The following is a 115343-nucleotide window of genomic DNA, read 5'->3' on the forward strand; positions in this document are numbered from 1 at the left end:
CTGGGTGTCGTCCTCGGCGGTGAGGTCGACGGTGACCGGCTCACCCGCCTTCCGGTCCTGGTCGCTCCGGGGCGCCCCCGTGACGGCCTGCAGGGACGGCCGCAAGGGCAGCTGTCCTTGTTCCGGTATCACCGGCTCCGCTGTCGACGGGGCGGCTCCGGTCGTAGGAGGGAGCTGCTGGACCTCCACCTGGGTGCCGCCCCGGCCGAGTCGGCCCCAGGCCCGGTGCTGCCGGTTCAGCGCCTTGATGTGGGCCCGGTCCAGCTTGGCCTGTTCCTTCCTGCGGAGGCGTTCCTGCTCCTTCTCCCGCCGGTCCTCGCGTACCTCCTCGACCGCTTCGTCCAGCGTGCGCACGCCCTCCAGCAGCATCAGCGACCAGGCGCCGAAGGTCTCCCGGGGGGCACGCAGCCACCGCACGATCCGGATCTGCGGCAGCGGGCGGGGCACCAGACCCTGCTCACGCAGCGCGGCCCGGCGGGTCTGCTTCAGCGCGCGGTCGAACAGCACGGCCGCCGAGAGCGACATCCCCGCGAAGAACTGCGGGGCACCCGCGTGGTCCACACCCCGGGGGGCGTGCACCCAGTTGAACCAGGCCGCGGCACCGGCGAACAGCCACACGAGCAGTCGCGAACCGAGCGCCGCGTCACCGTGGCTGGCCTCGCGCACGGCGAGGACGGAACAGAACATCGCGGCCCCGTCGAGGCCGAACGGAACGAGGTACTCCCAGCCCCCGGAGAGGCCGAGGTTCTGCTTGCCGAAGCCCACGAGCCCATGGAAGGAGAGGGCGGCGGCGACGGCCGCGCAGCAGAAGAGCAGGACGTAGGAGGCGATGGCGTACACCGCCTCCTTGCGCCTGCGGCGCTCCTCGCTGCGCTCCCAGCTGTCGTCGGTGGCGGACTTGTCGGCGGCGCGCTTGCCGCGTACGACCACCGCCACCGCCGCCAGGACTCCCACGAGCAGCACGGCGCCCGGAAGCAGCCAATTCAGCGATATGTCGGTCAGTCTCATGCGCGGTCCCTTGCGTCACGTAGGGCATTTCGGGCGCCATGATTGCCGAAACCTCATCACACACAGGGGGTTTCGGGACAAGAGAACGCCATTGGGTTGGCAGCGCATACGGATAGCCGGGATCTGGTCGAATACCCGTACACGGCCAGTGAACTGCGTTCGAATAGTACTACCCGTTCGAGGGGTGTCGTTCAGTGAGTGGGCGTCAGTTTCCGTACCCGCTCCGCGTCACAGGTGCGGGGGCAGGTGACACAGGTGTCCTCGGGGCGCAGGGTGTAGAAGAGGCAGCAGCTCACCCGGTCCCGGGTGGGGAGCGGTTCGCCGTTCGGCCCGGTCAGTTCGCGGAAGCCCGGCGTGCCCACGTACGGCTTCCCGGTGCCCGGCAGCAGCGCCTCCAGCTCGGTCATCGCGCGGCGCTCCTCGCCGAGCAGCGAGGCGATGTACCAGAGCCCCTCGACGACCTCGTCCGTCGCCATGCCCCACAGCGCCCGGCTGCCGCGCCGCATCCGTGACCTGAAACCCTCCAGCACCGGGCCGATGTGCTCGGCCACGGCGGCGAGGACCTCGGCCCGCAGCGCCGCCTCGTCCGGGACCGGCCGGGCACCCGGCAGTACGGCCGCCGGATCGTCCGGGAGGCAGGCGAATTCCGTGACGCGGACGGTCATGCGGCCCAGTGCCCGCTGGAACGCCACGTCCTCGACGGGGATCCGGGGCACTCGGCGGTGCAGGAACCACGGCACCGTCACCAGCAGGCAGGCGGGCCAGGCGTAGCGGTGCAGTCCGAATCCGGCGACCACGTCCGGGCGCGGCTGCTGTCCGTAGTCCCGCACCATCTGCGCGTGGTCCCAGGAGAGGAAGAGGTCGAGCGCGTCGCCGCCCGCCGCGAGTTCGTCCGCGCGCACCCAGCCGTCGCCCCGGGGCGCGTCCTCGCCGTCCGGCAGCACGTCCGCGCGCAGCCCGGGGAAGACCTCGGCCAGGCGCGTGTACGCGTCCGCCACGGCGGACGCGCAGGTGCCGGAACGCAGGGCGGGGAGTGTCATGCGGGACCGCCGAATCACGATGTTTGCAGGTAAGGCTTACCTTACCCGAGTCGATCGAGGTGTGAACTGTCGCCCGCTGCGCCTATCGTGCACGGGGGGCATGGCGCACGCGAGCCGCGCCCACGGCAGGCCGAGGAGGTCCGGGTGGAGCAGGTCAGAGCGTGTGGGCAGGCGCGTCCGCCGTCCGTGCCCGCGTCCGCCTCCGTGCCCGCGCGGGTGCCCGTGCAGGCGCGGGGGGAGCAGCCGCGTCCCGACCGCGTGCCGGACCAGGCGCGCGGCGAGCACACCCATGCCGAGTCGGCCCGGTCGCCCGCATCGACCGTTCCGCCCGCTCCGTCCGTCCCGGCCGCCGCGCCGCCCGCGCGTCCGGCGGTGCGACGCCACTCGGTGCGCGGCCAGGTGCTGGAGGCACTGCGGGCCGCCCTGGCCGACGGTCAGCTGGTGCCGGGGGAGGTGTACTCCGCCCCGGCCCTCGGCGCCCGCTTCGGGGTCTCCGCGACCCCGGTGCGCGAGGCGATGCAGCGACTGGCCGTCGAGGGCGCCGTCGAGGTCGTGCCGAACCGCGGCTTCCGGGTGTCGCTGCGCGGCCCCCGCGAGCTCGCCCAACTGGCCGAGGTGCGGGCCCTGATCGAGGTCCCCGTCGTGCTGCGGCTGGCCCGGACCGTCCCGCCCGCCCGCTGGCGCGCCCTGCGCCCGCTCGCCGAGGCCACCGCGACCGCTGCCGCCGTGGGGGACCTGGCGGGCTACGCCGAGTCCGACCGGGCGTTCCACGGCGCGATCCTCGCGCTCTGCGACAACGAACAGCTGGTGATGGTCGCCGACGACCTGCACCGCCGTGCCCAGTGGCCGGCCGCGAACAACCCCGCCACCCGTCGCGCCGACCTCCTGGCCGACGCCGCCGAGCACGCCGCCCTGCTCGACGCGCTCATCGCCCAGGACCTCACCGCCGTGCAGTCGCTGGTACGCGAGCACTTCACCGGAGCCGCGGGCTGAGCCGGGTGCGGATGCGAACCGCCCCGGCCCGTGCCGTGCGGCCCGGACCGCTGGGCCTGAACCGTTCCGGCCGGTACGCCCCGCCCCCGGTCCCGTGCCCCGGCCCGGGCCGTGCGGCCCGGACCGCCCGGGGCCCGGTGGGGCTGCCCGGGGCGGTTCGCGCGTGGACGGTGCCGCGCTGCTCAGTTCGCCTCGGCGGTCCTCGGGGACGGCGGGTCCAGATGCGGGGCCAGCCATGTCGGTACGCCCCCGAGCAGCCGGAACAGCCGGCCCGCCTCGGCGCGGAGCCGGGTCGCCGTCTCCGGCTCCGGCTCGGCGTCGGCGAGGGCGATGAGGGCCGGAGCCGTACCGATCAGGTAGCCCAACTCCTCCCGCAGCCGCAGGGACTCGGCGAAGCCGTGTCGCGCCTCCGCCGTCTCGCCCTCCCGCAGGGCGAGCAGGGCGAGATGGCGCCAGGTGGAGGAGAGCAGTAACGCGTCGTCCTGTGCGAGGGCACCGGCGTGGGCCCTGCGGTACGCGGCACGCGCCGCCTGCGGCGAGTCGGCGATGTTGTGGGCGATCAGACCGCGGCGGAAGTCCAGCAGCGGGCGGCCCGGCGCGGTCGGGGAGAGGAGCGCGGCGGCGCGGCTCAGGGCGACACTGGCCTCGTCCGCCCGGTCCCGCACCCCCAGGAGCGTCGACGCGTACGCCAGGTGGCCGCGCTCGCAGGCGGCGGCGCCGCGCTCGGCGTCGTCGTGGGCGAGCGCCTCCGCCGTGCGCAGGGCGTCCTCGGCGTCGGTCCAGCCCTGTCCGGTGTACAGACAGCGCTCGGTCAGCAGCGCGGTCCGCTGGAGCGCCGCGGCCGGGTCGGTGGCGGCGTCGTGTTCGAGCAGTGCGGCGGCGTCCGTCCAGCAGGCACGTGACCGCAGCCGCCATACCGCGGTCTGGAGCGGCGGATCGTCATCTGCTGTCGTGCCGGAACCAGACATGGCGGTATGCGCCACATTGCCCTCCCCTAGCGCGCCATCGAGCAGTTGAGTCTGGGCGGCATCTCAGCACGGATGGGCACGCCGGGCCAAGAGGTCGTCGCGATGTCAGGTGAAAGATTTCACAAACCACCGCATCGGCCGACGGGCCCGGCAGGGGGCGGGAATCAGCTCATGCGCAGGGCGAGGAAGAAGTCGAGCTTGTCCTCCAGGCGCGAGAGGTCACGCCCCGTCAACTGCTCGATTCGTCCGACCCGGTAGCGCAGTGTGTTGACGTGGAGGTGGAGCCGGGAGGCGCAGCGGGTCCAGGAACCGTCGCAGTCCAGGAACGCCTCCAGCGTCGGGATCAGCTCCGCTCGGTGGCGCCGGTCGTAGTCGCGCAACGGGTCGAGCAACCGTGCGGTGAACGCGCGGCGCACGTCGTCCGGGACGAACGGCAGCAGCAGCACGTGCGAGGCCAGTTCGTGGTGCCCGGCGGCGCAGACCCGGCCCGGACGGGCCGCCGCCACCCGGCGCGCGTGCCGGGCCTCCTCCAGCGCCCCGCGCAGGCCCTCGGGCGAGTGCACGGCCGCGCTGACACCGAGGGTGAGCCGGCCGTCGTCGGCCAGGCCCGCGGAGAGGGGTTCGCGCACGGCCCCGAGCAGCACCTCGGCGTGCAGCGAGACGTCCTCGCCGACGGGCTCCGGGCCGCCGCCCGCGCCCTGGGCGGACCCGGACGGGGCGGGCAGGGGCACGAGGGCCACCGCCTCGTCGCCCGTGTCGGCGACGGCCGTCCGGTCGGCGGACCCGGCGCCGGTGACCGCGGGGTCGACCAGGATCTCCTCCAGCAGCGCCTGGGCGGTCGTGCCGCCCGTGACGGCGGTGCCGGTTCCGGGGCCCGCCGAGGGTACGCCCCCCGCGCCGCCCCATTCGACCCGCGCCACCACGACCTGCCAGCGCGGTGCCGCCCCCAGACCCGGCAGCAGCACCGGGGCGGCGACCCGCAGCCGGGCGGCGATCTCGGCGGGCGGCGCCCCCGTCTGGACCAGCTCCACGACTTCCTGGGCGAGCCTGCGGCGTACCGTACGGGCCGCGTCGCGCCGGTCCCGTTCGACCGCGATCAGCTGGGTGACGCCCTGGAGCAGGTCCAGCCGGGCCGCGGGCCAGTCGCCCGGGTCCGCCTCGACCGCGAGCAGCCAGTCCGACAGCACCGAGGCGCGCACGTCCCCGGGGACCTCGGCCGTGCCCCGTCCGGTGTTCCGGATCGGGAAGAGGGCGTACGCGGTGCCGTCGACCACGGTCCGGTACGGGGCCCGTCGGCCGCCGCGGGCGGCGGCCATGTGGTGCCCGGCGAGCGCCGCGCCGACCGGCGCCGGCAGCGGGTCGTCACCGGCGCCCGCGATCTGCCGCCCGGTGGGGGAGAGCACCCAGGCGCGCAGGTCGAGGTCGGAACCGAGCAGATCGAGGACCACGTCCGGGCCGCCGCCCGCCGGACCCGAGGTCATCAGCCTGCGGTGCCGCTCCACGACCGCGGCCAGATCGCCCGCGCGCTCGCCCGACACCTGGCGCACCACGTGCTCGGTGATCGTCGCGAACGCGACCGTCTCGTGGACGGCGAAGAGCGGCAGACGGTGCCGGGCGCAGGCGTCGACCAGATCGCCGGGGACGGCTCCCAGCTCCGCCTCGCCCGCCGCGAGCCCGGCGACCCCGGAGCGCACCAGGATGCGTACGAACGGCTCCGAGTCCGCCGCGTCGCGACGCCAGGCCAGCCCCGTCAGGACCAGCTCGCCCCCCGACAGATAGCGGCTGGGGTCGCGCAGGTCCGTGGTCATCACACCGCGTACGGGCCGGTCCAGCTCGTCCTCGCCGCCGAGCAGTCGCAGGCCCAGCGCGTCGGTCTCCAGCAGTGCGCGCAGCCGCATCTCGTCGCCGCCGATCTCTTTCGTCGGTGAGGGTGAATTCCGGGTGAAACGGCGAGACCACCGATCCCCGCCATTCGTTCGAATCTACAAGACGACGGGAACGACCGGCCAACGCCTTCATGGTTTCGGTGACTGCACCGGGTGGAGCACCCCTTGTGTACTGGGGCCCGTGCCGCGATAACCACACAGGGACGATCCGACGAGGACCGGCCGCCCCGCCCCGCGCCTCCGGCCCCGGCTTCCGCCCGCCCCCGGCTCCCCGGCCGGCGGACGACGACCCCGATCGAGGAGAGAGCCGCCCATGGACTTCCTTCGCCCCGCCGACTGGGAGGAGGCGCTCGCCGCCAAGGCCGCGCACCCGACGGCCGTGCCCATCGCGGGCGGCACCGATGTGATGGTCGAGATCAACTTCGACCACCGGCGCCCCGAACACCTCATGGACCTGAACCGCGTCGATGAGCTGTCCGAGTGGGAGGTGGGCGAGGAGACCGTACGGCTCGGCGCGTCCGTGCCGTACAGCCGGATCATGGAGCACCTGCGCGACGAACTGCCGGGCCTGGCGCTCGCCGCGCACACCGTCGCCTCCCCGCAGATCCGCAACCGCGGCGGCGTCGGCGGCAACCTGGGCACCGCCTCGCCCGCCGGGGACGCCCACCCGGCGCTGCTCGCCGCGGGCGCCGAGGTGGAGGCCGCGTCCGTGCGCGGGACCAGGATGATCCCGATCGACGCCTTCTACACCGGTGTCAAGCGCAACGCCCTCGCCCCGGACGAGCTGATCCGGGCCGTGCACGTCAAAAGGGCCGACGGGCCGCAGCAGTACTCCAAGGTCGGCACCCGCAACGCCATGGTCATCGCGGTCTGCGCCTTCGGGCTGGCCCTGCACCCCGGGACCCGCACGGTCCGCACCGGCATCGGCTCGGCCGCACCCACGCCCGTCCGGGCGGAGGCGGCCGAGGAGTTCCTGAACGCCGCGCTCGACGAGGGCGGGTTCTGGGACAGCCGCACGCCCCTCACCCCGTCCCTCGTCCGGCGCTTCGCCGACCTCGCCGCCGGCGCCTGCAACCCGATCGACGACGTGCGGGGCACCGCGCGCTACCGCAGACACGCGGTCGGGGTCATGGCCCGCCGCACCCTCGGCTGGACCTGGGACTCGTACCGCGGCGACGGCCGCAGCAGCGAAGGAGCCGCCTGATCATGCGTGTCGGATTCACCGTCAACGGCCGCCGCCACGAGGCGGACGACGTCTGGGAGGGCGAGTCCCTGCTCCACGTGCTGCGGGAGCGGATGGGCCTGCCCGGTTCGAAGAACGCCTGCGAACAAGGCGAATGCGGGTCGTGCACGGTCCGCCTGGACGGGGTGCCGGTCTGCTCCTGCCTGGTCGCGGCGGGGCAGGCCGAGGGACGCGAGATCGTCACCGTGGAGGGCCTCGCCGGCCTCTCCGCCCGGCGGTCCCCGGCGCCGGCCGACGGCGAGGGCGCCCCGCCCGACGAGATCCGGCGGACGCCCGGACCGGCCGGGCAGGATCCCCGCGGCGGCGGCGAACTCGCCCCGATCCAGAAGGCGTTCATCGACGCCGGGGCCGTCCAGTGCGGCTTCTGCACCCCCGGCCTGCTGGTCGCCGCCGACGCCCTGCTCGAACGCAGCCCCCGGCCGTCCGACGCGGACATCCGCGAGGCGCTCTCCGGGAACCTCTGCCGTTGCACCGGTTACGAGAAGATCATGGACGCGGTCCGCCTCGCGGCCGCCCGCGCGGAAGGGGCGGTCTGACGATGGGCGTCACCGGCGATCCCACCGGCACCGACCGGGGCACCCGTACCCGGGGCGGCATCGGCGAGTCCACCCCGCGTCCCGACGGCGTCCTGAAGGTCACCGGGGAGTTCGCGTACTCCTCCGACATGTGGCACGAGGACATGCTCTGGGGCCATACCCTGCGTTCCACGCTCGCGCACGCCGAGATCGTCTCCATCGACATCGCGGAGGCGCTCGCCACACCCGGCGTCCACGCCGTGCTCACCCACGACGACCTGCCCGCCGCCGTCAAGAACTACGGGCTGGAGATCCGGGACACCCCGGCCCTGGCCCGCGGCAAGGTACGCCACCACGGCGAACCCGTGGCCCTCGTCGCCGCCGACCACCCCGAGACGGCCCGCCGCGCCGCCGCGAGGATCCGGATCGACTACCGCGAACTGCCCGTCGTCACCGACGAGGCGTCCGCGCTCGCCCCCGGTGCCCCGCTCGTCCACGAGCACCGCACCGACCACCACGCCGGACACGTGCCGCACCCCAACATCGTCCACCGCCAGCCCGTCGTGCGCGGCGACGCGGAGGCGGCGGCGGCCCGCGCCGACATCGTGGTCGGCGGGGAGTACGTCTTCGGCATGCAGGACCAGGCGTTCCTCGGGCCCGAGTCCGGGCTGGCCGTGCCCGCCGAGGACGGCGGTGTCGACCTCTACGTCGCCACCCAGTGGCTCCACGCCGACCGGCGCCAGATCGCCCCCGTCCTCGGCCTGACCGAGGACAAGGTCCGCATGACGCTCTCCGGCGTCGGCGGCGCCTTCGGCGGACGCGAGGACCTGTCGATGCAGATCCACGCCTGCCTCCTCGCCCTGCGCACCGGCAGGCCCGTCAAGATGGTCTACAACCGCTTCGAGTCCTTCTTCGGACACGTCCACCGGCACCCCGCCAGACTCCGCTACGAGCACGGGGCCACCCGCGACGGCCGGCTGACCCATGTGAAGTGCCGCATCGTGCTGGACGGCGGGGCCTACGCCTCCTCCTCCCCGGCGGTCGTCGGCAACGCCGCCTCGCTCGGCGTCGGCCCGTACGTCGTCGACGACGTCGACATCGAGGCGGTCGCGCTCTACACCAACAACCCGCCGTGCGGGGCCATGCGCGGTTTCGGTGCCGTCCAGGCGTGCTTCGCCTACGAGGCCCAGATGGACAAGCTGGCCGCCGAACTCGGCATGGACCCGGTCGAGTTCCGGCGGATCAACGCCATGGAACAGGGCAGCGTCCTGCCCACCGGCCAGGTCGTCGACTCGCCCGCCCCCGTCGCCGAACTGCTGCGCCGCGTCAAGGCCAGACCGCTGCCGCCCGAGCGCCAGTGGGAGACGGCGGGCGAGCGGCCCGATGTACGGGCCCTGCCCGGCGGACTGTCCAACACCACCCACGGCGAAGGAGTCGTACGCGGGGTCGGCTACGCGGTCGGCATCAAGAACGTCGGCTTCTCCGAGGGCTTCGACGACTACTCCACCGCCCGGGTCCGTATCGAGGTCGCCGGCGGCGAACCCGTCGCGGTCGTGCACACCGCCATGGCGGAGGTCGGCCAGGGCGGCGTCACCGTCCACGCCCAGATCGCCCGCACCGAACTCGGCGTCGCCCGGGTCACCGTCCAGCCCGCCGACACCCGGGTCGGCTCGGCGGGTTCCACGTCCGCGTCCCGGCAGACGTACGTCACCGGGGGCGCCGTGAAACACGCCTGCGAGGCCGTCCGCGAGAAGGTCCTGGAGCTGGGCCGCCGCAGGTTCGGCCCGTACCACCCCGCCTGGGCCACCGCCGAACTGCTCCTGGAGGACGGCAAGGTCGTCACCGACGGCGGCGAGGTGCTGGCCGCCCTGGCGGACGTGCTGGAGGGCGAGAGCGTCGAGGCCGAACTGGAGTGGCGCCACCGCCCCACCGAACCCTTCGACCTGCGCACCGGACAGGGCGACGGGCACGTCCAGTACTCCTTCGCCGCCCACCGCGCGGTCGTCGAGGTCGACACCGAACTCGGCCTGGTCAAGGTCGTCGAACTGGCCTGCGCCCAGGACGTCGGCAAGGCCCTCAACCCGCTGTCCGTCGAAGGACAGATCCAGGGCGGCACCACCCAGGGCCTGGGCATCGCGGTCATGGAGGAGATCGTCGTCGACCCGGTGACCGCGAAGGTGCGCAACCCGTCCTTCACGGACTATCTGATCCCCACCATCCTCGACACCCCGGCCATCCCCGTCGACGTGCTCGAACTCGCCGACGACCACGCCCCGTACGGGCTGCGCGGCGTCGGCGAGGCCCCCACCCTGTCGTCGACCCCGGCCGTCCTCGCGGCGATCCGGAACGCGACGGGACTGGAGCTCAACCGGACGCCCGTGCGTCCCGAACACCTCACGGGCACCTGAGAGCCCGTCGGGTGGCCCCCGACCGGGCGGCCATGCCCGGTACGCACCCTTCCGGTGCCTCGGAACCGCACGCGCCATGCCGCGTCCGCTCTCCGGCGGGAGGTCCCCCGACAGGCCGTGGGCCACCGCGGGCCCGGGGCGGGGCGCGGGCGGACCCGGTTCCGCCGCAGGGGCGGGGGACCGGAGTGTTCCCGTGTACTTCGCGCCCGGCCCGGACGAGAGTTGTCCCGGTGCCCGCGGCACCGGCCGTACGCTTCCCCGGCCCGCCGCGACACCGCCGCCGAGCGTTCGTCGAACTCCCGCGGCTCCTTCGTCCGCCCCGCAGCCAAGGAGAAACGCCATGCTGGACATCGCCGAGGAACTGAACCGGTGGGCCGGTCAGGGACGCGACTTCGCCGTCGCCACCGTCGTCGAGGTCGGCGGGAGCGCGCCCCGCACGCCGGGCGCAGCCCTGGCCGTCGACCGCGACGGCACGGCCATCGGGTCGGTCTCCGGCGGGTGCGTGGAGGGCGCGGTGTACGAACTGTGCGAGCGGGCGCTGGGCGACGGCACGACCGTCCGCGAACGCTTCGGATACAGCGACGACGAGGCCTTCGCGGTCGGCCTGACCTGCGGCGGCGTCATCGACGTCCTGGTGACCCCGGTCCGCGCGGACGATCCCGCGCGGGCGGTGTTCGCCGCCGCGCTCCACGCCGCCGCGCGGGGGGAGGCGGCGGCCGTGGCCCGGATCGCCGACGGACCCGCACAGCTCCTCGGCCGCCCCCTGCTCGTGCGCCCCGACGGCTCGTACGAGGGGGGACTCGGCGGGCACCCGGAGCTGGACCGCACGGCGGCGGCCGAGGCCCGTGCCATGCTGGACACCGGACGCACCGGCCCCCTCACCATCGGTGCCGAGGGATCGCGCTGCGGGCAACCGCTCACCCTGCTCGTCGAGTCGAGCGTCCCGCCGCCCCGGATGATCGTCTTCGGTGCCGTCGACTTCGCCGCGGCGCTGGTACGGGCGGGCAAGTTCCTCGGGTACCACGTCACCGTCTGCGACGCCCGTCCCGTCTTCACCACGCGCGCCCGGTTCCCGGACGCCGACGAACTGGTCGTCGACTGGCCGCACCGCTACCTCGCGGCGACCGGCGTCGACGCGCGCACGGTGCTGTGCGTCCTCACCCACGACCCGAAGTTCGACGTCCCGCTGCTCGAACGGGCGCTGCGGCTGCCGGTGGCGTACGTCGGGGCGATGGGTTCGCGCCGTACGCACATGGAACGCGACGAACGGCTGCGCGCGGTCGGTGTCGGAGAAGCAGAACTGGCCAGGCTGCGTTCCCCGATCGGCCTCGACCTCGGTGCCCGCACCCCCGAGGAGACCGCGCTGTCCATCGCCGCCGAGATCGTCGCCGTCCTGCGCGGCGGCAGCGGCGTACCGCTCCGGGGCGCGCACACGCCGATCCACCACGAGGAAGGCCCGCCGCCGTCCGACGTGATCACCTCCGTGGCCTGAACCAGTGCTCCGATCCCGGTGGACGACGTCCGCATTCCGGATGGCCCGGGGTGGTCGCGGGCGGTTTGCCGCCACGGCGGCTTCACGCCACGTCCGAACGCAGCCACGGCCGTGCATTTGGCTATTGGATCTGCGGCATGACGAAGACACCCTCATCCGCCGCCGGGTCCCCCGGCCGCTCCCGCGGGGCGAGACCCGTCCGTACGGGCCGCGGGGCCCTGCTCATAGCCACCTCGGTGGCCCTGGTGAGCGGCGCGCTGCTCCCCGCGGCGGGCTCCGCCACCGCCGCCGCCCAGGACGGTCCGGCGCCCGCCGGCCGTCGGACCGCCGCCCCCGTCAAGGAGTACGACATCACCCTGGTCACGGGGGACGTCGTGCACTACACGGACGGGCCCGGCAAGCAGGACACCGTCACCGTGGAGCGCCCCGACGGCGCGTTCGGCGGAGTGCAGGTCCAGCAGGCCGGGGACGACCTCCACGTCCTGCCCGACGAGGCGATGCCCCTGCTCGCGGCCGGGAAGCTGGACCGCAGGCTGTTCGACGTCACGGCCCTCGTCCGGATGGGGTACGACGACGAGCGGTCGGGCGGCATCCCGCTGATCGCCACCTATCCCGCGGCCAAGGGCCGGGCGCTGCCCGCCGCCCCGCGCGGCGCGAAGAGGACCCGCACCCTGGAGAGCATCCACGGCGCCGCGCTGAAGGCCGACAAGGACACCGCGCGGACGTTCTGGAACGACATCTCCCGTGCGCCCAGGGCACGTTCCCTCGACAACGGCATCGGCAAGCTCTGGCTCGACGGCCGGGTGGAGGCCCGGCTCAAGGACTCCGTCCCGCAGGTCGGCGCCCCGCAGGCATGGGCGCAGGGGTACGACGGCAAGGGCACCAAGGTGGCCGTCCTGGACACCGGCATCGACGCCGGCCACCCGGACGTCAAGGACCGCATCCTCGACTCGAAGAGCTTCGTGCCGGGCGAGGAGGTCGTCGACAAGAACGGCCACGGCACGCACGTCGCCTCCACCATCGCGGGCTCCGGCGCCGCGTCGCAGGGGGCCAACAAGGGCGTCGCCCCCGGTACCGGACTGCTCGTCGGCAAGGTGCTCAGCGACGAGGGGTTCGGCGCCGACTCCGGCATCATCGAAGCCATGGAATGGGCGAAGGCCGAAGGCGCCGACGTCGTCTCCATGAGCCTCGGCTCCAGCATCCCGGACGACGGCACCGACCCGATGGCCCAGGCCGTCGATTCCCTGTCCGCCGACGGCGGCCCGCTGTTCGTGATCGCCGCGGGCAACGCCTACGGGGCGGGCACCATCGGGTCGCCCGGCTCGGCGGAGAAGGCGCTGACCGTCGCCGCCGTCGACAAGCAGGACCGCCGCGCGCCCTTCTCCTCGATGGGTCCGCTGGTCCGCTCCCAGGGCCTGAAGCCCGACCTGTCCGCCCCCGGTGTGGACATCAACGCCGCCGCCTCCCAGTCCGTGCCGGGCACCGCCGGGATGTACCGGTCGATGTCCGGCACCTCGATGGCGACCCCGCACGTCGCCGGTGCCGCCGCCATCCTGAAGCAGCGTCACCCCGACTGGTCCGGGCAGCGGATCAAGGACGCGCTGATGAGCTCGTCCAAGGAGCTCCCCGGCCACACCCCGTACGAGCAGGGCACCGGCCGGCTCGACGTGAAGGCGGCCCTCGACACCACGATCGAGGCCACCGGCTCCGTGCCCGTCGCCTCCTACGACTGGCCGCACTCCCCGTCCGACCCGGTCGCGAAGCGGACCATCACCTACCGCAACACCGGCTCCGAGGACGTCACCCTCGACCTGACCACCGGTACGGACTCGGACGCCTACACCCTGTCGGCGAACCGGCTGACCGTCCCCGCCGGGTCCACCGCCGAGGCCGTGCTCTCGCTGGACCCGTCGAAGGTCGCCGCCGACACCCGGTACTCCGGTCAGGTCGTCGCCCGGGACGCGGCGGGCACCGTCGTCGCCCACACCGGCTTCGCCCTGAACAAGGAGCGGGAGCTGTACGACCTGACGCTCCGGCTCCGGGACCGCGCCGGAAGGCCGATGGACGCAACCGTGGTGATCGGCGCCCTGGGCGACCCGCAGCTGGAGCCGGTGCAGGTCTCCGGCGAGACCACGCTGCGGCTCCCGCCCGGCAACTACACCGCGTGGACGCTGGCCGAGGTCGCCGGTGACCGCGCCGACTCCAAGGGCCTGGCCTTCCTCGCGGCCCCCGAGATCCTTCTCGGTGAGTCGTCCACGATCACCCTCGACGCGTCCAAGGCCCGCAGGGTGGACGTCCGGACGCCGAAGGAGACCGAGATCCGGCAGGTGCGCTTCGACATGGCGCGTACCGCACCGGACGGTACCGTGCAGCGCGGCGCGTACCAGATCCCGCTGATGTACGACCAGCTGTGGGCGAGCCCCACCGAGAGGGTCACCCGGGGCGGCTTCTCCTTCCTGACCCGCTGGCGGCAGGGCGAGAAGCAGATCGCCCTGGCGGCCGACGGCCGTGACGTGCCGGTCACCGTGCAGCCCGGTTCGCCCGTCGCGGAGAACAGCGCGAAGAAGCTGAACGGTGTCTTCGCGGGCGACGGGGCCGCGGCCGACTACCAGGGGCTGGACGTCCGGGGCAAGGCCGTGGTGGTCCGCCGCAGCGACGCGGTCGCCCCCGCCGACCGGGTCGCGAACGCGGCGGCGGCCGGCGCCGAGGCCCTGTTCGTCGTCCACGACGGCGACGGGCGGCTCCTGGAGAGCTACGCCCCGTACGGCGAGGAGACCCCGATCCCGGTCGCCTCGGCCCAGCGCCTGGCGGGCGAGCGGCTGATCGGGACGGCGAAGCGCGGCAAGAAGCTGACGATCGCCCAGCACCGGTTCGCCCGTTACGTGTACGACCTGGTCGACCGCCACGACGGCGTGATCCCGGACCGCTCGCTGGAGTTCGCCCCGGCGGCCCGCTCCCTGGCGAAGGTGGAGAACACCTTCTACGGCCACCGCGACGTGCTCGGTGCCGGATACCGCTACGACATCCCGGACTACGGACCGGGCCTCGGCTTCGAGGAGTACGAGAAGTTCCCCGGCACCCGCGAGGAATGGGTCACCCCGCTGCCCGGCGCCTCGTTCTGGTACGAGAACCACTCGGTCCTCACCGCCGACGGCTCGGACACCGCGCTGGAGATGCGCAGCGGTGACATGGACTACACGGCGGGCCGCACCTACCCCACCGAGTGGTTCGCACCGATCGCCCGCCCGCGTCTCGCCACCGGCTACTGGGGGCCGTTCCGTACCGTCCACAACGACGTCCAGTTCAACCTCACCCCGTGGACGGACTCGGGCGCCGGACACTCGGGTGCCATGCCGACGGACGAGTACGAGACCACCAGCACCGCCTTCTACCAGGGCGACACCCTGATCAAGAAGGTCAAGGGCCGGGCCGGATACGCCTGGGACCTCTCGCCCGAGAAGCTCCCGTACCGCTTCGTCCTCGACTCCACCCGTGACGCGGACACGTGGAAGACCTCCGTCCGCACACGCACCGAGTGGAACTTCGTCTCCGGCGCGCTGGACCGGAACGGACCCGAGCAGGCCGACATCCCGCTGCTCCAGCTGGACTATGCCGTCGACACCGACCTCGCCGGTGACGTGAAGGCCGGCACGTGGACCCGGATCGGTCTCTCCTCCGGCACGCAGGAGTGGATGAAGGGCGCCGTGAAGGCCACGAAGGCGTCGCTGTCGGTCAGCTACGACGACGGGAAGACCTGGACCACCGTGCAACTGACCGGGGACGGGGCCGGTTCCTGGACGGCCCGGTTCAAGACCCCGAAGAAGACCGGCGCGTTCGTCTCGCTGAAGGCGCACGCGGAGGCGGCCGACGGACTCGGTGTCGACCAGGAGATCATTCGGGCATTCGGCCTGAAGTGACCTGCTGAGTCGCTCTCTTGCGTGGCCCCGCACCCTCTCCGGAGGGTGCGGGGCCACCGCTCTTCGCCTTCCCTCGATGACCAAAATTTGTCTGCTTTGCCCGTATATGGCGGGTGATAAGGAGAGAAAGGGACTTATCGCGGTGTGGATCGAGTTGCCACGGCGACATCGGTGGGCTTATAAGAAGAGCGTGGCGGAAGCGATTCCGGGAATTCCGGGGACTGTCCGCCGCGGAGGTTTCCCATGTTTCTCACTCCGTCAGACACGGAGAAATTGCTGCTGAGCGTCGCCGGAATGGTCGCCCGTGACCGCCGTGAACGCGGCGTGCTGCTCAATTACCCGGAGGCCGTCGCGCTGCTCTCCTGCTGGGCCGTGGAAAGGGCCCGCGAAGGTGCCCGCGTCAGCGATCTGATGACCGAGGGCCGGAACGTGCTCACCCGTTCCGACGTGCTCGAAGGGGTCCCCGAGATGCTTCATGACGTCCAGGTCGAGGCGACCTTCCCGGACGGGCGCAAGCTCGTCACGATCACCTCGCCGATCCCGTGATCCCCGGCGAGATCCGGACCGGATCCGGCGTACTGGAAATCAATGGCACGCGTACTCGGATTCGGCTGGCCGTGGTGAACGAGGGCGACCGGCCTATTCAGGTCGGATCGCATCTGCATTTCCCCGACGCGAATCCCGCGCTTTCCTTCGACCGGACCCTGGCTGAAGGATTCCGGCTCGACATTCCCTCCGGCACTTCTCTGCGTTTCGAACCCGGAGTCGGCGCCGAGGTCTCCCTCGTCGAACTCGGCGGCCGCCGGGAGGTGCCCGGCATCGTCGTGCCCGGCACCCGCAGCGCACGAACGGACGACATCTGACATGGCACAACTGACCCGCGCCGCCTACGCGTCGCTCTACGGGCCCACCACCGGCGACCGCGTCCGCCTCGCCGACACCGACCTCTGGATCGAGGTCGAGGAGGACCGCTGCTTCGGCGGCGACGAGTCCGTGTTCGGCGGTGGCAAGTCGATCCGCGAATCCATGGGCCAGTCCACCGCTTCGCGCGCCGACGGCGCCCTCGACCTCGTCATCACCAACGTCGTCGTCCTCGACCACTGGGGCGTCGTCAAGACCGACGTCGGCGTACGGGACGGCCGGATCGTGGCCCTCGGGCGCTCCGGCAACCCCGACGTCGGCGACGGCGTCCACCCCGACCTGGTGATCGGACCCGGCACCGACGTGGTCTCCGGCGAGGGCCGCATCCTCACCGCCGGAGCCGTCGACACCCACGTCCACTTCCTGATGCCCGGCGCCCTGCACGAGGCCCTGGCCACCGGCACCACCACCGTCATCGGCGGCGGCACCGGCGCCACCGAGGGCTCCAAGGCCACCACCGTCACCCCCGGCGCGTGGCACCTCGCGATGATGCACCGCTCCCTGGACCGGGTCCCGCTCAACGTCATGCTGTTCGGCAAGGGATCGACCGTCGGCGCGGACGGCCTGCGCGAGGCGGCGCTCGGCGGTGCCGGTGGCTACAAGGTCCACGAGGACTGGGGCGCCACCCCCGCCGCCATCGACGCGGCGCTGAAGGCGGCCGACACCTACGGACTCCAGGTCGCCCTGCACGCCGACAGCCTCAACGAAGTCGGCTACGTCGAGGCCACCCTCGACGCCATCGCCGGGCGCGGCATCCACGTCTTCCACGCCGAGGGCGCCGGGGGCGGCCACGCCCCCGACATCATCACCGTCGCCTCCCACCCCCACGTCCTCCCGGCGTCCACCAACCCGACGCTCCCGCACACCGTCAACACCGTCGCGGAGCACCTCGACATGCTGATGGTCTGCCACCACCTCAATCCACGCGTCCCCGAGGACCTCGCCTTCGCCGAGTCCCGCATCCGCGCCACCACCATCGCCGCCGAGGACCTCCTGCACGACATCGGCGCCCTCTCCATCACCTCCTCCGACGCCCAGGCCATGGGCCGCATCGGCGAGGTGATCTGCCGCACCTGGCAGGTCGCCCACACCATGAAGCAGCGCTTCGGCGACCGCGGCGGCGAACTCCCCGCCGACAACGAACGCGCCCGCCGCTACGTCGCCAAATACACCATCTGCCCCGCCGTCGCCCACGGCATCGACCACGTCGTCGGCTCCGTCGAACCCGGCAAGCTCGCCGACCTGGTGCTCTGGGACCCCGCCTTCTTCGGCATCCGCCCCGCCGCCGTGATCAAGGGCGGCATGGTGGTGTACGCGCCCCTCGGCGACGCCAACGCCGCCATCCCCACCACCCAGCCCGTGCTGCTGCGCCCCACCGCCGCCGCCGGCGCCGCCCCGTACCTCTCGGTCAACTTCGTCGCGCCGGCGGCCCTGGAGGACGGTCTCGCCGAACGCCTCGGCCTGGAACGGGAACTGGTCGCCGTGCGGCCCACCCGCCACCTCACCAAGGCGGACCTGCCGAACAACACGGCGCTCCCCGACATCGACGTCGACCCGGAGACCTTCGCCATCCGGATCGACGGGGAGCTCGTCGAACCCGCACCCGCCGCCGAACTGCCGCTCGCCCAGCGGTACTCCCTGTTCTGATGGCGGGCCTCGGCGCACTGCTGCTCGGCGACGGGCGGCTCCCGGTCGGCGCGTACACCTACAGCGCCGGGCTGGAACCGGCCGTCGCCTCCGGCCTCACCCGCGAAGCCGTCCCCGCCCTGCTGCGGGCCCGGCTGAGCACGGCGGCGGTCACCGAGGCGGCCGCCGCCGTCCTCGCCCTGCGCGCCGCGGGGCAGGAGACGGTGGACTACGGACCGGTGCAGCGGGCCCTGGCCGCCCGCACCCCCGCCGCGCCGCTGCGCGAGGCGTCGGCGGCCCTGGGCCGCGGGGTGCACCGCCTGGCCCGGCGGCTCGCCCCGGACCATCCCGCGGTCACCGCGCTGTCCGCGCTCCGCCCCCGCCCGCTGCGACCGGTGGCGCTCGGCGCCCTCGGGGCCGTCGTGAAGGTGACCGAGGAGGAGCTCGCGCACGGCATCGTCTACGACGAACTCCAGACCATCACCTCGGCGGCGCTCAAGCTGCTGCCCGGCGACCCCCTCGACACGGTCGCCTGGATCCTCGACGCCGAGCCCGACGCCACGGCGGCGGTGCGCGAGGCCCTCGCCGTACCGGACCCGGCCGGGCTGCCCGCTCGTACGCCCCCGCTCACCGAACAGTGGGCACTCGAACACGCACGACGAGAACGGAGACTCTTCCTTGCCTGACCAGCACCCCGGACACCGGAACGACCACCACACCGACCACCACCGGCACGCAGCGGACCGTGCCCGGCCGCGCGCCCTTCGGATCGGCGTCGCGGGCCCGGTCGGCACCGGCAAGAGCTCGATCCTCGCGACCCTCTGCCGGGAACTGGCCGGCGAACTCTCCATGGCCGTCGTCACCAACGACATCTACACCGACGAGGACGCCCGATTCCTGCGCTCGGCCGGCGTCCTGCCGACGGAACGCATCCGCGCCGTCGAGACCGGCGCCTGCCCGCACACCGCGATCCGCGACGACATCAGCGCCAACCTCGACGCCGTCGAGGACCTGGAGGAGGCGTACGGGCCGCTCGACCTGGTGCTCGTCGAGAGCGGCGGCGACAACCTCACCGCCACCTTCAGCCCGGCCCTCGCCGACGCCCAGCTGTTCTGCATCGACGTCGCGGGCGGCGGGGACGTCGCACGCAAGGGCGGACCCGGCATCACCGGCGCCGACCTGCTGATCGTCAACAAGGCCGACCTGGCACCCCACGTCGAGGTCGACGTGGACACCATGGTCGCCGACGCCCGCGCCGCCCGCGACGGCCTGCCGGTGCTCGCGCTCTCCAGGCACGACCCGGCGTCGACCGCCGAACTCGCCGGCTGGGTACGGTCGGTGCTCGACCGTCACCGCGCGGGCACCCTCGTCCCCACCGACCCGGGACCGATGGCACCCCACAGCCACAGCCACGACTCGTGACCACGCGCACGGCCGCCCGCGCCGAACCGGCCGACCCCACCGTCCTCGCCGTGGAGCGCGACGGCACGGCCCGCCACCTCGTACGCGAACTGCGCCCCGGCGCCTTCCTGGCCCCGCGCCCCCTGCTGCCGGTCCCCGACCGGGTGCGGGTCGCCCTGGTCGGCACCCGGGCCGGTCTGCTCGCGGGCGACCGACTGGAACTGCGCGTCTCGGTCGGCCCCGGCGCCCGCCTGGAACTGGTCGAACCGTCCGGCCTGGTCGCGTACCACCACCGGGGCGGCTCGTCGAGCTGGCGGGCCCGGGTCGACATCGCCGAGGGCGGCGAACTGCACTGGGACGCCCGGCCGTTCGTGGTCGGTGACGGCGCCCGGGTGGAACGCTCCATGGACGTCGCGCTCGCCGCCGGGGCGCGGATGCTCTGGCGGGACACCCTGGTCCTGGGGCGCTCCGGCGAGCCCGGCGGCAGCGTACGGTCCACCACCCACGTCACCTGCGACGGCGACGAACTGCTCGTCGAGGACCTGGATCTGACGGAGCGTCGGGTACGTGGACTGCCCGGCATCCTGGGGCCGAACCGCGTCATCGGCTCGGTCACCGCCCTCGGCGCCCGCCCCGACGGCCCGCCGCACCCGTACCGCACGGACCTCGCGGGCCCGGGGGCGCAGGTGCGGCTGCTGGACACCGTGGCCCCCGCGATCGAGGCGGAACTCGCGGCCGTCTGGGAGGACTGGTGCCATCAGGACTGGTGCCATTAGGTCCGGTCGTCAAAGTGCCGCCTGCCGTACGGACCGGGCCTCGCGCGGTTCGGCCTCCGCCCGAACGACGGCATTCGACGACAGGACCCGGCACCGAGCCCGGCCTTCAGGCGGGCGAAGCCCCGTCGGTGTCCGGAGCCGGTGTCGCTTCAGCGCGACCGCGGGAGGACGCGCCGCGCGCCACCACGGCCGCGCACACCAGCGCGGGGGCCGAGGCGATCGCGAAACAGGCCGGCGGCGGCATCCGGTCCACCAGCACGCCCATCGTCGCGCTGCCCAGCGCGGACCCGGCGTTGATCGCCGTGTTGACCCACGCGCCCGCCCGGGTGCGCGCACCCGGGTCCACGGACTCGTCCGCCAGGAGATACGCCGTCGTCAGGGCCGGGGCGACGAAGACCCCGGCCGCCGCGGCCACCGCGACCAGCACCGGAACGCCGGGCGAGAGACCGGCCACGACCAGGGCCGTGCCCAGACCGGCGACCAGGACCGGCAGCCGCGTCCGATTCGGGGCGCGCCAGGGGACCGCGCCGTACGCGAGCCCGCCGACCGCGCTGCCCGCCGACAGCGCCGCCAGCGCCCACGCCACCGAGCCGCCGCGGTGGTGCTGCTCGGCGAACGCCACCACCAGCAGGTCCAACGCGCCCAGACACAGTCCCACGGCGGCGGCAGCGAGCGCGGCATGTCGCAGCCCGGCGATCTTGAGCAGCGACCGCCGCCCGCCGCTCACCCCGTCCGGCACGGCGGCCGGCTGTGCCGCCGGCCCCGGGGCCGCGCCGCGCACCGCGGGGGAGGACACCAGCGCGCCCGTCCCCACCAGCACCAGCGCGGCGCTGATCGCGACGCCCGCCGCGGGGACGCTGTGCCGGATCACCACGCCCACCAGCAACGGCCCGGTGACGAACAGCAGTTCCTCGGCGACGCCGTCCAGACTGTACGCACGCCGCAACAGCTCCCGGTCCGGGACGAGACGGCTCCACAGCGTCCGCATCACCGGCCCCAGCGGCGGCGTGCAGGCGCCCGCCGTCACGGCGAGCACCCCCAGCAGCGGCGAGGAGGCGCCCGGCCGCCAGGTGGCGTACGCCAGGACGGCGAGCAGGACCGCGTACAGACCGGCCATCGGCGGCAGGGCCCGGCGCGGCCCGTACCGGTCGACCAACGCGGCACGGGCGGGGGAGAGAAGGACACTGGTGGCCCCGAACAGGGCCATGACCACCCCGGCCGCGGTGAAGGAACCGGTGGCGTCCTTCACCGCCAGCATCAGGGAGAGGGAGATCATCCCGTACGACAGCCGCCCCACGAGAGCGGCACCGAAGGCAGGGGCGGCGTGCGGGGCACGCAGGACGGCGGCGTACGAAGGGGCGAGCGAAGGCGCGGGGGAGAGCCGGAGCATGAGGACGTTCCTCGGGAGGGCGGCGCGCGCGACGGCGCCGCGGACGTGCGGGGACACCGGAGGACCGCACCCGGTGGGACGGGGCGCGGCGGGTACGGGGTCCTACGCACGGAGGAGGAACATGCGTATCAACGTACCAGGAGCAGAGGCGCGCGGACGCGGCCGTGCGGTGGCCCGTCGGGCGGACGTCCGCGCCCACCGCCGTCCCCGGCGGGCACCGCCACCGGAAACCCCGGACCGTTCGACGGACCGTCGGGGCGCGTCGTACCGTGCGGAGGATGACGACGCCGCTGCTCCGGATCCTCCAGGCACTCGACCGCTTCAACGCCGCCCATCCCTGGGACCACAACGCGTACTTCCACCGGTGGATCCTGCGGCAGCTCCCGAGCCGGTGCGACAGAGCCCTGGACGTCGGCTGCGGCAGCGGGGACCTGGCCCGGCTCCTGACGGCCCGGGCGAGGACGGTGCATGCCGTGGACGCCGACCCGGACATCGTGGCCCGGGCCCGTGAACTCACCGGCCCCGACGCCTCGGTGACCTTCGCCGTCGCCGAGGCCCCGGCCGGGATGCCGGCCGGCCCGTACGACGTGATCACGTGCGTCGCCGCACTCCATCACCTTCCGTTCGCCGACGCCCTCGCCGGATTCCGGGAGCGTCTGGCGCCCGGCGGAACCCTGGTGGTGGTCGGCCTCGCCCGTGAGGAGACCGGGGGCGACCACCTGCTGGCTCTCGTCTCCAGTCCGCTGAACGCCGCCACGGGCTGGATCAGGAACAAGGGCCGCAGGGCGCCGCGCCCCGTGTCGATGACCGCCGTGACCCGGCCTGCCGGGATGACATTCCGCGAGATCGTTCACGGGGCGCGGGAGGTGCTGCCCGGCGCGAAGGCGAGGCGCCGGCTGTTCTGGCGGTACACGCTGGTGTGGCGCGACGGTTCCGGTGGGCGCTGACGCGGCGGGACACATCCTCGCCCGTCCGGCCCCGGGCCGCGTTCCGCCGCCATGACCGACGGCGCCCCCTCCGGTCGCGGAAGGGGCGCCGTCGCCCTTCGGCCCGCCGGCCGAAGGGCGACGGCCCGTCAGGCGGCCGGTGCTCCCGAGGTGTCGATGATCTGGCGGATGGCCCGGCCCGAGGCCAGCTCCTCCAGCGCCTCGTTGATGCCGGTCAGCGGCAACGTGCCGGTGTGCATCCGCTCCACCGGCATCAGGCCCGCCCGCCACAGGTCCAGGAACCGGGGGATGTCGCGGCGCGGAACCGCGTCGCCCATGTACGAACCGATCAGGGACTTGCCCTCGCCCGCGAACGCCAGTGCCGGAACCTCCAGCGTCCGGCCAGGGGCCGGCAGGCCCACCGAGACGACCCTGCCGCCCCGGGCCACGGCCGTCAGGCACTCGGCCATCACCTTCGGGCTGCCCACCGCCTCGACCGCCACCTCGGCGCCCCCGGAGGTGAGTTCGCGGATCGCCTCGACCGCCCCGTCGGGGGCGAACGCGTGCGACGCGCCCAGATGGAGGGCCAGTTCGCGCTTCTCCGGAACCGGGTCGACCGCGACGACCGGGTACGCTCCCGCCGCGCGGGCCCCCAGCACGGCGGACAGGCCCACCCCGCCCAGGCCGTAGACCACCGCCGACTGCCCGGGGCGCAGGGCCGCCGTGTTGATGGCGGCCCCGGCGCCGGTCAGGACCGCGCAGCCGAACATCGACGCCACCGCGAACGGCACGTCCCTGGGTATCGGCACCACCGACTCCTGGGCCACCACCGCGTGTTCGGAGAACGCGGAGACGCCCAGCTGGTGGTGGACGCGGGCGCCCGACGCGTCGGTCAGCAGCGACGGGCCGTACAGCAGCGCCCCCGTCCCGTTCGCCGCCGCCGCGCGCTCGCACAGGGCCGGCCGCCCCGCCGCGCAGTCGGCGCAGAATCCGCAGCTCGGCACGAAGACCAGCGCCACGTGGTCGCCGGGGGAGACCCGGCCGACGCCCGGGCCGGTCTCCTCCACGACGCCCACCGCCTCGTGACCGAGCGCCATCGGCAGCGGGCGCACCCGGTCGCCGTTGACCACCGAGAGGTCCGAGTGGCACAGCGAGGCGGCCGCGATCCGCACCAGCACCTCGCCCTCGCGCGGGGCGCCCAGCTCCAGCTCCTCCACCTCCACCGGGCGGGTCGTGGCGTAGGGGCGGGCCGTCGACACCCCGCGCAGTACCGCCGCGCGGGTCCTCATGCCTGGGTCTCCGGGCGCGGGGCGCAGCGCAGCACGTCGCGGCTCTCCAGCAGCGGGACGACCTCCCCGAGCACGATCCGCTCGAAGTGCGGGGTGGCGCAGTGGGCGGTGAAGTCGGCCTCGGAGGCGTACTCCTCGTACAGCACGATCGCCCGCGGGTCCTCGGTGCCCTGGTGGATGCGGTAGGCGAGGTTGCCCGGCTCCTGCCGGGAGGCGGCGGCCATGGTGTCGAGGAGGGGGAGGACGGTGTTCTCCTCGCCCTCCTTGGTGCGGTAGCGGGCGACGACGACGTAGGTCATGCGGGTTTCACTCCTGGGGTGGTGCGGTGGGCCTCTTCAGCGCGGCGGGCGGGACCGGCGGCAGCTGGTCCCGGCGCAGGTGCCAGAGGCGGGGGTCGGACGTGGCGGCGGCGACGGACCCGAGGGCCAGCGCCAGCGCCACGTCGGCGGGGGTCTCCACGAAGCCCGCGGCGATCGACGGGGACATCGCGCGCTGCGCCTGCGCGCTCATCCGGGCGACGATCGGGGCGGGCATGATCTCGACCAGGTCCGGCGCCCCGCGCGAGATCGCGTCGGTGGAGCGGCGCAGATTGGACCGGTCGGTGACGAACACCTTCATCATCGTCAGCAGGCCGAGCGGGCGGCCCTTCTCTATGAGCGAGAGCCGGGTGCTGACCACGCCGTGGGCGCCCATGTTCTTGATGAACTCCAGCGCGCCCCGGTCCTGGGCCAGGCCGGGGCTGCTGTCGACGTTCACGAACACGGTCTTCCTCGCCCGGCCCAGCGCCGGTACGACCTGGGGCAGTTGGCCCACCGCGAGCGACGCGACGATGCACACCCGGGACGGCGCGGTCAGGAACTGGCGCAGCGGCTGGGTGCCGACGACCGACGCGACGACCGGGACCTCGGCGAGCGCGGAGGCGAGCCGGGGGTCGAGCGCGGCGCCGGACCGGGACGGGGAAGGGTTCATGGCAAGGACCTGCCTGGGAGGGAGGGTTCGTGGCGGCTGGGCTCAGCTCAGCGGGGACGTACCGAATCGGCTGGGAAGGCCCAGTTTGCCAGGGTTGAGAATGCCCTTCGGGTCCAGGGCTTTCTTCACCGCGACGAAGGCCGCGAAGCCCGCGCCGAGGGCGTCCGGCACGTAGGGGCCGCGCAGCAGACCGCAGCCGTGGTGGTGGCTGATCGCCGCCGCGTGCTTGATGAGCACGGCGTTGGCGGCGTCCCACACCGCGCGGTACCAGTCGCGGCGTGCCTCGGGCGCCACGTCCCCGCGCAGCGAGAAGTAGACGCAGGCGCCGTCGGTGTAGGCGTGCGACTGGTGGGCGGAGGCGGCCAGGGTGCCGTCCACCGCCTGGATCGCGGCGACCACCTCGTCGTAGATCACCGGCAGGTCGGTCCAGGACGCGGCCATCTCCAGGGTGTCGGCGACGAAGCCCGGACCGGGCTTGAAGCCGTCGGCGGACTTGCCGACCAGCATCCGCTCGTCGAGCCAGCGCTCGAAGACGGCCTGGCTGTCCAGCTCGGGGCCGTACTCCTCGCAGACCTCCTTGGCGACCTTGATCGAGGCGTCGACGATCGCCGGGTCGCCCTCGTCCGCGATCAGCAGGAGGTTGGTCTCCGGGTGGCCGAAGTGGGTGCCCGACTCCAGCTCGTCGTACAGGCGCAGGACGGCCGGGGTGGCGCCGCGCTGCATGATCCGGCGGCAGGCGTCCAGGCCCTCCGCGAAGGTCTTGAAGCCGTACGCGGCGGCGGAGGCGTACTCGGGCAGCGGGTGGACCCGCAGCCGGGCCGAGACGATGACGCCGAGGGTGCCCTCGGAGCCGACGAACAGCTGGCGCAGGTCCGGGCCGACCGCGGCACGGGCGTAGTCGCCGTAGGTGGCGCGGGTGCCGTCCGCGTGCACGACGTCGACGCCGACGACCATGTCCTCGATCTTGCCGTAGCGGGTGGAGAGCTGGCCGGCGCCGCGGCAGGCGATCCAGCCGCCGACGGTGGAGACGGCGAACGCGGACGGCCAGTGGCCGGTGGTGACGCCGTACTCCTCCTGGAGCTGCTTCTCGAAGAGGTCCCCGAACATGCCGGACTGGACGTCCACGATGTTCGACTCGGCGTCGAAGCCGACGATCCGGTTCAGCCCGCACAGGTCCAGGACGACACCGCCGAAGACGGGCAGCGCGGCGCCCGTGACGTTGGAGCGGCCCGCCGACGGGGTGACCGGGACGCCGGCCTCGTGGCAGATCCGCAGCACGGCCGCGACCTGGTCGGCGTCGGCCGCCTCGACGACCACGGCGTCGGGCGTCGCCGGACGGCCCTCGGTCTCGCCGATCATCGAACCGGCCCACCAGTCGCGGGTCCGGGTGACGACCTCCTCGCGGGAGGTGTGCACCGCGTGCGCGACCTCGCGCAGCGCCTCGACCACGGCCTCGGGGACCTCGACCGGGTCCGCCTGGAGCGCGGCACCGCCGTCGCCGATCGGGGTGTTGCGTGCCCACTTCGCGAAGCTGGGGGCGCCGACGGTGTAGTCGCCCCGGTTGAACGGATGGGTGATGGTCTGACGGCTGATCATGCTGCTGCCCCTTCGAGGAGTACGGACTTTTCGTGACGGACGGCTGCGAGGTACTCGGCGACCGAGCGCTCGACCTCCGCCTCCGTGAGGTCGAGTTCGCGGCCGAGGATCGCGCCGACGGCCTCGGCGGCGTCCACGGACGCGTCCCGGGCGAACAGCCGGGCGCGGGTGCGGCGCGAGAGGACGTCGTCGACCGAACGGGCCAGCTCGGCGCGGGCCGCGTACACGACCTCCGCCTTCGTGTACGGGAGTCCCGCGACGACCGGTTCGGCCAGCGACGGGTCGTCCTGGATGAGGTCGCCGACGAACCGGGCCTCGGTGCCGAAGCGTTCGCCCAGGTGCGCGGCGATGCCGCCGGACGCGGCGACGGCCTCGGAGTCGTAACCGGCGCCGCCCAGGAGCGGGAGGTCGGTGGTGCGGCTCTTCGCCCTGCGGCCGAGGACGGTCATCACCTTGTCGATGACGAGTTCGCCCATGTGCCGGCTGGTGGTGAGCTTGCCGCCGGTCACCGTCACCATGCCGGTGCGGCCGATGGTGATGTGGTGGTCGCGGCGCATGTCGAGGGTGGCGCCCTCCTTGCCGCCGACCAGCGGACGCAGACCGCCGATGGAACCGACCACGTCGTCCGGGGTGAGCTTCCCCTCGAAGGCGGTGTTGGCGCCCTCCAGCAGGAAGTCCATCTCCCGGCGGGTGCAGTGCACGTCGTCCGGGGAACCCTGGTAGTCCTCGTCGGTGGTGCCCAGGACGACGCTGTTGCCCCAGCGGGTGCAGGTCGCGCGGCGGGCCCGGCCGGGGATCGGCACGGTGACCGTGCAGTTGATCCGCACCTTGTCCCACGGGACCACGATGTGGACGCCCTTGGCGGGCCGGACCTGCGGCCTGTGGCCCTCGTCCGCCTTCGCGTCCAGCTCGTCGGTCCACACCCCGGTGGCGTTGACGACGGCCCGCGCGCGGACGTCGAAGGTGTCGCCGTCCGCCGACACCCGGGCCCCGGACACCCGGCCCGCCTGCGTCAGCAGGCTCTCGGCCTTCGCCCCGTTGAGGACCGTCGCCCCGAGCGCGGCGGCGGTGCGGACGATGGTGAGGACGAGCCGGGCGTCGTCGGTGCGGGCGTCGAAGTACAGCAGCCCGCCCTTCAGGCCGTCGGCACGCAGCGTCGGCGCCTGCGCGAGCACCTCGGGCACGGAGAGCCGCTGGTGGAGCTTGCCGATCCGCCAGCCGCCGACCAGGTCGTACGTCCACAGCAGGCCCTCGAAGCCCTTGGCGAGGCGGGCGTCGAAGACCCCCTCCTTCTCCAGGACCGGGAACAGGAACGGCAGCCGGTGCACCAGGTGCGGGGCGTTCTTCCGGAAGCGGTGACGCTCCAGGAGCGAGTGGCGGACCAGGTTGACGTTGCCCTGCTCGATGTAGCGCAGGCCGCCGTGCACCATCTTCGACGACTTCGACGACGTGCCGGAGGCGAAGTCGTCCTTCTCGATCAGCGCCGCGCGCAGTCCGCGCGAGACCGCGTCCAGCACGGCGTACGCCCCGGTGATACCGCCGCCGATGACGAGCACGTCGTACGTGTCGTCGGCCAGCCGGCGCTTGAGGGCCGCCCGGTCGAGCAGCAGGGGCGTTCGGCGGGTCGCCGCGGCGTTCCGCCGCGGTTTCCGGGCGGGCATAGTGATCACGACATCAACTCCTGGTGTTTCGGTACGGCGGCCGCGTCGTCGGGGGACGGGCCGCCGGTGCGACGGCCGGGGCCGTCAGTGGGGGGTGGACGTGTTGAGGGGGCGCAGCGCCGGGTCGCCGAGATGCGCGATCAGCACCTCGCGCCAGGCGGCCCGCTGCTCGGCGCGCTCGGCCGCCGGGAGCGACGGCTCGAAGACGCGGCCGTGCGGCTGCGCCTCGACGATCTCTTCGAGGGAGGACCACAGGCCGCGGGCGACCCCGGCCAGATAGGCGGTGCCGCGCAGGCTGGCGGTCGCGGAGTCGGAGACCCGTTCCAGCGGCAGACCGGTCAGGTCGGCCTGGATCCGCATCAACGGGTCGCTGCCGGAGACGCCGCCGCCGACCCGGAGCCGGGTGAACGGGGTGCCCATGGTGTCGGCGACCCCGTCGATCAGGTCGCACACCGAGTGCGCGATCCCGTCGAGCACGGCGCGGGCGAGGTCGGCGCGGGTGGTGGCGAGGGTGAGCCCGGTGAGGGCGGCGGTGGCCTCCGGGTGCCAGACCGGCGTACGGACCCCGGCGAGCGCCGGGACGAAACGCGGGGTGCGGCCCGGCCGGGTGGGGACCCGGCCCGCCTCCTCACCGAGCTCCTTCGGCGACGCGAACAGGCCCAGGCCGTCGCAGAGCCAGCGCAGTGCCGAGCCCGCCGTGGAGGTGTACGCCTCCAGGCTGTAGTGGCTGGTGTCGCCCTGCCGCCGGCCGGGCTGGGCGAGCACCCCGGAGATGTCCGGCCGGGGCAGGGCGGGCGTGGTGCCGGTCGCCGCGTCGACGAACGCGCCCGTCCCGTACACGCACATGCCCTGCCCGGCGGCGAGCCCGCCGAGCGCGACGAGCGCGGCGTGCTGGTCGCCCATGGAGGCGGCCAGCGGGACGGCGACGCCGAGGGCGGCCGGGTCGGTGGTGCCGAAACCGGCGTCGTCGGAGCGGAGCTCCGGCAGCAGGTCGAGGGGGAAGCCGAGCCGGCCGATCCATTCCTCGTCCCAGGCGTGCCGCTCCAGCAGGTAGCCGCCGGTGGAGGCGGCGTTGGTCGGCGTGGTGGCGTGCACGGCACCACCGGTCAGCCGCCAGATCAGCCAGGTGTCGACGGTGCCGAAGAGCAGCCGTCCGGCCCGGTGCGCCTCGGCCACCTCCCGGTGCTCGGCGATCTGCCGGGCGGCCCAGAGGAACGGGGAGCGGGCGCCGACCGGCCGGCCCTGCCGGGACAGCAGGGCGGCGTCCCACTCCGCCTCGTACGCGGTGAGCTCCTGCGCGTACCTCCGGTCCTGCCACACCACCGCGGGCAGCAGCGGCCGGCCGGTGACCCGGTCCCACAGCATCGCCGTGGCCCGCTGCGTGGACAGCGCGACCGCGGTGACCTCGATGCCCTCCTCACGGGCCCGGTCGACGGCCCGGCGCGCCACCTCGACAGTGGCGGTCCAGATCTCCATCGGGTCCTGCTCGACGGAGAGGTCGTCCGGGTGGCCGACCGCGATCGACCGGTAGAACACCTCGTGGGCGGCGCCCGAGTCGAGGACGACTCCGGCCCGGGTGCCCGTGGTGCCCTCGTCGATGGACAGCACACCGCGCCGTGGGGCGGCGCCGGGGAACGTCTGCGTCATTGCAGCCCTTTCGTTGCGGGCATCGCGAGCGAGCCGTGCGGAGGAGGGGAGGGGAGGGTGTGTGGCGGATCAGCGCGCGGCCATGGACCGGGCCGGTCGCGCGGCGGTGTCGTGGTCCTGTCCGGCGACCTCGTCGGGCGAGGCGGCCTTCGTCGGGTCCCACTTGATCACCAGACAGGTGATCAGTCCGAGCAGCGGCACGACGGACAGCGCCAGGAAGGTGTCGGCGAGCCCGAGCGATTCCTTGATCTGCGGGAACACGTACAGCCCGACCACACTGCCGAAGCTGCCGACCATGCCGGTGACACCGGTGCCCAGGGCGCGCACGTCACTGCTGTACGAGAGCGCCGCGATGGACTTGCCGTTGGCGCCGGGGCCCGCCGAGTGGCACAGGATGAACAGGACCGGCAGCAGGAACGCCACGGCCGTGGGCACCTTCTCGAAGGTCAGCCCCATCGCCACCAGGGCCACGAAGACCCCGGCGAAACCGGCGGCGGAGCTGAGCCGCAGTCCGAGGCGGCGGCCGAAGTACGCGGAGAGCAGCCCGCCCGCGATGCCGAAGGCGTTGAACACCATCGACCCGATGGTGGCCTTCTCGAAGCTCTCGCCGAAGATCGCCAGGCTGATCAGCGGGAGGTACCAGCCGACCGCGAAGTACTGCATCGACTGCCCGAGCGAGATCACCGAGGAGAGGACCGTGCGCGGCAGGTACGCGCCCTTGAACAGCAGCCCGGCCTGCCGGAAACCGATGGCGGGCGCCTCGGCGGCGGTGCGGGTCGCCGCGTCGGGCTCACCGGCGACGGCCTCGATCCCGTAGATCCGGTCCAGGTTGGCGACGGACTCCTCCAGCCGTCCCTTGCTGGCCAGCCAGGTGGGGCTCTCCTTGAGCATCAGCGCCTGGCCCAGCAGCAGCACGGCGGCGACGACCGCGGCCGAGCCGACCGACCAGCGCCAGATGTCCGCGCCGACGTCCAGATGGAAGAAGAGCAGGGCCAACGCCAGGTTGCTGGTGGTGGCGACGTACCAGACGGCCTGCCACAGGTTGAGCCGGCCGCCCAGCTTCGCGGGCGTGTACTCGGCGAGCAGCGCCATGGCCACCGCGAAGTCGATGCCGTACGCGACACCCACCAGGACCCGGCCGAGCCAGACGACGGTGAAGTCACCGGCGAACGCGGCGAGCAGGGCCCCCGCGATCGCGAACACCTTGGCGATGAGCAGCGGGGGGACGCGGCCGATCCGGGTGGCTAGCCAGCCGCCCACCGGATTGAAGATGATCGCCAGGGCCGGAGCGGTGGCCGTGAGGATCGAGACCTGGGTGCTCGTGAGCTCCATCTGGGTCGTCATCGGACCCAGGCCCGCGCTCAGCGCGGCGTTGGAGTAGGCGTCGAGGAACAGTCCGCCGAACACCAGGAACCAGATGATCTGCGCCCGGCCGGTGATCTTTCCCAGCCCATCGATGAGCGCAACGACGTCGGCGACGCCTTTGACGCTCGGACGTTGTGCCATGAGTCCGCCTTCGAGGAAGACCCGTCGGCGGCACGGGGAGCACAGAAACAGGCATGACGAAGCCACCGACAGGTGGTCTGTGTCTGTGCCTGTCAAAACACTGCGGAAAGCGCCGCAGCACGTGAACTGCTGGAACTAGCTACTAGGCAGTGAGGTTAAGAACGCGCCGGGAGAAACGTCAAGGGTTTCGGCCAGGTTACCGAAAAGTGACGGGGCCCGGGGCCCGGCCGGTGGCCGGAAGCGGAGGCCGGTGCGCCCCCGACCGGACCGGGCCGGGGGCGCACCGGGAACCGGCCGCACGGAGCTCGTCAGCGCCCCGCCTGCAGCGCCGCCCAGGTGGCGGGGCCCACGACGCCGTCGGCCGCCAGGCCCCGGCTCGTCTGGTACGCGTGCACCGCCGTCGCCGTCGCCGGGCCGAAGCTCCCGTCGATGCCGACCGGCGAGCCCAGTGCCGCGGTCAGCGCGCGCTGGAGCCGCTTCACCGCGTCGCCCGAGGCACCCCGCCCGATCGTGGGCGTCTCACCCGCCGACAGCAGCGCGGTCCAGGTCATCGCCCCCACGACACCGTCGGCGTTCAGCCCCAGGGCCGTCTGGTACGCCCGGACCGCCTGGAGCGTGGCCGGGCCGAAGGCGCCGTCCACCGCCCCCGCGGGATGGCCCTGCTCGCCCAGCAGCCGCTGCGCCGCCGCCACCTGCGGTCCGGTCGAACCGCTGCGCAGGGCGGCGTACGAGGTGAAGCTCAGCCCGTCGGCCGGGGTGCCGGAGTCCCCGCCGACCAGCTCCATGTACCGCGCCCAGTCCCAGTTCGGGCCGGGGTCGGTGTGGTCGTTGCCCGGCACCTCGCTGTGCCCGACGATGTGCGCCCGGTCCTTGGGGATGCCGTACCGGTCGCACAGGTGCCTGGTGAGCGCGGCGGACGAGCGGTACATCGAGTCCGTGAACCAGGACGGGTCGTCGATGAACCCCTCGTGCTCGACGCCGAGCGTCGAGGAGTTGGCGCTGCGCGCGTGGTAAGCGGTGTCGGAGTCGCGGACCATCTGGGTGATCTCGCCGTCGGAGGAACGCACCACGTAGTGCGCGCTCACCCCTGAGGCCGGGTCGCGGAACCAGTTGATCGAGCCCGCGTACGAGCCCTGCGTGACGTGGATGACCACCTTGCCGATCGCCGCGGTGCGCCCGGTGGCGTAGTTCTTCTCGTGGGCCGGGACCCACAGCGCCGACGGGTAGTCCGGACTCTGCGTCCGCACGTCGGCGGAGGCCGACGGGTCCTTTCGCGGAGCGACCGGGCGGCCCGTCACCGAGATCCGCTCGCCACCGGGGACGACGGTGTCGAGACCGTCGGCCAGGACGTCGTACACGGCGTCGGCGTACAGGGCGCCGGCCGGCCCGTCCGTACCGGCGTACCGGGCGACGACCGGGTACCAGGCGTCGATGTCGTCGCGGTCCCGGGCGTCGAGGCCGAGCGTGTCGGCGTAGGCCCGGAGCACCGCCGCGCCGCCCAGGACGTTCGCCGCGGTGTCGGTGCGCAGTTCGGCGGGGGACGCGCCGGTGAGCGCGGCGGCCCGTTCCAGCGTCCGGTTCACGGGGTTGCTCACCAGGTGCATCACCCCGTACCCGCCGTCCTGGCTGGGACGCCCGGCGTGGCCGTCGAGGCGGGTCTCGCCGTACCCGACGGCGGTGAGCAGATCGCGCGGTACGCCGAACTCCTCGGCCGCCCGCGCGAACGCCCGGTTCATGGGGCGGTCGCCCTCGGACGAGGCGAGGGCCGGGGTGCCGGTCGCGGCCAGGGCGGTGGCGGTGAGGGCCGCCAGGACGGAGGTACGGACCCTCGCGTGGAGGCCGTCTCGTCGGGGCATACCTGCTCCTGCTCTGTGTGGGGGGAAGGCGTGCGTCCCCGGGCCCGGACGGGCGGGAGGGGCGCGGAGCCGCTCAGCGTAGCGACGTGTTCAGGTCATGACAATCATCTACCCGCGCGTCCAACTTCCTTTCACTCGAATGGGGTTGACACGCCGTCCGGAACCTGGGGTGCGGGCCGGGGCGGTGCGCGGTCGAGGGCCGGGCCGTGGACGCCCGCAGGCCCGGCCCCGCCGGGCGAATGGGGCCGGGCGGGCGCCGCTACCAGCGGTCGCGGTGGATGACGTCCGCCACCGGACGCCGCCGGACCGGACCGAAGGAGCCCTGCGGCAGGCCGACCGGCACGACCGCGAAGGTGTGCATGTCCTCCGGGATGCCGAGCGCCGCCTTCCACTCCCGCTCCAGCATCAGGTGCCAGATGGTGATGTTCGCCGCGAGTCCCAGTGCCCGCGCGGCCAGCAGCAGGTTCTGCACCCCCGGGTAGACGCGCGAACCCTCGGCGAGCGCCTGGAACCGGTCCTGGGCGTTCATCATGTGCTCGGTCGCGGCCGGGCCGAGCGCCCGCGCGGACTCCCGCAGCCCGTCCTCGTCCACCCGCGGCTCCGGGAACCGGTAGCACGGAACGATCAGCGCGGGAGTGTCCGCGAAGTGGTCGCGCTGGTACTCGATCGCGGCGACCATCCGCCAAGACCGCGCTGGCGCCGGAGCACCGGCTCGTGCCGCCCACCGTGAATCTGGAGGCCCCCGACCCCGGCATCCCGTTCGACGTGGTGCGCAAGGAGGCCCGCCCGGGCGCGTTCGACGCGGCCGCCAAGACCTCGCTCGGCTTCGGCGGTCACAACGCCGCACTCGTCCTCACCAGGGCCTGACCCGGAAAAGAGGACCCACCATGGCCGAGGAGATCATCCGGACCCTGTCGGTGCGCGGACTGCGCTACGGCTACCGGGTCCTCGTACAGCCCGCGCCGCGCGCCGAACCGGTCGTCATCCTCGGCGGCGCGCTCCAGGGGATGTACGGCTGGCCCCAGATGGACGACCACCTGGGACCGCTCGCCCCCGTCGTCACCGCCGACCTGCCCGGCATGGGCGGCGCGGACCCGCTGCCGGCCGGGGCGGACGACGACCTGCTGTGCGAAGCCGTCGCCGGGATCACCGACGACCTCGGCGTGCCGAAGGTCAATCTGTTCGGCTTCTCCTACGGCACCTCGATCGCCTTCGGCTGCGCCCGGCGCCACCCCGAGCGCATCGCCCGGCTGGTCCTCGGCGGGGTGCCCTGCAACATCGGCGACGAGCAGCGGGAGGGATGGCGCCGGGCCGTCGACCGGCTCGCGGCCGACGACATGACGGGACTGGCCGCGCTGGCCGCCGCGGCACTGATGTGCCAGGACCCCGGACGCCGGGTCCATCGGCGGGAGCTGGCCCAGCGGTACGTCCGGCGCTCCTTCCTGCACGCACTGACCCACTCGCCGCACGCCGCCCGGTCGCTGGTGCGGCCACTGGAGCACCGGCGGGACTTCTCCGGCGGTCTGACCGGTGTGCCCGCCCTGGTCTTCGCCGGCGAGCACGACACGGTGACCTCGCCGCAGCGGCAGAGGGCCTTCGCCGCCACGATCGAGGGCAGCCGGTTCCTCACGATCGGGGAGTCCGACCACTGGGTGGTCCTGGAACGCCCGGACGACGTCGCCGATCTCGTGGCCCGGTTCTTCACCGACCGCCCGCTGCGGCCGCAGCCGGAGCCCGGCCCGGCCGTCGTCCCGCGCCCGGCGGCGCGCCCGCAGCCGGTGCCGAGAGGGTGAGAGCCGTGCCCGGGCGCCGCGGGGGCGACCCGGGCACGGCTCTCACGGGACGTGGGCGCGACGGGGGCGGGAACGCCCGCACCCCGCCCGTACGCACCGGAGGTCAGTGCCCGTCGTGGCCGTGGCCGTGCTCGGGCCCGTGGGCGTTCCCGGGAGCGTTGACGTCGACCCGTACGATCTGCGGATCGTGGTCGCTGGCCTGGTCGGCGAACTCCGCGTTGATGTGCACCACGTCGTAGTCGAAGCGGCGGATGCCGGGGCTGGTCAGAATGTGGTCCAGCGTCTGCGAGTTGCCGTCGTACACGTAGCTGTACCGCTCGTCCGCCGGCAGGGTGTCGATCAGCGGCTTCAGCACCTTGCCGTCGGTCAGTGCGTCCATCGTCGGGGAGAACGAGAAGTCGTTCAGATCCCCGAGCGTGATGACGCGGGCCGAGTCGTCGGCCGCCAGCAGCGACTTGACGAAGGTGTTGACCTCCGTCGCCTGCCGCACGCGCTTGGCCTCCGAAGTGCGCCTCGGTTCCTGGTACTTGCCGTGCAGGGGCTGGTCGCCGCCCTTGGACGCGAAGTGGTTGCCGATGACGAACACCGGCTTGCCGTGGAAGCGGAACTCGCCGACGAGCGGCTTGCGGCTGTCGGCCCAGGCGTCACTGGCCGGGGCGATCCGGCCGGGCGACACCGAGAGCGCGACCCCCTTCTTCGTGCGCACCGCGGCCACGGGCGTCGTCGCGTCGCCGCCCGCGCGGTCCGCGAAGTCGACCCTCTCGGGGTCGAAGAGGAAGACGTTGCGGATGTTGCCACCGGGCTCGCCGCCGTCCTTGTTGTTCTCGGGGGCGATGTACCGCCACGCGTACCGGGGCCCGCCCGCGGCGACGATCGCGTCGGTGAACCGCTTCAGGGTGGCCTCGGAGCCGACCGTGCCGTCGTTCACCGCGCCGTTGTCGTCCTGGATCTCCTCCAGCGACACGATGTCGGGGGAGGAGAGGTTGACGGCGATCCCCTCGGCGAGGGTGTCGAACTTGGCCTGCTCGTCCAGCGCGTCGAGGTTCTCCACGTTGTACGTGGCGACGGCGAGCTCCTTGCCCTTCTGCTTCCGGGTCACCTCGCGCCGCAGGCGGTGGTCGGTGAGCGTGCCCGGCTCGGTGGCCTGGAGGGTGTAGCCGCCGTACGAGGCGTAGTCCATGACCCCGGTGGTGGCCCCGGACAGCTCGTCGCCCACGTTCGCGACGGGGACCGGACGGTTCGCGTCGAGCGACATCACCTTGATGCGGCCGGTGTTCCGGTCGGTGTACGAGGAGTAGAGGGTGCCGCCGCGCGCGGTCCGGTTCTCCTGCGGCTTCACGGTGACCCAGACCTCGCCGTACGCGTTCGTGGCGCCCGTCACCCGGGTGTCGGCGATCCGGACGCGAGTGCCTTCGAGCGACTCGTACAGGTCGAGGGCGTACGCAGACGGCTCGAGCGGCAGCCCGTCGATGGAACCACCGGCCGCCGAGGGCACGTACGCGTCCGGCACCGACGCCGCGTCGAGCACCACCGGGGCGGGCAGCGGGTTGCCCGAGGACAGGACCGTCGTCTTCGGCGAGGTGATCTCGGTGACCGACTGGCTGGTCGTCGACGGGTAGTACTCGTCCACCTTGCCGCTGACCAGAACCGAGTCGCCCACGGCGACCCCCGGCGCGGCGGACCCGGTGAAGACGAACACGCCCTCGGCGGTACGGGGGTCCGCGTCCGGAGCGGTGTCCTGGATCCAGAAGCCGCGCGAGCCGGTGGCGCGCACGCCGGTCACGACGCCGGGCACCCCGGTCACCTGGCGGCCGTTCAGCGGCGACACCCGGGTGGTGCCCTGGATGTCGTGGATCCGGACGCTGCCGGGCTCCGTCGGGCCGCCGGGATCGACCGGTCCGGACCCGCCGGACGTCTCGCCGGCCGCGTTGACCGGCGTCGGGGTGCCCGCGGTGAGGTCCGCGGCATTGTGGTCGGTGTCGGCGAGGGAGGCCGCGCGGGCCACCGAGGCGGTGTTCGACGCCCCGGCGGCCGGGCCGGAGCCCTCCCGTACGACGGCGGAGCCGTAGCCGACGAGGTCCACTATCCGGGTGTCGGCCGCGCAGTCGGCGGCCGTCCTGCAGGTCAGCGGGGTGGTGCCGGAGACCAGCGCGACGGTGCCGCCGGTGGCCGACATCGCGATGGTGCCGGTGGCGTCCGGCGTCGGCAGGGCCTCGGTGCCGCCGGTCCCCGCCGCCTCGGCGACGAGGTAGCGGCCGCCGGGGGCGAGGGAACCGGACAGCGCGGACACCTGCCACAGCGAACCGGCCGAAGGAGCGGCGGGCAGGTACTGCACGCTGAACCCGGACAGGTCGTACGCGGCGGTGCCGGCGTTGCCCAGCTCGATGAAGTCGCGGGTGAGCTGCGCGCCCGAGTTGCCTCCGCCGCCGTACACCTCGGAGATCACGGCGGTCGAGGACGGAGCCGCGAAGGCGGCGGGCAGCGCGGTGGCCGACAGCGTCACGGCGACGGCGCCGGCCAGCAGGACGGAACGGGGTCTGGATATGTGCACGGTGGGCTGCTCCCGAAGTCTGGTGAGGGCAAAAGCTATGCGCGTAGAACCAGCCTTGACAAGACATCAGAAGTGAATTCCGTACATCCTCACGGCGTCATGGAGACGCGGGGGCGGGTCGCGCCCGGCATGCAACGGGGCGGTTGCCTACGGTGGGAGGGCAGGGGGCCGGAAGGAGCAGCCATGGACAAGCCGGAGTTCGTCTACGTCATCTATATCCAGACCACGGCCGAGCAGCTCTACCAGGCGCTGACCGACCCCGAGTCCATCAGGATCTACATGGGCGGATACGGCCCCGACTCGACCTGGGAGGTCGGCGCGCCGGTCCGCTGGAAGATGGACCCGGACGGCGAGTTCGAGGAGGTCGGGCAGCGCGTCCTGGCGGCGGAGCCCGGCAGGCGGCTCGCCTACACCTGGCACACCCTGCAGCCCATGCACCGTCAGATGTTCGACTTCGCCTCGGACGAGGAGTGGGAGAAGGCCGTCCGTGAACGGTCGAAGGTCGCCTTCGCCATCGAGCCGGCCGAGGAGCCCGAGATGGGCATCAAGCTGACGCTCACCCACGACGGCTTCGACAGTCCGGACAGCAGGATGCTGGAGGGCGTCAGCAGCGGCTGGGTCATGATCCTCTCGACGCTCAAGACCCTGCTGGAGGGCGGGAGGTTCCTCGACGAGCCGGAGTGAGGACCCGGAGTGGGGACGGCGAGGCGCTCGGGACAGGTTCCGGCCGAAGCGCACGACGGCGTGGCCGTGCGCGATGTGGGGATGCGGCGAGTGCGACGCGGTGCTGCGACCGTGCGCGATGCTGTGACCGTGAGGGCCGTTCGGGTTCCCGTCCGCCTCCGGGCGTCCGGGGGCTGCCCGGAGCCGGACTCCGCTCGGAGCTCAGAGCTGGTTGTCCGGGACCACGTGCACGGCCGCTTCCTCGGCCGATGCCCCGGCGCCGTCGATCCCGACGTCCTCGGCCGCCAGGGTGTCCGGCTCGTCGATGTCCAGCTCCCGGGTGAGACGTCCGGCGCGTACCGCGCCGACCTCCCCGTCCCAGAGCTCGCCGTCACTGTCGGAGAGATCCCCCATGCCGTCGCCGTCGACCGCGGTGATGTCGGGGAGCTCCCGGGCCAGACGGCTCTCCAGGGGCTCGCCGCTGTGCTGCTCGGCGGCCGTGGTGCCCAGGTCCTCCACCGCCCACGGTCGCTCGGGCGGGGAGTAGCCCTCGTCGAGCAGGTCGGTCAGCCCGCGGTTGTCGAGGGTGTCCTCGATGTCGAGCTGCTCGGGGAGGTCGGATGCCTCCGGCTGCTGGGGCTGGTAGACATCGTCCCCCATCTCGGCGTCCTTCATGGTCTGTCCCTTCCCGGTTCCGGGACCCCGGTCCTGCGCGCCGGACACATGACTCGGGCGGAACGGGTCGTACGCGCTCAAACATGCGCGTCTACGGCATATACGCAATAAGCGCCTCAAAACCGCCGAAGCGTCCTTATGGGTACAGGATAAGTGGCCCCGGCAGGAGTCCGCAGCCGTTCGTCCCCTGGGCGCGGACGGCCGGTCCGAGGGACCATGGACGTGTGGCAGGCGGGCCATGTCCTGCCCCCATCGGTGTCGGGAGAGCTGCCATGGATTACCCGGAGAGTTACGAGCTGGTGTTTCAGTCCTCCGCCGTGGAGGACGACACGGTGACCGTCCGGCGCACCGAGCGCTCGGGCGCGGGCGGGTACCCGATCTACGAGGACGAGACCGGGATCGTACGTGCGGAGATCAGTGACCGGGGAGAGGTGCGCATGCTGGCCAGCGGCGGACACCAGGTCCTCGGCACGCCGCTGGTGGTGCGCGAACCGAGCGCCTGACCCGCCCGGGCCCGCCCGGGGACCGGTCCCCGGGCGGGCCCGGGCAGGGGACGGGTCACCGGACGCGGGTCCAGTCAGCCCTCGGTCCAGCCGTGGTTCTTGGCGAACTGGAGCAACGCGCCCCGGACCTGGAGGATCTGGGCACCCGTCAGCGTAGGCGCCGACTCCAGCAGGATGTCGGTCACCTCCCTGGTGAACGCGGCCGAGCTGAGCACGTCGCACAGAGCGTCGTCGTCCGTCGACCCCGCGTGAGAGGCGGTCGGCCTCGGGGGGGTCAGCGGCTTGCCGTCGGGCCCCTCGGCGAGCCGGACGGACGACGCCTTCAGCCCGCGGTCACCGTCCTCGATCTCGAACTCGACCAGAGTGCCCGTGTGCACATAGGACTCCGGGATCAACATGTCGTTCACATGCAGGAAGACGTCCTCACCGCCGTGATCGGGCGCGATGAAGCCGTATCCCCGAGCGCTGTCGAATCGCACCACGCGACCAGAAACCACACCAACCCCCAAAAAAAGTACCGGGCCCCTCGCCCGTCGCCACACATGGCTCGACGGGAGGATAGCGCCGGCGGTCGCGCGGCGCGACCCGGTCCGGGAATCGCGCCGCCCGCTCACCGGAGCCGGCGCGGTTCCGGCGGCGCGGCCCCGGAGGCCAGCGGGGAGCGGGCCAGCACGATGCTGCCCACCGTGATCAGCCCGAGTGCGAACAGTTCCGGCACCAGCCACCACCCGGTGCGCAGCCGCTCGTCGAACAGCGTCACCCCGTACAGCACGCTGATCAGGGCGTCACCCAGGGTCAGCGGCGGCTGGACCGCGACCAGCATGCCCGCCTGGAGGGCGTTCTGGAGCAGGAACAGCGCCCACCCCCGCCGCGGCGGTGGCGTACAGCTGCCAGGACGCCAGCAGCGCCACCGCCCCGCCCCCACCCCGGAGCCGCGCCATGGCGTCCTTCATGAGCGCGGCCGTGAGGGCGTACCCGCACGCGGCGGCGAGACCGAGCAGCGCGCCCCGGGCGTTGCCGCGGACGCCGAGCGCCGTACCGATCAGCGCCGCCTCGAAGAGTCCGGTCAGGATCAGCGCCGGAATCCAGACCGCTCCCCGCACCGCGGCGCCGTCGCCCTGCGGCGCCGCCGAGATCATGCCCAGGGCCAGCCCCAGGGTCATGGCCGCCACCGCGTACCAGAGCGAGGCGGGCAGCCGGACCCGCATGACGAATCCCGCCATCAGCAGCGTGGCCGGCAGCTCGATCACGAAGATCGGCTGGACCACGGCGATCGGCCCGGTGGCCAGGGCCACGGCCTGGCAGACGGCCGCGACGATCACCAGACCGATGCCGGCGAGCCAGGTCCGACGGCGCAGCAGGTGCCCGATCAGCGACAGCCGCATCGCCTCGCTGTCGGGGACGGTGCGCGCGGCCCGGCGCTGGAGGACGGAGGCCGCGCCGTTGGTGAGCGCGGTCAGGACGGCGAACAGGACACTGATCACCCGCTCATGGTGCGGGCGGCCGAGCCGTGATCCCCGGTCCCGCGCCCCTCCGGCATGGCGGGCCGCACGGAGCGGGGCAGACCCCGGCCCCCGGGCGTGTCTCCCGCGTCCGGCTCCGGCGGCGTACCGCCCACCCTGCCCCGGCGGGGCCCGCCCTCCGCCCGGCCCGGACGACATGCCGCCCAGGTCGCCCGGACCGGGCGGACCTCACGGCAGCAGCCCCGCGCGCCGCGCCGCCACCACCGCCTCCAGACGCGTGTGCGCCCCCAGCTTGCGCATCGCCGAACGCAGATACCCCTTCACCGTCTCCGGGCGCAGCCCCAGCCGCTCCGCCGCCACCGCGTTCGTCGTGCCCGCTGCCACGCAGGCCAGCACGTCCAGTTCGCGCGGCGCCAGCCGCACCTCGCACCGTCGCGGATTCCCGGCGCCCGCCCCCGACCCCGATCCGGACCCGGCCGCCGAGGCGAGCCGCCCGCACACCGCGAGCAACTCCTCGCGCAGCGCGGGGTCGACGACCTTCGGGACCAGGGTGCGCAGCTCGCGATGGGCCTCGCGGACGTCCTCCCACGCCCCCGGGGGCGCGGACCCGGCGTCGGTGAGCTGCTCCCGCGTGACGGTCAGGAGCCGCTGCACCTCGTCCCGGACGACCAGGGCCTGCTCCACGTCGCGGGCCGCGGCCACCGCCGCGTCGAACGTGCGGTCCCCGAGCGTGACCGGCTCGCGCAGCGCCCCGTACAGCAGACCGCGTACCTTGCGCCGTACGACGACGGGCACCGCGACCACGGAGCGCAGCCCCTCCGCCGCGACCGCCATGTCGTACTCGTGGCTGATGTGGCGGGAGGCGCGGTAGTCGGTGACCGCGCACGGCCGGGACAGGGCGATCGACTTCCCGCCCAGGCCGCTGCCCGCCGAGATGACGAGCCCGCGCAGGGCGCCGGTCTGCGCCCCGTTCAGCTCCGCGATCCGGGCATGGCGGGCGTCCGAGAGCAGCCCGCCGAAGGCGATGGGCAGCCCACTGGTCCGGCGCAGCCGCAGCAGGGCCGCTCCCATGTCGACGGCATTGTCGGGTTCCGGCACGCTGACGCCTCTCTGCCCGGCCGACGGCCGGACACCGCCGGTTCGAAGACACGGCCCAGGTGACCCGCTCGGCGCACCCCCGTTCGGGGGTGGTGAGATCTGGGTCACTGTTTACATGATGTTAAGCGACCGGTCCGGTCCGCAATGAGGAGGGCACATGTCGGCAACCAGCGCGACGGAGACGTTCCGGGCCGCCCGGGACTTTCTGCTGCGTCACCGCGAGGACTACCAGGCGGCCTACGAGGGTTTCCGCTGGCCCAGGACCGATCGCTTCAACTGGGCGCTCGACTGGTTCGACGTGATCGCGGAGAACAACGACCGCACCGCCCTGCACATCGTGGAGGAGGACGGCGACCGCACCGAGGTGTCCTTCGCGCGGATGTCCGCGCGCTCCAACCGGGTCGCGAACTGGCTGCGCGCCCAGGGCGTCCGGGCCGGGGACCGGATCCTCGTCATGCTCGGCAACCAGGTCGAACTGTGGGAGACGGCCCTCGCCGCGATGAAGCTGCGCGCCGTCGTCATCCCCGCCACCCCGCTCCTGGGCCCGGCCGACCTGCGGGACCGGGTGGAGCGCGGCCGGGTCCGGCACGTGCTGGTGCGGGACACCGACACCCCCAAGTTCGACGAGGTGCCCGGCGACTACACCCGGATCGCCGTGGGCGCGGACGTGCCGGGCTGGCTGCCGTACACGGGTGCCGACGGCCACCCGGAGACGTACCGGGCGGACCGGGAGACGGACGCCGACGAGCCGCTGATGCTCTACTTCACCTCCGGCACCACCGCCAGCCCCAAGCTCGTCGAGCACACCCACGCGTCGTACCCCGTGGGCCACTTGTCGACGATGTACTGGATCGGTCTCAAGCCGGGGGACGTCCACCTCAACATCTCCTCGCCCGGCTGGGCCAAGCACGCCTGGTCGAACCTCTTCGCGCCGTGGACCGCCGAGGCGACCGTCTTCATCTTCAACTACACCCGCTTCGACGCGGCACGGCTGATGGCCGAGATGGACCGCTCAGGGGTCACCAGCTTCTGCGCCCCGCCCACCGTCTGGCGGATGCTGATCCAGGCCGACCTCTCCCAGCTGAAGAACCCGCCGCGCGAGGTCGTGGCGGCCGGGGAGCCGCTGAACCCGGAGGTCATCGAGACGGTGCGGCGCGTCTGGGGCGTGACCATCCGGGACGGCTTCGGCCAGACCGAGACCTCCGTGCAGGTCGCCAACACCCCCGGCCAGCTGCTGAAGGCCGGGTCGATGGGGCGGCCCAGCCCGGGATTCCGGGTCGAGCTCCTCGACCCGGTGACCGGTGAGCCCGGCGCGCTCGAGGGCGAGATCTCGCTGGACCTGTCGGACCGCCCGGTGGGCCTGATGACCGGCTACCACGGCGACCCGGAGCGGACCGCGCAGGCGATGGCGGGCGGCTACTACCGCACCGGGGACATCGGCTCCCGGGACCTGGACGGCTACATCACCTACGTCGGCCGGGCCGACGACGTCTTCAAGGCGTCCGACTACAAGATCTCGCCGTTCGAGCTGGAGAGCGCGCTGCTGGAGCACGAGGCGGTCGCCGAGGCCGCGGTCGTGCCGGCCCCCGACCCGATGCGCCTCGCCGTGCCGAAGGCGTACATCGTGCTCGCGGAGGGCTGGGAGCCCGGCCCGGACACCGCGAAGATCCTCTTCGAGCACTCCCGTTCGGTCCTCGCCCCGTACAAGCGCGTGCGCCGACTGGAGTTCGCCGATCTGCCCAAGACCGTCTCCGGCAAGATCCGCCGCATCGAACTGCGCGAGCGCACGGCCCGGGGAACCGGTGGCGGCACCGAGTACGCCGAGGGGGACTTCCGATGAGCGGGCCGTCCCGCGCGCACGTCAACAACCGAGTACGTCGAGGGGGACCTGGGATGAGCGAACTGTCCTACGCGCACGGCACCGGCACCACGCCGCTGCTCGGCGACACCATCGGACGCAGTCTCGACCGCGCCGTCGAGGCGTTCGGCGACCGCGAGGCGCTGGTCGACGTCGCCTCCGGGCGGCGGTGGACGTACGCCGAGTTCGGCGCGGCGGTCGACGAGCTGGCCCGCGCGCTGATGGGGGCGGGCGTGGCCAAGGGCGACCGGGTCGGGATCTGGGCGGTCAACTGCCCGGAGTGGGTGCTCACGCAGTACGCCACGGCCCGGATCGGCGCCGTCATGGTCAACATCAACCCGGCCTACCGGGCGCACGAGCTGAAGTACGTGCTGGAACAGGCCGGGATATCCCTCCTGATCTCCTCGCTCGCGCACCGCACCAGCGACTACCGCGCTCTCGTCGGCCGGGTCCGCGCCGACTGTCCCGACCTGCGCGCCGTGCACTACATCGGCGATCCCTCGTGGGACGAACTCCTGGCCTCGGCACAATCGGTGACGAGAGATCAGCTCGCCGCCCGCGAGGCCGAGCTGTCCTGCGACGACCCGATCAACATCCAGTACACCTCCGGCACCACCGGCTTCCCCAAGGGCGCCACGCTCTCCCACCACAGCATCCTCAACAATGGGTATTTCGTGGGGGAGTTGATCGCCTACACCGAACAGGACCGGGTCTGCCTGCCGGTCCCGTTCTACCACTGCTTCGGCATGGTGATGGGCAATCTCGCCACCACCTCGCACGGCGCCTGCATCGTGATCCCGGCCCCCGCCTTCGAGCCCGCGGCGGTGCTCGCCGCCGTGCAGCAGGAACGCTGCACCTCGCTCTACGGCGTGCCCACGATGTTCATCGCGGAGCTGAACCTCCCCGATTTCGCCTCGTACGACCTGTCCTCGCTGCGCACCGGGATCATGGCCGGATCGCCGTGTCCGGTCGAGGTGATGAAGCGGGTCGTCGCCGAGATGCACATGGAGGAGGTGTCCATCTGCTACGGGATGACGGAGACCTCGCCGGTCTCCACCCAGACCCGCCGGGACGACGACCTGGAGCGGCGCACCGGCACGGTCGGCCGGGTCATGCCGCATCTGGAGGTCAAGGTCGTCGACCCGGTGACGGGGGTGACCCTGGAGCGCGGCACGGCGGGCGAGCTGTGCACCCGCGGCTACAGCGTGATGCTCGGCTACTGGCAGGACCCCGAGCGCACCGCCCAGGTCATCGACCCCGGCCGGTGGATGCACACCGGGGACCTCGCGGTGATGCGCGAGGACGGCTATGTGGAGATCGTCGGCCGGATCAAGGACGTGATCATCCGGGGCGGCGAGAACGTGTACCCGCGGGAGGTCGAGGAGTTCCTCTACGGCCATCCGAAGATCGCGGACGTGCAGGTGGTGGGGGTGCCGGACGACACCTACGGCGAGGAGGTCCTCGCCTGCGTCATTCCGAGGGACCCGGCGGACCCGCCGACCCTGGACGAGGTGACGGAGTTCTGCCGCGAGCAGCTGGCGCACTACAAGATCCCGCGGGGCCTGCGGATCCTGGAGTCCTTCCCGATGACGGTCAGCGGGAAGGTCCGGAAGATCGAACTGCGCGAGGGCTACGGCGCGTAGGAGCGGCGGTCCCGGTCGCGCCCGGGGGCGGTCAGGCGGCCTCGATGATGTCGCCGGCCGAACCCCGGGTGGCGGCCGCCCACTCGATCAGCAGCACCTCGTAGGCGGCGGACTCCACGGGGGACCACTCCTGCCCGGCCTGCGCGTCGACCAGCGCCCGTATCGCCTGGTTCGCCTCGGCGGCGGACGTACGGGACGAACGGGCCTGGTGCGAGGGGTCGGTGGACGGTAGGGGTCGTGGAGTTAATGCCATGTACCCCACCTTAAGGCCCGCCACCGACAATCCCCCGAACATGTGTGGCCCATGGCCCGAACGTGACCGATTGCACTCAGCGTTGCCGCTCGGCTCCGGCGGGTCGAGGGGTGCGGCCGGTGTGCGGTGCGTCGCGCCGCATGCAGACCCTCGGCCACCGGTCCAGGCCGTGTTCCGCCTCCGCCGCCCTGATCTTCCGCAGCCCGTCGGTGAGTTCGGCATCGTCCAGCACGCGGAAGCCGATCCGTGCGTAGTAAGGGGCGTTCCACGGCACGTGGCGGAATGTCGTCAGCGTGAGCGCGCCCAGGCCCCGGCCCGCCGCCCAGTGGGCGAGATGGTCGATGAGCCCGCTGCCCAGCCGGCGCCGGGCGGCGGACGGGTGGACGGTGACCTGTTCGATGTGGGCCGCGCCGTCGACCTCGTCGGCGATCAGATAGCCGACCGGGCGGTCGGAGTCGTCCACCGCCACCCAGGCGCGCCCCGCGCGCCGGTAGTCCTCCAACAGGTCGAGCGGTGGGGGATCGTCGTCCGCGATCGCGGCCATGCCGAGCGCGCGGAACGGTTCGCCTGCGGCCCGTTCCATGTCCTGGAGCAGCGGCAGATCGGAGGGGCGGGCGGTACGGATGAGCATGCGCCCAGTATGGCGCCCGGGGCGAGGGGCGCACCGGCCGGTGCGCCGGGGCGTGCGCCGGGCGGTCCCCGGAAGGCGTACCGGGCGGTGTCCGGACGCGGCGGTGTCCGGACACCGCGGTCTCAGGCGCCGGGGTCGATCAGTTCCTCCGCCGGGCCGTTGACCGGCCGCGGCGTTCCCGTACGGTCCATCACGAAGAGCGGGACGCCGAGTCCGTCCGCACGCGTCGCGGCGTCCCGCGCGTATCCGCCGAGTGAGAAGAACACATTCGTGACGGAGGCGGACAGAGCGTTCAGCCACAGGCATTCGACGGAGCGCAGGGTGGTCGGGCGGCTGCTGGTGTCGACCCGCGCGATCAGTCCGGTGGCCCGCAGATCGATCCGCTCGGGGGAGGGGCCGCTGGGTCGTGCCACGTCGTGGTGGCCCAGCCACCGCAGATAGCGGGCGGCGTTCGCGACGGCGTCGTGCGCGGTACGGGCCGGGCCGGGGCGGAAGGCCGGACGGGGGTCCGGCGCGGCGGCACGGCCCGGGCCCGCCCCGGCGGCCGGGCCGGGACGCGGCGGTGCCGGGCGGACCGGTATCCGCGACACCGTCCCGCACGGGCAGTGCAACTCCGGCTGCGGCCAATGGTCGAGGCGCCCGCAGGTACGGCAGCGCACGGCCACCCAGTCGTCGTCCCAGGTGCGGTGGGTGACGGGTACGGCCGGTGCGCCGGGCAGCGGCTGCGGGGCCGTCGGCGCACCGCAGGGGCAGGGGTAGCACTGCGTCCGGTAGGCGTGCTCGCGGCGGCAGGCCGGACAGCGCACCGGCACCGACTCCACCATGTTCTCCCTCCGCCCGTCTCCTCGCCCGGTCCGCCCGCGCCGGGCGGACCCCGGGCCGCCCGGGCCTCGTCCCCATGCTCCACCAGGAGCGGGTCCGGGGGAGCGACTTGACGCACTTCGTGGTCCGACGGTCGGGGCCGCCCCCGCACCGGCGGAGCGGGCCCCGCCCACCTGTCCGTCCACCCCACCGGGCGCTGGCTGTTCACCGCGAACTACACCTCGGGCAGCGTCGCGGTGCACCCCATCGGCGCCGACGGCTCGCTGGGGGAGCCCACGGACCTGGTCGCACACGCCACGCCGCCGCTCGGCCCCGGCCAGGACGGGTCGCGCGCCCACCAGATCCTCACCGCTCCCGACGGCGGCCACGTCCTCGCCGTGGACCTCGGCAACGACACCGTCTACACGTACCGGCTCGACGAGGAACGCGGCAGGCTCGCCGAGGTCTCCCGCGCCGCGCTGCGCCCCGGGGCCGGACCGCGTCACCTCGCGTTCCATCCGGGCCGACGCCCGCGACGGCGCCCTGACCCGCAGCGGGGACGCCTTCCCTTTCCCGCCCGCCGCCTGCGTGCTCCCGTACCGGGCGAACGGTCCGTCGCGGCCCTGAGGCCTGACGGGGTGACCTCGCAGGTCGCCCGCGCGGCACCGGGGCGGTCCGCGGCCCCGGGCCCTCGGGCGGACGACGCTGCTTTCGAAACACGCCCTGGTCGGGGACGCGTTAGGGTCGGGCCCCGGACCGCCGGTCCACCCGGGCACGGCGAACGCGAGTGGAGGCACAGTGCGCCTGAGAGTGGAGTTCACCACGGAGCCCTTCGATCTCGACGAGGCGCCCGCCCACGCGGTCGTGGCCCGCGAGGTCATCCGGGCGGCCGAACTGGACGCCGTGGACGTCGGCCCCTTCGGCAACACGGCGGAGGGCGGCGCCGACCAGGTGCTCGGCACGGTGGACACCCTGCTGCGCAGCGTCCTCGCCTCGGGCGCGACCCGGGTGTCGCTCCAGGTCAACGTCATCGGTGAGGACGCCAAGTGACCGCCCCCGCGGACCACCCCCTCGTCGCGGCGGTCAAGCCGCTCGTCGACGCCATGGGCGCCGAACTGCTCGGGCCCGACCAGGCCCAGGCCGACGACGTGGTGCTGGCCTGGGAGGGCGAGGAAGTCGTCGCGGTCCGGCTGCCCCAGCTGTCGGAGTCGCTCGACCACATCCTGGCCGCCCTGGAACGCCGTTACGGGATGCCGCTGTCGGAGCTGGACCGCAGGGCCAAGCAGGCCGTGGTGCGCAGTCTGGAGGCGCGCGGCGCGTTCTCCGTGCGCCATGGTGTGGAGACGGTCGCGAGTGCGCTGGGCGTCAGCCGCTTCACCGTCTACAACTACCTGAACAGGGAAAACGCTTCCAGGGAAGGGTAGTTGGAGACCTCGGCGGCCGGGAGCCGTCGGGCGTGGGTGGGGGCCGTCGTCCGGATCCTCGGACGGCGGCCCCACGCATTCGCGCAATTTCAACAAAGTGTTGACGCCGTGTTGTGGAGGGCGTTAGCTATGCGCAGCCCGACCGACGCGGAGCGACGATTCGCACCGCGAGAACAGCCACGGAGGCTCCCGTGACTTCGAGCTCCACACCGGGCCTGGCCCGGTTCAACACCCTGGCGGAAGACGAGGCCACCGCCACTCTGCACGAGGTGTGCGCCAGCACGACATGGGGGAGAGCGATCCTCTCCCGACGCCCCTACGCCGACGCCGAAGCCCTTCTTCGCGCCAGTGACGCCGCCACGGCCGCGCTGACCGCGGGGGACCTGGCCGAGGCGATGGCCGGTCACCCGCCGATCGGCCGCCCGAGGCCCGGCGATCCGGTCTCCTCCCGCGAACAGCGGGGGATGGCCGCGGCCTCGGAGGAACTCAGGGCCGAGATGCTCGAACTGAACCTGGCCTACCAGGAACGGTTCGGACACGTCTTCCTGATCTGCGCCACCGGAGCCACCGGCGAACAGATGCGCGACGCCGTGAAGTCCCGGATCGGGAACTCGCCGGAGGAGGAACGCGAACAGGTGCGCACCGAACTCGGCAGGATCAACCGCATCCGGCTCACCCGCCTCGTCACGGAAGATGCGTAACACCCCGTCACGGAAAGAGAGTGAAGGTCTTGAGCACCTCCGCCACCGCATCGGTGTCCACCCACATCCTGGACACCAGCACCGGCCGCCCCGCCGCGGCCGTCGCCGTCCGGCTCGCCGCCCGTGGCGGGAGGGACGCCCCGTGGACCGCGCTCGGCGGTTCCGCCACCGACGCGGACGGCCGCTGCAAGGACCTGCCGGCACTGCCGGAAGGCACCACCCACGTACGTCTCGACTTCGACACCGAGGCGTACTTCGAGTCGCACACCGCCAGCAAGAGGCCGGCCGAGGCACAGCAGGACGCCCCCCGCGCAAGGGACAGCGGCGTGTTCTTCCCCGAGGTGGCGATCACCTTCGCCGTCGTCCCGGGCGAGCACTATCACGTACCGCTGCTGCTCAACCCGTTCGGCTACTCCGTTTACCGAGGGAGCTAGCACCGACATGACCGCCGATTCCCCCCGCACCCGCCCTGTGGTCCTCGGCCAGAACCAGTACGGCAAGGCGGAGAACCGCGTCGTCAGGATCACCCGGGACGGCGACACCCACCACATCAAGGACCTGAACGTCTCCGTCGCCCTCTCCGGCGACATGGAGGACGTCCACTACTCCGGATCCAACGCCCACGTCCTGCCGACCGACACCACCAAGAACACGGTGTACGCGTTCGCCAAGAAGCACGGCATCGAATCCGCCGAGCAGTTCGGCATCCACCTCGCCCGCCACTTCGTGACGTCCCAGGAGCCGATCGAGGTCGCCCGGATCCGGATCGAGGAGTACTCCTGGGAGCGCATCGCCACCTCGGACGCGAGCGCGCGGTTCATCGGAGCCGACGAGGTCAAGCACTCCTTCGTCCGCCGGGGCCAGGAGACGCGCACGGCCCAGATCACCTACGACGGCGAGAAGTGGCAGATCATCTCGGGGCTCAAGGACCTCGTGGTGATGAACTCCACGCACTCCGAGTTCCGGGGCTACGTCAAGGACGAGTACACCACGCTCAAGGAGGCGCACGACCGCATCCTCGCCACCGAGGTCTCCGCCCGGTGGCGGTTCAACTGGACGGACGACGAGACGCGGATGCCCGACTGGGAGAAGTCCTACGAGCAGACCCGCAAGCACATGCTCCAGGCGTTCGCCGAGACGTACTCCCTCTCCCTCCAGCAGACCCTCTACCAAATGGGTTCGCGCGTCATCAACCACCGGGGCGAGATCGACGAGATCCGCTTCTCGCTGCCGAACAAGCACCACTTCCTCGTGGATTTGGAACCGTTCGGTCTCCAGAACGACAACGAGGTCTACTTCGCGGCGGACCGCCCGTACGGCCTCATCGAGGCCACCGTGCTGCGGGACGGAACCGAACCTCGGATCCCGGTCGACATGACGAATCTCTGAGCCGATCCCCGACGCGGCGCCGCGCCGGTCCCTCCGGGCGTCGTCACCCCTCCGCTCATCACCCACCATCCCGGAGCCCGCGGCCGCCCGGCCGTGGCACTCGAATCCTCCTGGACCGTGTCTTCGAAGTGCCGTCGCACGGCAGGCTGCGGTTCGAAGACAGACCCCAGGCTCCCGCCGTGCCCGTACCGCCGGACAGAGAGGGAAGCGCCATGGCCGCAACAGCAGTCCCCGAGCACGTGGAACGCATCGTCGTCGAGCACTGCGCGATCGCGACCGTCGACGCCGACGACACCGAGTACGCCTCCGGGCACGTCGTCGTCGCGGGCAATCGCATCGAGAGCGTCGGGGCCGGACGGGCACCCGGGGGCCTGGAGAACGTCGTACGCCGCATCGACGGCACCGGGCACCTGGTCACCCCCGGCCTGGTCAACACGCACCACCACTTCTACCAGTGGATCACCCGCGGCCTCGCCACCGACCACAACCTGTTCGACTGGCTCGTCGCCCTCTACCCGACATGGGCGCGCATCGACGAACCGATGGTCCGCGCCGCGGCGCGGGGCTCGCTCGCCATGATGGCCCGGGGCGGGGTCACCACCGCCATGGACCACCACTACGTCTACCCGCGGGGCGCCGGTGACCTGTCCGGTGCCATCATCGGGGCCGCCCGTGACATGGGCGTACGGTTCACCCTCGCCCGGGGCTCCATGGACCGGGGCGAGACGGACGGGGGACTGCCCCCGGACTTCGCCGTGGAGACCCTCGACGGCGCGCTCGCCGCCACCGAGGCGACCGTCGACGCCCACCACGACCCCTCGTTCGACGCGATGACCCGGATCGCCGTCGCTCCCTGCTCCCCGTTCTCCATCTCCACCGAACTCCTCCGCGAGGGCGCCGAGCTGGCCCGCCGCAAGGGGGTGCGCCTGCACACCCACGGCTCGGAGACCGTGGAGGAGGAGAAGTTCTGCCACGAACTCTTCGGCATGGGACCGACCGACTACTTCGCGTCGACCGGCTGGCTCGGCGACGACGTGTGGATGGCGCACTGCGTCCACATGAACGACTCCGACATCGCCGCCTTCGCCCGCACCGGCACCGGCGTCGCCCACTGCCCCTCGTCCAACGCCCGGCTCGCCGCGGGCATCGCGCGCGTCCCCGACATGCTCGCGGCCGGTGTCCCGGTCGGCCTCGGCGTCGACGGCACCGCCTCCAACGAGTCCGGCGAACTCCACACCGAACTGCGCAACGCCCTCCTCGTCAACCGCCTCGGGACCCATCGGGAGAAGGCCCTGAACGCCCGTCAGGCCCTGCGCCTGGCAACGCACGGCGGCGCCCGGGTGCTGGGCCGCGCCGACGAGATCGGCTCCCTGGAACCCGGCAAGCTCGCCGACCTGGTGCTCTGGAACATGGACACCCTCGCCCACGCCTCCATCGCGGACCCGGTCACCGCGCTCGTCCTCGGTGCCGCCGCCCCGGTCACCCTCTCCCTCGTCGACGGCAGACCGGTCGTCGAGGACGGCCGCCTGATCACCGCGGACGAGGACGCCATCGCCCGTACCACTCGCGACGAGGCTCGCCGCCTCGCGCGGATCGCCGCCGGGGCCTGACGCCCCGGAACACCCCGTACCGGCCGCGCACGCGATCCGGGTCCACGGCAACCGGTGCGGGGGCGCGTGCACACCCCGTACACGCCTCCGCACCGGCGCACAACGCTGCCCGCACCAGACGCCGCACCACCCGCACAGCCTCCCCCCCCCACCTGCCCTCACCTGCACGGGAGCACCGCTCGCCCCACCTCCCCGACACCCACGTCACCGCAGACGTGCAACCGACCGGAGGAACCGCCGTGGCAGCCAAGCCCAGGTATCGCAACGACGCAGACCCAACACCCGACGCCGCCCCGGACAGCGCCCCGGCTCCCGGCCCCGACGCCGTCCCCGCCACCGGTCCGGCGGACCGGAAGCACCCGGTGGACGAGACGCTCCCCCCGCTGAAACTGCTCACCAGCGGCCTCCAGCACGTGGCCGCGATGTACGCGGGCGTGGTGGCCCCGCCCATGATCGTGGGCCCCGCCATGGGGCTCACCGCGAAGGAGACCGCCTTCCTGATGGGGGCGAGCCTCTTCACCGCCGGCCTGGCCACCCTGCTCCAGACCCTCGGCATCTGGCGCATCGGCGCCCGGCTGCCGTTCGTCAACGGCGTCTCGTTCGCCGGGGTCACCCCGATGGTGGCGATCGGCAAGGACCGCGGACACGACGGCATCGCCGTCGTCTTCGGCGCGATCATCGTCGCGGGGCTGCTCGGATTCCTGCTCGCCCCGTACTTCTGCAAGCTGGTGCGCTTCTTCCCGCCCGTCGTCACCGGCACCGTGATCACCCTGATCGGCGTGTCGCTGCTACCGGTCTCGTTCAACTGGTCGCAGGGCGGCGACGCCGGGGCGGCCGACCACGGCTCGGCGACCAACATCACCATGGCGGCGGTCACGATGCTGATCGTCCTCGCACTGCGCAAGCTGTTGCGCGGCTTCCTCCAGCAGATCGCCATCCTGCTCGGTCTGGTGATCGGCACCCTGATCGCGATCCCGGTCGGCATCACCGACTTCGGGGCCGTCGGGGGCGCCGGGCTGATCGGCTTTCCCACCCCGTTCCACTTCGGGGCGCCGCGCTTCGAGATCGCCGCGATCGTCTCCATGTGCATCGTGATGCTGGTCTGCATGACCGAGTCCACCGCAGACATGCTGGCGCTCGGCCGGATCGTCGACCGCCCGGCCGACGAGCGGACCATCGAGGGAGGGCTGCGCGCCGACACACTGGGCAGCGCACTCAGCCCGCTGTTCAACGGCTTCATGTGCAGCGCCTTCGCGCAGAACGTCGGACTCGTCGCGATGACCAGGGTCCGCAGTCGCTTCGTGGTCGCCGCGGGCGGCGGGATCCTGATCCTCCTCGGTCTGGTGCCCGCCGCCGCGTCCGTCATCGCGCTCGTCCCGCTGCCGGTCCTCGGCGGCGCGGGCATCGTGCTCTTCGGCTCGGTCGCCGCGAGCGGCATCCAGACGCTGGCGGCCGCCGCCCTGGAGAAGGGCGAGAACGCGCTGATCGTGGCCGCGGCCCTGGGTATCGGTCTGATCCCGATCGCGGCGCCGGACTTCTACCACGCCTTCCCGGGGGATCTGCTCGTGGTGCTCGACTCCGGCATCTCGACCGGCTGCGTCGTCGCGATCCTGCTGAACCTGGCCTTCAACCACCTCGGCGCGAGGGAGGACCGGGGGATGCCGGACCCGGACGGCCAGGAGGCCGGGGAGAACGGCCCGGTCCCGGCGAGCCCGTCCGCCCAGGGGCCCGCACACTGACCAGTCGCCCCCGCGCGCACTGTCGCGCCCGGACGCGGGCGCGGTCCGTACGGCGGCGCGCCGCGCGTGCCGCGGTACGAGGATTCGGCGGCCGGTGCATCGGTACGACGAAGGCCGCCGGAACGTCACGAGGCCCCGCACCGCGCGGTGAGCGCGGTGCGGGGCCCGGCGGGGACGGGGCAGGGGCGCTCGGATCTCAGCGGCCGAGGGCCCCGGGGCGCGGCGGCCTCAGCAGTTGAGGTAGGCCTTGTGGATCCAGACGCCGGTGCGCCCGCCCCACAGGTCGCCCATGACCCAGTTGCCCTGCGTGCCGCGCTTCTCGAGGTTCTGGCCCTTGTTCACCTGGCCCAGGACCGGATAGTCCGTGCCCGGTCCGCCGCGGAAGTTCACCCCGTTGTCGTTGACGGTGCAGACCGCGGCCGGTGCCTTCGCCGCGTGCGCGGCGACCGGGCTCTGCACGGCCTGGGCGACGGGGCTGAAGGTCAGGCCCAGACCGGCGGTCAGGGCCGCCGCGGCCAGCGTCATCCTCTTGGTCATACGGTTCTCTCCTCCGTTCTCCGGCCCACTCCGCGTGAGCCGTTCGCCAGCCCCAACGGAGCCGCCGATCGTCGGGTCACGGGTCCGGACGATCTACGTGGGAGGAATGAAAGCGCAGGTCATATGACGTGCGCACCGGCGTACGCGGCCTACGGCACGTAAGCTCCTCGCGCCGGGCGGCCGAAGGTTTGCCGGGCGGTGGCCGGGGACACGGCCGCCGCCCGGCCCAGAACGACACGGCGCCGGTCCCAGGGGCGGCGCGCTCATCGCACCACGCGCCCCCGCAGCACGATCCGGCTCGGGTGTTCCAGAACGGCCGGGTCCCGTGTCGGATCGGCCGCGTACGCGACGACGTCGGCGGGCGCACCGTCCACGAGGCCCGGCAGCCCGAGCCAGGCCCGCGCGGTCCAGGACGCCGCCCCGAGCGCCGCCGTGGCCGACAGCCCGGCCCGTACCAGCCAGGACATCTCGCCCGCGACCGTTCCGCACGGGAAGGAGTCGGTGCCCGCCAGGACCGTGACGCCCGCCTCGTGAGCCGCCCGCACGGTGCCGGGCATGACGTCCCAGCCCGCCAGCCACAGATCGCGGCGCACGCCGGGTTCCCGCGCCCGCATCTCGTCCGCCCGCGCCCCGAAGACGCTCAGCGTCGGGACGAACGCCGTGCCCTGCGCGGCCATCCGGTCGAGCAGCGCCGGGTCCAGATGCATCCCGTGCTCCAGACTGTCGGCGCCCGCCAGCACGGCGTTGCGCGAGCCCTCGGTGGTCTGGCAGTGCACGGCGACCTTCCCGCCCACCGCGTGCACCGCCTCCACGACCGAGGTCAACAGCGGCAGCGGCACGGCCGGTTCGTCCTGTGCCCAGTCGCCGATCACCTTGCACCAGCCGGACGAGGCGGTGGCCTCCTCCACGGCGGCCCGCACCAGGTCGTCCTCGGTCACATCGCGCCCGAAGCCGGGGAAGAACCGGCCGGGCGTGGCCAGCCACCGCCCCGCCGACGTCACACGCGGCAGTTCCGGGTCCTCGTCCACCCACGAGGGCATCCGCGCGGCGGTGCCCGGGGTGCGCACCGCCAGCACCCCGGCGTCCCGGTGCTCACCCAACTGCTCGCGCAGCAGTTCCTCGTCGAACGGTTCGTCCGTCGACAGCGCCCCCGGATGGGTGTGCACGTCGACGAGTCCGGGCAGCAGCCAGCCGCCGTCGACGACCAACTCCGTGTCCCGCCGCGCGAGTCCGCCTGGCGGTGCGCCCTCGCGCAGCACCCCGCCGTCGATCCGGAACACCCGCTCCTCGCGTTCCGGCAGCACGATTCCTCGTATGCACAACATCGGCCGACCGTACGTCACTTCCCTCGCCGCGCCGACGGGTCACGCGGACGACCACACGCACACACCGGCACATTGCGGAACGTTCCGATCCGCCCTCTTGTCCGCGACCCCCGCATCGTGCGATACAGGTCTGGACCATTGCTGCCGGACGGAAGGCACGACCGTGCAACGCCCCCACACCGCCGCCGCGTCGGCCTGCACCGCCGCCCTGCTCCTCGCCGCGCTCACCGCCTGCGGCTCCGCCCCGGAGGCGGACACCAGCGCGCCCACGGTGCCGAGCCACGTGACGGCCCAGGCCGGCAGTGCCACCTCCGTGCACGTCATGTGGGAGCGGGCGTCCGACGACAAGGCGGTCACCGGCTACGAGGTCTACCGCAGGACGGGGGAGGGCGGACCCGAGAAGGTGAAGTCCCTTCCCGCGGCCAAGGTCATGACCGACATCGACGGTCTGACCGCCTCGACCTCCTACACGTTCACCGTGCGCGCCCGCGACGCCGCCGGGAACCTCTCCGCGCCGAGCGCCGCCGCGACCGTCACCACCCCGGCCGCGACCCCCGCCGACCACGGGCCCCCGACCCGCCCGCCGAAGGTGCGCGGCACCGTGGACGGCGGCCGGGCGGTCGACCTGTCCTGGAGCCGTTCCACGGACGACGTCGGCGTCACCGCGTACGACATCTACCAGGAGGACTCACGGATCCACACCGTGCCGGGCACCGAGACCACGGCTCATGTGACCGGGCTGCGCCCCGGCACCGTCTACACCTTCACCGTGCGCGCCCGCGACGCCGCCGACAACTCCTCGCCGGACAGCGAGGCCGTCGACCTCACCACCGCGTCCGCGCCGGGCGCGCCCGCCTCCACCGCCCCCACCGACCTGCGGATCACCAACCGGGCACAGGGCAAGGAGTACGCCATCGACCTGGACTGGGAGCAGCCGGAGACAGGCGGCGAGATCCCGGCGTACCAACTCTTCATGGACGGCAGACCGACCACCACGATCGTGTGGGGCTCGACCCCGCCCGCCGGCCGGGCGCACTACCGGCTCACCGTCACGGACCCGCGCGGCACCCGCTACTCCCTCAAGATCCGCGCCAAGCTGCCGGACGGGAAATGGGGCGACTTCTCCGCCCAGCGCACCGTCGTCCTGGGCGAGTGAGCCGGGCACGCAGGACACGCGGCGGCCGTCTTCGGGCGTGACCGGGGAGAATGACGGCGAGTCAGCCGTTGACGCGCACCGTCTCCACCCACTGCGGCGGCTGCGGGGCGTTCGCGCCGATGAGCGCCGCGACGAGCCGGCACGAGGGCGCCTCGTCCGGCCAGGGGGTGAAGCCGTCGGTGAGGACGACGACGATGTTCGGCCGGTCCCGGGCCGCGAGCGCGGCGGAGATGCCCACCCGCATGTCGGTGCCGCCGCCCCCGCCCAGGGTGACCTGCTCGGCGGAGGTCACCCGCGACACGCTCTGCACGTCCGCGTCGCAGGCCAGCACCGTGACCCGGTTGCCCCGGACGCCCACCTCCCGCAGTACACCGGTGACCTCGCCCAGCGCCGCGCCGAGTTCGTCGTCCCCCATCGACCCCGAGGTGTCGATGACCACGGCGACCCGGGGCAGTGGACGGCGCAGGCTGGGCAGGACCACGCCGCGCAGCGCCGCACTGCGCCGGGAGGGACGCCGGTACGTGTAGTCCATCGCCCCGGCCGCCCAGGCCGCGGCCTCGCGGACGGCGCCCGCGAGCGCCTGCCGCCAGTCGATGCTGGGCTCCAGGATCTCGTCCGCCCAGCGCTCCCAGCCCCCCGGGAGCGTGCCCCGGGTGCGCCGATGGGCGCGCATGGCCTCCGCGGTGTGCCGCCGCAACGCCTGCGCCTCCACCGGGCCCAGGCTCGTCGGCCCCTCGCTTCCGGGCAGTTCCCAGGGAGTGGGCTGCCCGTGCGCGCCCGAACCGCAGTCGTGGGCGGGCGGCCCCGGCGGAATCGACGGCAGGTACTCCTCGAAGATCCGCCCGGTCGGCAGGCCGAAGAGACGGGGTTCCAGCCGGCCCGCCGGCAGCGGCAGCCCGTCCGCGATCAGGTCGTCGTTGATCTCGCAGTCCTGCGCCACGTTGAGACGGTGGTGGTCGCGCTGGTCGGAGGCGGACAGCCGTTCCGCGCGGCCGTGGTGGTCGCGCAGCAGATGCGCCACCTCGTGCAGCCACACCCCGGCCAGCTCCGCCACCGGCGTCGCCGCCACGAAGGCGGGTGACACGTAGCACCGCCAGTGCCGGTCCACGCCCATCGTCGGCACCCCGGTGCTCGGCACCACCGACAGCGCGTACAGCGCCGAGGCCAGATACGGCCGGTCGGTCGCCGCCCGGTAGCGGGCGGCGAGCAGCTTGGTCATGTCCAACTGGGCCCGCCCCGGGGCGGCTTCCGGCTTCGCCACCGCCGTACCCGCCTCAGCCGCTCTGGGGCAGCGCGCCGGACAGCTGGAGCAGTTCCACGAACGCGTCGATACCCTCGGGCACCGGCCAGTCGGTGTCCCGCATCGACGCCAGGTCGACCGCCGCCCTGGCCGCCACGTCGGGCACGCCCGCGTCCACGGCCTTCGCCAGCACCGCCCAGCCCGCCTCCCAGCGCTTCCGGGTGAGATCGCCCTGGACGGCCGCCACGATCGCGATGAGGAACGCCAGTTGGCGGTCGCCGCGCTCCGGCAGGGCGAACGCGTCGGGGTTGGCCAGCACCCGGTCCGGGTCGGGCAGATCGAGGTTCTCCAGGTACGACAGCAGCTCGATGCCCGCGCCGTCGCCCACCGCCCCGGCCAGCGCGGCGGCGAGCGCCTCCCGCCCGACGCCCGTCGCGTACCCGGTGGCGAGCAGCCGCAGCGCCATGTCCCAGGTACGCGGCGACGGCCAGGCCCGGCCCCGGCTCTCCGCGTCGGCGGGGATGTGGTGGACGAGACCGGGGCGCGCGGTGAGGAAGCCGGAGACCGCGCCGCGGGCCCGTGCCGCCGAACCCGGGACACGGGCGGCGTCGACGACCGGGACCGTCACTTCGGGCCAGGTACCGGCCATGCCGCGCGCCACCGTGCGCGGGTCGTGCGTCCAGTGCAGATGTACGAAGCGGTTGGCGAGCGGCGGGCTGAGGTGCCACCCGTCCGCCGCGCTCGACGGCGGATTCGCCGCGGCCACGATGCGCACCGACTCGGGCAACGTCAGGCTGCCCACCCGCCGTTCCAGCACGACACGCAGCAACGCCGCCTGCACCGCGGGGGGAGCGGACGACAACTCGTCGAAGAACAGCAGCCCCCGGCCCGCACGCGCCAGCCGTACCGCCCAGTCCGGCGGGGCCATCGGCACCCCGGTCACGGCCGGGTCGTCGCCGACGACGGGCAGCCCGGCGAAGTCGGACGGCTCGTGCACACTGGCGATGACCGTCTCCAGTCCGAGACCGAGCCCGGCGGCGAGCTGTTCCATGCCGGCCGACTTGCCGATCCCCGGCTCGCCCCACAGCAGCACGGGCTGATTGGCCGTCACGGCCAGTGCAAGTGCTTCGAGTCGAGGGTTGGCGGCGGCTTCCGTGCGGGACGAGCGGAGCCGGCGGTTGAGCTCGTCGGCGGCCTCCAGCGGCCCCGGCGCGGCGGCCGGTACCGACGGCCCGGGCGGCTCCGCGGGTCCGACGGCCGGTGACGGCGTCACGGGTGGACGCCCCGCCGGCGCGGCGGGGGAGGGCGGCGCGGGCGGCTGCCCCGCGGTGTCACGGGCGACGGTGCTCACTCGTCCTCGTCCTCGCTCTCATATTCCTCCCGCTCCTCCTGCCACTCCTCCCACCACTCGGCACCGATGCCCGGGTGCTCCTTCTCCACCCGTTCCCGGAGGAACTGCAGGTCCGTCCGGCGGTACATGCGGATCAGCTGGGCCAGCGAGAGCTCCATCTGGTCGGTGACGTCGATCCGTGCCCCGGCCTCGACCAGCGCCCTCACCAGCTCCGTCGAGCCCCGGTCGGCGACCGCCACGCAGAGCGGAGTGCGCTCCCGGTGGTCCGGCGCCTCCAGGTCGAGACCGGCGTCCAGCAGCCGGGGCAGCAGCGGCTCGTGGTCCAGGAGGTGCAGTACATGGAGCAGGCTGCGCCGGCCGGCGTCCCGCACCCGGGGATCCACGCCCGCGTCCAGCAGCTCCAGCACCCCCGGGGTGTCGCCGTGCTGGGCGCGCAGGAAGAGGTCCCGTCGCTGGGCACGCAGGGCCTTGGGGAGCCGGCCGGTGCCGGTGGTGCAGGAGTGCTCCACCGCGAAGCATCCGGTGACCGCGCCGCCGAAGGCACGCAGCGCGTTCTCGCGCTGCTGCTCCTGCGCGCTGTGCGGGGTGGCGAGCCTTCCGTCCCGGAAGGCGACCTCGTGCCATTCCCCGCGGCACCGCACGCGTACCGGCGCGGGTGGCGTCGGCCCCGGTGGACCGGCCGGCTCCGTACCGGGGAACAGGGCCTGCGTGACCAGCGGATGCAGCTGAACGGGAGTCAGCGCACCGGTCCGCAACAGGTCGAGATCCGGCAGCCGCCGCCAGTACGCCGGAGGGAGGAAGGGCACGTCGGCGGCCGCGTCCCGTCCGACGAGCCTGATCCGCAGTCGTCCGTCGCCGTGGTCCCCCGCGAGCTCCAGCAGGATGCGTGCGTACCAGTCGCCGCTGATCTGGAGGCGGTCCGTCCCGTACAGATCGGCGAACCGCCGGGCCTCCGCCTCCAGGCGGGCGACGTCCAGGGCCAGCCGCCCCAGGACCGATTCCGGCTCCGCCCGGTGCCACGACGGCGTGTCCGGCTCGGTCGTGTCCAGCTCGATCCCGGCCGCCGCGAGGGAGTCGGTGACCCGCCCCCGTTGGTGGAGCAACGTCACCCATTCGGCGTGGGCCACCGGATCGGCCGTACCGGGGTCCGTGCCGGGCAGTTCGTCCGCCCCGAGCGGTGTGCCGTCGGCGCGGAGGAACGGCGACCGGTCCGCACCGCCGACGCGGTCACGCAGTTCACCGGCGCGCCGCGCGTCCCACAGATACCGGCAGGCCCGCCAGTCCATGACCCCCGGGCGGAAGGTACGGGAGCCGCCGCCGAGCCGCACCGCCCCGAACCGGAGCGAGATCCGCTGCGGACCCTCGATCATCGGGGGAGTGCGCAGACAGAGGTACGGGACGTCCGCCTCGGGCGCACCCTCCACGGCGCCGTAGCCCGCCAGGACGACGGTCAGATCGGCGGCGAGCGTCGAGCGTCCGCCCAGCACGCGCGGCAGGTGCCAGCGCACCAGGTCCGGCACCAGATGGCGCAGATCCTCGCCGAGCGCCGCGGCCACGTCGGGACCGTGCGCCGAGGCGACCTCCGACAGGTCGAAGGCCACGTCGAACAGGGCCGCCGCGCAGGCCCCCCGCCAGTCACCGGCCGCGCGCCGCTCGGCGGACGCCTCGATCATCCAGCGGGGCACCGCGTACCGGCGCACCTGCCGCAGGCTCGCCGTCTCCTCCGGATCGAAGAAATTCGTCCCCGCGTCCTGCTCCGCCTTCGGACTCATCGGTAGACGCTCCTGACCGCGAGGAGGTCCGCGTGGGCGCCGCGGTCCGGGCGCAGTCGCGCCGCGAAGGAACGCTTCACCCGGCGGGGCAGACCGGGGCCCAGCCCCACGTACTCCAGGGAGGACCGGGAGTCGACGGCGGCCAGCAGGGTCTTCGCGCCCCGTCCGGTGAGCCCGGTGTGGCGCAGCTCCAGCCGTCGCAGCGGACTGCCGTGCAGCGCCCCGGCCAGCGCGTCGGCGCCGGCGTCACCGGTCAGGTTGGAGCTGGCCCCCAGGGTCCGTTCGGACAGCGGACGGCCCAGATCGAGCGCCTCGATCCCGTCGAGCGCGTCGGCCAGGGCGCGCGCCCCGTCGGGCCCGATCCCGTTGCCGCCGAGGCCGAGCCGGACGGGCCGGGCGGGGTCTGCGGCGGCGGCGAGCACGGCGGTACCGGTGTCACCGAGGTGGTTGGACGGCAGGTACAGCTCCCGCACCCCCGCGTCCCGGATCAGCGCGGCGAGCAGCGGCGCGGCGTCGGGGCCGAGTCCGTTGCCGCCGAGGAACAACCGCTCGACCGGCCGGGACCGTTCGGTGAGTACGGAAAGGAGCGCGCCGAGGCCCTCCGTGGAGAGCCCGGTGTTGACCAGGTCCAGGGTGCGCAGCGTGGTGTTGCGGCGCAGCATCCCCGTGAGCGCCCGGACACCGGCGTCGCCCACGGGGTTGCGCTTCAGCCACAGCGCCCGCACGGTGTCGTCCCCGGCGAGCGCGCCGGCGAGCGCCGAGGCCCCGTCGGCTCCGATCCGGTTGCACCCGAGGTAGACGGTGCGCAGGCCGTGCCCGCCGGTCGCGAGCGCGTCGGCGACGGCCCGCGCCCCCTCGTCGCCCAGCGAGTTGGTGCCGAGCAGCACGTGCGCGGCGTGCGGGGACCGCGCGGCGGCGGGCATCACCCGCGCCGCACCCGCCACACCGAGCCCCTGCTTGCACAGATCGACCCGCCCGTCCGCCCGCAAGGAACCGAGCGCGAAGGTCTCGTCCGCCTTGACCGGACGCGCCGAGCCCAGCCGCTCCAGCAACGGATCCAGCAGTGCCGGGTCGGCGAGCGGAATGTCCGGGTGCTCGATCGCGGGACAGCGCACGGGCATCGGCTGCAACATCACTACTCCCAGGTCCCCGTCGGCACCCGGTCCGGAGGGGACGACCGGGGTCTCCGCCCGCTCGGGACGAACCGACGCCATCGACTCCGCTCCACGAAAAGGTGGCAAGGCCGGTCGGATTCGAACCGACGTCCTCCAGCTCGATGCTAGGGCGCGACGACCTCTGCGCTACAGCCTTGCCATGCGTGATCATAGCCACCGCCGAGCCGAATTCGCACACCTGTCCTGTACTTGGTGCCGGTTTGCTGAAGCGCGGGCCGCGCACGGGCTCGGCCGGCCGTCGGACCGCCGCCTGTCGTCCGCTGCCGTCGCCCCCGTACGGTGTCCGACGCGCCCCCCAAATGGTCTGTACCTATTGACGACTTGGTCCAGACCTTTTAATTTCCCCCGTGCTCCATGGCACCAGACACGTCTCCGCTCCCCTTCAGGACCGCCTCACCGGTCCCTGCCTCAAGGGAGATACACCATGTTCGAGCACCTGACCTCCAGAGGGAGAACGGCGACCGCCGCAGTCGCCGTCCTCGGACTCCTCCTCGCACTGCCGTCGTTGCAGGCCGCCCCCGCACACGCGGCGGGCAAGCTGACGGCCACCTTCACCTCCGCCGACAACGGCTCGTGGTGGAAGGGGACGTACGTCCTGCACAACGACACCGACACCGCCGTCACCGGCTGGAGTCTCGAATTCGACCTGCCGGCCGGCGTCACGATCGACACCTCGTACAACGGCACCGTCACCACCCGGGGCAGCCACGTCACCGCGGGCAACGCCCACTACAACGGCACGGTCGCCGCGCACAGCACGACCGAGCCGTACAGCTTCTGGTTCGTGGCCAAGGGCCCGGTCTCCGCGCCGACCGGGTGCCGGATCAACGGCGACAAGTGCGACGGGGCACCGGACGTGCCCCCGGGCGCCCCCGGCGGGCTGAAGCAGACGGACGTCACCGCCCGCACCGCGTCGCTGTCCTGGACGGCTGCCGCGGCGGGCGACTTCCCCGTGGCGTCGTACGACGTCCTGGCGGGCGGCAAGGTGGTCGGCACCGCGACGGCGACGACCAGCACCACCGTCACCGGGCTCACCCCCGCCACCGCCTACTCCTTCACCGTCCGGGCCCGCGACACCCGCGGCAACACCTCCGCCGAGAGCGCGCCACTGGCCGTCACCACCGTCGACCCGGCCACCGACACCTCCCCGCCGACCGCTCCGGGTTCGCTGCGCTCCACCGCGGCCGACTCCTCCTCCGTCACCCTGGCGTGGACCGCGTCGACCGACGACCAGCGGGTCGCCGCCTACGACGTCTACCGGGGCGGCGAACTCGCCACCACCGTCTCCGGCGCCACGACCACCGCCACCATCGGCGGGCTCTCGCCCTCGACCTCGTACACCTTCACCGTCAAGGCCCGTGACGCCGCCGACAACGCCTCCCCGGCCAGCAACACCCTCACGGTGAAGACCGACGACATCGTCGGCAAGGGCAAGTACGCCAAGGTCGGCTACTTCGTCCAGTGGGGCATCTACGGCCGCCAGTACTTCGTCAAGAACCTCCACGACTCCGGCGCCGCGGACAAGCTCGACATCATCAACTACTCCTTCGCCAACATCGATCCCACCAACCTCACCTGCCTGAACGGCGTCACCAAGGGCACCACCGCCGACCCCCAGGACCCCGACCAGGGCACCGGAGCCGGTGACGCCGACGCCGACTACGGCCGCCCGTTCAGCGCCGCCCAGTCCGTCGACGGTGTCGCGGACGACGGATGGGCCAAACTGCGGGGCAACTTCAACCAGTTGAAGAAGCTGAAGGAGCTCCACCCGAACCTCAAGATCGTGGTCTCGCTCGGGGGCTGGACGTACTCGAAGTACTTCTCCGACGTGGCGGCCACCGACGCCTCCCGCAAGAAGTTCGTCTCCTCCTGCGTCGACATGTATCTGAAGGGCAACCTGCCCGACTACAACGGCGCCGGAGGTCCGGGCACGGCCGCCGGCATCTTCGACGGCTTCGACATCGACTGGGAATGGCCGGGCACCGGCACCGGACACCCGGGCAACCACTACTCACCGGACGACAAGGCCAACCTGACGCTGCTGCTCGCCGAGTTCCGCAAGCAGATGGACGCCCTCGGCGGCGGCCACCGGCTCCTCACCGCCTTCACGCCCGCCGACCCGCAGAAGATCGGCGAGGGCTGGGAGCTGGACAAGGTCTTCGACTCCCTCGACGTCGCCAATGTCCAGGGCTACGACTTCCACGGCTCCGGCAGCGACAACTCCTGGGAACCCAACCGCACCGGCCACCAGGCCAACCTCTACACCGACGAACAGGACCCGTACGACTTCCACTTCAGCGCCGACGCCGCCATCAAGGCGTACACGGACGCGGGAGTCGAACCCCGCAAGCTGACCCTCGGCATCCCCTTCTACGGGCGCGGCTGGCAGGGCGTCACGGACGGCGGGGTCGCGGGCGAGTGGCAGTCCGCGGGAGGCGCGGCCCCCGGCCAGTTCGCGGAGGAGGCCGGAACGCGCGGCTACGCCAACCTCATCGGCGCCTACCCGACGATGACGGTCCATCACGACGAACAGTCGATCTCCACGTACGGCTACACCGGCAGCCAGTGGTGGTCCTTCGACGACACCTGGTCCATCGGCAGGAAGACCGCGTACGTCAAGGACAAGGATCTGCTGGGCGTCATGATCTGGGAGATGTCCGGCGACACCCCGCAGGGCACGCTGCTCAACGCGGTCGACTCCGGGCTGAAGTAGCGGACGGACGCGACACGGTCTCCCGGATCCGGCGGCTCCGGGAGACCGGTCCGTGTACACCGTCCCGCGCCGCCGACGACACGGCGGCGCGGGCGGCGCGGCTCAGCGCAGCCGCTCGTACGCGGGCAGGGTCAGGAAGTCCGCGTAGTCCTGGTCCAGGGCGACCTGGAGCAGCAGGTCGTGGGCCTGCTGCCACTGCCCGGCGGTGAACGCCTCGTCGCCGGTCTCGGCGCGGATCGCGGCGAGTTCCTCGGCGGCGACCTCGCGGGCCAGCTCAGCCGTGGCCCGCTCGCCGTTCTCGAAGACCACGCCCGCGTTGATCCACTGCCAGATCTGCGAGCGCGAGATCTCCGCGGTGGCCGCGTCCTCCATCAGGTCGAAGATTGCGACCGCGCCCAGGCCGCGCAGCCACGCCTCGATGTAGCGGATGCCGACCGCGACGGCGTTGCGCAGGCCGTCGTAGGTGGGCCTGGCGTCCAGGGTGCCGATGGCGATCAGGTCGCCCGCGGCCACCGACACGTCCTCGCGCAACCGGTCCTTCTGGTTCGGCCTCTCGCCGAGGACCGCGTCGAAGGAGGCCATGGCGATCGGGACCAGGTCCGGGTGGGCGACCCAGGAGCCGTCGAAGCCGTCGCGGGCTTCGCGGTCCTTGTCCGCCTTGACCTTCTCGAAGGCCACCTTGTTGACCTCCGCGTCCCGGCGCGACGGAATGAACGCCGCCATGCCGCCGATGGCGTGCGCACCGCGCTTGTGGCAGGTGCGGACGAGGAGTTCGGTGTACGCGCGCATGAACGGGGCGGTCATCGTCACCGCGTTGCGGTCGGGGAGGACGAACTCCGCCCCGCCGTCACGGAAGTTCTTGACGATGGAGAACAGGTAGTCCCAACGGCCCGCGTTCAGCCCGGAGGCGTGGTCGCGCAGTTCGTACAGGATCTCCTCCATCTCGTACGCGGCGGTGATCGTCTCGATGAGGACGGTGGCGCGGACCGTGCCCTGCGGGATGCCGCCGTAGTCCTGGGCGAAGACGAAGACGTCGTTCCAGAGGCGCGCCTCCAGATGGGACTCCGTCTTCGGGAGGTAGAAATACGGACCCTTGCCGAGGTCGACGAGGCGCCGGGCGTTGTGGAAGAAATAGAGGCCGAAGTCGACCAGCGCGCCCGGCACCGGGGTGCCGTCCAGTTGGAGATGACGCTCGTTCAGGTGCCAGCCGCGCGGACGGGTGACGACGGTGGCGAGTTCGTCGGCGGGCCTCAGCGCGTACGACTTGCCGGTCCTCGGGTCCCTGAAGTCGATGGAACGGGTGTAGGCGTCGATCAGATTGAGCTGGCCGAGGATCACGTTCTCCCACGTCGGGGCGGACGCGTCCTCGAAGTCCGCGAGCCAGACCCGGGCGCCGGAGTTCAGGGCGTTGACGGTCATCTTGCGGTCGGTCGGACCGGTGATCTCCACACGGCGGTCCTCCAGCGCGGCGGGGGCCGGTGCGACCCGCCAGGTGTCGTCCCCGCGGATCGCCGCCGTCTCGGGCAGGAAGTCCAGCGTGGAGGTGCGGGCGATCTCGGCCCGGCGCTCGGCGCGGCGGGCGAGCAACTCGTCGCGGCGGGGCGTGAACCGGCGGTGCAGCTCGGCCACGAACGCGAGGGCCGCGTCGGTCAGGACCTCGTCCTGCCGGGGCAGGGGCTCGGCATCGACGATGGCCAGCGGTGACGGCGCTGGTGCGGACATGAGCTGTCACTCCTTGAGCGGGCGGCGCGGACGGCCCCACGGTCGCCGGTCAGACGGCACGGCATGGCGTGCCGGGGCTCCGGGACGTGGGTGCGGGATGCCTTGTGGGATGCAGATGGCTTCTGATCTGTGGATATTAGTTTTCTCATAGTGGAAGTTCAATGGTTTGTTGATGTCGAGGCCCTCCGGACGACGGAAGTCGCCGGGCGGTGGCGCGGAGTCCCGCCGTCGCCCAGTTCCTCACGCCTCGATGTTCACTTCTCGTGTGCCTCAGGGGTGATTTCTCACGCGAGATGTCTCAGGTCCTCCGGGTCGTCGATGTCGTACGCCTCGGCGACGTCCGAACACTCGACGAGCCCGAGCGCGTCGCGGTGCGCCCGCAGGTACGAGCGCGCGCCCCGGTCGCCCGCCGCCTCCGCAGAGACATCCGCCCACCGGTCGGCCCCGATCAGCACCGGATGACCGCGCTCGCCGCCGTACGCGGCCGCGACGAGACCGGCGCGGGAGCGGCAGGCGGACCGCACCCGGGCCACCGCCTCCGGTCCGATGCCCGGCTGGTCGACCAGGAGCACCAGGGCCGCGTCGGCTTCCGTGGCGGCGAGGGCCCGGAGTCCCGCCCGCAGCGACGAGCCCATGCCCTCCGTCCACCCGGGGTTGACGGTCACCGCGCACCCGGTGAGGTCGGCCCGCTCGCGTACCTCGTCGGCCGCGGCGCCCAGCACCACATGCACGCGGTCGCAGCCGCCCGCCCGCAGCACCCGCACCGTGTGCTCCACCAGGGGACGGCCGCGGTGTTCGAGCAACGCCTTGGGGCGCCCGCCGAGTCGGCGCCCACCGCCCGCGGCGAGCAGCAGCCCCGCGACCACCGGGATCCGATCTGTTCGATTCATGCGGAGTTCCTACCCCGGACGCGGTGCCTCGGACGCGCCGGGACGTGCGAGTGGCGGGTGGGGCGGGCGGGGTGGAACAGGGGTGCGATGACCTGGTGCGGCGGGGTCTACAGCGCGCCGCGCGGATCACCCGTACGGGACCCCTGAATTCTGTCCGCGGAGTGGCGCACGACACCTTTCATGGCGTTAACTTGCGGGAACCCCCGGAGACTTGGCCGCGATCCGGGACCCGGTCGGACACTGGCACATGGACGTGCGAGGGGGAGTGCTTTGTTGCGAAGCGTGGGACAGGCGCGGGTGACGAGCAGCGGTGAGGACCCGAGGGTGACGGAGCTGCGTACGGCCGTCTCCCGACTCCGCAGGGAGCTGGCGGGACACCCCGCGGAATTCCCCGACCGGGGGATCGCCGAGGACGAGCTGGCGGCCCTGGACGCGATGGCGATCAGTGGTGAGCCCGAGATCCCGCGGCTGCGGCGTTCGCTGCTGCTGATCGCGGGGGCGATCGGATCGGTCAGCGCGCTGGCCTCCGCTCTCCGGGACGTGCGTGTCGCCGTGGACCTCTTCGGCGAACCCCCGCGGGGCTGACCGCACGAGCGGAGCCCCGGACGATGCGGAGCGTCGGCCGGACGGCCGGGCGGAACGCATGCCGAGCGAGGGTCGAGCGACGGGGGCGGGGTCGGCCGACGCCCGGCCCGGGGTCGCGTACTCGGACAGGGGAGCGAGTGGGACCGGCCCAGGTCGACCACGAACGAGGGGCCGCCGTGCCGGCCCCGTGGTCACGCTGACCCGGCAGAGGTCGACGGCGACCGTGCTGGCGCCGCACGATCGCACCCGTCTGGATCGTGCGGACCACACCGTCACCATGCACGACGAGCGGCCGACGGTTCCCGCGCCGGACTGAGGGGACGGTTGTCCGTACGACCGTGGGGCCCCGAAACTCATCGGGCCCCACGGCCTCTCCGCCGTCCGGCCCCGACCGGAACCGGGCCTCGGGCCTCCCTCGTGGCCCCGCCCGCGTCAGGCGTCCGGACTCAGCCCGCGGAACCGGTGCCCGCCAGGGCGTCGGACAGATCCCTCGCGGCCTGCTGGAGGACCGGCACGATCCGCTCCGTCGCCGCCTCCGTCACCCGGCCCGCCGGACCCGAGATCGAGAGCGCGGCGGCGGTGGGGGAGTCGGGGACGGACACCGCCAGGCAGCGCACCCCGATCTCCTGCTCGTTGTCGTCCATCGCGTAGCCGACCCGGCGGACCTGGTCGAGTGCCTCCAGGAAGGCATCCGGAGAGGTGATCGTCTTCTCGGTGGCGGCCGGCATCCCGGTACGGGCGAGCAGCGCCCGCACCTCCTCCGGGGACGTGTGCGCCAGCAGCGCCTTGCCGACGCCCGTGGAGTGCGGGAGCACACGTCGGCCGACCTCGGTGAACATACGCATCGAGTGCTTGGACGGCACCTGTGCCACGTACACGACCTCGTCGCCGTCGAGCATCGCCATGTTCGCGGTCTCGCCGGTCTCCTCGACCAGCCGCGCGAGATACGGGCGGGCCCAGGTGCCGAGCAGCCGGGACGCGGACTCGCCGAGCCGGATCAGCCGGGGGCCGAGTGCGTACCGCCGGTTCGGCTGCTGGCGCACGTATCCGCAGAGGACCAGTGTGCGGACCAGCCGGTGGATCGTCGGCAGCGGCAGTCCGCTGCTCGCGGAGAGCTCGCTCAGCCCGACCTCGCCCCCGGCATCGGCCATCCGCTCCAGCAGATCGAAGGCGCGTTCGAGGGACTGCACACCGCCGCTGGAGGCGGCGGGCTTGGAGTCGAATGTGCTGGCGTGGGACGACGGCACGTCAACGGTCCTTTCGGGACGGAAAAGCGGGTGCCTCGCCCGGGCGAGGCACCCCGCAGCCTACCGGGCGGCCCCCGATCGGCCCACCGCTCCCGGTGCGGCGTCCTGGCCGGTCAGAGCCCGATTGCCCCGGTCTCGCGGCCGCGGTGGGGTGATGGAGCGGTCGTTCCGTTCGCGCGGCGAGGTGTTCCGCTTTCCGGGATGCTCGTTTCGACGTGCGGAAATTTTCGGGGGTGGCGGATGCGCGGGCGGTGGCCGGTGCGCGCGGCGGGGGCATGGTCTTGACGGGGTCGGATCCCGCATGAAGACTCCTTCAACAGTTCGTCGAATTTCTTGGTGGCCGCGGGGTCGGAGCCGAGCCGGAGCCGGGCGTGACCGAGTCGGAGCCGGGCCGACGCCAGGCCGGAGCGACGAGTGAGGAGCACGGGTGTCCGGTGCGGACGTGAAGGCGAACGTGAGTCTGGTACTGCGCTCGACGCGCGTCGTGACCCCGGACGGGACGCGTCCCGCGTCGGTCGCCGTCTCCGGCGGGACCATCGACGCCGTCCTGCCCCACGACGTCGAGGTGCCCGTCGGCGCCCGGCTGGAGGACCTCGGCGACGACGTCCTGCTGCCCGGCCTGGTCGACACCCACGTCCACGTGAACGATCCCGGTCGTACCGAGTGGGAGTGCTTTCGCACAGCCACCCGGGCCGCGGCGGCGGGCGGCATCACCACTCTGATCGACATGCCTCTCAACTCCCTCCCGCCGACCACCACCGTCGGACACCTGCGCACCAAACGGCGGGTGGCCGCGCCCGAGGTGCATGTCGACACCGGGTTCTGGGGCGGGGCCGTCCCGTCCAACGTGCAGGACCTGCGCCCGCTGCACGAAGCCGGGGTCTTCGGGTTCAAGTGCTTCCTCTCGCCCTCCGGCGTCGACGAGTTCCCGGAGCTCGACCAGGAGCAGCTGGCCCGCTCCCTGGCCGAGATCGCCGGTTTCGGCGGCCTGCTCATCGTGCACGCCGAGGACCCGCGCCACCTGGACGCCGCCCCGATGCGCGGCGGACCCGCGTATGCCGACTTCCTGGCCTCGCGGCCCCGCGACGCCGAGAACACCGCGATCGAGGCGCTCATCGCCTTCGCGCGGCGGTTCGACGCCCGGGTCCATGTCCTTCATCTGTCCTCCGCCGACGCGCTGCCGATGATCGCCGCCGCCCGGCGCGACGGGGTGCGGGTCACCGTCGAGTCGTGCCCGCACTTCCTCACCCTCACCGCCGAGGAGGTCCCGGACGGCGCGACGGAGTTCAAGTGCTGCCCCCCGATCCGGGAGGCCGCCAACCAGGACGCGCTGTGGGCGGGGCTGGCCGACGGGACGATCGACTGCGTGGTGTCCGACCACTCCCCGTGCACCGCCGACCTCAAGACCCCGGACTTCGCCTCCGCATGGGGCGGCATCTCCTCCCTCCAGCTGGGCCTCCCCGTCGTCTGGACCGAGGCCCGCAGGCGGGGCCACTCGCTCGACGACGTGGCCCGCTGGATGTCGGCCGCCCCCGCCGAGCTGGCCGGGCTGACCCGCAAGGGCGCGATCGAGCCGGGCCGCGACGCGGACTTCGCGGTGCTCGCCCCGGACGAGACCTTCACCGTCGACCCCGCCGAGCTGTTCCACCGCAACCAGGTCACCGCCTACGCCGGCAGGACCCTGCACGGCGTCGTGCGGTCGACCTGGCTGCGCGGTGCGCGGATCGCGGCGAACGGCGTTCTCGCCGAACCCACGGGCCGCCTCCTGGAAAGGCCGGGCGGGCAGGACCGGCAGGGCAGGCCGGAAGGGAACGGCTGACCGCGACGGCGGATGTCGGGCGGGACGTCGCCCCGCCGGCCGTGGCGCCTGCCGGACGGTGACGTTTCGTCCGGTCGTGACGCCCTGCCTGGCGGTGACGCCTCGTCCGGCCGCGCCCGATGAGTCGACGCTGATTAACGTATGCGAACATGACGGCATGATCTTTATCGCCGTGAAATTCACCGTGCGCAGCGACGAGCGCGACAACTGGCTGCCCGCCGTCGAGGACTTCACCCGCGCCACCCGGGCGGAGCCGGGCAACGTGTTCTTCGAGTGGTCGACCAGCGTCGAGAACCCGGACCAGTTCGTCCTGCTGGAGGCGTTCGCCTCTCCCGAGGCCGGGGAGGCCCATGTGAAGTCGGAGCACTTCACGGCCGCGATGGACCGGATGGCGGATCTCGTCGCGGAGACCCCGGAGATCATCAACGTCGAGGTGCCGGGCGAGGGCTGGTCCCGGATGGCGGAAGTCACCCCGCGCTCGCGGTGAGCCGATGCCGGTGACCCGGCCTCGGTGGACCGGCGCCGGCGCGCCCGCCGGGAGTTCCCCGGGCCTCTCGGCGTGCCGCGGTGCCGCCGCGCGGCCCGGTTCCCGGCTCCTCAGAACTCCTCGTGGACCTCGGGGTCCCCTCCGTAGCGCCGCTTGGGCCCGGCGGAGACGCGGGCCAGCTCGTCTGCGGTGAGTTCGAATCCGAACAGGTCCAGGTTCTCGTGCTGCCGTCCCGGATCTGCCGATTTCGGGATCGGCACGGCACCGAGCTGGGTGTGCCAGCGCAGTACGACCTGACCGGGAGTCACGCCGTGCGCCTCCGCGACGGCGAGCACCTCCGGGTCGGTGAGCACGTCCCGGCCGCGGGCGAGCGGGCTCCAGCTCTCCGTGACGATGCCCTTCGCGGCGTGCACGGACCGCAGCTCGTCCTGCGGGAGACGCGGGTGCATCTCGATCTGGTTGACGGCCGGCAGCACCCCCGTCTCCCGCTCCAGCCGGTCGATCTGGTCCGCGGTGAAGTTGGAGACGCCGATCGAACGCACCAGCCCGTCCTCGCGGAGCCGGATCAACGCCTTCCAGGTGTCGACGTACAGATCGAGGCGGGGCAGCGGCCAGTGGACGAGGTACAGATCCACGTACTCCAGCCCGAGATTGCGCCGTGATTCCTCGAACGACGCCAGCGTCCGCTCGTAGCCGTGGTGGCGACCCGGAACCTTGGTCGTGACGAAGACGTCCTCCCTCGGCACGCCGCTGCGGGCGATCCCGCGGCCGGTGCCCGTCTCGTTGCGATAGTTCAGCGCGGTGTCGACCAGCCGGTATCCGAGGCCCAGCGCGGCGGCGACGGCCCGCTCCGCCGCGTCGTCGTCCAGGGGCCAGGTGCCGAGTCCGACGGCGGGAATGGCGCGGCCGTCGTTCAGGGGGCGAACCGGAATATCGGTCATGATCTCCCTCTTTGTTCGACTTGTTAGGCTTGTCGGGCTTGTTTCAGGAGTCCTCCCTGGCCAGGTTAGGGCGAACCGGCCCCGGCCGCCGTCCGGCGGTTGCCGGTGCGAAGCAGCCCGCGAATCCTGATGGGAAGCCGTTTCGTCCGTCGCGGGCAGTCCTGGTGGGCCGACCGATGAGTTCCGGCCGACCGTGAGGTCTGAAGGGCGAAAGCGACCGATTCGAACGAGCATGCGTGCTCGGTCGAGTACCGGAACGGGGAGCACGACCATGGCCGAGCTGACACTCACCACATTCCTCACCCTCGACGGCGTCATGCAGGGGCCGGGCGGCCCCGAGGAGGACACCAGCGGCGGATTCGACTGCGGCGGCTGGCTCGTGCCCTTCGCGGACGAAGGCATGGGGCGGTTCATGGGCGAGATGTTCGACCGGTCGGCGGCGTTCCTGCTGGGCCGTCGTACGTACGACGTCTTCGCCGCGCACTGGCCGCGGGTGACCGATCCCGACGACCCGGTCGCCGGTCGTCTCAACGCGCTTCCCAAGTACGTCGTGTCGACCACCCTGAAGACACCGACCTGGCACAACACGGCCGTTCTCTCCGCGGACGTCGCCGCCGAGGTCGCGCGGACGAAGGAACGGACCGAGGGCGGCGAACTCCAGATCCACGGCAGCGGGTCCCTCGCCCGGTTCCTGATGGCGCACGACCTGATCGACCAGTACAACCTTCTCGTCTTCCCGATCGTGCTCGGCCGGGGACGGAGGCTGTTCCCGGACGGCGGCCTGCCGACGGCCTTCGAGCGGACGGAGGCGCGCACGACCGCGAGCGGCATCTCGATCCACAGCTACCGGCCCACCGGCCGGGCACGGTTCGGTTCCTTCGCCCTCGACGACTGAGGCAAGGCCGGGGGTGAGAGCCTGTACGCCCCGCGTCCCCGCCGCTCCGCCCGCTCGCACCCGTCACGATGCGCCCGATGGGCTGACGCGAAGACACAGGTTTCCAGGATTCTGGCATTCGGCTTCGACAACCGTGTGCGGATCGCGCTGTTGGTCCACGACGCGGGGCCCGCTCGACGACGACCACGGCGGCGGCAGCGGTGGCGTTGCCGACGGCGATGGCAACGGCGACGGTGCCGACAGGCCGTACCGTCCATTCGCCTGACCGCCTGACCGCCTGACCGCCTGACCGCCTGACCGCCTGACCGCCTGACCGCCTGACCGCCCTCCGTCGTTCAAGTCTGGTTCCACGCACGGTATGTCGGCCGGATTCTTTCGCGACGGTGATGCCGAATCGATCAGATGGGCCGTGGAAAACCGAAGCCGCCGTAGGGTGAACCGGTCGATCTCCAGTGATCGAACCGATCAGACCGGGAGGGGCGATCCCATGTCCGACGTCAGCAGCCTTGTCGACCTCGATCTGCGTGAAGTCGAGGACTTCACCGCGAACCCCTATCCGTCCTACGAGAAGCTGCGCGCCGCGGGCCCCGTCCACACCGTCCGTACCGACGAGTTCGAGCGGATCTGGCTCGTGGTCGGATACGACGAGGCCCGCGCGACCCTCGCCGACCCGCGGTTCTCCAAGCAGTGGCAAGGACGGATCGAGTGGCCCGAGGGCAATGATCCGATCTTCGCCAACATGCTGGAGCTGGACGCCCCGCGCCACACCCGGCTCCGCAAGCTCGTCACCCGGGAGTTCACCGCGCGCCGGATCGAGGCACTGCGCCCGCGCGTGCAGCAGATCACCGACGAACTCCTCGACGCGATGGTTTCCGCGGGGCGCGCCGATCTCGTGGACGCGCTCGCCTTCCCGCTGCCGATGACCGTGATCTGCGAGCTGATCGGTGTGCCGGACCTGGACCGCAACGCCTTCCGTCGGCTGTCGAATGCCATCGTGACCCCGACCACGCCCGATCAGGAGCGCGAAGCCGTCACCGCGATGGGCGCCTACCTCGGTGAGCTCATCGAGGACAAGCGGTGTTCGCCCGGCGACGACCTGATGAGCGCGCTCGTCAGGACTCGCGACGAGGAGGGGGACGCGCTCTCGCCCGAGGAACTCGTGGGTATGGCCTTCCTGTTGCTGGTCGCCGGGCACGAGACCACCGTCAATCTCATCTCGAACGGGGTACGGGCCCTGCTCGACCATCCCGGCCAACTCGCCGCCCTGCGTGCCGACTTCGACCTGATCGACGGTGCGGTCGAGGAGATGCTGCGGTACGACGGCCCGGTGGAGACCTCCACGTTCCGCTTCCCGCGCGAACCGGTCGAGGTCGGGCGGCGCGTGATTCCTGCGGGGGAGCCGGTGCTGGTCTGCCTGGCGGGCGCCGACCGCGACCCCGACCGCTATCCCGAGCCGGACCGTTTCGACATCCGTCGCGAGACCCAGGGGCATCTGGCCTTCGGTCACGGCTCCCACTTCTGTCTGGGGGCGTCACTGGCCCGGATGGAGGGCCGGATCGCGATCCGTACGCTGCTGGAACGGTGCCCCGGCCTCGCGCTGGACGACGAGGCGTGGCGCCCGGACTGGCTTCCCGGCATGCTGATCCGCGGGGTCCGGTCCCTGCCCGTCCGCTGGTAAGAGAGGATTCCGTCATGACCGAACTCGATCTGAGCATGGCGCGCAAGGTTCTCGAGAGTCAGCCGTTCAGCGGGCTCGTGGGGGCACGGATCACCGCCTTCGGGTCCGGCGCCGCCACGCTCGAAGTGGACATGTGCCAGGAACTCCGGCAGCAGAACGGCTTTCTGCACGGTGGCGTCCTGGCCTACGCGGCCGACAACTCGATCACCTTCGCCGCCGGCACGACCCTCGGCCCGGCCGTACTGACCGGCGGCTTCTCCATCCAGTACGTGCGGCCCGCCACCGGTCGCACCCTGGTCGCCCGCGCGGAGGTCGTGCACACCGGACGGCGGCAGGCCGTGGTCCGGTGCGACCTGCTCGCGGTGGGGGAGGACGGGGCGGAGACGCTCTGCGCGGTCGCCCAGGGCACGGTGCTCTCCGCCGCGCAGTAGTGACGGACGTCACATGCTCATGTGAACGAGGAGAGTTGGCGTCCCGGGGCGGTTTCACCGCGGGGCGCCGCCCCCGGTCCGGTCGGCCGTCACGTCGGACACCTCCGCGATCCCCACGGGGCGCCGCTCCCCGCGGGACACCTCGCACGCCTCCGCGATCAGCAGCGCGTGCCATGCCTCCCTGCCGTCGCACGGGTTGGGCAGCTCGCCCCGCACCAGCCGTACGAACGCGTCCAGTTCCGCCTCGTACGCCGGGGCGAACCGTTCCAGGAAGCCCGGCCAGGGGTTCGGCGGCGCGGCGGGGCCCAGCGGTTCCGCCGACGTGACCGGTGTGCGGTCGTCCAGCCCGACCGTGATCTGCCCCTTCTCACCCGCCAGTTCCATGCGTACGTCGTAACCGGCGCCGTTGCAGCGGGTGGCCGTCGCCGTGGCCAGGGTGCCGTCGTCGAGGGTCAGCAGCGCCGCCGCCGTGTCCACGTCACCGGACGCCCGGAACATCGCGGGCCCGGCGTCCGACCCGACGGCGTACACCTCCGTCACCTCACGGCCCGTCACCCAGCGCAGCATGTCGAAGTCGTGCACCAGGCAGTCCCGATACAGCCCGCCGGAGAGCGGCAGATACCCGGCGGGCGGCGGGGCCGGGTCCATGGTCGTCGCCCGCACGGTGTGCAGCCGGCCCAGCGCCCCCGAGCGCACCGCCTCGCGCGCCGTGCCGTATCCCGCGTCGAACCTGCGCATGAAGCCCATCTGGAGGACGCTCCCCGCCCGCTCCACCTCGCGCAGCGCGCCGAGCGTCCCCGGCAGACCGAGTGCGATCGGCTTCTCGCAGAAGGCGGGCAGCCCCGCCCGCGCGGCCCGCCCGATCAGCTCCGCGTGCGACGACGTGGCCGAGGCGATCACGACGGCGTCCACCCCCGCGCCGAACACCTCGTCGGCGTCGTCCGCGCGCTTCGCGCCGAGGTGGTCCGCGACCCGCGCGGCACGTGCCTCGTCGGTGTCGGTCACCACCAGGGCGTCCACCCCCGGGTGGCGGGCCAGCACACCCGCGTGGAAGGAGCCGATCCGGCCGGTGCCGATGAGTCCGATGCGCATGGACCCAACGTGCCGCCCGCCCGTGACGCTGTCAACCGAATGTCAGGACAACAGCACAACAGCGTGAGAGGACGACAGGCCTATAGGGCGACAGGGCGAGAGGGCGAGAGGGCGCCGGGGCAGCAGGGCGCCACAACGACCGGACGACACGACCACAGAACGACAGGACACGGGGGCGAGAGGACGCCGCGACGACCGGACGGCACGACGACAGAACGACGTGACGACAGAACGACGTGACGACAGAACGACATGACTACCGGAGGTTCTGACGTCGGCGTTACCCTCCACGCGTGTCCAAACCCACCGCCGACCCCGCCGCACTCGAACTCGGCGTGGACCGCACGAGCCCCGTCCCCCTGTACCACCAACTGGCCCAGCAGCTGGAAGCGGCCGTCGAGGAGGGCCGACTCGCCCCCGGCACCCTTCTCGGCAACGAGATCGACCTGGCCTCCCGGCTCGGCCTGTCCCGGCCCACCGTCCGCCAGGCCATCCAGTCACTCGTCGACAAGGGGATCATGGTCCGCCGCCGGGGCGTCGGCACACAGGTCGTGCACAGCGCGGTCGGGCGCCCGCTCGAACCGAGCAGCCTGTACGACGACCTGGAGGCCGCGGGCGGACACCCCACGACCCGCGTGCTGCGCAACACGGTGGAGCCCGCCGGTCCCCGGGTCGCCGACGTCCTCGGCGTCGCGGAGGGCAGCGACGTCCACCTCGTCGAGCGGATCCGGTACGCGTACGACGCACCGCTGGCTCTCCTGCGCAACCACCTGCCGCCCGGAACCGTCGACCTGGACACCGTGCGGCTGGAGAGCACCGGCCTCTACCGGATGCTGCGCGGCGCCGGCATCGCCATGCACAGCGCCCGCCAGTCCATCGGCGCCCGCCCGGCCACCGCGGAGGAGGCCGCCGTGCTCGCCGAGACCGAAGGGGCCGTCCTGCTCACGATGGAACGCACCACCTTCGACGACACCGGGCGGGCGATCGAATGCGGGTCCCACCTCTACCGGGCCTCGCGCCACTCCTTCGACTTCCAGCTGCTCGTACGGTGACGGCGTCCCCCGGTTCGCCCGTCCGCTGACGGCTGCTCCCGGCCGGCTCGTACGGTGACGACCGTCACGCCGGGGGCGCCGCCCGCAGGCGCCCTGCCGGCCTCCCGGTAACGGCCGACCGCCGTCGGGCGGATCACCGACGACCGTCGCACGGACCGTTGACGCCGGGGCGGCCCGCCGCTGCAACTGCCCTCGGGGCGACCGGACACCCGCGCCGTCCGGCCCGTCCGCCGCCGCCCGGTACCACGTACCACAGCGGGAGAGACCCCACCGGGCACCGCCCCCGAAGACCCTCCCGCGGCCCGCACGGCACACCCCGCGCCGACGCCGTGCCCCGCCCTGCCGGGTGGTCCCGTCGTCGACTCGGGGATACTTGGCCAGCCGGGCCGGGGGCGACACGCCTCCGGCCGACCACAGGGCACAGCGAGCAGCACAAGAAGGGCACGGCGTCGTGGCAAGGGTTCGGACAGGGGTACGTGCGATGGGCGCCGTGCTTGCGGCGGTGCTCGCGGCCTCCCTCGCGGGATGCAGCAGCACCGGTGGCAAGCGGGCGGAGGAGCGCGCGGCCCGGGCCGCCGCCGAGGGCCGCGCCGCGGTGGACACGCCCCGCTGGACCTTCGCCATGGTCACCCACTCCGGTGACGGTGACAGCTTCTGGGACATCGTCCAGAGAGGCGCCGAGCAGGCCGCCGTCAAGGACAACATCAAGTTCCTGTACTCGCACCACGACGAGGCCCAGCAGCAGGCCCAGCTGGTCCAGGCCGCCATCGACCAGAAGGTCGACGGGCTGATCGTCACGCTCGCCAAGCCCGATGCGATGAAGGACGTCGTCGCCAAGGCCACCCGGGCCGGGATCCCGGTGATCACGGTGAACTCGGGCTCCGCCGAGTCCAAGCGGTTCGGCGCCCTCACCCATGTCGGCCAGGACGAGTCCATCGCGGGCGAGGCGGTCGGCGACGAGCTGAACGCGCGCGGTCGCAAGAAGGCCCTGTGCATCCTGCACGAGCAGGGCAACGTCGGCCACGAGCAGCGCTGTGCCGGGGCGAAGAAGACCTTCGACGGACAGATGCAGAACCTGTACGTCGAGGGCACCAACATGCCCGACGTCCAGGCGTCCATCGAGGCCAAGCTCCAGGCCGACAAGAGCATCGACGCGGTCGTCACCCTCGGGGCACCGTTCGCGGACGCCGCCGTGAAGGCGAAGAAGACCGCGGGCAGCACGGCCGAGATCGACACGTTCGACCTCAACGCCAAGGTCGCCACCGCCCTGGAGGACAAGACCCTCGGCTTCGCGGTCGACCAGCAGCCCTACCTCCAGGGGTACGAGGCCGTGGACCTGCTCTGGCTGTACCGCTACAACGGTGACGTGCTCGGCGGCGGGCGCCCGGTCCTCACCGGCCCGCAGATCATCACCGAGAAGGACGCCGCCGCGCTCGCCCCGTACACGAAGCGGGGGACCCGATGAGCGCCGTCGCGGATCCGGCGGCCCCGGCGAGCCCCGACGAACGGCTGCTGCGCACCTCCCCGCTGCGCAGGCTCCTAGGCCGTCCCGAACTCGGCTCGGTCGTCGGCGCCGCTGCCGTGTTCGTCTTCTTCGCGCTCGTCGCCGACAGCTTCCTGCGCGCCTCCAGCCTCGGCACGGTGCTGTACGCGGCCTCCACCATCGGGATCATGGCCGCCCCGGTGGCGCTGCTCATGATCGGCGGCGAGTTCGACCTGTCCGCCGGGGTGCTGGTCACCAGCTCCGCGCTGGTCTCGTCGATGTTCAGCTACCAGATGACCGCCAACGTCTGGGTCGGCGTCCTCGTGTCGCTGCTGGTCACGCTCGCCATCGGCGCGTTCAACGGCTTCATGCTGACCCGTACGAAACTGCCGAGCTTCATCATCACGCTCGGCACGTTCCTGATGCTGACCGGCCTGAACCTCGGCTTCACCAAGCTGATCAGCGGAACCGTGTCGACGAAGACCATCGGCGACATGGAGGGCTTCGATTCGGCCCGCCGGGTCTTCGCCTCGCAGTGGACCATCGGCGGCGTCGAGTTCAAGGTCACGATCCTGTGGTGGGCCGTGCTCGTCGCGATCGCCACCTGGATCCTGCTCCGCACCCGTTTCGGGAACTGGATCTTCGCCGTCGGCGGCGAGGCGGACGCGGCCCGCGCGGTCGGCGTCCCGGTGATCCGCACCAAGATCGGGCTCTACCTCGGGGTCGCCTTCGCCGCCTGGGTCTCCGGGCAGCACCTGCTGTTCTCGTACGACGTGGTGCAGTCCGGCGAGGGCGTCGGCAACGAACTGATCTACATCATCGCCGCGGTCATCGGCGGCTGCCTGATCACCGGCGGCTACGGCTCCGCGATCGGCTCCGCGGTCGGCGCCGTCATCTTCGGCATGACGAGCAAGGGCATCGTGTACGCGGAGTGGAACCCGGACTGGTTCAAGTTCTTCCTCGGAGCCATGCTGCTCCTGGCCACCCTGCTCAACGCCTGGGTACGCAAGCGAGCGGAGGCGACGAAATGACGGCCCCCCTGGCACCGGCGGGCCGGGAGACGACCCGCCGCGCCCTCGTCGAGCTGGACCACGTCAGCAAGTTCTACGGCAACATCAAGGCGCTCACCGACGTCTCGCTGGAGGTCCACGCGGGGGAGATCTCCTGCGTGCTCGGCGACAACGGCGCCGGCAAGTCCACCCTGATCAAGATCATCGCGGGGTTGCACCGGCACGACGCGGGCAGCTTCCTGATCGACGGCGAGCAGACCGTCCTCGTCAACCCGCGCGACGCCCTCGACCGCGGCATCGCCACCGTCTACCAGGACCTGGCCGTCGTCCCGCTCATGCCGGTCTGGCGGAACTTCTTCCTCGGCTCCGAGCCGACGACCGGCGCGGGCCCCTTCAAACGCCTCGACGTACGGCTGATGCGCGAGACGACCCGCACCGCACTGCTGCGCATGGGCATCGACCTGCGCGACGTCGACCAGCCGATCGGCACCCTCTCCGGCGGCGAGCGCCAGTGCGTCGCCATCGCGCGGGCCGTCCACTTCGGCGCCAAGGTCCTCGTCCTGGACGAGCCCACCGCCGCGCTCGGCGTCAAGCAGTCCGGGGTCGTCCTCAAGTACGTCGCGGCCGCCCGGGACGCCGGTCTCGGCGTGGTCCTCATCACGCACAACCCGCATCACGCGTATCTCGTCGGCGACCGTTTCGTCCTGCTCAAGCGGGGCGCCATGGCCGGCAGCCACACCCGGGAGAGCATCACGCTGGACGAGCTGACCCGCCAAATGGCAGGCGGCAGCGAGCTGGAGGAGCTCAGCCACGAGCTGGAACGGGCGACGGAACCGGGCCGTCCGCAGGGGCCGGAGCAGCCGTAGGACCGCGTTCGCGGCGGCCGGACCCCCGGTGGGCGCGCCGTCCGGCGCCGTCCCGGGGGTCCGGGCAGTGGCAGAATCGAGGCCGACGGGCGCAGTCCGCCGCCGGGGGAGCACCCGCCCCCGGCCCCCCGACCCCGCAGGGACGATGAGCACGTACCGCGACTTCACCCACCGCGGCTCCGCCCGCGCCACCGTCCTGCGGACCGTAGGCACCCGCGAGCGCCGCTCGCACCTCACCGCGCCGAGAGTGCCCACCGTCGGCATCGACATCGGCGGTACGAAGGTGATGGCCGGCGTCGTCGACGCCGACGGCAACATCCTGGAGCAGCTGCGCGCCGAGACGCCGGACAAGTCCAAGAGCCCCAAGGTCGTCGAGGACACCATCGTCGAGCTGGTCCTGGACCTCTCCGACCGGCACGACGTGCACGCCGTCGGCATCGGGGCGGCCGGCTGGGTCGACGCGGACCGTTCCAAGGTGCTGTTCGCCCCCCACCTCGCCTGGCGCGACGAACCGCTGCGCGATGCCCTCGCCTCCCGCCTCGTCGTCCCCGTCATGGTCGACAACGACGCCAACACGGCCGCCTGGGCGGAGTGGCGCTTCGGAGCGGGCCGGGGCGAGGACCACCTCGTCATGATCACGCTCGGCACCGGCATCGGCGGCGCGATCCTGGAGGAGGGGCGGGTCAAGCGCGGCAGGTTCGGGGTCGCCGGGGAGTTCGGTCATATGCAGGTGGTGCCCGGCGGACACCGCTGCCCGTGCGGGAACCGCGGCTGCTGGGAGCAGTACAGCTCCGGCAATGCCCTCGTCCGCGAGGCCAAGGAGCTGGCCGCCGCCGACTCACCGGTGGCGCACGGCCTCATCGAGCGCGTCAAGGGCAACATCCCCGACATCACCGGACCGCTCATCACCGAACTGGCCCGCGAGGGCGACGCGATGTGCGTCGAGCTCCTCCAGGACATCGGCCAGTGGCTCGGCGTCGGCATCGCCAACCTGGCCGCCGCGCTCGACCCCTCCTGCTTCGTCATCGGGGGCGGCGTCAGCGCCGCCGACGACCTGTTGATCGGCCCCGCCCGGGACGCCTTCAAGCGACACCTCACCGGCCGCGGCTACCGCCCCGAGGCCCGCATCGCCAAGGCACAGCTCGGCCCGGAGGCGGGTATGGTCGGCGCCGCCGACCTCGCCCGGCTGGTGGCCCGCAGATTCCGCCGCACCAACCGGCGCCGCGTCGAACGGTACGAGCGGTACGCACAGATCTACGACCAGGCCGCGAGCACCATCCGAAACACCCGCAGCACCCGCACCTCCTAGGGATCGCCACAGACATGACCGCAGCCGAACACGTCGTCCTGCCGCGCCAGTCCCCGCCTCCCGACGACAAGCCGCCGCAGGACCGGCGCCGGACGATCCGACGCCGTCTGATCACCGCGACCATCATCGTGCTGCTCATCGGCATCCCGGCCGGCTATCTGCTGATCTCCGCCGGGCAGAGCCGCCGAGCGGGCCAGAACAAGGAGGCCGAGGCGGCGGCGCAGGGGCTCCAGGAGGGCTGGCCGTCCCGGATGCAGCGCCGGATCTACGAGCTGCCGATGCCGGGCAACTCGCTGGACGTCCAGTACTACGAGACCAACAACTGGAAGGTCAGCCGGCTGTACGTGGAGTTCCGCACCACCTCCGCCGGACTCGACCGGTTCCTGAGCCGGCTGGGCAGCGGCCGCGCCGCGCTGGAACCGGGCAAGGTGACCATCGACGCGCGCGACCAGCAGATCTCCGGGTGGAGCTTCGGCCCCGGCATCCAGTGGGCGGGCACCACGCACACCAACAAGGACCCTCGGCCCACCCAGGACATCACCGTGAACATGGCCGACCCGATGAACCCCGTCGTCTACGTCGTGTCCGCGGCGATCCCCTGAGCCGGGCCCCCGCCACGGGCCGAGGTCGCCGAGACGGGCCTCGTACCGGATGGTGAGGTCCTCGGGGGTCTTCGGGGTCCTCGGGGTCGTCGGTGGCCGGCGGCGGGCCGACGGTGCGACCGTCGGTGCCGACTGCACCCCTGTGGCAAAGGCTGCTCACCTCGCACTCGCACAGGTCCTCGGCCCCTCTAGGCAAAAATCAGAATACTGGTTACTGTCCTACTCGTGAACGGTATCGACGAGCGCCTCCTGACGCGGAACGGCCTGGCTGCCCGGCAGCTCGCAGTGTCACTGCTCGATCACGAGGAGGACACCCGGCTGCCGCGCCTGCGCGACCTGGCGGATGAGCTGGGAGTGGGCAACGGCACGGTCCAGGCGGCCTTCCACCTGCTGGAGGAAGCGGGCGCGATCAAGACGGTCGCCCGTGGACACCTGGGCACGTTCCTCGTGCATGCCGATCGCGCCATCCTGTGGCGGCTGGCCGGGCTCGGTACTCTGCTGGCCGCGATGCCGCTGCCGTACTCGCGCCGCTACGAGGGGCTGGCCACGGGCTTGCGCGCGGCGTTCGAACAGGCCGGAGCGCCGTTCGCGGTCACCTTCATGCGAGGCGCTCACTCCCGCGTCTCCGCGCTGTTGGAGGGCAAGGTCGACCTGGTGGTGCTTTCGCGCTTCGCGGCGGACCGGCTGATGGCCGAGCACTCGCTCGAACTGGTCGCCGACCTGGGGTCGGCCACCTACGTCGGCGCGCATGGTGTCCTGGCGCGCGGTGGCGTCGACCTTGCCTCTCCGGGGCTGCGGGTCGCGGTCGACCGCAGTTCCGAGGACCTCGAGCTGCTCGCTGAGCGCATGTTCGCCGGACGCGCGGACGTGCGCTGGGTGGAGGCTTCCTACATGCAGCTGCGGGACCTGTTCGCCCGCGGCGAGGTGGACGCCAGCGTGTGGAACCTCGACGAGGTGCAGGGCCGGATGGGTGACGGGGTCGACACCCTGCCGTTGGATGACGAGATCACCCGCGAGCTGTCCCTGCGCAACTCCTGTGCGGCGATTGTCGGCCGGGCCGGCGTGACCCGGACCCTGAGTGTGGTGCGCAAGGCCCTCGACATCGGCCTGGTGACGACGATTCAGGGCGAGGTGCTGCGCGGCGAGCGCATCCCCTCCTACTGACCGCGTCACCCTCCCGCATCGCGGGGAACCGACGCGTGCACCGATGATCCAGAATCCCGGTTACTGCTGAATGGGCAGTGGTCATGAAAGGACCAAGCGCAGATGGAAGAACGGCTTGCACTGCGGCTGCAGTTGTTCCGCGACGGTGGCCAGGTCGAGTCACGAGTCGTCGACTTCGTCGCCGGCGAACTCGACGTGCTGGCGGCCGACGGACAGGTTGTCACCGAGGACACCGCCGGGATGCTGACCAGTCATCTCGTGATGGCGCTCACCCGCCTGTTGAACGGCGAGGCCATCGAGCAGTTCCTCACCGACGAGCAGGTGGCGGCCGAGCTGGCCGGACACCCCGAGGCCGTGGCCGGGGCCCGTGCCATGGCCGAGCGGGCCCGGGCGGTGCTGGGCGCGGCCCTGCCCGAGTCCGAGATCAACTTCCTCGGCATGCACCTCGCCGCCCTGGCGCAGCGCTCACACGCCTGACCCACCCCGAGCACGGAAGGCAACAAAAGATCATGAAGAAGATCCTCACCGGCGGCGTCGGCAAGACCGAGGTCGCGCAGACCATCACCGCGATGGCCGTCGACGGCGTCGAGGTCGCCGTCTCCAACGACATGGACGCCGCGATGAAGCTGCGCGCGGGCCAGGCCGACTACTTCCTGGGCACTTGCCACACCGGTGCCGGCGCGTCGCTCGGCGTGCTGGTCGGCCTGATGGGCAGGAAGGCCTGTCACACCTTCGGGCGTTCCGTGCCCAGCGAGGACGAGGTTGCCGCGCTGCTGGCGGGTGGCACCAAGGTCTTCGGCTTCAGCATGGACCAGATCGACACCGTCGCCCCGGTGATCACCCGTGCCATCGCCGCGCACTCCGGCTGACCGGCCCCACTTCAGAGCGGTAGGACAAGGGAGTCACCGTTGAGTTCGTATCTCGCCGCGGGCAGCACCAGCCTCAGCTTCTCGCTGCCGCAGGAGCTCGTCGTCATCGTCCTGTGTGCGCTGACGGCCTTCATCGCCCACCAGGCACTGGCAGTGTTCAATGACGGGGTCCGGCCCTTCCTCCTCGACTTCATTCGCGGCGACAGCACGCGCAGCGCCACGACCGCGGTCTCGTTCGGGCTGTCCGCGGGGTTCATCTTCGGCCTCGGCGCGCCGATGGCGCTGTCCACCGGCGTGCTCAACCCATGGCTGCTCTTCCTGCCCACCGACATCCTCGGCATCCTCGCGCCGAGGAAGTGGCTGGCGCCGATCCTCGGCGCGGCCTGGGGCGCCGTCGTGGTCTTCGGGCTCGGCGGGGCCAACACTCTCGCGCACCGTCTGCCGGTCGACTTCCTGACGGCCTTGCAACAGATGTCGACGCCGATCCTGTTCCTGTTCGCGCTGTTTCCCGTGCTCGCCATCACCAAGCAGTTCGGCAGGCTGCGCGGCGGCATAGCGGGCGTGGTCGAACTGGCCCTGGTCGTCGCCACCATGAAGCTGTGGCCGAAGGTGTTCGCGGGCTCGATCGCGATGGCGGTCGGCGTGCTGATGCTGATCGGTTTCGCCGCCTCCCGCGACATCCGGCAGCGCCGGGCCGAAAAGACCGACCGTGCCGCCGTCGCCGCGGCCGGTCCGGCCGACGACGACGATCCGATGGCGTCACTGTTCGGTGCGAGCGCGGCCCGGCTGCGCAGGCACCTGCCGCTGTTCATGGTGCTCGGCGCGGGTGTGTGCCTGCTGGCCCAGATGCACGTCTTCGGCGGCGGCGAGGCCACCAGCTTCCTGATCGCCAAGCACGACTACAGCGCGGCGGCCCAGGTCGACTTCTATCGCGTCTTCGGCTTCATCCCGCTGATCGCGACGACCGCCCTGGCCTCCGGCGCATACGGCATCGCGGGCTTCACCCTGGTCTACCCGATCGGCTACCTGATGCCGAATCCGTGGCTGGCCCTGGTCTGCGGTGCGCTCGTCTTCGCCGCCGAGGTGCTGCTGCTTTCACGGCTGGGCCGGCTGCTGAACGCGTTCCCGTCGGTCCGGGACAGCTCGGAGCACCTGCGCAGCGCGATCGGCGAGACCCTCGGCCTGGCGATCCTCTTCGGCTCCCTCATGGCCGCCAACACCATGGGCGGCGGGCTCGGCATCCTCGTCGTCGGCGGGCTGTACCTGCTGAACGAGGCCATGGGCCGGCCGGTGGTCCGCATGGCCGCCGCACCGGCGGCGGTGGTCGTCGGCGGCATCGTCCTCAACGTCCTGTACTGGCTGCACCTGTTCACCCCGATCAAGGGCTGAACGGGCACCTGGAAGGCACCTGCATGCACACCATCCGGACCGTCACCGGTCCACTCGACCCCTCCAGCATCACCGGCCCCGTCCTCGCCCACGAGCACATCGCCCTCGACCTGCGCCGCGACAGCGACCACGAGGCCGTGCTCGACGCCCGGCACGCCGACCTGGTCACCGGCGAACTCGCTTCCCTGCGTGAGGCGTTCGGACTGTCGCTGGTCATCGAGCAGACCTGTCGGGGCATGGGCCGCGACACGGACGCGCTGGCCCGCATCTCCGCAGCGTCCCGGGTTGCGGTGGTCGCGGCCACCGGCTGGTACTACGAGCCGTTCCACCCGGACGAGGTGGACGGGGCCGGTGTCGAGCAGCTCACCGACTCACTCGTGCGGGACATCGAGCAGGGCATTGGTACCACCGGGATCCGCCCCGGCGTGATCGGCGAGGTCGGCAGCCACGGAGAGCACCCGAGCGAGCCGGAACGGCGGACACTCACCGCCGCCGCCCGCGCAGCCGTCCGCACCGGGCTGTCCTTGGCCACCCACGCCCACCTCGGCGTGGGCGGCCCGGCCCAGCTCGACCTGCTCACCGCCGAGGGCCTGGCCCCGCACCGCGTGGCCGTCGGCCATCAGGACCTGCTCGACGACCCGGCCGTGCACCGCCGTCTCGCGGCCGAGGGCGCGTACGTCTCCTTCGACACCGTCGGCAAGAACAGCTACCAGAGCGACGCGACACGGCTGCGGCTGCTGCTGGCGCTGATCGAGTCAGGGCACGCCGACCGGGTGTTGCTCTCCTGCGACGTCTCCCGCCACGGCTACCTGACCGGCGAGGGCGGCACCGGCTACGGCCACCTGTTCCACTCCTTCCTGCCCCGGCTCCGGGCGGCAGGCGTCGACGAGGACCTGATCGACCTGATCACCCGTCGCAACCCGCTGCGCTTTCTGACCGGCGCCGACACGCAGGAGAAGCCCGATGCCTAGCCCGGGGCGGCGGCTGCCGCAGACCTTCCCGCTGCCGACCGTGCCGCTGGCCGACGCCGTCGCCAAGCAGTTCCGGCTGCTGGAGTGCACCGCACGCCACTTCGAGGGCGAGCAGTTGTTCGCGGCCGATGCGGGCGTCGTGCCCGGGCTGGGCCGCCCGCGCACGACCGCGCGCGTGGAGGCCGTCCTCGCCGACTTCCTCGGCTCCGAGGCCGCCGCCCTCGTCCAGGGCGCGGGCACCGGCGCGATCCGGGCCGGGCTGACCGCCGCGCTCGACGCCGACACCGAGCTGCTGATCCACAGCGCGCCGGTCTACCGCACCACCCAGGCGACATTGCGCGGTCTCGGCGTGCGCACCGTCGCCGTCGACTTCAACGACCCACGCGCTCTGGAGGAGGCGTTGACGTCCGGACGGTTCGCCTGGGCGTACGTCCAGCACACCCGGCAGCGGCTGGCAGACCGCTACGACCCGGGCGAGGTCCTGGCGGCCTGCCGGGCGCACGGGGTGCGGACCGTCGTCGACGACAACTACGCGGTGATGCGCGTCCCGGCGTGCGGGGTCGAACTGGGGGCGGACGCCTCCTGCTTCTCGCTGTTCAAGCTGCACGGCCCCGAAGGCGTCGGCGTGGTGGCCGGATCCCGGGATCTGGTGGACCGGGTCCACGCCGACAACTACTCGGGCGGTGGCCAGGTCCAAGGCCACCAGGCACTGGACGCGCTGCGTGCTCTCACCCACGTGCCGGTGCTGTGGTCCGTCCAGTCCCAGGTGAGCACGGAGGTCGCCGAGCGGCTGGCCTGCGGCGAGGTGGACGGCGTCGCCGAGGTCCGGATCGCCAACGCCCAGGACCGCTGCCTGCTGGTCCGTCTGGCCCGGCCCGTGGCCCGGGAACTGCCCGCCGTCGCGGCCCGGTACGGTGCCGCGCCCTATCCCGTGGGCTCCAACTCCCGCTACGAGATCGCCCCGCTCTTCTACCGGATGTCCGGTTCCAGCCTCGACGACGCCCCCGAGCTCGCCGACTGGACGATCCGCATCAACCCCATGCGCGCCGGCGCGGACCTGGTGCTGGACATCCTGCGCCGCTCGCTCGCCGACCTGCACCAGCCCAAGGACGACTGACCGTGTTCCTCGACACCGTGCTGGCTCGTAACCCGGAACTGGTGGAAACGGCCGCCGTGTTGCACCAAAGCGGCGCGATCCCGCCCGACACCTACGTAATGGACCTCGACACCGTCGAGGCCAACGCGCGGCTGCTCGCCGCCGAAGCCGAACGGCTGGGCCTGACGCTGTGGTTCGTGGCCAAGCAGTTCGGCCGCAATCCCGAGCTGATCCGGGCGATCGCCCGGCACATCCCGAAGTTCGCAGCCATCGACGCGCCGGAGGCGCGGATCCTGCACGCGGCCGGCGCACAGGCCGGAAATCTGGGACACCTGGTGCAGATCCCCGGCCGGTCGCTCCAGGAGATGCTCGCCTGGCGTCCGGAGACCGTGACCGTCTACGACGTGGCCAACGCGGAGGCGGTGAGCCGGGCGGCGCAGCGGCTCGGATTCGTCCAGCACCTGCTGGTCCGGCTCCAGGGCGCGCCGGGCACGGTCTACCCGGGACAGGAGGGCGGCGTCCCGCTGGAGAGGCTGGACGATTTCGCCGAGCGGGTGGAGCGGCTGCCGGGCGTACGGATCGCGGGTGTCACGGCCTTCCCGTGCGTGCTGTGCGCCCCGGACACCGGCAGGCCGGAGCCCACCGCGAACCTGCCGCTGGCGCTGGCCGCGCGCGACCGGCTCGCCGCGCGCGGGTACTGCGACCTGAAGCTGAGCGCGCCGAGCGCCAGCTCGGTGGCCACGCTGCCGCTGCTGGCGCGGCACGGCGCCACCCACGCCGAGCCCGGCCACGCGCTGACCGGTACCACTCCGCTGCACGCGGTCGACCCGCGCCAGAGCGAGCGCCCAGGCTACGTCTACATCAGCGAGGTGGCACACACCCTCGCCGACGGGCGGCCGGCCGTCCACGGCGGCGGCTTCTACCCCCGTGCCAGGATCGAGGACGCGTTCCTGCCGCGCTCAGGGGTGCGGCTGACCGTGCACGACGCGCCCGCCGAGAACATCGACTACTACCGGCTGCTGGAAGCGCCCGCGACGCCGAGCGACGCCGGGCTCGGCGACACGGCGGTCTTCGCCTTCCGCACCCAGATCTTCGTCACCCGCAGCAACGTCGCCGTCGTCGCCGGACTGTCGTCCGGCACGCCCCGGCTGCGCGGCCTGTACGACGCCCTGGGCCGGCCCCTCGACTAAGGAACAGCACCCATGAGCAGAACCGTCATCGTAGTCCTCGACGGCTTCGGCGTCGGCGCCATGCCCGACGCCGGAGCCCTGCGGCCCGGCGACGCCGCCGCCGACACGTGCGGCCATCTCCTCGACCACTGCCGCCGCATCCGGGGCCGGGCGCTGCACCTGCCCGCGTTGTCAGCACTCGGCCTGGGCCTGGTCCACCCGCACCCGGACCTGGCCTCGCGCACCTCGCTGCCGGTGGCGGTGGGCCGGGCCGCCCTCGGCTACCCGGGAGCGGACACCTACGCGGGCCACCAGACCATGATGGGAGCCGACTTCAGCACGGTGACCGTGGCCCGGCTCGCGGACCACCTCGACGCCGCTGCCGCCGCGCTGCGTGCCGCCGGGCACGAGGCGGAGCCGCTGGACAACCAGCCGGTGCTGCTCGTGGACGGTGTGGTGCTGGTGCACGACAACCTGGAAGCCGACCCGGGCATCAACTGGAACGTCTCCGGCCGGCTCGACGACCTGCCGTTCAAGCGGATCCTCTCCGTCGCCGCGACCGTCCGCTCGGTCGCACCGGTCGCCCGCGTCATCGCGGTCGGCGGCCACGCGGACGCGCCATTGGCCGAGTTCGTCCGCCCCGGCGACGGCGGCACCGTCGGCCTCGACACACCCGCCAGCGGCTTCTACCGCAACGGCGGCCTGCAGGTACAGCACCTGGGCGCGCCGCTGGACCACACCCGGCAACTGCCGGACCTCGCGGCCCGCGCCGGGATCCCGGTCACTCTCGTCGGCAAGGCCGCCGACATCCTCGCCTGCGATGCCGCGGTGCGCCGTCCGGCGGTGGTGACCGCGGACGTCCTCGCGCACACCCTGGACGCCGTCCGCGCCGACGGGGATGCCCTGGTCGTCGCCAACGTCCAGGAGACCGACCTGGCCGGGCACCAGCAGGACACCGACCGCTACGGCTCCGTGCTGGAACGCGCCGACCAGGGGCTGGGCGAACTGATCGCCCTGCTCGACACCCCCGGCGACTGCCTGATCGTCACCGGCGACCACGGCAACGACCCCACCATCGGCCACGCGTTCCACACCCGCGAGTTCGTACCGGTCCTGATGCATCGGCCGGGCGCGGTCCCGGAGCACCTGCCCGACACCGGCAGCCTGGCCGACCTGGGCGCGACCGCGGCCGCGTGCCTCGGCATCGCCCCCGACGGGCTGGCCAACGGGACCGCCCTGCGCCCTCCGCGGCAGGCGGGCTGACGCCGCGCCGTCGACGTACTGGGCATCCCTCCCGCACACCCAGGAGATCTCTGACATGAACAAAACACTCAAGGGCCTCGGCGTGAGCCAGGGGACGGTGATCGGGCCGGTCCGCCGGATGGGGACGGCCGCGCTGGAGCCCGGATCCGAGCACATCCCGACCGACCGGGCGCCCCACGAGCAGGAGCGCGCCCACGACGCGGCCCGCACGGTCGCCGCGGAGCTGACGGCGCGCGGCGCGCGGGCGGGCGGCCAGGCACAGGCCGTGCTCGAAGCGCAGGCACTGATCGCGCAGGACCCGGAGCTGGCCGCCGACGTCGAACGCCGTATCGCGTCGGGGAGTTCGGCGGCACGCGCCGTCCACGACGCCTTCGCCGACTACCGGGAGCTGCTGACCCGAGCCGGCGACTACTTCGCCGGACGCGTCGCCGACCTCGACGACGTGCGCGACCGCCTCGTCGCCCACCTGCTGGGCGTGCCCATGCCCGGCCTGCCCGACGGTGACGAACCCTACGTGCTCGTCGCCCGGGACCTCGCCCCCGCGGACACCGTCCTGCTGAACCCCGCACTGGTGCTGGGTTTCGTCACCGAGGAGGGCGGGCCGACCAGCCACAGCGCCATTTTGGCCCGGGCGATGGGCGTGCCGGCCATCGTGGCCCTGCCGGACGCCGCGCACCTGGCCGAGGGCGTCGTGGTCGCCGTCGACGGCTCCACCGGCGAGGTCGTCGTCGAGCCCGGCGCGGATCTGCGTGCGGCGGTCGCGGAGGCCGCCGCCCGGCAGCAGGCGGCACTCGCGATGTCCACCGGACCGGGCGCGACCCGGGACGGGCACCCTGTCCCACTGCTGGCCAACATCGGCGGCCCGGCCGACGTGCCCGCGGCACTGGCGGCAGGCGCCGAGGGCGTCGGCCTGTTCCGCACCGAGTTCCTCTTCCTGGACGACAACCGGACCGCCCCCACGCAGGAGAGACAGGCCGCCGCCTACCGGGCCGTTCTCGAAGCCTTCGGCGACGCCCGGGTCGTGGTGCGCGTCCTGGACGCCGGCGCGGACAAGCCCCTGGACTTCCTGACCCCCGTACACGAACCCAACCCGGCTCTCGGTGTCCGCGGCCTGCGCACCCTGCTCGACCACACCGACGTCCTGCACACCCAGCTCAGTGCCCTCGCCGAGGCCGCCGCAGGACTGCCGGTCCGTCTGGAAGTCATGGCGCCCATGGTCGCCGACCGGACCGACGCCGCCGCCTTCGCCGACGCCTGCCGGCGAGCGGGGCTCACCGCGAAGACCGGCGCCATGGTGGAGATCCCGTCCGCCGCGCTGCGCGCACACGCCATCCTGCGGGAGGTCGAATTCCTCTCGCTGGGGACCAACGACCTGGCGCAGTACACCTTCGCCGCCGACCGGCAGGTCGGCGCGCTCTCCCGACTACAGGACCCGTGGCAGCCCGCCCTGCTCGACCTCGTCGCGTCCGCGGCCGGGGCTGCCCGCGACGCGGGCCGGAGCTGCGGTGTGTGCGGCGAGGCCGCCTCGGACCCGCTGCTGGCCTGCGTGCTCGCCGGACTCGGCGTCACCAGCCTGTCCATGAGCCCCGCGGCGATCCCCCACGTCCGCGCAGCCCTCGCCGCCCACAGCCTCGACCAGTGCCGCATGGCCGCCGCAGCGGCACGCGGCGCGGACACCCCCGACCGGGCCCGCAACGCGGCCGCGGCTGTTCTGCACGCCATCTGACCGTCCGTCACAACGCTCCGGCCACCGGCCCATCGCCCTCGCAGCACGAAGATCCGGAAGGACACCCATGCCCAGCATCCAGGTCACCGTCGGCGCAGCCGACGGCCTGCACGCCCGCCCCGCCTCCCTGTTCGTGCAGGCCGCTGCCCGCCAGCCGGTCAGGGTCACCGTCGCCCGCCCGGGCGCCGCGCCCGTCGACGCACGCAGCCTCCTCGCCGTCCTCACCCTGGCCGCCGGCCACGGTGAGACCCTCGAACTCACAGCAGAGGGCGACGCGGCGCCCGCCGCGCTGGAGGAGCTCGCCACCCTCCTGGCCTCCGACCCCGACACCACCCCCGTGCCGTAACGAGCAACCCCGCGCTCACCTCAGCTCCCGCCCGACCGAACTCCTCAGCACCTGGAACGGGGGAACGCCCCACGATCACACCGGTTTACCTACGTGTGCGGCGAGGCCGACGACGAGGATATCGATGCCGAAGGCGAAGCGGTCGTCCTGGGTTCCGGCGTCCACCTCGGGGTGCGTCACCAGTGCCTCTCCCACGCCCGGGCCGTAGCCGCTGATCAGGTTCACCACGCCGGGCGGGAAGCCGGCCTCGTGAATGGCGTCGAACAGCTGGTATACGGCAAGGGGAGCCACCTCACTCGGCTTGACCACCACGGTGCAGCCGGCGGCGAGCGCGGGCGCGATCTTGCAGGTGATCTGGTGCAGCGGGTAGTTCCACGGCGTGATCGCCGCGACGACTCCCGCAGGTTCGGTGAGGACGAGCGAGTTGCCGATCCACTCTTCGGTCTCGTCTTCCTGCAGCAGGTCGACGCAGCCGACGATGTCAGTCAGGGGGAGTGCGGCCTGAATCCGGGTGGCGATACGCATCGGCGTGCCGACGTCGGTGGCGATCATTGCGGCGATCTCCGCCGACCGTTGGGCGACGCCGTGGTGCAGCTTGCGCAGGTACTCCGCCCGCTCGGCGCGGGATGTCGCGGCCCAAGCGGGGAACGCCGCGCGCGCTGCCCGCACTGCCCGGTCCGCGTCCGCGGCAGTGCCGTTGGGGACGACACCGATCACGTCCTCGGTGGCCGGGTTCTCGACGGCGATCGTCTCCGCCGCGCCCGGCGCCCACGTTCCGTCCACATGGGTCGCATTGCGATCGATCAAGGTGCCCTCCTGCCTCGGCGCTCTTCTCGTAGAACGACGTGTGTTCCTGTTTCACGGTGGGTTCGACCTTCCTTGAGGCGCTCCGGATGTCGCAGGCCAACGCAATCTCGAACCCGACGGCGAGGCCACACCCGTTCAGTAGGGCGTCCAGCAGTCCCCCCAATGAGCCGTCACCGTGGGGGGCCTGACTGGACTGCCCCGTGCGACTCCGGTCTCCTCTCGGCGACCGCTGGCCCTTCCGAAGGCCGGCAGGTCCTCGCACATCCGGGCTCGGACCGGCGCGCCCGGGGCGGCCGCGGTCGAGCGCGTCAGGTTCAGTCGGCTACGGCTGTCCGGTCGAGGAACCGTCGCAGGCCGGTCCGTACGCCGTCCGTGGGGACGGTGGCTGCAAAGCACGCCGCCTCGACCGCCAGGCCCTCGTCGATCGGCAGGTTGATACCACGGGTGACCGCGCGCAGGCAGGCGGCTACGGCCGTCGGTGCATGCCTGATGATCCGCGCGGCCAGGTCCCGCGCGGCGTCCATGACCTCGTCGGCCGGTACGACGGTGTTGACAAGACCCAGCTCGGCGGCTCGGGCGGCCGGGATCGGGTCGCCGGTCAGGATCATCTCCAGGCCGCGCTTGCGGCCGACGTGCCGCGGCAGGCGCTGGGAGCCGCCGAAGGGGGGCGGAAAGCCGAGGGTGATCTCGGGTTTGGCGAAGGTCGCGTGCTCGGCGGCGATCGCGAGCGGAGCGGCCTCGGTGATCTCGCAACCACCGCCGTAGGCGAGGCCGTTGACCGCGACGATCACCGGCTTGGGGAACTCCTCGATCCGCCGGGTCAGCGCGTGGCCCCGGCGGACGATCTCGCGCAGCGCACGTTCGGGCCCGCCGGCGATGCTGGCCGCAAGCGAAGGGATGTCCGCGCCCGCACTGAACGCCCTGTGCCCGGCGCCGGTCAGGACGACCGCCCGGATGCCGTCGTCGGAGTCGATGAGGTCGAGCTGTGCGAGCAGCGCGTCGATCGTCGGATGGTCCAGGGCGTTGAGCTCCTGTTCCCGGTCGATGGTGATCACTACGACCTGGTCGTCCCGCTCGATGCGCACGGTCATGTTGGGTTACTCCGTTTCGCCTGGGTTCGGACGCACCGAGGCTACGAGCCGTGCTCCAGAACAATCCACAAATTGTCCTGGATACAATGGGAGACGGCGGACTTCACCTCGACGAGGAAGGTGCTGGGCTCGGCCGACGCGAAGTTGGCCGTGTCCGCGTGGATCTCCAGCTCGCTGCCCGAGGCGTCGAAGGACTCGCCAAAAATGGGCTCTGACCTGGTCTTTTCCGAGACTCGCTCAGGACGACATTTTTCCGATGACCTCGCACGCGGAGTACGTCGCGATCGTTGAACCGGTGCGGGAAGACGCCTGACCTACGGTTTTATCGGTGTGCATTATGTGCGCTGTGGGTGTTACGGGCGATATCTTGACGCTGAAATGACGCTCGTGACGCTCGTTCTGATGGAGGCTCTTGTCGTAGCGGCGGAACCGAGCCTGGCCCCCTCACCGCGCTCAGGCCTCTCGGCATGTTGCACAAACTCCGACGTCACTGCTTGCCGCGATTGCGCAGAGACAGGTCTCGAACCGTGCTTCAGGATGTGCGATCAGACAAGGCGTGAGCCGGATGAAACATCCAGTTCACCGTGACGACACCGGGAGTCCGCTGTGCTCTGGAGAAAACTGCTCGTTCCCCTGACCTCGCTCCTGCTCCTGCTGACGGCTTCTGCCGGCGCGGGAGCGGCAGCGGCGTCCACCGGTTCCCCTGCCGGTGCCAGTGCCGAGGCGGCCGCGGCCGACTACGGCGCTCCCGGCCCCTACGCCACCGCGGTGGAGGTCGGGGTGGTGACCACCCTGTACTACCCGCGTGACATCGCGACCAGCGACCGCCGCCACCCCGTGATCGTGTGGGGAAACGGCACCTTCGCCTTCCCGGTCGTCTACCGCGACCTGTTGCTCCACTGGGCCAGTCAGGGCTTCATCGTCGCCGCCGCCAACACCCCGCAGTCCAACCTCGGCATCTCCATGCGCGCCGGGATCGACCTGCTCACCCGCCGCAACGCCGACCACGACAGCCCCTTCCACGACCGTGTCGACCTGGAGCACATCGGCGCGTCCGGTCACTCGCAGGGCGGCGCCGCCGCCATCGTCGTCGGCGCGGACCCGCGTATCGACACCATCCTGCCCATCCAGCCCGGGCCGCTCGCCGACATCGACGACGTACACGTACCCGCGCTCCTCCTGGCCGGGCAGAAGGACAGCATCGTCTTCCCCTTCCTGGTCAAGGCCTTCTACAACGACGCCGACCACATACCGGCCATCTACGGGGAACTGCGCGGCGCCGATCACTTCACGGTCGTGGGCGACCCCGGCCCGTTCGCCGCGCCCACCACCGCCTGGTTCAAGGCACACCTGATGGGGGACCAGACGGCGAGAGCACAGTTCTTCGGGGCCGACTGCGGGATCTGCACCGACAGCGGCACCTGGTCCGACGTCCGCCGCAACGGCCTCGCAAACCGGTGACCCGCTCCCGGAGATCCCTTCCGCCGTGACCGGCGGCCGTCCCGATCCACGCCGCCCGCCCCTGACGCTCCCGCGACCAGGGGCGGCACCGGCCCCCGTTCGTACATGGAAGGACCGCCATGGACCTCATCGCGACCACCGGGCAGGGCAAGGTCCGAGGCCGTTTCCACAACGGGATCGCCACCTTCCTCGGCATCCCCTACGCCGCCCCGCCCTTCGGCGCCCACCGCTTCCGCGCTCCCGCCCCGGTCGAGTCCTGGGAAGGGGTACGAGACGCTCTGGAGTACGGGCCGACCGCCCCCAAACGCCCCTACCGCCCGCCCCTCGACCGACTGATACCCGATCCGAGCATCGCCGGGGACGACTGTCTCAACCTCAACGTCTGGACCCCATCCGTCGGCGAGGGCCGGCTGCCCGTCATGGTCTGGATCCACGGGGGTTCCCTGCGCAACGGCTCGGCGAACCTGCCGCTCTACGACGGGGGCGCCTTCGCGCGCGACGGGGTGGTCCTCGTCTCCGTCAACTACCGGCTCGGCGTCGAGGGGTTCGGGGTCTTCCCCGACGCTCCCGTCAACCGGGGCCTCCTCGACCAGATCGCAGCCCTGATCTGGGTCCGCGACAACATCTCCGCCTTCGGTGGAGATCCGGCGAACGTCACCGTGTGCGGGGAGTCCGCCGGCGCGATCAGCGTCGCGGCCCTCATGACCAGCCCCGGCGCGGCCGGGCTGTTCCACCGGGCGATCCTGCAGAGCGGCCCGCCGCACACGGTGTCGCGCCGCGAGGGCGCGAAGACCGTACGGTCGATGGCGAAGAGACTGCGGATCCCGGCCACTGCCGAGGCGTTCGCGGCGGTGGACCGAGACCTGCTGCTGGACGCGCAGGCCGCCGTCGTCGACCGGTCCGACCCCATCGGCGGCGGTCCCGGCTTCCACATCGTGGTCGACGGCGACGTGGTGCCCGCCGCCCCGCCCCTTCCCGAGGCCGACCTGCTGCTGGGCTGCAACCGGGAGGAGTACCGGCTGTGGTTCGTACCCGGCGGAACCGTGGACCGGATCAGCCGGCTCACCCTGCGGCTGGCACTGCTGAAGATCCGTGTCCCGCAACGCGTGGCACGCCTGTACCGAGCCACCCGGCCGCACGCCAAACCCGGTGAGATCCTGGGAGAGATGGCCACCGACCTGCTGCTGCGGGGGCCGCTCAACCGCCTCGCCGACTCCCGGCCCGCCCGTACCTTCGTCTACGAATTCTGCTGGCGCTCGCCCGTGATGGGACTCGGCGCCTGCCATGCGCTGGAAATCGGCTTCGTCTTCGACAACCTGCGCGCCGCCGAGGACCTGACCGGGCCCGGCGCGCCCCAGCCACTGGCCGACGCCATGCACCGGGCCTGGGTCGCCTTCGCCACTACCGGACAGCCGGGCTGGTCCGGCTGGAACGTGGACCGGCCCGTCATGGTCTTCGACCACCCCGGCGTCGGCCCGGTCCTCGCACCCCGGCACGAGGAACTCGGGGCCTGGCTCTGACGGATGACAGGCCGAGCGCTCGCACCGGCTGTGGTTCATCCGCTTTCCGCTGCTCCTGCGGAACCTTGCCATCCGGTGACCCCGCGGTGATCCGCGGGCCCGGCCAGGTCCCTGGCGACGAGCGCCGCCTGGATCAGCCGCGCCTGCGCGGGAACCGCGAGGTCGAGGCCCGTCAGCGCGCTCACTCGCTGCAACCGGTAGTCCAGGGTGTTGCGGTGGACGCACAGCTCCAACGCCGTCTGGCGGCGGTTGAGCCCCCGCTCCACGAACACGCGCAGCGTCTCAAGCAGGTACGGGTGCTCCTCCAAGGGGTCGAGTTTGGCCGCCAGCCGCACCAGGCCGTCCCCGGGGCGCGCGAGCTGGTGCTCCAGCAGCACGTCGTCGAGGCGGTAGCACCCGGGCGGGCGTCCCAGGCGCCGGACGAGATCCAGCACGCGGCCGGCCTCCTGCGCCGCCGAGGAGATGGCCGCCGGTACGGGGGAGCGGGCGGCGGCGGCGCGCACGGGCTGCCCCACGTCCTTCTCCAGCCGGGCCACCAGGCCCGGCACGTCGAACCTGCCCGGCAACAAGGCGATCCGAGCGACGTGGTCCATCAGCACAGGGATCCCGGTGAAGGCGTCGAGCGAGGACTGCACCAATCTGCTCGGCGGGTCGGACTCGAACGCGAAGGCAACCACCTCGTACTCACCCACCACGGCCACCCGCGCCACGCCCGCAAGCTCCTCGTACGGCCGTCCTGCCAGCAGGGCGTCGAGCAGGGCCCGCCGTACGCGCTTGTCCTCGCTGTGGAGGTCCTCCTGGGCGTTCTGATGGGCGAGGACGACCGCGGGCAGCGCGGAGTGCAGGCAGGCGAGCAGCTTGCCGCCCGCCCCGGCCAGCTCACCGGGCTCCGCGACCTCGGTCAGCGTCTGCCACCACACCTCGGCGCCGATCAGGTAAGCGGCGATCACCGCCTCCAGGGGGACGCGCTCCTCGGCCCGGCGCGCCGACCACTCGATGAGCCGGGTCAGATCGCCCGGCCCCATCGGACCCCCGCCGCCGTCGCGCAGTGCCCTGAGCAACAGCGCGTGCACCGCCGCGATGGACCGCGCCACCTCGCCCTGGAGGGTGGCGCGGGGCAGCGCCCCGTAGAACGGCGCCTCCGCCGCGCAGCGCGCGACCACGACGGCCGTGAGGTCACCGACCCGGGCGGCCATCCGGGCGTGCAGGTCCGACATCGGCGCATCGTCACACCGCCCCGGCCGTGCCGTCAATCGGAGCCCCGGGTCCGGCGGCGCGGGCAACGGGCAACACTGTCCTGGAGGGCTGTCGCAGACAGCAGCACGTCCTTGGGCGGTAGATCGGCACTGATGTGTCGACGACCGCATCCCACGGGCCGTGTGCGGCCAGAGCCTGCAGATCGGCTGCGACGGCCCGGTCGCCGCGAACCGTCCTGACTCCCGGCACATCCGCCTTGGAACGCCCCCGGTTGAAGGTGGTGACCTCCCATCGTCGAGAGAGCGCCCCTACGGCCACGTGCTTGCCGAGGAACCAGGTGCCGCCAATCACGAGTAGCTTCATGTCGCAGATCACGCCCGCCGGTCCCCGGGGCGGAAGACCTGCTCCGAATCCGCAGAACTGTCGCGCCGTCACAGCGGGTCCGGGCGTCCGACGGGAATCCGCGCTCGCGGACTACACCAAGGTGCTCACCCTCGACACGACGGCCCTCGAACTCCCGTCAGCCGGACGATGGCGGCAGGAAGCGGCACGCCGGACCCACGGCTGCCGCCAGGCTGCGGCAGCACCCGCTGGGGAGCTGCTGGGGCCTACGGTCTGGCGGAGGCGGTCAACGCCAAGCTGGTGTGGCGCAAGAACGGAGTTCCGGCAGTCACGGAAGGGCCGTATCTGGAGACCAAGGAGTACCCAGCACACGAGCACGGCGAAGACCGACAGGACGTGATCCCGATGAGTGGAACTGGCCAGTGGTCTATTCGCCCGGAACACCGTAGCCGTTCACGGCCTGTTGCAGACCCCCGCATACGCGCGGGCGGTCACAGAGGGCAGCCGGGTATGGAAGCGGACCGAGGACATCGACCGCTTCGTCGAGCTGCGGATGGAGCACCGGAAGAGCATGGCCGCCCACACCCCGCCACTGAAGCTGTGGGCCGTTCTCCCTGAAGGGCTCCTGCGCCAAGAAGTCGGCGGACGGGAAGTCATGCCGAGCAGGTTGAGCACCTCATCGCCCTCGCGACCGATGGCCCCAACGTCACGATCCAGGTTCTCCCCTTCGTAACGGGCGCCCACGCCGGCATGGACGGGCCTTTCATCCACATGAACCTTCCCGCCGGCCCGGACGTCATCGTCATCGCGCCGCTTTCGCTTTCCCTGATGGGCCTGCGGCCTGCGGTGGTCGGACATCGATCTGAAGGCGGCCACGCTCAGCATCGCGAACACGCGGACCATGATGGGCAACCGCACCGTGGTGGAGAAGGACACCAAGAGCATGGCGGGGGAGGGCTACTCGGGGAGCGGCTACGTCCTGGTGGACGAACTCGGAGCCGCGCTGAACGGTCGGCAGCTCCAGGGGCATGCCTACAAGCTCGTAGCCAAAAACGGCCTTCGCAAGGTCCGTCTGTACGATGCTCGGGCGTCCTGCTTCACGTATCTCGCCGACAACGGCGTGCCGGATCGCCTGCTTGCCCTGTGGGCAGGGCACACCAACGCGAAGACGACCAAGAGGTGGTACGTGAAGCCTGAAGTAAACGACCTGCTTCCGGCGGCGGAAGTGTGGGGAGGTCTCGCAGGCGCGTGTGACAGATCGTGACAGATGAAGGTGTGAACCTGTGAGCGAAGCCAAGACCGAAACCCTGCAATACCGCTTTGACGGGCCCAAAGAAGCGCCTGTGCTGATCCTGGGCCCCTCACTGGGTACCACATGGCACATGTGGGACCGGCAGGTACCGGAGCTCACCCAGCGCTGGCGGGTCCTCCGCTTCGACCTGCCCGGCCACGGCGGCGCCCCCGCCCGTCCGGCCGCCGCCGTTCCCGAACTCTCCGACCGGCTGCTCGCCACCCTCGACGCCCTGGGTGTGCGGCGCTTCGGGTACGCGGGCTGCTCCATCAGCGGAGCGATCGGCGCCGACCTCGCGCTGCGGCATCCGCACCGGATCGCCTCGCTCGCCCTGGTCGCCGCCTCGGCCCGGTTCGGCAGCGCCGACGAGTTCCGCCAGCGCGGGGTGGTCGTCCGAACCAACGGGCTGGAGCCGATGGCCCGCACCGCGCCCGAGCGCTGGTTCACGCCCGCGTTCGCCGCCGCGCAGCCGGCCATCGTCGAGTGGGCCGTCCAGATGGTCCGCACCACCGACCCCGGCTGCTACATCGCCGCCTGCGAGGCCCTGGCCGCCTTCGACATCCGCGCCGGACTCGACCGCATCGCCGTCCCGACCCTCGCCCTGGTCGGCGCCGAGGACCGGGTCACCGGGCCGGGCGACGCCCGCACCCTGGTCGCGGGCATACCGGACGCCCGGCTCGCCCTCGTCCCGGGAGCCGCCCACCTCGCCCCGGTCGAACAGCCCGCGGCCGTCACCGATCTGCTCCTCACCCACTTCTCCACGGCCTGGCAGGACACCCTCGCCGGCATCCCCATGCCCGCCGACACCCCGCGGGTCTCGGCCCCCGTGCTGCCCGTCGCGGAGATCACCGCCGCCGAGCGGCCCGAGCCCCCGGCCACCGGGCGCCCCGACCCGTACGACCACGGTCTGAAAGTGCGCCGCGAGGTGCTCGGCAACGCCCATGTGGACCAGGTCACGGGCGAGGCCGACGAGTTCACGGGCGACTTCCAGGAACTCGTCACGCGGTACGCCTGGGGCGAGGTGTGGACCCGAGAGGGCCTGGACCGCCGCACCCGCAGTTGCGTCACGATCGCCGCGCTGGTGGCCGGAGGGCAGCTGGACAGCCTCGCCGCCCATGTCCGGGGCGCCCTGCGCAACGGCGTCGCACCGACGGAGATCAAGGAGGTGCTGATGCAGACCGCCGTGTACTGCGGCGTCCCGGCCGCGAGCGCCGCGTTCTCGGTGGCCCGGACCGTGATCCGCGAAGAAACCACGCCCCGGTCGTAGCAGGATGGGCCCCATGAACGCTGTGAACCCCGCGCACCTCACGCTGACCAAGAAGAAGCACTCCTGCGTCCGGCTGGAGAAGGAGGGGCGGACGCTGGTCGTCGACCCGGGCGGCTTCTCCGAGGAGGACGCCGCCGTCGGCGCCGACGCGATCCTGGTGACGCACGAGCACCCCGACCACTTCGACGAGCGGCGGCTGCGCGCCGCCCTGGAGGCCGACCCCGCCGTCGGGATCTGGACGCTCCGCAGCGTCGCCGACCGGCTCTCGGCGGCCTTCCCCGGCCGAGTCCACACGGTCGGTCACGGCGACACGTTCACCGCGGCGGGCTTCGACGTGCAGGTGCACGGCGAGCTGCACGCGGTGATCCACCCCGACATCCCGAGGATCACCAACGTCGGCTTCCTGGTGGACGGCTCGGTCTTCCACCCGGGCGACGCGCTCACCGTCCCCGACCACCCGGTCGACACGCTGATGCTCCCCGTGATGGCCCCCTGGAACAAGATCTCCGAGGTCATCGACTACGTGCGCGAGGTCGCGCCGCGTCGCGCCATCGACATCCACGACGCCCTGCTCACCGATCTCGCCCGGCCGATCTACGACAGCCAGATCGGTGCGCTCGGCGGCGCCGACCACGGCCGACTGGCCCCCGGGGACTCCACCGGCCTGTGACCCTCCCGACGGGCCGCGCCCGCCGGAGCGAAGGGCGCTAGGTTTACGTACATGCGCATCGCCACCTGGAACGTCAATTCGATCACTGCCCGGCTCCCGAGGCTGCTGGCCTGGCTGGAGAGCACCGGCACGGACGTGCTGTGCATCCAGGAGACCAAGTGCACCGCCGAACAGTTCCCCACCGAGCAGCTCCGCGAGCTGGGCTACGAATCCGCGGTCAACGCCACCGGCCGGTGGAACGGGGTCGCACTGGTCTCCAGGGCCGGTCTGTCCGACGTCGTGACGGGCCTGCCAGACGGCCCCGACTACGAGGGCGTGCAGGAGCCGCGGGCGATCTCCGCGACCTGCGGCCCGGTCCGGGTCTGGTCGGTGTACGTGCCCAACGGCCGCGAGATCGAGCACGCGCACTACGCGTACAAGCTGCGCTGGTTCGAGGCCCTGCAGAAGGCGGTCGCGGCGGACGCGGCGGGCTCGCAGCCGTTCGCGGTCCTCGGCGACTTCAACGTGGCCCCGACCGACGAGGACGTCTGGGACCCGGCCCTCTTCGAGGGCGCCACGCACGTCACCCCCGCCGAACGCGCCGCCCTCGCCGCGCTGCGCCAGGAGGGCCTGTCCGACGTCATGCCCCGCCCCCTGAAGTACGACCGCCCGTACACCTTCTGGGACTACCGCGAGCTGCGCTTCCCGAAGAACAAGGGCATGCGGATCGACCTCGTCTACGGCAACACGCCCTTCGTCGCGGCGGTCCAGGACAGCTACGTCGACCGGGAGGAGCGCAAGGGCAAGGGCGCCTCCGACCACGCCCCGGTGGTCGTGGACCTCGGCCTCTGACGCCACGGACCGGGGCCCCGCCGTCGCCGCGCGGCCGTTGTCAGTGGCCGCCGTTACGGTGGTTGCCGTCCTTATCCCGCTTGCTGGCTGCTTGCTGAGACCAGGACAGCCCCGCCCGTTCAGCGCCGGGCGGGGCCTCGGCCGTCCTCGGACCGGGCGGCCGCCTACCGGACGGCGGGCACGCCGTCCCGGCTCCGCTCGGCGGCCGGGCGCGTCCCGAGCACGGTCCAGCCGGTGCCCAGCGCCAGGACCATCAACAGTGCGCTCACCCACAGCGGCGCCCGGAAGCCGAACCCCGCGTCGATCGCGAGCCCGCCGAGCCACGGCCCGAGGGCGGCGCCCACATTGAACGCGCACGTGGCGAACGAGCCGGACAGCGTCGGCGCGTCGGCCGCCAGCCGGAACACCCACGACATCAGCGCCGTCCCCGTGCCGAAGGCGAGCATCCCCTGCACGAGGACGAGGAGCACCGTCGCGACCGGGCTGCCGGCGGTCAGCGCGAACACGGTCCAGCCGACGGCGAGCAGGACCAGCCCGCCCGCGGTGAGCGCGACCGGCCGCGCGTCCACGAGCCGCCCGGTGACGGTGACCCCGACGAACGAGCCCAGGCCGAACAGGGCGAGCAGCACCGGCACCCAGCCCTGGCCGAGCCCGGTGACGCGGGTGGCGAGCGGTTCGACGTAGGAGAACGCGCAGAATGTCGCTCCCTGCACCAGGGCGCTGGTCAGCAGCGTCAGCAGCAGCCGCGGACCGGTCAGGGTCCGCAGCTCGGTCCCGGCGGACGCCGGGGCGGACTGCGTCCGGCCCCCGGGGATCGTCCTGGCGATCACGACGGCGGCGGGGACGCAGACCAGCGCCACCGCCCAGAACGCCGATCGCCAGCCCAGGTGCCCGCCCAGCACCGCCCCGGCGGGCACCCCCGCCACACAGGCGACGGTGACGCCCCCGACCACCACGGCCGTGGCCCGCGCCCGGGCCCCGGGGCCGACCAGGGACACGGCGGCCACCAGCGCCACGGCCCAGAAGCCGGCGTTCGCGAGCGCCGCGACGACACGGGTCGCCAGGAGCACCCCGTACTGCGGGGTGAGCGCCCCCACGACGTGGACGGCGGCGAAGACGCAGAGGAAGAACAGCAGCGCGCGGCGGTGCGGCCAGGTCCGGCTGGCGAGGGCCATGAGCGGCGCCCCGACGATCATCCCGACCGCGAAGGCCGAGGTGAGCAACCCGGCGGCCGGAATGGACACATCCAGGTCGGCGGCGATGTCCGAGACCAGACCGGACAGCATGAACTCTGACGTGCCCTGGGCGAAGACGGCGAGCCCGAGCGCGTATACGGCGAATGGCATGAAGAGACCCCATGAACGGCTGACGGATGGACCGGGTGGAGGGGGGCGGGCCGCGCCCGGACGTCGTGACGGGACGACGGTCGGCGACGCGGGAGACGTCCGGGTGTCCGGGACGGAACCGGCCGGGCGGTGAACGCCGGGACGGGAAACCGCGCACGAGCGCGGACGGAGAAACGCGCGGCCCACACGAGGACGGTCCGCGGCGGCAGCCGGGCAGGAGCGGTACTCCCGGCGGCCTACGGCCGTGGGGGAGCGCACTCGACTCTGACATGGCCACCGGGGGGACCGGTGGCTAGCCTCTGTTCGCCTCGGGGCTGGACATGACCGCGAAGTTACCAGCCGACGCCGGTGCGCCGCCACCCCGTTCCCGGTCCATGGCCCGGTGCGGGGCCCGTTCCCGGTCTCGTACCGGCACGCAGGCCCGCGCGCCCTGTGGTGCGTATTCCGGATGGGATGCGACCCTGACTGGTATGAACATCCCTTTCCTGGACAACTGGCGTAGGCGGAACGACGGTACGCGGGGGCCGGGGCTCGCCTCGGCCGTGGCGGTCGATCCCGAAGGCGTGGCGGAGCTGCTCGCCGAGTGCGAACTGCTGCGTGTCCGGGCGGAGCAGCGGGGCCTCGAACTGGACGACAGCCCGGCCTCGTTGGCGGCCCTCGACCAGTTGCCGCCGCGCTGGCGCGACGATCCCGAGGAACTGCCCTGGCTGGGCAACGACGCGGGGCTGTACCTCGGCACGGTCCTGGTGCGCAATGTCCCCGGTGCGGTGTGGAGCATCTGGCCGAGCGGGCGCCCCGTGGTGCGGCTCGCCTCGGGGCGGGAGATCGACGTGGTCGAGGCGGGGCTGGACTGGGCGATGGCCGGAAGCCCCGAGCTCTCGCAGGTGTACGCGGAGTCGGCCGAGGGATAGGGCTCTCCGTAAAATCGAAAAAGAATCCTTATGCCCTGTTTATGCGTGTCGTCGGTGAAGCCCCTTTTTTCGCTGGATAGTTTGCGCTGACCTCGACGAAGCGAAGAGTGGGTGGGGCAGCGCATGGCCGTCGATCCGTTGATCGAACTGCGGGACGTCAACAAGTACTACGGACGGTTGCACGTACTGCGGGACATCGATCTCACCGTCGGCCGCGGCGAGGTGGTGGTGATCATCGGCCCCTCCGGCTCCGGCAAGTCGACGCTCTGCCGGACCATCAACCGGCTGGAGACCATCGAGTCGGGCCGCATCGTGATCGACGGCAGGCCCCTTCCCGACGAGGGGAAGGCGCTCGCCGGGCTCCGCGCCGAAGTGGGCATGGTCTTCCAGTCGTTCAACCTCTTCGCACACCGGACCGTGCTGGCCAATGTCTCGCTCGCCCAGCTCAAGGTCCGCAAGCGGAAGAAGGACGAGGCCGACCGGCGCTCCCGGGAACTGCTGGAGCGGGTCGGACTCGCCACGCACGCCGACAAGTTCCCCGCCCAGCTCTCCGGCGGTCAGCAGCAGCGGGTGGCCATCGCCCGCGCCCTCGCCATGGATCCCAAGGCCCTTCTCTTCGACGAACCCACCTCGGCCCTCGACCCCGAGATGATCAACGAGGTCCTCGAAGTCATGCGGCAGCTCGCCCGGGACGGCATGACCATGGTCGTCGTCACGCACGAGATGGGCTTCGCCCGCTCCGCCGCGAACCGCGTGGTCTTCATGGCCGACGGCCGGATCGTCGAGGACCGCACTCCCGAGGCGTTCTTCACCGCTCCGGAGAGCGACCGCGCCAAGGACTTCCTGTCCAAGATCCTCAAGCACTGACGGGGGCTGCCTGTTGCGTACGAGAAGAGTTCTGGCCGCCTGCGCCGGTCTCCTGCTGGCCGTGCTGGCCGCCGGATGCGGGAAGGAGGGCAGCCCGCCGGTGAAGGGGCCGAGGCCCGAACAGCTGCCCGTCTACCGGGTCGACACCGCCTTCCGGCTTCCCCAGTCGCCGACCTGGACCGCGGCGAGGAAGCGCGGCTTTCTGCGGGTCGGGGCCAAGGAGGACCAGCCGTACCTCGGCGAGAAGGACCCGGCCACCGGAACCTACTCCGGATTCGACATCGAGATCGCCCGGATGACGGCCGCCTCGCTCGGCTTCGACCCGAAGACCATCCGCTTCCAGACCATCGCCTCCGCCAACCGCGAGACGGCGCTGCAGAACGGCCAGATCGACTTCTACGTCGGCACCTACACCATCAACGACCTGCGCAAGAAGCTCGTCGGCTTCGCCGGGCCCTACTACATGGCCGGCCAGTCGCTGCTCGTGCGCACCGACGAGCACGACATCCACGGTCCCCAGGACCTGGCCGGGAGGACGGTCTGCTCGGCGGCGGGATCGACCCCGTACCAGCGCATCGCCGCCGAATACCCGAAGGCGGTCCTGGTCTCCTACGACACGTACTCGATCTGCGTCGACAACCTGCTCACCTACCAGGTCGACGCCGTCACCACCGACGACGCGATCCTGCTCGGTTTCGCGGCCAAGGCGCCCGACGAGCTGAAGGTGGTCGGCAAGCCGTTCTCGAGGGAGCCGTACGGCATCGGCGTCCCGCGGAGCGACAACGCGCTGCGGTTCGCCATCGACGACGCCCTGGCGGCCAACGAGCGCAACGGCAACTGGAAGAAGGCGTTCGAGGCCACGCTCGGTCTGTCCGGAACGCCCGCGCCGACCCCGCCGCCCATCGACCGCTACCCGGCCGGCTGAGAGGACGGGACACGACATGGACGTACTCACGCACAACTTCTCGCTGTACGGCAAGGGCTTCCTCGGTACCGTCGAACTGACCGTCTACTCCTCCGCCCTGGCCCTGCTGCTCGGCTTCGTCATGGCCTCCTGCCGGGTGGCGCCCGTCGGCTCGCTGCGGGTGCTCGGCATGGCATGGGTGACGGTGCTGCGCAACACCCCGCTGACCCTGCTCTTCTTCGCCGTCCTGCTCGGACTGCCGCGCTTCGGCCTGGTGCTCCCCTTCAAGGTCTTCGCGGTCCTCGCGCTCGGCTGCTACACCTCCGCGTTCATCTGCGAGGTGCTGCGCTCCGGCATCAACACCGTGCCCCAGGGACAGGGGGAGGCGGCCCGCAGCCTCGGCATGACCTTCGGCCAGACGCTCAACCACATCGTGCTGCCGCAGGCGTTCCGCTCGGTGATCCCGCCGATCGGCTCGACGCTCATCGCCCTCGCCAAGAACTCCGCGATCGCCGGGGCGTTCAGCGTCATCGAGCTCCTCGGCACCTACAAGACCCTCAACGAGCTCGGATACAGCATCATCTGGAGCTTCGTCTGGATCGCCGTCGGCTACCTGATCATCACCCTGTCCATCAGTGCGCTCTTCAACGTGATGGAGAAGCGCTGGGGAGTCGCCCGATGACCACCCGTACCGCGCCGGCCTCGACCGCCCTCTACGACGTCCCGGGACCCGCCGCCCGCAGGCGCCACCGCACGTACGGGATCGTCTCGACGACCCTGATCCTCGCCGCCGCCGGCTGGATCGTCTTCCTGCTCCTCGACACCGGACAGTTCAGCGGGGCCAAATGGACACCCTTCGCGTACAAGGGAATTCAGGAACTCCTGCTGCGTGGCCTGGGCAACACCCTCAAGGCGTTCGCGTACGCCGCGGTGCTCTCCCTCGCGCTCGGGGCGGTGCTCGCCGTCGGCAGGCTCTCCGACCACCGGGCGGTGCGCTGGGTCTCGACGCTGCTCGTCGAGTTCTTCCGGGCCATGCCCGTACTGGTGATGATCTTCTTCGTCTTCGTGGCGCTGAAGGCGCAGCCGCTGACCGCGCTGGTCACCGGGCTGGCCCTGTACAACGGCTCGGTGCTCGCCGAGGTGTTCCGTACCGGGATCAACTCCGTGGACCGCGGCCAGCGCGAGGCGGCGTACGCACTCGGGATGCGCAAGACCCAGGTCACCACGTACGTGCTGGCCCCGCAGGCGGTGCGCGCCATGCTGCCCACGATCATCAGCCAGCTGGTGGTGGCGCTGAAGGACACCTCGCTCGGCTTTCTGATCACGTATGAGGAGTTTCTCCACGCGGGCAAGCTCATCGCGTCCAATCTCGACTACGATCTTCCCTTCATCCCCGTGGTGATGGTGATCTCGCCGATCTACATCGGGCTGTGCATGCTGCTCTCCTGGTTCGCGACCTGGGTGGCCAGGCAGGAGCGGCGCAGCCCGAAGACGAAGGCGGTGGAGGTGGCCCCGGCCGAACCGGGAACGGTGCTGCCGGGAGTGCGGTAGCCGGGAACCGCCGTGAGGCGGCTCCCGAGGAGCGGTACCCGTCCGGCGGCAGCCGGTGATCACTCCTCGCGCACGGGACGGACCCGTACGCACGCGCGCATGTGCGCGTGTTGCGTCGGGTCCGCCGCGGCCGAGGAGAAGGTCAGCTGCGAGCCGGTCGGGCCGCTCCCCGCGCACGGTGGGGCCGATCTCGTGCGACGGGGCGGCGCGGCGCCGGTGCCCGGCTCACCTCAGCGCGCTCTTGGCGCGCCAGTCGGCCCAGGACACGTTCCAGTTCCCGTACCCGTTGCCCTCGGCGACCGTGCCCTTGGCGTCCGCGCCGGTGATCTCGAAGGGGTCGCCGACGCGCACCTGCCGGTACAGCTCGGCGGCGTTCGCGTCGCTCATCCCGACACAGCCCGAACTGCGGTTGGCCACCCCGAAGTAGGCGGCGTTCCACGGGGCGGCGTGGGCGTACATCCCCGACCAGGTCAGCCGCATCGACGAGTCGACCATCTTGTCGTAGGCGTCGCCCAGGCCGACCGTCTCCGAACGCATGTTGATCGTGCCCTCCTTGGACATCAGTACGGCCGTTCCGCGCCACGAGGCCTTCACGCCGCCCGGGGTACCGGCCGACATGGGCACGTCCAGCACGGTCTTCCCGTCCCGCTTCAGGGCCAGCCGGTGCCGGTCGAGGTCGACCTTGACCACCTGGTGGGCGCCGATGCTGAACGTGGTGCGGTAGTCGCGCACGAACCAGCCGCCGGAAGGGCCCGAGTCGACACCGTTGAGAGCGGCGTCGAGCGTGACCTTCGTACCGGACTTCCAGTACTGCTCGGGGCGCCAGTCGACACGGTCGCGGCCGGAGTAGTCCCGCAGCCAGCCCCAGGAGCCCTCGGTGTTGTTCGAGGTGGTGACCTTCAGCGCCTTCTCGACCGCGGCCCGGTTCTTCACCGGGTTGTCGAAGACGATCGACAGCGGCTGGGCGATGCCGACCGTGGTGTTCTTGCCGGGGACCAGGGTGAGCTTGTTGACCTTGTCCGCCGCGGCGGTGGTGAACCGGGCCTCGGCGCTGCCACCCCCGGTGTCCCGTGCCTCGACCCGGTACGCGGTGCCGGGTGCGGCCGGCCGGTCCGACGTCCAGGTCCGCCCGTTCGCCGATATCCGGCCGGTGAGTGCGTCGCCCCCGTCCGCGCGCACCGTGACCGCCTTCAGCTTCCCCGCGTCCACGGTCACCTTCACCGGCTGTCCGGGGGCGGCGCCGGAGCCTCGGAGGTTCACCGAGATCCTGGTTTCGTGCGCGGGCGCGTTCCCGGTGCCCTTCCCCGAGTCAGTCCCGGAGTCCGACGCGGACGCTCCGTTGCAGGCGGTGAGGGAGAGGCCCAGCACCATGGCCCCGGCGATCAGGGTGAGCCGGGCGGGGCGGGCGAGCGGTGACGTGCGGCGGATGCGCCGGCGTGCGGACAACAAGGGAGGACCTCCAGGGCAGTGCTTTTCGATGAGGGAAGAGGTGCGCATCCGACGATAGGTTCCGCAAATCGGTCGAAAACTGGGAAATCCCCTGTGTGACATCGGTCGCAGCGCAACGGTCATCGTCCGGTCACATACGCCGCTCGGCACGGTCACGGACCGCTGTGAGCATCCTTCTCGCCCTGCGAAGCCGACGAGCGGGGCGGAAACAGGGAGGGCCACGAAACATGTCAGCGCTGCTCGCCGCCGAGGACCGCGGCCGTGACCGGGAATCGCGGATACGCGTCCTGACCGCCGACGAACACCGGGCCTTCCTGGCCACCCGCCCCGACGCGAGCTTCCTGCAGCACCCGTCCTGGGCCGGGGTGAAGGACCAATGGGCCGCCGAGACGATCGGCTGGCACGACGACCTTGGCGAACAGGCCGGGGCCGCACTGGTCCTGTACCGCCAACTCCCCGGAACCCGGAAGTACTTCGCCTACCTTCCCGAGGGGCCGGTGGCCGACTGGGCCGACCCCGGCATCGACCGCTGGCTGGACCCGCTCATGACGCATCTGCGAAGGGCCGGCGCCTTCGCCGTCAGGATCGGTCCCTCGCCCGCGTACCGCCGCTGGGACGCCGCCCGCCTCAAGGCGGCCACCGGCCCGGGCCGCAGGATCGGTGACGTACTCGCCACCGAGGTCGACCCGCTCGGCACCGCCGTCGCCGAACGCCTCCGGGCCCGGGGCTGGCGCCGCTGCGGAGGCGACACGGGCGAGGACGCCGACGCGCAGCCCCGCTACGTCTTCCGGGTGCCGCTCACCGGACGGACCCCCGATGACCTGTGGTCCGGGCTCAACCAGGAATGGCGCCGCAACGTCCGCAAGGCCGAGAAGGCCGGGGTGCGCGTCGTCATCGGCACCGCGGCCGAACTCCCCGAATTCCACCGGCTGCTGCGGATCACCGAGGAACGCGACGGCTTCCGCCTCGGCCGTTCCCTCGCCTACTACCAGCGGCAGTACGCCGTGCTCAACGCCGAACACCCCGGCCGCATGAGGCTCTACCTCGCCGTCCACCAGGGCGAGATCCTGGCCGCCCACACCATGATCAGCGCCGGCCGGCGGGTCTGGTACCAGACCGGCGCCTCCGCCGACCACCGCCGCGAGGTCCGTCCCAGCAACGCGCTCCAGTGGAAGATGATGCTGGACGCCCACGCCCTCGGCGCCGATGTGCACGACATGCGCGGGGTACCCTCCACCCTTGACCCCGACGACCGCCCCTTCGGACTGCTGCGCTGGAAGCTCGGCACCGGCGGGCAGGTCGTCGAGACCCTCGGAGAGTGGGAGGCATCGGTGGGCGGAGCCACCAACAACGCCCTGTACCGGGCGTTCCAGAGCTACATGGCCCGCCGATGACGGCCGCCGCCACCACACACCCCGCGAAGACCCCGGAGCGCGGCTCGGGCTCGGTGCTGCGCAGCGGCGCCCTCATGGCGTCCGGCTCCCTCGTGTCCCGGGCCACCGGCTTCGTCCGCTCCGCCGTCGTCGTCGCCGCACTCGGCACCGGACTCCAGGCCGACGGATACACCGTCGCCAACACCGTGCCGAACATCCTCTACATGCTGCTCATCGGCGGCGCGCTCAACGCCGTGTTCGTCCCCGAACTGGTGCGTGCCGCCAAGAACCACGCCGACGGCGGAGCCGCGTACACCGACCGGCTGCTCACCGTCTGCACGACCGGGCTGCTCGTCCTCACGGCGCTCACCGTCGTCGGCGCACCCTGGATCGTCTCGCTCTACGCCCCCGGCTACCACGGCGAACAGGCCGAGCTGACCATCGCCCTGACCCGCTACTGCCTGCCGCAGATCCTCTTCTACGGCCTGTTCACACTCCTGGGCCAAGTCCTCAACGCCCGCGACCGGTTCGGCGCGATGATGTGGACCCCGGTCCTCAACAACCTCGTGATCATCGCGGTGTTCGGGATCTACCTGGCCGTCGCGGCGGGCTCCGACGGCACGTTGAGTGCCACGCAGGCCCGCTGGCTCGGCTGGGGCACGACCGCCGGGATCGTCGTGCAGACGCTCGCCCTGCTGCCCTCGCTGCGCGCCGCGAGGTTCCGCTGGCGGCCGCGGTTCGACTGGCGGGGCAGCGGACTGACGCGCCCGCTGCGCGCGGCGGGCTGGCTCGTCCTGCTCGTGCTCACCAACCAGATCGCCTACTGGGTGGTCACGCGGCTGTCCACCGCCACCGGCCAGCACGCCGTGGAACAGCATGTGGCGGGCGGGCCCGGCTACACGGCGTACAGCTACGCCTACCAGCTGTGGGTCGTGCCGCATGGCATCGTGACCGTCTCGCTGGTCACCGCCCTCATGCCCCGGATGAGCCGGGCCGCGGCCGAGGGCGACCTGGCGGGGGTGCGCAGCGACGTCTCGTACGCCCTGCGGACCTCGGCCGCGGTCGTGGTGCCCGCGGTGACCGTGCTGTTCGCGCTGGCGCCGTGGGTGATGGGCGCCGTGTACGGGTACGGGCGCACCAGCGACGCCGACATCGCGGTCATGGCGGGCATGATGGCGGCGTTCGCGCCGGGTCTGATCGCCTACTCCGGCCAGTACGTGCTCTCGCGCGCGTTCTACGCGATGAGCGACACCCGCACCCCCTTCCTCCTCAATCTGGTGATCGCCGCCCTCAACGCCGGGCTGTCCGTCGCCGCGTACCTGCTGCTGCCGGTCCGCTGGGCCGTGACGGGCATGGCCGGGGCGTACACGGTGGCCCTGTTCGCGGGCTTCGGCGTCACCGCGTACGTGCTGCACCGCAGGATCTCCGCGCCCGGCGCCGGGGGAGTCCCGGACACGCGAGCCGGGGCCGTCCCGGGCAAGGGTCTCGGCACGGCCTCGCTGCTGAGGTCGCCGGGGCTGTGGGCACAGATACGACTGGTGGTCGCGGGGATGCCGGCCGGGCTGCTGGGCCACGCGACCGCCCGCGCCTGCGACGGGCTCGGCGACTTCGCCGCGGTGGGGGCGGGGACCGTCGTGCTCCTGCTCACGTTCGTGCTGCTGGCCCGGCCGCTGCGGCTGCGGGAGATCGGCACCGCCCTCGCGGCGGCCCGGGGCCGGCTCCGACGCACCTGAAGCCCGCCCGGGCCGCACGGGCCCGGGCCGGCTCCGACGTGCATGACGACCGTGTGAAGCGTTCGTCGGTTCGAATCCACTCCCTGATCGCTGGGATACTGCTGCCATGCCTCGCGTGCTCCTGATCGAAGACGACCCCTCCGTACGGGAAGGGGTCGAGCTGGGGCTGCGGCGGCGCGGTCATGAGCTGCGGGGCGTCGAGACCGGCGAGGAGGGGCTGGCGGCCCTGGCGGAGTTCCGGCCCGAGCTGGTCCTCCTCGACCTGATGCTGCCCGGGATGAACGGGGTCCAGGTCTGCCACCGGATACGGGACACCAGCCAGCTGCCGATCATCATGCTCACGGCGCGCGGGGACGACTTCGACGTGGTCGTCGGCCTGGAGGCCGGGGCCGACGACTACATCGTCAAGCCCGCCCGCACCGAGGTGATCGAGGCGCGGATCCGCGCCGTACTGCGCAGGCTCGCCGAACCCGCGGGCCGCGACGGCATCGAGTTCCACGGCGAGCTCGCCATCGACCGCGCCGGGCTCTCCGTCGCCAAGGCCGGGCAGCGGCTCCTGCTCGCCCCCTCCGAACTGAAGCTGCTCCTGCACCTCTCCGCCTCGCCCGAGCAGGTCTTCAGCAGGCAACAGCTCCTCGAATACGTCTGGGAGCACAGCTACCACGGGGACGCCCGGCTGGTCGACGCCTGCGTACGACGGCTGAGGCAGAAGATCGAGGACGTGGCGGGCAGTCCCCGCTACATCCAGACCGTCCGCGGCTTCGGTTACCGTTTCGGGCCGCTCGAATGAGACTGCGCCCCGTTCTTCGACCCACCCGGTCCGGGCTGCGTACCCGGCTCGTCGCGGCCTTCCTCCTGGTCGCCGCGATCAGCGCCGTCACCACCGCGACCCTGACCTACCGCGAGGCCCGCTCCGCCATCCTCCAGCAGGCCCAGGACACCGCCGTGGACCAGTTCCGCGACCGGATCGGCACCCTGGCCATGACCCTCCCCGTGGAGCGCGAGCACCTGCGCCGGGCCTGCCAGTCCCTGGCCAGGGAGGGCAAGCCGCACACCTGGCGGGTCTTCGCCGAGTACGGGGACATCAAGGTCTCCTCGACGGACCGGCCCACCTCCGACGTGATCACACCCGCTCTGCGCGAGGCCGCCCGGGGCAGCACGCACGGCTCGTTCCAGCGCGTCGTCAAGGACGGGGATCCCTGGCTGACCGTGGGCATGCCCGCGCTCTTCGACCGGGGCGACGGACGGCAGCCCACCGGCCTCGTCCTGTACGCCGTGATGCCGCTCACCACGGAGGAGGCCAATGTCGCCGCCATGGTCACCGCGGCCCGCGACGGAGCCCTGCCCGCACTGGCGATCGCGGTGATCCCCGCCCTGCTCGCCGCCCGCAGTGTGCTGCGCCCGGTGCGCGACCTGGAACGGGCCGCGGCCGGCATCGGCAGGGGAGAGCTCGACACCCGTATCGAGGTCAAGGGGTCGGACGAACTCGCCGAACTCGCCCGCACGTTCAACGAGTCGTCGACGAAACTCCA

At 72.3% G+C, this 115343-nt stretch carries 100 protein-coding genes, 1 tRNA gene and 7 pseudogenes (2 of these 108 only partly in view); 69 read left to right on the top strand and 39 right to left on the bottom strand.

Annotated features, from left to right (window positions below; all coding sequences use genetic code 11):
* Both AB0E67_RS13585 and AB0E67_RS13590 read right to left on the bottom strand, forming a co-directional pair.
* On the bottom strand, positions 1-1008 hold the 5' portion of the coding sequence (locus tag AB0E67_RS13585; protein WP_362025223.1) for a DUF2637 domain-containing protein. 63 nt of this gene lie to the left of the window's left edge; only the first 1008 of its 1071 coding nucleotides appear in the window; the start codon lies at positions 1006-1008; the stop codon falls past the left edge of the window.
* A 191-nt stretch (positions 1009-1199) separates the two neighbouring features.
* On the bottom strand, positions 1200-2048 hold the full coding sequence (locus AB0E67_RS13590; RefSeq protein ID WP_362025226.1) for a (2Fe-2S)-binding protein: 849 nt from the start codon (positions 2046-2048) through the stop codon (positions 1200-1202).
* 204 nt (positions 2049-2252) lie between these two features.
* Between AB0E67_RS13590 and AB0E67_RS13595 the strand changes: the two genes are divergently transcribed.
* A complete protein-coding gene (locus AB0E67_RS13595; protein WP_362025559.1) occupies positions 2253-3041 on the top strand; it encodes a GntR family transcriptional regulator in 789 nt (262 codons plus the stop codon).
* A 182-nt stretch (positions 3042-3223) separates the two neighbouring features.
* Here AB0E67_RS13595 and AB0E67_RS13600 read toward each other — a convergent pair whose 3' ends face one another.
* Entirely contained in the window at positions 3224-4009 is a 786-nt protein-coding gene (locus AB0E67_RS13600) for a hypothetical protein (RefSeq protein WP_362025228.1), read from the bottom strand.
* Positions 4010-4173: 164 nt separating this feature from the next.
* On the bottom strand, positions 4174-5907 hold the full coding sequence (locus AB0E67_RS13605) for a PucR family transcriptional regulator ligand-binding domain-containing protein (protein ID WP_362025231.1): 1734 nt from the start codon (positions 5905-5907) through the stop codon (positions 4174-4176).
* A gap of 301 nt (positions 5908-6208) precedes the next feature.
* On the opposite strand from AB0E67_RS13605, the gene AB0E67_RS13610 reads away from it, so the two are divergent.
* From AB0E67_RS13610 to AB0E67_RS13660, 11 genes are all read left to right on the top strand, one after another.
* Positions 6209-7099, top strand: a complete 891-nt coding sequence (locus tag AB0E67_RS13610; protein ID WP_362025234.1) for a xanthine dehydrogenase family protein subunit M — start codon at positions 6209-6211, stop codon at positions 7097-7099.
* Between the two features lie 2 nt (positions 7100-7101).
* Positions 7102-7674: a (2Fe-2S)-binding protein gene (locus tag AB0E67_RS13615; protein ID WP_362025236.1), complete on the top strand. Its 573-nt coding sequence runs from the start codon at positions 7102-7104 to the stop codon at positions 7672-7674.
* A 2-nt stretch (positions 7675-7676) separates the two neighbouring features.
* Entirely contained in the window at positions 7677-10061 is a 2385-nt protein-coding gene (gene pucD, locus AB0E67_RS13620; RefSeq protein WP_362025239.1) for a xanthine dehydrogenase subunit D, read from the top strand.
* 340 nt (positions 10062-10401) lie between these two features.
* Positions 10402-11553 (top strand): XdhC/CoxI family protein, encoded by a 1152-nt coding sequence (locus tag AB0E67_RS13625; RefSeq protein ID WP_362025241.1) that lies wholly within the window; start codon positions 10402-10404, stop codon positions 11551-11553.
* A 137-nt stretch (positions 11554-11690) separates the two neighbouring features.
* Positions 11691-15470 (top strand): S8 family serine peptidase, encoded by a 3780-nt coding sequence (locus AB0E67_RS13630; RefSeq protein WP_362025244.1) that lies wholly within the window; start codon positions 11691-11693, stop codon positions 15468-15470.
* Between the two features lie 243 nt (positions 15471-15713).
* Positions 15714-16016 carry an urease subunit gamma gene (locus AB0E67_RS13635; RefSeq protein WP_362025247.1) on the top strand — a complete coding sequence of 101 codons (303 nt, stop codon included), beginning with the start codon at positions 15714-15716 and terminating at the stop codon, positions 16014-16016.
* Positions 16013-16333: an urease subunit beta gene (gene ureB / locus AB0E67_RS13640; protein ID WP_362025250.1), complete on the top strand. Its 321-nt coding sequence runs from the start codon at positions 16013-16015 to the stop codon at positions 16331-16333. Before AB0E67_RS13635 ends, ureB begins: the two co-directional genes overlap by 4 nt.
* A gap of 1 nt (position 16334) precedes the next feature.
* Positions 16335-18038, top strand: a complete 1704-nt coding sequence (locus AB0E67_RS13645) for an urease subunit alpha (protein WP_362025253.1) — start codon at positions 16335-16337, stop codon at positions 18036-18038.
* Positions 18038-18703: an urease accessory UreF family protein gene (locus AB0E67_RS13650; RefSeq protein ID WP_362025256.1), complete on the top strand. Its 666-nt coding sequence runs from the start codon at positions 18038-18040 to the stop codon at positions 18701-18703. The genes AB0E67_RS13645 and AB0E67_RS13650 overlap by 1 nt, the downstream gene beginning before the upstream one ends.
* A gap of 82 nt (positions 18704-18785) precedes the next feature.
* A complete protein-coding gene (gene ureG, locus AB0E67_RS13655; RefSeq protein ID WP_362025562.1) occupies positions 18786-19439 on the top strand; it encodes an urease accessory protein UreG in 654 nt (217 codons plus the stop codon).
* 50 nt (positions 19440-19489) lie between these two features.
* Positions 19490-20194, top strand: coding sequence for an urease accessory protein UreD (locus AB0E67_RS13660; protein WP_362025565.1), 705 nt, complete (start codon positions 19490-19492; stop codon positions 20192-20194).
* Between the two features lie 106 nt (positions 20195-20300).
* Here the strand turns inward: AB0E67_RS13660 and AB0E67_RS13665 are convergent, their stop codons facing one another.
* Positions 20301-21584 carry an MFS transporter gene (locus tag AB0E67_RS13665; RefSeq protein ID WP_362025259.1) on the bottom strand — a complete coding sequence of 428 codons (1284 nt, stop codon included), beginning with the start codon at positions 21582-21584 and terminating at the stop codon, positions 20301-20303.
* Positions 21585-21862: 278 nt separating this feature from the next.
* Here AB0E67_RS13665 and AB0E67_RS13670 point away from each other — a divergent pair, with 278 nt between their 5' ends.
* Positions 21863-22531, top strand: coding sequence for a class I SAM-dependent methyltransferase (locus tag AB0E67_RS13670; protein ID WP_362025261.1), 669 nt, complete (start codon positions 21863-21865; stop codon positions 22529-22531).
* A gap of 128 nt (positions 22532-22659) precedes the next feature.
* On the opposite strand, the gene AB0E67_RS13675 is transcribed toward AB0E67_RS13670, so the two are convergent.
* The 9 genes and pseudogenes from AB0E67_RS13675 to AB0E67_RS13715 form a co-directional block, all read right to left on the bottom strand.
* The gene (locus tag AB0E67_RS13675; RefSeq protein WP_362025264.1) at positions 22660-23799 is read right to left on the bottom strand and encodes a zinc-binding dehydrogenase; all 1140 of its coding nucleotides are present in this window, start codon (positions 23797-23799) and stop codon (positions 22660-22662) included.
* Positions 23796-24098, bottom strand: coding sequence for a putative quinol monooxygenase (locus AB0E67_RS13680; protein WP_362025267.1), 303 nt, complete (start codon positions 24096-24098; stop codon positions 23796-23798). Before AB0E67_RS13680 ends, AB0E67_RS13675 begins: the two co-directional genes overlap by 4 nt.
* A 7-nt stretch (positions 24099-24105) precedes the next feature.
* A complete protein-coding gene (locus tag AB0E67_RS13685; protein WP_362025270.1) occupies positions 24106-24768 on the bottom strand; it encodes a glycerol-3-phosphate responsive antiterminator in 663 nt (220 codons plus the stop codon).
* 42 nt (positions 24769-24810) lie between these two features.
* Positions 24811-26364, bottom strand: a complete 1554-nt coding sequence (locus AB0E67_RS13690) for an FAD-binding oxidoreductase (protein WP_362025272.1) — start codon at positions 26362-26364, stop codon at positions 24811-24813.
* Positions 26361-28034 carry a glycerol-3-phosphate dehydrogenase/oxidase gene (locus AB0E67_RS13695; RefSeq protein ID WP_362025275.1) on the bottom strand — a complete coding sequence of 558 codons (1674 nt, stop codon included), beginning with the start codon at positions 28032-28034 and terminating at the stop codon, positions 26361-26363. The genes AB0E67_RS13690 and AB0E67_RS13695 overlap by 4 nt, the downstream gene beginning before the upstream one ends.
* A gap of 75 nt (positions 28035-28109) precedes the next feature.
* A complete protein-coding gene (locus tag AB0E67_RS13700; protein WP_362025278.1) occupies positions 28110-29672 on the bottom strand; it encodes an FGGY family carbohydrate kinase in 1563 nt (520 codons plus the stop codon).
* A 69-nt stretch (positions 29673-29741) separates the two neighbouring features.
* Positions 29742-31178, bottom strand: coding sequence for an MFS transporter (locus tag AB0E67_RS13705; RefSeq protein ID WP_362025281.1), 1437 nt, complete (start codon positions 31176-31178; stop codon positions 29742-29744).
* Positions 31179-31486: 308 nt separating this feature from the next.
* Entirely contained in the window at positions 31487-33034 is a 1548-nt protein-coding gene (locus AB0E67_RS13710) for a peptidoglycan-binding protein (protein WP_362025283.1), read from the bottom strand.
* A gap of 259 nt (positions 33035-33293) precedes the next feature.
* Positions 33294-33716 (bottom strand): annotated as a pseudogene (locus AB0E67_RS13715) (nitroreductase family protein); the annotation flags it as partial.
* Here AB0E67_RS13715 and AB0E67_RS13720 point away from each other — a divergent pair.
* Both AB0E67_RS13720 and AB0E67_RS13725 read left to right on the top strand, forming a co-directional pair.
* Positions 33713-33901 (top strand): annotated as a pseudogene (locus tag AB0E67_RS13720) (3-oxoacyl-ACP synthase); the annotation flags it as partial. The pseudogenes AB0E67_RS13715 and AB0E67_RS13720 overlap by 4 nt on opposite strands.
* 20 nt (positions 33902-33921) lie before the next feature.
* Positions 33922-34827 carry an alpha/beta fold hydrolase gene (locus AB0E67_RS13725; protein WP_362025286.1) on the top strand — a complete coding sequence of 302 codons (906 nt, stop codon included), beginning with the start codon at positions 33922-33924 and terminating at the stop codon, positions 34825-34827.
* A gap of 103 nt (positions 34828-34930) precedes the next feature.
* On the opposite strand, the gene AB0E67_RS13730 is transcribed toward AB0E67_RS13725, so the two are convergent.
* On the bottom strand, positions 34931-37378 hold the full coding sequence (locus tag AB0E67_RS13730) for an endonuclease/exonuclease/phosphatase family protein (protein ID WP_362025289.1): 2448 nt from the start codon (positions 37376-37378) through the stop codon (positions 34931-34933).
* 183 nt (positions 37379-37561) lie between these two features.
* Between AB0E67_RS13730 and AB0E67_RS13735 the strand changes: the two genes are divergently transcribed.
* Positions 37562-38062, top strand: a complete 501-nt coding sequence (locus AB0E67_RS13735) for an SRPBCC family protein (protein WP_362025292.1) — start codon at positions 37562-37564, stop codon at positions 38060-38062.
* A gap of 201 nt (positions 38063-38263) precedes the next feature.
* On the opposite strand, the gene AB0E67_RS13740 is transcribed toward AB0E67_RS13735, so the two are convergent.
* On the bottom strand, positions 38264-38716 hold the full coding sequence (locus tag AB0E67_RS13740; RefSeq protein ID WP_362025295.1) for a DUF5709 domain-containing protein: 453 nt from the start codon (positions 38714-38716) through the stop codon (positions 38264-38266).
* A 272-nt stretch (positions 38717-38988) separates the two neighbouring features.
* Between AB0E67_RS13740 and AB0E67_RS13745 the strand changes: the two genes are divergently transcribed.
* Positions 38989-39219 (top strand): DUF6296 family protein, encoded by a 231-nt coding sequence (locus AB0E67_RS13745; RefSeq protein WP_073782286.1) that lies wholly within the window; start codon positions 38989-38991, stop codon positions 39217-39219.
* A 74-nt stretch (positions 39220-39293) separates the two neighbouring features.
* On the opposite strand, the gene AB0E67_RS13750 is transcribed toward AB0E67_RS13745, so the two are convergent.
* From AB0E67_RS13750 to AB0E67_RS13760, 3 genes and pseudogenes are all read right to left on the bottom strand, one after another.
* On the bottom strand, positions 39294-39701 hold the full coding sequence (locus tag AB0E67_RS13750) for a cold shock domain-containing protein (protein WP_351518548.1): 408 nt from the start codon (positions 39699-39701) through the stop codon (positions 39294-39296).
* A gap of 128 nt (positions 39702-39829) precedes the next feature.
* A pseudogene (locus AB0E67_RS13755) lies at positions 39830-40703 on the bottom strand (DMT family transporter).
* Between the two features lie 207 nt (positions 40704-40910).
* Positions 40911-41780 (bottom strand): helix-turn-helix transcriptional regulator, encoded by an 870-nt coding sequence (locus AB0E67_RS13760; RefSeq protein ID WP_362025299.1) that lies wholly within the window; start codon positions 41778-41780, stop codon positions 40911-40913.
* Positions 41781-41937: 157 nt separating this feature from the next.
* Here AB0E67_RS13760 and AB0E67_RS13765 point away from each other — a divergent pair, with 157 nt between their 5' ends.
* A complete protein-coding gene (locus AB0E67_RS13765; RefSeq protein WP_362025302.1) occupies positions 41938-43620 on the top strand; it encodes an AMP-binding protein in 1683 nt (560 codons plus the stop codon).
* 53 nt (positions 43621-43673) lie between these two features.
* Positions 43674-45281: an AMP-binding protein gene (locus tag AB0E67_RS13770; protein ID WP_362025305.1), complete on the top strand. Its 1608-nt coding sequence runs from the start codon at positions 43674-43676 to the stop codon at positions 45279-45281.
* Positions 45282-45312: 31 nt separating this feature from the next.
* Here the strand turns inward: AB0E67_RS13770 and AB0E67_RS13775 are convergent, their stop codons facing one another.
* The 3 genes from AB0E67_RS13775 to AB0E67_RS13785 all read right to left on the bottom strand — a co-directional run bounded on the left by AB0E67_RS13775 (position 45313) and on the right by AB0E67_RS13785 (position 46986).
* A complete protein-coding gene (locus AB0E67_RS13775) occupies positions 45313-45534 on the bottom strand; it encodes a hypothetical protein (protein WP_362025308.1) in 222 nt (73 codons plus the stop codon).
* Positions 45535-45610: 76 nt separating this feature from the next.
* Positions 45611-46165 carry a GNAT family N-acetyltransferase gene (locus AB0E67_RS13780; protein ID WP_362025311.1) on the bottom strand — a complete coding sequence of 185 codons (555 nt, stop codon included), beginning with the start codon at positions 46163-46165 and terminating at the stop codon, positions 45611-45613.
* A 122-nt stretch (positions 46166-46287) separates the two neighbouring features.
* Complete coding sequence (locus AB0E67_RS13785) at positions 46288-46986, bottom strand: hypothetical protein (protein WP_362025568.1); 699 nt, start codon at positions 46984-46986, stop codon at positions 46288-46290.
* A gap of 150 nt (positions 46987-47136) precedes the next feature.
* Between AB0E67_RS13785 and AB0E67_RS13790 the strand changes: the two are divergent.
* From AB0E67_RS13790 to AB0E67_RS13825, 8 genes and pseudogenes are all read left to right on the top strand, one after another.
* Positions 47137-47490, top strand: a pseudogene (locus AB0E67_RS13790) (beta-propeller fold lactonase family protein); the annotation flags it as partial.
* Positions 47491-47776: 286 nt separating this feature from the next.
* Entirely contained in the window at positions 47777-48016 is a 240-nt protein-coding gene (locus AB0E67_RS13795) for a hypothetical protein (RefSeq protein WP_351518630.1), read from the top strand.
* Positions 48013-48390 carry a helix-turn-helix domain-containing protein gene (locus tag AB0E67_RS13800; protein WP_362025314.1) on the top strand — a complete coding sequence of 126 codons (378 nt, stop codon included), beginning with the start codon at positions 48013-48015 and terminating at the stop codon, positions 48388-48390. Before AB0E67_RS13795 ends, AB0E67_RS13800 begins: the two co-directional genes overlap by 4 nt.
* Before the next feature lie 191 nt (positions 48391-48581).
* On the top strand, positions 48582-49091 hold the full coding sequence (uraD, locus tag AB0E67_RS13805; protein ID WP_362025317.1) for a 2-oxo-4-hydroxy-4-carboxy-5-ureidoimidazoline decarboxylase: 510 nt from the start codon (positions 48582-48584) through the stop codon (positions 49089-49091).
* A gap of 29 nt (positions 49092-49120) precedes the next feature.
* Positions 49121-49525 carry a hydroxyisourate hydrolase gene (gene uraH / locus AB0E67_RS13810; RefSeq protein WP_362025320.1) on the top strand — a complete coding sequence of 135 codons (405 nt, stop codon included), beginning with the start codon at positions 49121-49123 and terminating at the stop codon, positions 49523-49525.
* Positions 49526-49532: 7 nt separating this feature from the next.
* Positions 49533-50480, top strand: a complete 948-nt coding sequence (gene pucL / locus AB0E67_RS13815) for a factor-independent urate hydroxylase (RefSeq protein ID WP_362025323.1) — start codon at positions 49533-49535, stop codon at positions 50478-50480.
* Between the two features lie 212 nt (positions 50481-50692).
* Positions 50693-52090: an 8-oxoguanine deaminase gene (locus AB0E67_RS13820; protein WP_362025325.1), complete on the top strand. Its 1398-nt coding sequence runs from the start codon at positions 50693-50695 to the stop codon at positions 52088-52090.
* Positions 52091-52452: 362 nt separating this feature from the next.
* Positions 52453-53829: a nucleobase:cation symporter-2 family protein gene (locus AB0E67_RS13825; protein ID WP_362025571.1), complete on the top strand. Its 1377-nt coding sequence runs from the start codon at positions 52453-52455 to the stop codon at positions 53827-53829.
* A 228-nt stretch (positions 53830-54057) separates the two neighbouring features.
* Here AB0E67_RS13825 and AB0E67_RS13830 read toward each other — a convergent pair whose 3' ends face one another.
* Both AB0E67_RS13830 and AB0E67_RS13835 read right to left on the bottom strand, forming a co-directional pair.
* Complete coding sequence (locus tag AB0E67_RS13830; protein ID WP_362025328.1) at positions 54058-54366, bottom strand: SH3 domain-containing protein; 309 nt, start codon at positions 54364-54366, stop codon at positions 54058-54060.
* 263 nt (positions 54367-54629) lie between these two features.
* Positions 54630-55691 carry an amidohydrolase family protein gene (locus AB0E67_RS13835; RefSeq protein ID WP_362025331.1) on the bottom strand — a complete coding sequence of 354 codons (1062 nt, stop codon included), beginning with the start codon at positions 55689-55691 and terminating at the stop codon, positions 54630-54632.
* A gap of 163 nt (positions 55692-55854) precedes the next feature.
* Between AB0E67_RS13835 and AB0E67_RS13840 the strand changes: the two genes are divergently transcribed.
* Complete coding sequence (locus AB0E67_RS13840) at positions 55855-56847, top strand: fibronectin type III domain-containing protein (protein WP_362025334.1); 993 nt, start codon at positions 55855-55857, stop codon at positions 56845-56847.
* Positions 56848-56908: 61 nt separating this feature from the next.
* Here AB0E67_RS13840 and AB0E67_RS13845 read toward each other — a convergent pair whose 3' ends face one another.
* The 5 genes from AB0E67_RS13845 to AB0E67_RS13865 all read right to left on the bottom strand — a co-directional run bounded on the left by AB0E67_RS13845 (position 56909) and on the right by AB0E67_RS13865 (position 62521).
* Positions 56909-58066, bottom strand: a complete 1158-nt coding sequence (locus tag AB0E67_RS13845) for a VWA-like domain-containing protein (protein WP_362025574.1) — start codon at positions 58064-58066, stop codon at positions 56909-56911.
* 55 nt (positions 58067-58121) lie between these two features.
* Entirely contained in the window at positions 58122-59288 is a 1167-nt protein-coding gene (locus AB0E67_RS13850; protein ID WP_362025577.1) for a sigma 54-interacting transcriptional regulator, read from the bottom strand.
* Between the two features lie 146 nt (positions 59289-59434).
* Positions 59435-61210, bottom strand: a complete 1776-nt coding sequence (locus AB0E67_RS13855; protein ID WP_362025337.1) for an ankyrin repeat domain-containing protein — start codon at positions 61208-61210, stop codon at positions 59435-59437.
* Positions 61207-62343: a gala protein gene (locus tag AB0E67_RS13860; RefSeq protein WP_362025580.1), complete on the bottom strand. Its 1137-nt coding sequence runs from the start codon at positions 62341-62343 to the stop codon at positions 61207-61209. The genes AB0E67_RS13855 and AB0E67_RS13860 overlap by 4 nt, the downstream gene beginning before the upstream one ends.
* Before the next feature lie 102 nt (positions 62344-62445).
* Positions 62446-62521 (bottom strand) — tRNA-Arg (locus AB0E67_RS13865).
* Positions 62522-62809: 288 nt separating this feature from the next.
* Between AB0E67_RS13865 and AB0E67_RS13870 the strand changes: the two genes are divergently transcribed.
* Positions 62810-65098 carry a glycosyl hydrolase family 18 protein gene (locus AB0E67_RS13870; RefSeq protein ID WP_362025340.1) on the top strand — a complete coding sequence of 763 codons (2289 nt, stop codon included), beginning with the start codon at positions 62810-62812 and terminating at the stop codon, positions 65096-65098.
* A gap of 102 nt (positions 65099-65200) precedes the next feature.
* Here AB0E67_RS13870 and aceB read toward each other — a convergent pair whose 3' ends face one another.
* Together aceB and AB0E67_RS13880 are read right to left on the bottom strand one after the other, a co-directional pair.
* Positions 65201-66820, bottom strand: a complete 1620-nt coding sequence (gene aceB / locus AB0E67_RS13875) for a malate synthase A (RefSeq protein ID WP_362025343.1) — start codon at positions 66818-66820, stop codon at positions 65201-65203.
* A gap of 284 nt (positions 66821-67104) precedes the next feature.
* Positions 67105-67710 carry a nucleotidyltransferase family protein gene (locus AB0E67_RS13880; protein WP_362025346.1) on the bottom strand — a complete coding sequence of 202 codons (606 nt, stop codon included), beginning with the start codon at positions 67708-67710 and terminating at the stop codon, positions 67105-67107.
* A gap of 282 nt (positions 67711-67992) precedes the next feature.
* On the opposite strand from AB0E67_RS13880, the gene AB0E67_RS13885 reads away from it, so the two are divergent.
* Both AB0E67_RS13885 and AB0E67_RS13890 read left to right on the top strand, forming a co-directional pair.
* Positions 67993-68295 (top strand): DUF5955 family protein, encoded by a 303-nt coding sequence (locus tag AB0E67_RS13885; RefSeq protein ID WP_351518626.1) that lies wholly within the window; start codon positions 67993-67995, stop codon positions 68293-68295.
* 146 nt (positions 68296-68441) lie between these two features.
* Positions 68442-68611, top strand: a pseudogene (locus tag AB0E67_RS13890) (ABC transporter ATP-binding protein); the annotation flags it as partial.
* 130 nt (positions 68612-68741) lie between these two features.
* Here AB0E67_RS13890 and AB0E67_RS13895 read toward each other — a convergent pair.
* On the bottom strand, positions 68742-69542 hold the full coding sequence (locus tag AB0E67_RS13895) for an IclR family transcriptional regulator (protein ID WP_362025349.1): 801 nt from the start codon (positions 69540-69542) through the stop codon (positions 68742-68744).
* Positions 69543-69969: 427 nt separating this feature from the next.
* Here AB0E67_RS13895 and allB point away from each other — a divergent pair, with 427 nt between their 5' ends.
* Both allB and AB0E67_RS13905 read left to right on the top strand, forming a co-directional pair.
* Positions 69970-71361 (top strand): allantoinase AllB, encoded by a 1392-nt coding sequence (gene allB / locus AB0E67_RS13900; protein ID WP_362025352.1) that lies wholly within the window; start codon positions 69970-69972, stop codon positions 71359-71361.
* A gap of 157 nt (positions 71362-71518) precedes the next feature.
* Positions 71519-71848 carry a putative quinol monooxygenase gene (locus AB0E67_RS13905; protein ID WP_073782324.1) on the top strand — a complete coding sequence of 110 codons (330 nt, stop codon included), beginning with the start codon at positions 71519-71521 and terminating at the stop codon, positions 71846-71848.
* A 110-nt stretch (positions 71849-71958) separates the two neighbouring features.
* On the opposite strand, the gene AB0E67_RS13910 is transcribed toward AB0E67_RS13905, so the two are convergent.
* Positions 71959-72789, bottom strand: a complete 831-nt coding sequence (locus tag AB0E67_RS13910; RefSeq protein WP_362025355.1) for an aldo/keto reductase — start codon at positions 72787-72789, stop codon at positions 71959-71961.
* A 271-nt stretch (positions 72790-73060) separates the two neighbouring features.
* Here AB0E67_RS13910 and AB0E67_RS13915 point away from each other — a divergent pair, with 271 nt between their 5' ends.
* The 4 genes and pseudogenes from AB0E67_RS13915 (at position 73061) to AB0E67_RS13930 (ending at position 75793) form a co-directional block, all read left to right on the top strand.
* Positions 73061-73684: a dihydrofolate reductase family protein gene (locus AB0E67_RS13915; protein ID WP_362025358.1), complete on the top strand. Its 624-nt coding sequence runs from the start codon at positions 73061-73063 to the stop codon at positions 73682-73684.
* A 90-nt stretch (positions 73685-73774) separates the two neighbouring features.
* A pseudogene (locus tag AB0E67_RS13920) lies at positions 73775-73852 on the top strand (DNA-binding response regulator); the annotation flags it as partial.
* A 319-nt stretch (positions 73853-74171) separates the two neighbouring features.
* Entirely contained in the window at positions 74172-75362 is a 1191-nt protein-coding gene (locus AB0E67_RS13925) for a cytochrome P450 (RefSeq protein WP_362025361.1), read from the top strand.
* Between the two features lie 14 nt (positions 75363-75376).
* Positions 75377-75793 (top strand): PaaI family thioesterase, encoded by a 417-nt coding sequence (locus AB0E67_RS13930; protein WP_362025363.1) that lies wholly within the window; start codon positions 75377-75379, stop codon positions 75791-75793.
* Positions 75794-75847: 54 nt separating this feature from the next.
* Here AB0E67_RS13930 and AB0E67_RS13935 read toward each other — a convergent pair whose 3' ends face one another.
* Positions 75848-76885: a Gfo/Idh/MocA family oxidoreductase gene (locus AB0E67_RS13935; RefSeq protein WP_362025366.1), complete on the bottom strand. Its 1038-nt coding sequence runs from the start codon at positions 76883-76885 to the stop codon at positions 75848-75850.
* Positions 76886-77178: 293 nt separating this feature from the next.
* Between AB0E67_RS13935 and AB0E67_RS13940 the strand changes: the two genes are divergently transcribed.
* The 16 genes from AB0E67_RS13940 (at position 77179) to AB0E67_RS14015 (ending at position 93200) form a co-directional block, all read left to right on the top strand.
* Positions 77179-77937, top strand: a complete 759-nt coding sequence (locus tag AB0E67_RS13940) for a GntR family transcriptional regulator (protein WP_362025368.1) — start codon at positions 77179-77181, stop codon at positions 77935-77937.
* A 481-nt stretch (positions 77938-78418) separates the two neighbouring features.
* Complete coding sequence (locus AB0E67_RS13945; RefSeq protein ID WP_362025371.1) at positions 78419-79402, top strand: sugar ABC transporter substrate-binding protein; 984 nt, start codon at positions 78419-78421, stop codon at positions 79400-79402.
* Positions 79399-80451, top strand: coding sequence for an ABC transporter permease (locus tag AB0E67_RS13950; RefSeq protein WP_362025373.1), 1053 nt, complete (start codon positions 79399-79401; stop codon positions 80449-80451). Before AB0E67_RS13945 ends, AB0E67_RS13950 begins: the two co-directional genes overlap by 4 nt.
* Positions 80448-81296, top strand: a complete 849-nt coding sequence (locus AB0E67_RS13955) for an ATP-binding cassette domain-containing protein (RefSeq protein ID WP_362025376.1) — start codon at positions 80448-80450, stop codon at positions 81294-81296. The genes AB0E67_RS13950 and AB0E67_RS13955 overlap by 4 nt, the downstream gene beginning before the upstream one ends.
* A 145-nt stretch (positions 81297-81441) precedes the next feature.
* Positions 81442-82605, top strand: a complete 1164-nt coding sequence (locus AB0E67_RS13960; protein ID WP_351523493.1) for an ROK family glucokinase — start codon at positions 81442-81444, stop codon at positions 82603-82605.
* A 14-nt stretch (positions 82606-82619) separates the two neighbouring features.
* Positions 82620-83207: a hypothetical protein gene (locus AB0E67_RS13965; protein WP_362025379.1), complete on the top strand. Its 588-nt coding sequence runs from the start codon at positions 82620-82622 to the stop codon at positions 83205-83207.
* 225 nt (positions 83208-83432) lie between these two features.
* Positions 83433-84371 carry a GntR family transcriptional regulator YhfZ gene (yhfZ, locus tag AB0E67_RS13970; protein ID WP_362025382.1) on the top strand — a complete coding sequence of 313 codons (939 nt, stop codon included), beginning with the start codon at positions 83433-83435 and terminating at the stop codon, positions 84369-84371.
* Positions 84372-84473: 102 nt separating this feature from the next.
* On the top strand, positions 84474-84848 hold the full coding sequence (locus AB0E67_RS13975; protein ID WP_362025384.1) for a transcriptional antiterminator: 375 nt from the start codon (positions 84474-84476) through the stop codon (positions 84846-84848).
* Between the two features lie 32 nt (positions 84849-84880).
* On the top strand, positions 84881-85240 hold the full coding sequence (locus AB0E67_RS13980) for a DUF2620 domain-containing protein (protein ID WP_362025387.1): 360 nt from the start codon (positions 84881-84883) through the stop codon (positions 85238-85240).
* A gap of 39 nt (positions 85241-85279) precedes the next feature.
* The gene (locus AB0E67_RS13985) at positions 85280-86629 is read left to right on the top strand and encodes a YhfT family protein (RefSeq protein ID WP_362025390.1); all 1350 of its coding nucleotides are present in this window, start codon (positions 85280-85282) and stop codon (positions 86627-86629) included.
* Between the two features lie 23 nt (positions 86630-86652).
* On the top strand, positions 86653-87600 hold the full coding sequence (locus AB0E67_RS13990; protein ID WP_362025393.1) for a phosphotriesterase: 948 nt from the start codon (positions 86653-86655) through the stop codon (positions 87598-87600).
* The gene (locus AB0E67_RS13995; protein WP_362025395.1) at positions 87593-88717 is read left to right on the top strand and encodes an aminotransferase class V-fold PLP-dependent enzyme; all 1125 of its coding nucleotides are present in this window, start codon (positions 87593-87595) and stop codon (positions 88715-88717) included. The genes AB0E67_RS13990 and AB0E67_RS13995 overlap by 8 nt, the downstream gene beginning before the upstream one ends.
* A 2-nt stretch (positions 88718-88719) precedes the next feature.
* Positions 88720-89886, top strand: a complete 1167-nt coding sequence (locus AB0E67_RS14000; RefSeq protein WP_362025398.1) for an alanine racemase — start codon at positions 88720-88722, stop codon at positions 89884-89886.
* A 12-nt stretch (positions 89887-89898) separates the two neighbouring features.
* Positions 89899-91128 (top strand): phosphopentomutase, encoded by a 1230-nt coding sequence (locus AB0E67_RS14005; RefSeq protein WP_362025400.1) that lies wholly within the window; start codon positions 89899-89901, stop codon positions 91126-91128.
* A gap of 55 nt (positions 91129-91183) precedes the next feature.
* Complete coding sequence (gene ptsP / locus AB0E67_RS14010; RefSeq protein ID WP_362025402.1) at positions 91184-92854, top strand: phosphoenolpyruvate--protein phosphotransferase; 1671 nt, start codon at positions 91184-91186, stop codon at positions 92852-92854.
* Between the two features lie 67 nt (positions 92855-92921).
* A complete protein-coding gene (locus AB0E67_RS14015; RefSeq protein ID WP_362025405.1) occupies positions 92922-93200 on the top strand; it encodes an HPr family phosphocarrier protein in 279 nt (92 codons plus the stop codon).
* Positions 93201-93275: 75 nt separating this feature from the next.
* Here AB0E67_RS14015 and AB0E67_RS14020 read toward each other — a convergent pair whose 3' ends face one another.
* Positions 93276-94007 carry an aldehyde dehydrogenase family protein gene (locus tag AB0E67_RS14020; protein WP_362025408.1) on the bottom strand — a complete coding sequence of 244 codons (732 nt, stop codon included), beginning with the start codon at positions 94005-94007 and terminating at the stop codon, positions 93276-93278.
* Positions 94008-94321: 314 nt separating this feature from the next.
* A complete protein-coding gene (locus AB0E67_RS14025) occupies positions 94322-95098 on the bottom strand; it encodes an enoyl-CoA hydratase-related protein (protein ID WP_362025410.1) in 777 nt (258 codons plus the stop codon).
* Positions 95099-95704: 606 nt separating this feature from the next.
* On the opposite strand from AB0E67_RS14025, the gene AB0E67_RS14030 reads away from it, so the two are divergent.
* Together AB0E67_RS14030 and AB0E67_RS14035 are read left to right on the top strand one after the other, a co-directional pair.
* Positions 95705-96559 (top strand): acetylxylan esterase, encoded by an 855-nt coding sequence (locus AB0E67_RS14030; RefSeq protein WP_362025412.1) that lies wholly within the window; start codon positions 95705-95707, stop codon positions 96557-96559.
* 119 nt (positions 96560-96678) lie between these two features.
* Complete coding sequence (locus AB0E67_RS14035) at positions 96679-98079, top strand: carboxylesterase family protein (protein WP_362025415.1); 1401 nt, start codon at positions 96679-96681, stop codon at positions 98077-98079.
* A gap of 35 nt (positions 98080-98114) precedes the next feature.
* Here AB0E67_RS14035 and AB0E67_RS14040 read toward each other — a convergent pair whose 3' ends face one another.
* Positions 98115-99296: a helix-turn-helix domain-containing protein gene (locus tag AB0E67_RS14040; RefSeq protein ID WP_362025418.1), complete on the bottom strand. Its 1182-nt coding sequence runs from the start codon at positions 99294-99296 to the stop codon at positions 98115-98117.
* A 731-nt stretch (positions 99297-100027) separates the two neighbouring features.
* Here AB0E67_RS14040 and AB0E67_RS14045 point away from each other — a divergent pair.
* The 5 genes and pseudogenes from AB0E67_RS14045 to AB0E67_RS14065 form a co-directional block, all read left to right on the top strand.
* Positions 100028-100368, top strand: a pseudogene (locus AB0E67_RS14045) (Scr1 family TA system antitoxin-like transcriptional regulator); the annotation flags it as partial.
* A 133-nt stretch (positions 100369-100501) separates the two neighbouring features.
* A complete protein-coding gene (locus tag AB0E67_RS14050; RefSeq protein WP_362025583.1) occupies positions 100502-100882 on the top strand; it encodes a tyrosine-type recombinase/integrase in 381 nt (126 codons plus the stop codon).
* Positions 100883-100901: 19 nt separating this feature from the next.
* Positions 100902-102176, top strand: a complete 1275-nt coding sequence (locus AB0E67_RS14055) for an alpha/beta fold hydrolase (protein ID WP_362025421.1) — start codon at positions 100902-100904, stop codon at positions 102174-102176.
* A gap of 13 nt (positions 102177-102189) precedes the next feature.
* Positions 102190-102846 (top strand): MBL fold metallo-hydrolase, encoded by a 657-nt coding sequence (locus AB0E67_RS14060; protein WP_351633507.1) that lies wholly within the window; start codon positions 102190-102192, stop codon positions 102844-102846.
* Between the two features lie 51 nt (positions 102847-102897).
* Positions 102898-103677 carry an exodeoxyribonuclease III gene (locus AB0E67_RS14065; protein ID WP_362025424.1) on the top strand — a complete coding sequence of 260 codons (780 nt, stop codon included), beginning with the start codon at positions 102898-102900 and terminating at the stop codon, positions 103675-103677.
* A 164-nt stretch (positions 103678-103841) separates the two neighbouring features.
* Here AB0E67_RS14065 and AB0E67_RS14070 read toward each other — a convergent pair whose 3' ends face one another.
* Positions 103842-105023, bottom strand: coding sequence for a Cmx/CmrA family chloramphenicol efflux MFS transporter (locus AB0E67_RS14070; RefSeq protein ID WP_362025426.1), 1182 nt, complete (start codon positions 105021-105023; stop codon positions 103842-103844).
* A gap of 470 nt (positions 105024-105493) precedes the next feature.
* Here AB0E67_RS14070 and AB0E67_RS14075 point away from each other — a divergent pair, with 470 nt between their 5' ends.
* From AB0E67_RS14075 to AB0E67_RS14095, 5 genes are all read left to right on the top strand, one after another.
* On the top strand, positions 105494-105934 hold the full coding sequence (locus tag AB0E67_RS14075; protein ID WP_362025429.1) for a DUF6278 family protein: 441 nt from the start codon (positions 105494-105496) through the stop codon (positions 105932-105934).
* A gap of 123 nt (positions 105935-106057) precedes the next feature.
* Entirely contained in the window at positions 106058-106801 is a 744-nt protein-coding gene (locus tag AB0E67_RS14080) for an amino acid ABC transporter ATP-binding protein (RefSeq protein ID WP_351522212.1), read from the top strand.
* A gap of 13 nt (positions 106802-106814) precedes the next feature.
* Complete coding sequence (locus AB0E67_RS14085; RefSeq protein ID WP_362025433.1) at positions 106815-107726, top strand: glutamate ABC transporter substrate-binding protein; 912 nt, start codon at positions 106815-106817, stop codon at positions 107724-107726.
* Positions 107727-107742: 16 nt separating this feature from the next.
* Entirely contained in the window at positions 107743-108387 is a 645-nt protein-coding gene (locus AB0E67_RS14090) for an amino acid ABC transporter permease (RefSeq protein ID WP_362025436.1), read from the top strand.
* Complete coding sequence (locus tag AB0E67_RS14095; RefSeq protein ID WP_362025438.1) at positions 108384-109256, top strand: amino acid ABC transporter permease; 873 nt, start codon at positions 108384-108386, stop codon at positions 109254-109256. The genes AB0E67_RS14090 and AB0E67_RS14095 overlap by 4 nt, the downstream gene beginning before the upstream one ends.
* Positions 109257-109481: 225 nt before the next feature.
* On the opposite strand, the gene AB0E67_RS14100 is transcribed toward AB0E67_RS14095, so the two are convergent.
* Positions 109482-110705: an Ig-like domain-containing protein gene (locus AB0E67_RS14100; RefSeq protein WP_362025441.1), complete on the bottom strand. Its 1224-nt coding sequence runs from the start codon at positions 110703-110705 to the stop codon at positions 109482-109484.
* 227 nt (positions 110706-110932) lie between these two features.
* Between AB0E67_RS14100 and AB0E67_RS14105 the strand changes: the two genes are divergently transcribed.
* The 4 genes from AB0E67_RS14105 to AB0E67_RS14120 form a co-directional block, all read left to right on the top strand.
* Entirely contained in the window at positions 110933-112099 is a 1167-nt protein-coding gene (locus AB0E67_RS14105; protein WP_362025444.1) for a peptidoglycan bridge formation glycyltransferase FemA/FemB family protein, read from the top strand.
* Complete coding sequence (murJ, locus tag AB0E67_RS14110) at positions 112096-113811, top strand: murein biosynthesis integral membrane protein MurJ (protein WP_362025447.1); 1716 nt, start codon at positions 112096-112098, stop codon at positions 113809-113811. The genes AB0E67_RS14105 and murJ overlap by 4 nt, the downstream gene beginning before the upstream one ends.
* Before the next feature lie 106 nt (positions 113812-113917).
* A complete protein-coding gene (locus AB0E67_RS14115; RefSeq protein ID WP_362025450.1) occupies positions 113918-114601 on the top strand; it encodes a response regulator transcription factor in 684 nt (227 codons plus the stop codon).
* Positions 114598-115343, top strand: partial view of a HAMP domain-containing sensor histidine kinase gene (locus tag AB0E67_RS14120; RefSeq protein WP_362025454.1) — the 5' portion only. Its footprint extends 703 nt past the window's final position; only the first 746 of its 1449 coding nucleotides appear in the window; it begins with the start codon at positions 114598-114600; its stop codon lies off the right edge, out of view. Before AB0E67_RS14115 ends, AB0E67_RS14120 begins: the two co-directional genes overlap by 4 nt.

The sequence above is a fragment of the Streptomyces sp. NPDC032161 genome (genome assembly GCF_040636995.1).
Classification (GTDB): Bacteria; Actinomycetota; Actinomycetes; order Streptomycetales; family Streptomycetaceae; genus Streptomyces.

Coding starts and splice junctions, on each gene's coding strand:
- AB0E67_RS13590 (WP_362025226.1), bottom strand. CDS start 2,048: ATGACACTCCCCGCCCTGCGTTCCGGCACCTGCGCGTCCGCCGTGGCG.
- AB0E67_RS13600 (WP_362025228.1), bottom strand. CDS start 4,009: ATGTCTGGTTCCGGCACGACAGCAGATGACGATCCGCCGCTCCAGACC.
- AB0E67_RS13605 (WP_362025231.1), bottom strand. CDS start 5,907: ATGCGGCTGCGCGCACTGCTGGAGACCGACGCGCTGGGCCTGCGACTG.
- AB0E67_RS13610 (WP_362025234.1), top strand. CDS start 6,209: ATGGACTTCCTTCGCCCCGCCGACTGGGAGGAGGCGCTCGCCGCCAAG.
- AB0E67_RS13615 (WP_362025236.1), top strand. CDS start 7,102: ATGCGTGTCGGATTCACCGTCAACGGCCGCCGCCACGAGGCGGACGAC.
- pucD (WP_362025239.1), top strand. CDS start 7,677: ATGGGCGTCACCGGCGATCCCACCGGCACCGACCGGGGCACCCGTACC.
- AB0E67_RS13625 (WP_362025241.1), top strand. CDS start 10,402: ATGCTGGACATCGCCGAGGAACTGAACCGGTGGGCCGGTCAGGGACGC.
- AB0E67_RS13630 (WP_362025244.1), top strand. CDS start 11,691: ATGACGAAGACACCCTCATCCGCCGCCGGGTCCCCCGGCCGCTCCCGC.
- AB0E67_RS13635 (WP_362025247.1), top strand. CDS start 15,714: ATGTTTCTCACTCCGTCAGACACGGAGAAATTGCTGCTGAGCGTCGCC.
- AB0E67_RS13645 (WP_362025253.1), top strand. CDS start 16,335: ATGGCACAACTGACCCGCGCCGCCTACGCGTCGCTCTACGGGCCCACC.
- AB0E67_RS13650 (WP_362025256.1), top strand. CDS start 18,038: ATGGCGGGCCTCGGCGCACTGCTGCTCGGCGACGGGCGGCTCCCGGTC.
- AB0E67_RS13665 (WP_362025259.1), bottom strand. CDS start 21,584: ATGCTCCGGCTCTCCCCCGCGCCTTCGCTCGCCCCTTCGTACGCCGCC.
- AB0E67_RS13670 (WP_362025261.1), top strand. CDS start 21,863: ATGACGACGCCGCTGCTCCGGATCCTCCAGGCACTCGACCGCTTCAAC.
- AB0E67_RS13675 (WP_362025264.1), bottom strand. CDS start 23,799: ATGAGGACCCGCGCGGCGGTACTGCGCGGGGTGTCGACGGCCCGCCCC.
- AB0E67_RS13680 (WP_362025267.1), bottom strand. CDS start 24,098: ATGACCTACGTCGTCGTCGCCCGCTACCGCACCAAGGAGGGCGAGGAG.
- AB0E67_RS13685 (WP_362025270.1), bottom strand. CDS start 24,768: ATGAACCCTTCCCCGTCCCGGTCCGGCGCCGCGCTCGACCCCCGGCTC.
- AB0E67_RS13690 (WP_362025272.1), bottom strand. CDS start 26,364: ATGATCAGCCGTCAGACCATCACCCATCCGTTCAACCGGGGCGACTAC.
- AB0E67_RS13700 (WP_362025278.1), bottom strand. CDS start 29,672: ATGACGCAGACGTTCCCCGGCGCCGCCCCACGGCGCGGTGTGCTGTCC.
- AB0E67_RS13705 (WP_362025281.1), bottom strand. CDS start 31,178: ATGGCACAACGTCCGAGCGTCAAAGGCGTCGCCGACGTCGTTGCGCTC.
- AB0E67_RS13710 (WP_362025283.1), bottom strand. CDS start 33,034: ATGCCCCGACGAGACGGCCTCCACGCGAGGGTCCGTACCTCCGTCCTG.
- AB0E67_RS13725 (WP_362025286.1), top strand. CDS start 33,922: ATGGCCGAGGAGATCATCCGGACCCTGTCGGTGCGCGGACTGCGCTAC.
- AB0E67_RS13735 (WP_362025292.1), top strand. CDS start 37,562: ATGGACAAGCCGGAGTTCGTCTACGTCATCTATATCCAGACCACGGCC.
- AB0E67_RS13740 (WP_362025295.1), bottom strand. CDS start 38,716: ATGAAGGACGCCGAGATGGGGGACGATGTCTACCAGCCCCAGCAGCCG.
- AB0E67_RS13745 (WP_073782286.1), top strand. CDS start 38,989: ATGGATTACCCGGAGAGTTACGAGCTGGTGTTTCAGTCCTCCGCCGTG.
- AB0E67_RS13765 (WP_362025302.1), top strand. CDS start 41,938: ATGTCGGCAACCAGCGCGACGGAGACGTTCCGGGCCGCCCGGGACTTT.
- AB0E67_RS13770 (WP_362025305.1), top strand. CDS start 43,674: ATGAGCGAACTGTCCTACGCGCACGGCACCGGCACCACGCCGCTGCTC.
- AB0E67_RS13775 (WP_362025308.1), bottom strand. CDS start 45,534: ATGGCATTAACTCCACGACCCCTACCGTCCACCGACCCCTCGCACCAG.
- AB0E67_RS13780 (WP_362025311.1), bottom strand. CDS start 46,165: ATGCTCATCCGTACCGCCCGCCCCTCCGATCTGCCGCTGCTCCAGGAC.
- pucL (WP_362025323.1), top strand. CDS start 49,533: ATGACCGCCGATTCCCCCCGCACCCGCCCTGTGGTCCTCGGCCAGAAC.
- AB0E67_RS13820 (WP_362025325.1), top strand. CDS start 50,693: ATGGCCGCAACAGCAGTCCCCGAGCACGTGGAACGCATCGTCGTCGAG.
- AB0E67_RS13830 (WP_362025328.1), bottom strand. CDS start 54,366: ATGACCAAGAGGATGACGCTGGCCGCGGCGGCCCTGACCGCCGGTCTG.
- AB0E67_RS13835 (WP_362025331.1), bottom strand. CDS start 55,691: ATGTTGTGCATACGAGGAATCGTGCTGCCGGAACGCGAGGAGCGGGTG.
- AB0E67_RS13845 (WP_362025574.1), bottom strand. CDS start 58,066: ATGACCAAGCTGCTCGCCGCCCGCTACCGGGCGGCGACCGACCGGCCG.
- AB0E67_RS13855 (WP_362025337.1), bottom strand. CDS start 61,210: ATGAGTCCGAAGGCGGAGCAGGACGCGGGGACGAATTTCTTCGATCCG.
- AB0E67_RS13860 (WP_362025580.1), bottom strand. CDS start 62,343: ATGTTGCAGCCGATGCCCGTGCGCTGTCCCGCGATCGAGCACCCGGAC.
- AB0E67_RS13870 (WP_362025340.1), top strand. CDS start 62,810: ATGTTCGAGCACCTGACCTCCAGAGGGAGAACGGCGACCGCCGCAGTC.
- aceB (WP_362025343.1), bottom strand. CDS start 66,820: ATGTCCGCACCAGCGCCGTCACCGCTGGCCATCGTCGATGCCGAGCCC.
- AB0E67_RS13880 (WP_362025346.1), bottom strand. CDS start 67,710: ATGAATCGAACAGATCGGATCCCGGTGGTCGCGGGGCTGCTGCTCGCC.
- AB0E67_RS13905 (WP_073782324.1), top strand. CDS start 71,519: ATGATCTTTATCGCCGTGAAATTCACCGTGCGCAGCGACGAGCGCGAC.
- AB0E67_RS13910 (WP_362025355.1), bottom strand. CDS start 72,789: ATGACCGATATTCCGGTTCGCCCCCTGAACGACGGCCGCGCCATTCCC.
- AB0E67_RS13915 (WP_362025358.1), top strand. CDS start 73,061: ATGGCCGAGCTGACACTCACCACATTCCTCACCCTCGACGGCGTCATG.
- AB0E67_RS13925 (WP_362025361.1), top strand. CDS start 74,172: ATGTCCGACGTCAGCAGCCTTGTCGACCTCGATCTGCGTGAAGTCGAG.
- AB0E67_RS13930 (WP_362025363.1), top strand. CDS start 75,377: ATGACCGAACTCGATCTGAGCATGGCGCGCAAGGTTCTCGAGAGTCAG.
- AB0E67_RS13935 (WP_362025366.1), bottom strand. CDS start 76,885: ATGCGCATCGGACTCATCGGCACCGGCCGGATCGGCTCCTTCCACGCG.
- AB0E67_RS13945 (WP_362025371.1), top strand. CDS start 78,419: ATGGGCGCCGTGCTTGCGGCGGTGCTCGCGGCCTCCCTCGCGGGATGC.
- AB0E67_RS13950 (WP_362025373.1), top strand. CDS start 79,399: ATGAGCGCCGTCGCGGATCCGGCGGCCCCGGCGAGCCCCGACGAACGG.
- AB0E67_RS13955 (WP_362025376.1), top strand. CDS start 80,448: ATGACGGCCCCCCTGGCACCGGCGGGCCGGGAGACGACCCGCCGCGCC.
- AB0E67_RS13960 (WP_351523493.1), top strand. CDS start 81,442: ATGAGCACGTACCGCGACTTCACCCACCGCGGCTCCGCCCGCGCCACC.
- AB0E67_RS13965 (WP_362025379.1), top strand. CDS start 82,620: ATGACCGCAGCCGAACACGTCGTCCTGCCGCGCCAGTCCCCGCCTCCC.
- AB0E67_RS13975 (WP_362025384.1), top strand. CDS start 84,474: ATGGAAGAACGGCTTGCACTGCGGCTGCAGTTGTTCCGCGACGGTGGC.
- AB0E67_RS13980 (WP_362025387.1), top strand. CDS start 84,881: ATGAAGAAGATCCTCACCGGCGGCGTCGGCAAGACCGAGGTCGCGCAG.
- AB0E67_RS13990 (WP_362025393.1), top strand. CDS start 86,653: ATGCACACCATCCGGACCGTCACCGGTCCACTCGACCCCTCCAGCATC.
- AB0E67_RS13995 (WP_362025395.1), top strand. CDS start 87,593: ATGCCTAGCCCGGGGCGGCGGCTGCCGCAGACCTTCCCGCTGCCGACC.
- AB0E67_RS14005 (WP_362025400.1), top strand. CDS start 89,899: ATGAGCAGAACCGTCATCGTAGTCCTCGACGGCTTCGGCGTCGGCGCC.
- ptsP (WP_362025402.1), top strand. CDS start 91,184: ATGAACAAAACACTCAAGGGCCTCGGCGTGAGCCAGGGGACGGTGATC.
- AB0E67_RS14015 (WP_362025405.1), top strand. CDS start 92,922: ATGCCCAGCATCCAGGTCACCGTCGGCGCAGCCGACGGCCTGCACGCC.
- AB0E67_RS14025 (WP_362025410.1), bottom strand. CDS start 95,098: ATGACCGTGCGCATCGAGCGGGACGACCAGGTCGTAGTGATCACCATC.
- AB0E67_RS14035 (WP_362025415.1), top strand. CDS start 96,679: ATGGACCTCATCGCGACCACCGGGCAGGGCAAGGTCCGAGGCCGTTTC.
- AB0E67_RS14040 (WP_362025418.1), bottom strand. CDS start 99,296: ATGTCGGACCTGCACGCCCGGATGGCCGCCCGGGTCGGTGACCTCACG.
- AB0E67_RS14060 (WP_351633507.1), top strand. CDS start 102,190: ATGAACGCTGTGAACCCCGCGCACCTCACGCTGACCAAGAAGAAGCAC.
- AB0E67_RS14065 (WP_362025424.1), top strand. CDS start 102,898: ATGCGCATCGCCACCTGGAACGTCAATTCGATCACTGCCCGGCTCCCG.
- AB0E67_RS14070 (WP_362025426.1), bottom strand. CDS start 105,023: ATGCCATTCGCCGTATACGCGCTCGGGCTCGCCGTCTTCGCCCAGGGC.
- AB0E67_RS14075 (WP_362025429.1), top strand. CDS start 105,494: ATGAACATCCCTTTCCTGGACAACTGGCGTAGGCGGAACGACGGTACG.
- AB0E67_RS14080 (WP_351522212.1), top strand. CDS start 106,058: ATGGCCGTCGATCCGTTGATCGAACTGCGGGACGTCAACAAGTACTAC.
- AB0E67_RS14090 (WP_362025436.1), top strand. CDS start 107,743: ATGGACGTACTCACGCACAACTTCTCGCTGTACGGCAAGGGCTTCCTC.
- AB0E67_RS14095 (WP_362025438.1), top strand. CDS start 108,384: ATGACCACCCGTACCGCGCCGGCCTCGACCGCCCTCTACGACGTCCCG.
- AB0E67_RS14105 (WP_362025444.1), top strand. CDS start 110,933: ATGTCAGCGCTGCTCGCCGCCGAGGACCGCGGCCGTGACCGGGAATCG.
- murJ (WP_362025447.1), top strand. CDS start 112,096: ATGACGGCCGCCGCCACCACACACCCCGCGAAGACCCCGGAGCGCGGC.
- AB0E67_RS14115 (WP_362025450.1), top strand. CDS start 113,918: ATGCCTCGCGTGCTCCTGATCGAAGACGACCCCTCCGTACGGGAAGGG.